The organism is Dactylosporangium sp. CA-152071, assembly GCF_050936335.1.
Taxonomy (GTDB): domain Bacteria; phylum Actinomycetota; class Actinomycetes; order Mycobacteriales; family Micromonosporaceae; genus Dactylosporangium; species Dactylosporangium maewongense.
In genome coordinates this window covers 3,689,676-3,804,616 of record NZ_JBNJMZ010000001.1, presented here as the reverse complement: position 1 = coordinate 3,804,616, position 114,941 = coordinate 3,689,676, and the positions used below count along the sequence as shown (strand labels likewise).

At 71.5% G+C, this 114,941-nt stretch carries 101 protein-coding genes and 2 pseudogenes (2 of these 103 cut by a window edge); 58 read left to right on the top strand and 45 right to left on the bottom strand.

Features of this window, described 5'->3' with window-relative positions:
• The 4 genes from ACQEVZ_RS16895 to ACQEVZ_RS16880 form a co-directional block, all read right to left on the bottom strand.
• On the bottom strand, positions 1-232 hold the beginning of the coding sequence (locus ACQEVZ_RS16895) for an ATP-binding protein (RefSeq protein ID WP_354888186.1). The gene continues 1,016 nt to the left of window position 1, outside the view; 232 of the gene's 1,248 nt are visible here — the first part of the coding sequence; it begins with the start codon at positions 230-232; its stop codon lies beyond the left edge, outside the window.
• 112 nt (positions 233-344) lie between these two features.
• Positions 345-938, bottom strand: a complete 594-nt coding sequence (locus tag ACQEVZ_RS16890; protein ID WP_433367387.1) for an MBL fold metallo-hydrolase — start codon at positions 936-938, stop codon at positions 345-347.
• Entirely contained in the window at positions 935-1,612 is a 678-nt protein-coding gene (locus ACQEVZ_RS16885; RefSeq protein WP_433367384.1) for a maleylpyruvate isomerase family mycothiol-dependent enzyme, read from the bottom strand. The genes ACQEVZ_RS16890 and ACQEVZ_RS16885 overlap by 4 nt, the downstream gene beginning before the upstream one ends.
• 114 nt (positions 1,613-1,726) lie before the next feature.
• The gene (locus ACQEVZ_RS16880; RefSeq protein ID WP_360558142.1) at positions 1,727-2,161 is read right to left on the bottom strand and encodes a hypothetical protein; all 435 of its coding nucleotides are present in this window, start codon (positions 2,159-2,161) and stop codon (positions 1,727-1,729) included.
• An 89-nt stretch (positions 2,162-2,250) separates the two neighbouring features.
• Between ACQEVZ_RS16880 and rsgA the strand changes: the two genes are divergently transcribed.
• The 14 genes and pseudogenes from rsgA (at position 2,251) to ACQEVZ_RS16810 (ending at position 20,095) form a co-directional block, all read left to right on the top strand.
• Positions 2,251-3,276: a ribosome small subunit-dependent GTPase A gene (gene rsgA / locus ACQEVZ_RS16875; RefSeq protein WP_433367380.1), complete on the top strand. Its 1,026-nt coding sequence runs from the start codon at positions 2,251-2,253 to the stop codon at positions 3,274-3,276.
• Positions 3,277-3,425: 149 nt separating this feature from the next.
• Positions 3,426-6,365 (top strand): annotated as a pseudogene (gene uvrA / locus ACQEVZ_RS16870) (excinuclease ABC subunit UvrA); the annotation flags it as partial.
• A 337-nt stretch (positions 6,366-6,702) separates the two neighbouring features.
• Positions 6,703-7,212, top strand: coding sequence for a Rieske (2Fe-2S) protein (locus ACQEVZ_RS16865; RefSeq protein ID WP_433367377.1), 510 nt, complete (start codon positions 6,703-6,705; stop codon positions 7,210-7,212).
• 140 nt (positions 7,213-7,352) lie between these two features.
• Positions 7,353-7,775, top strand: coding sequence for a Rieske (2Fe-2S) protein (locus ACQEVZ_RS16860; RefSeq protein WP_433367374.1), 423 nt, complete (start codon positions 7,353-7,355; stop codon positions 7,773-7,775).
• Between the two features lie 53 nt (positions 7,776-7,828).
• Positions 7,829-9,856: an excinuclease ABC subunit UvrC gene (uvrC, locus tag ACQEVZ_RS16855; RefSeq protein ID WP_433367371.1), complete on the top strand. Its 2,028-nt coding sequence runs from the start codon at positions 7,829-7,831 to the stop codon at positions 9,854-9,856.
• Between the two features lie 1,016 nt (positions 9,857-10,872).
• Entirely contained in the window at positions 10,873-11,769 is an 897-nt protein-coding gene (gene rapZ, locus ACQEVZ_RS16850) for an RNase adapter RapZ (protein ID WP_354888173.1), read from the top strand.
• A 19-nt stretch (positions 11,770-11,788) separates the two neighbouring features.
• On the top strand, positions 11,789-12,760 hold the full coding sequence (locus ACQEVZ_RS16845; protein ID WP_344503014.1) for a gluconeogenesis factor YvcK family protein: 972 nt from the start codon (positions 11,789-11,791) through the stop codon (positions 12,758-12,760).
• Complete coding sequence (gene whiA, locus ACQEVZ_RS16840) at positions 12,751-13,731, top strand: DNA-binding protein WhiA (protein WP_033359740.1); 981 nt, start codon at positions 12,751-12,753, stop codon at positions 13,729-13,731. The genes ACQEVZ_RS16845 and whiA overlap by 10 nt, the downstream gene beginning before the upstream one ends.
• Positions 13,732-14,415: 684 nt before the next feature.
• Positions 14,416-15,420 carry a type I glyceraldehyde-3-phosphate dehydrogenase gene (gap, locus tag ACQEVZ_RS16835; RefSeq protein ID WP_344503013.1) on the top strand — a complete coding sequence of 335 codons (1,005 nt, stop codon included), beginning with the start codon at positions 14,416-14,418 and terminating at the stop codon, positions 15,418-15,420.
• Complete coding sequence (locus ACQEVZ_RS16830; RefSeq protein WP_344503012.1) at positions 15,417-16,604, top strand: phosphoglycerate kinase; 1,188 nt, start codon at positions 15,417-15,419, stop codon at positions 16,602-16,604. The genes gap and ACQEVZ_RS16830 overlap by 4 nt, the downstream gene beginning before the upstream one ends.
• Positions 16,605-16,607: 3 nt before the next feature.
• A complete protein-coding gene (tpiA, locus tag ACQEVZ_RS16825) occupies positions 16,608-17,390 on the top strand; it encodes a triose-phosphate isomerase (RefSeq protein ID WP_360558129.1) in 783 nt (260 codons plus the stop codon).
• 234 nt (positions 17,391-17,624) lie between these two features.
• Positions 17,625-19,325, top strand: coding sequence for an ABC transporter substrate-binding protein (locus ACQEVZ_RS16820; protein ID WP_433367363.1), 1,701 nt, complete (start codon positions 17,625-17,627; stop codon positions 19,323-19,325).
• Positions 19,326-19,376: 51 nt separating this feature from the next.
• Positions 19,377-19,634 (top strand): preprotein translocase subunit SecG, encoded by a 258-nt coding sequence (gene secG / locus ACQEVZ_RS16815; RefSeq protein WP_344503009.1) that lies wholly within the window; start codon positions 19,377-19,379, stop codon positions 19,632-19,634.
• Between the two features lie 122 nt (positions 19,635-19,756).
• Positions 19,757-20,095: an RNA polymerase-binding protein RbpA gene (locus tag ACQEVZ_RS16810; RefSeq protein ID WP_344503007.1), complete on the top strand. Its 339-nt coding sequence runs from the start codon at positions 19,757-19,759 to the stop codon at positions 20,093-20,095.
• A gap of 288 nt (positions 20,096-20,383) precedes the next feature.
• On the opposite strand, the gene ACQEVZ_RS16805 is transcribed toward ACQEVZ_RS16810, so the two are convergent.
• The 6 genes from ACQEVZ_RS16805 to tkt are packed head-to-tail and all read right to left on the bottom strand — an operon-like array spanning position 20,384 to position 28,921.
• The gene (locus ACQEVZ_RS16805) at positions 20,384-21,280 is read right to left on the bottom strand and encodes a 6-phosphogluconolactonase (protein WP_433367358.1); all 897 of its coding nucleotides are present in this window, start codon (positions 21,278-21,280) and stop codon (positions 20,384-20,386) included.
• On the bottom strand, positions 21,277-22,302 hold the full coding sequence (locus ACQEVZ_RS16800) for a glucose-6-phosphate dehydrogenase assembly protein OpcA (RefSeq protein WP_433367355.1): 1,026 nt from the start codon (positions 22,300-22,302) through the stop codon (positions 21,277-21,279). The genes ACQEVZ_RS16805 and ACQEVZ_RS16800 overlap by 4 nt, the downstream gene beginning before the upstream one ends.
• Before the next feature lie 22 nt (positions 22,303-22,324).
• Positions 22,325-23,842, bottom strand: coding sequence for a glucose-6-phosphate dehydrogenase (gene zwf / locus ACQEVZ_RS16795; protein WP_344503004.1), 1,518 nt, complete (start codon positions 23,840-23,842; stop codon positions 22,325-22,327).
• A 5-nt stretch (positions 23,843-23,847) separates the two neighbouring features.
• Positions 23,848-25,581, bottom strand: coding sequence for a glucose-6-phosphate isomerase (locus tag ACQEVZ_RS16790; protein WP_433367351.1), 1,734 nt, complete (start codon positions 25,579-25,581; stop codon positions 23,848-23,850).
• A gap of 56 nt (positions 25,582-25,637) precedes the next feature.
• Positions 25,638-26,747 (bottom strand): transaldolase, encoded by a 1,110-nt coding sequence (gene tal, locus ACQEVZ_RS16785; RefSeq protein WP_433367348.1) that lies wholly within the window; start codon positions 26,745-26,747, stop codon positions 25,638-25,640.
• Positions 26,748-26,779: 32 nt separating this feature from the next.
• A complete protein-coding gene (gene tkt, locus ACQEVZ_RS16780) occupies positions 26,780-28,921 on the bottom strand; it encodes a transketolase (protein ID WP_433367345.1) in 2,142 nt (713 codons plus the stop codon).
• Positions 28,922-29,372: 451 nt separating this feature from the next.
• Between tkt and ACQEVZ_RS16775 the strand changes: the two genes are divergently transcribed.
• The 6 genes from ACQEVZ_RS16775 (at position 29,373) to ACQEVZ_RS16750 (ending at position 34,605) form a co-directional block, all read left to right on the top strand.
• Positions 29,373-30,362 (top strand): heme o synthase, encoded by a 990-nt coding sequence (locus ACQEVZ_RS16775; RefSeq protein ID WP_433367342.1) that lies wholly within the window; start codon positions 29,373-29,375, stop codon positions 30,360-30,362.
• 301 nt (positions 30,363-30,663) lie between these two features.
• A complete protein-coding gene (locus ACQEVZ_RS16770) occupies positions 30,664-30,987 on the top strand; it encodes a hypothetical protein (RefSeq protein WP_344502999.1) in 324 nt (107 codons plus the stop codon).
• 21 nt (positions 30,988-31,008) lie between these two features.
• Complete coding sequence (locus ACQEVZ_RS16765; RefSeq protein WP_433376812.1) at positions 31,009-31,926, top strand: ATP-grasp domain-containing protein; 918 nt, start codon at positions 31,009-31,011, stop codon at positions 31,924-31,926.
• Positions 31,923-32,759, top strand: coding sequence for an undecaprenyl-diphosphate phosphatase (locus ACQEVZ_RS16760; protein ID WP_433367338.1), 837 nt, complete (start codon positions 31,923-31,925; stop codon positions 32,757-32,759). Before ACQEVZ_RS16765 ends, ACQEVZ_RS16760 begins: the two co-directional genes overlap by 4 nt.
• A gap of 31 nt (positions 32,760-32,790) precedes the next feature.
• A complete protein-coding gene (locus ACQEVZ_RS16755; RefSeq protein WP_433367335.1) occupies positions 32,791-33,417 on the top strand; it encodes a fibronectin type III domain-containing protein in 627 nt (208 codons plus the stop codon).
• Positions 33,418-33,849: 432 nt separating this feature from the next.
• Positions 33,850-34,605 carry a TIGR03089 family protein gene (locus ACQEVZ_RS16750; RefSeq protein ID WP_433367332.1) on the top strand — a complete coding sequence of 252 codons (756 nt, stop codon included), beginning with the start codon at positions 33,850-33,852 and terminating at the stop codon, positions 34,603-34,605.
• Between the two features lie 590 nt (positions 34,606-35,195).
• Here ACQEVZ_RS16750 and ACQEVZ_RS16745 read toward each other — a convergent pair.
• Entirely contained in the window at positions 35,196-36,353 is a 1,158-nt protein-coding gene (locus ACQEVZ_RS16745) for a lyase family protein (RefSeq protein ID WP_433376810.1), read from the bottom strand.
• Positions 36,354-36,563: 210 nt separating this feature from the next.
• A complete protein-coding gene (locus ACQEVZ_RS16740) occupies positions 36,564-36,878 on the bottom strand; it encodes a hypothetical protein (protein ID WP_344502995.1) in 315 nt (104 codons plus the stop codon).
• 88 nt (positions 36,879-36,966) lie between these two features.
• Between ACQEVZ_RS16740 and ACQEVZ_RS16735 the strand changes: the two genes are divergently transcribed.
• The 3 genes from ACQEVZ_RS16735 (at position 36,967) to ACQEVZ_RS16725 (ending at position 38,597) form a co-directional block, all read left to right on the top strand.
• Positions 36,967-37,332: a VOC family protein gene (locus ACQEVZ_RS16735; protein ID WP_433367329.1), complete on the top strand. Its 366-nt coding sequence runs from the start codon at positions 36,967-36,969 to the stop codon at positions 37,330-37,332.
• A gap of 64 nt (positions 37,333-37,396) precedes the next feature.
• Positions 37,397-38,113, top strand: a complete 717-nt coding sequence (locus ACQEVZ_RS16730) for a DUF4184 family protein (protein ID WP_433367326.1) — start codon at positions 37,397-37,399, stop codon at positions 38,111-38,113.
• Positions 38,064-38,597 carry a GNAT family N-acetyltransferase gene (locus tag ACQEVZ_RS16725; RefSeq protein ID WP_433367323.1) on the top strand — a complete coding sequence of 178 codons (534 nt, stop codon included), beginning with the start codon at positions 38,064-38,066 and terminating at the stop codon, positions 38,595-38,597. The genes ACQEVZ_RS16730 and ACQEVZ_RS16725 overlap by 50 nt, the downstream gene beginning before the upstream one ends.
• A gap of 94 nt (positions 38,598-38,691) precedes the next feature.
• Here ACQEVZ_RS16725 and ACQEVZ_RS16720 read toward each other — a convergent pair whose 3' ends face one another.
• A complete protein-coding gene (locus ACQEVZ_RS16720; protein WP_433376807.1) occupies positions 38,692-39,639 on the bottom strand; it encodes a COX15/CtaA family protein in 948 nt (315 codons plus the stop codon).
• Between the two features lie 913 nt (positions 39,640-40,552).
• Between ACQEVZ_RS16720 and ACQEVZ_RS16715 the strand changes: the two genes are divergently transcribed.
• The 8 genes from ACQEVZ_RS16715 to ACQEVZ_RS16680 all read left to right on the top strand — a co-directional run bounded on the left by ACQEVZ_RS16715 (position 40,553) and on the right by ACQEVZ_RS16680 (position 47,062).
• Positions 40,553-41,305, top strand: coding sequence for a helix-turn-helix transcriptional regulator (locus ACQEVZ_RS16715; RefSeq protein WP_344502991.1), 753 nt, complete (start codon positions 40,553-40,555; stop codon positions 41,303-41,305).
• A complete protein-coding gene (gene sufB, locus ACQEVZ_RS16710; protein ID WP_433367319.1) occupies positions 41,302-42,708 on the top strand; it encodes a Fe-S cluster assembly protein SufB in 1,407 nt (468 codons plus the stop codon). The genes ACQEVZ_RS16715 and sufB overlap by 4 nt, the downstream gene beginning before the upstream one ends.
• Before the next feature lie 82 nt (positions 42,709-42,790).
• Positions 42,791-43,939: a Fe-S cluster assembly protein SufD gene (gene sufD, locus ACQEVZ_RS16705; RefSeq protein WP_433367316.1), complete on the top strand. Its 1,149-nt coding sequence runs from the start codon at positions 42,791-42,793 to the stop codon at positions 43,937-43,939.
• Positions 43,936-44,262 carry a non-heme iron oxygenase ferredoxin subunit gene (locus ACQEVZ_RS16700; RefSeq protein ID WP_363407153.1) on the top strand — a complete coding sequence of 109 codons (327 nt, stop codon included), beginning with the start codon at positions 43,936-43,938 and terminating at the stop codon, positions 44,260-44,262. The genes sufD and ACQEVZ_RS16700 overlap by 4 nt, the downstream gene beginning before the upstream one ends.
• Complete coding sequence (gene sufC, locus ACQEVZ_RS16695) at positions 44,259-45,038, top strand: Fe-S cluster assembly ATPase SufC (protein WP_354888140.1); 780 nt, start codon at positions 44,259-44,261, stop codon at positions 45,036-45,038. The genes ACQEVZ_RS16700 and sufC overlap by 4 nt, the downstream gene beginning before the upstream one ends.
• Positions 45,039-45,045: 7 nt before the next feature.
• Complete coding sequence (locus ACQEVZ_RS16690) at positions 45,046-46,293, top strand: cysteine desulfurase (RefSeq protein WP_354888137.1); 1,248 nt, start codon at positions 45,046-45,048, stop codon at positions 46,291-46,293.
• Entirely contained in the window at positions 46,290-46,739 is a 450-nt protein-coding gene (gene sufU, locus ACQEVZ_RS16685) for a Fe-S cluster assembly sulfur transfer protein SufU (protein WP_344502984.1), read from the top strand. The genes ACQEVZ_RS16690 and sufU overlap by 4 nt, the downstream gene beginning before the upstream one ends.
• Positions 46,736-47,062 (top strand): metal-sulfur cluster assembly factor, encoded by a 327-nt coding sequence (locus ACQEVZ_RS16680; protein WP_344502983.1) that lies wholly within the window; start codon positions 46,736-46,738, stop codon positions 47,060-47,062. The genes sufU and ACQEVZ_RS16680 overlap by 4 nt, the downstream gene beginning before the upstream one ends.
• A gap of 84 nt (positions 47,063-47,146) precedes the next feature.
• Here ACQEVZ_RS16680 and ACQEVZ_RS16675 read toward each other — a convergent pair whose 3' ends face one another.
• The 5 genes from ACQEVZ_RS16675 to ypfJ all read right to left on the bottom strand — a co-directional run bounded on the left by ACQEVZ_RS16675 (position 47,147) and on the right by ypfJ (position 50,669).
• Entirely contained in the window at positions 47,147-47,707 is a 561-nt protein-coding gene (locus tag ACQEVZ_RS16675) for a permease-like cell division protein FtsX (RefSeq protein WP_433367309.1), read from the bottom strand.
• Positions 47,704-48,201: an RNA polymerase sigma factor gene (locus ACQEVZ_RS16670; RefSeq protein WP_344502981.1), complete on the bottom strand. Its 498-nt coding sequence runs from the start codon at positions 48,199-48,201 to the stop codon at positions 47,704-47,706. The genes ACQEVZ_RS16675 and ACQEVZ_RS16670 overlap by 4 nt, the downstream gene beginning before the upstream one ends.
• Before the next feature lie 30 nt (positions 48,202-48,231).
• Positions 48,232-48,843 (bottom strand): LysE family transporter, encoded by a 612-nt coding sequence (locus ACQEVZ_RS16665; protein WP_433376804.1) that lies wholly within the window; start codon positions 48,841-48,843, stop codon positions 48,232-48,234.
• Between the two features lie 219 nt (positions 48,844-49,062).
• Complete coding sequence (locus ACQEVZ_RS16660; protein ID WP_433367306.1) at positions 49,063-49,722, bottom strand: DNA alkylation repair protein; 660 nt, start codon at positions 49,720-49,722, stop codon at positions 49,063-49,065.
• Positions 49,719-50,669 carry a KPN_02809 family neutral zinc metallopeptidase gene (gene ypfJ, locus ACQEVZ_RS16655; RefSeq protein ID WP_344502979.1) on the bottom strand — a complete coding sequence of 317 codons (951 nt, stop codon included), beginning with the start codon at positions 50,667-50,669 and terminating at the stop codon, positions 49,719-49,721. The genes ACQEVZ_RS16660 and ypfJ overlap by 4 nt, the downstream gene beginning before the upstream one ends.
• Positions 50,670-50,871: 202 nt before the next feature.
• On the opposite strand from ypfJ, the gene ACQEVZ_RS16650 reads away from it, so the two are divergent.
• Positions 50,872-52,470, top strand: a complete 1,599-nt coding sequence (locus ACQEVZ_RS16650) for an ABC-F family ATP-binding cassette domain-containing protein (RefSeq protein ID WP_354888122.1) — start codon at positions 50,872-50,874, stop codon at positions 52,468-52,470.
• Positions 52,471-52,474: 4 nt separating this feature from the next.
• Here ACQEVZ_RS16650 and ACQEVZ_RS16645 read toward each other — a convergent pair whose 3' ends face one another.
• Positions 52,475-53,797 (bottom strand): hypothetical protein, encoded by a 1,323-nt coding sequence (locus ACQEVZ_RS16645; RefSeq protein ID WP_433376801.1) that lies wholly within the window; start codon positions 53,795-53,797, stop codon positions 52,475-52,477.
• 141 nt (positions 53,798-53,938) lie between these two features.
• On the opposite strand from ACQEVZ_RS16645, the gene ACQEVZ_RS16640 reads away from it, so the two are divergent.
• The 3 genes and pseudogenes from ACQEVZ_RS16640 to ACQEVZ_RS16630 all read left to right on the top strand — a co-directional run.
• Positions 53,939-54,163 carry a helix-turn-helix domain-containing protein gene (locus tag ACQEVZ_RS16640; RefSeq protein ID WP_033359767.1) on the top strand — a complete coding sequence of 75 codons (225 nt, stop codon included), beginning with the start codon at positions 53,939-53,941 and terminating at the stop codon, positions 54,161-54,163.
• A complete protein-coding gene (locus tag ACQEVZ_RS16635; protein WP_344502977.1) occupies positions 54,160-54,900 on the top strand; it encodes an enoyl-CoA hydratase/isomerase family protein in 741 nt (246 codons plus the stop codon). Before ACQEVZ_RS16640 ends, ACQEVZ_RS16635 begins: the two co-directional genes overlap by 4 nt.
• A gap of 57 nt (positions 54,901-54,957) precedes the next feature.
• A pseudogene (locus ACQEVZ_RS16630) lies at positions 54,958-56,841 on the top strand (ABC transporter ATP-binding protein); the annotation flags it as partial.
• 1,793 nt (positions 56,842-58,634) lie between these two features.
• Here the strand turns inward: ACQEVZ_RS16630 and ACQEVZ_RS16625 are convergent.
• The 8 genes from ACQEVZ_RS16625 to ACQEVZ_RS16590 all read right to left on the bottom strand — a co-directional run bounded on the left by ACQEVZ_RS16625 (position 58,635) and on the right by ACQEVZ_RS16590 (position 68,177).
• On the bottom strand, positions 58,635-59,411 hold the full coding sequence (locus tag ACQEVZ_RS16625) for a caspase family protein (RefSeq protein WP_433367301.1): 777 nt from the start codon (positions 59,409-59,411) through the stop codon (positions 58,635-58,637).
• Positions 59,412-59,487: 76 nt separating this feature from the next.
• Entirely contained in the window at positions 59,488-62,643 is a 3,156-nt protein-coding gene (locus ACQEVZ_RS16620; protein WP_433367298.1) for a CHAT domain-containing protein, read from the bottom strand.
• Between the two features lie 470 nt (positions 62,644-63,113).
• Positions 63,114-63,581 carry a hypothetical protein gene (locus tag ACQEVZ_RS16615; protein ID WP_344502974.1) on the bottom strand — a complete coding sequence of 156 codons (468 nt, stop codon included), beginning with the start codon at positions 63,579-63,581 and terminating at the stop codon, positions 63,114-63,116.
• Between the two features lie 3 nt (positions 63,582-63,584).
• Complete coding sequence (locus ACQEVZ_RS16610; protein WP_433367295.1) at positions 63,585-65,249, bottom strand: S8 family serine peptidase; 1,665 nt, start codon at positions 65,247-65,249, stop codon at positions 63,585-63,587.
• 129 nt (positions 65,250-65,378) lie between these two features.
• Positions 65,379-65,789 carry a hypothetical protein gene (locus ACQEVZ_RS16605; protein WP_433367292.1) on the bottom strand — a complete coding sequence of 137 codons (411 nt, stop codon included), beginning with the start codon at positions 65,787-65,789 and terminating at the stop codon, positions 65,379-65,381.
• Positions 65,786-66,595, bottom strand: a complete 810-nt coding sequence (locus tag ACQEVZ_RS16600) for a DUF692 domain-containing protein (protein WP_344502971.1) — start codon at positions 66,593-66,595, stop codon at positions 65,786-65,788. Before ACQEVZ_RS16600 ends, ACQEVZ_RS16605 begins: the two co-directional genes overlap by 4 nt.
• On the bottom strand, positions 66,592-67,527 hold the full coding sequence (locus ACQEVZ_RS16595; RefSeq protein WP_433367289.1) for a TIGR04222 domain-containing membrane protein: 936 nt from the start codon (positions 67,525-67,527) through the stop codon (positions 66,592-66,594). Before ACQEVZ_RS16595 ends, ACQEVZ_RS16600 begins: the two co-directional genes overlap by 4 nt.
• Before the next feature lie 74 nt (positions 67,528-67,601).
• Entirely contained in the window at positions 67,602-68,177 is a 576-nt protein-coding gene (locus ACQEVZ_RS16590) for a TetR/AcrR family transcriptional regulator (protein ID WP_360566156.1), read from the bottom strand.
• Positions 68,178-68,317: 140 nt separating this feature from the next.
• Between ACQEVZ_RS16590 and ACQEVZ_RS16585 the strand changes: the two genes are divergently transcribed.
• Both ACQEVZ_RS16585 and ACQEVZ_RS16580 read left to right on the top strand, forming a co-directional pair.
• Complete coding sequence (locus ACQEVZ_RS16585; RefSeq protein WP_344502968.1) at positions 68,318-68,965, top strand: HAD family hydrolase; 648 nt, start codon at positions 68,318-68,320, stop codon at positions 68,963-68,965.
• 161 nt (positions 68,966-69,126) lie between these two features.
• On the top strand, positions 69,127-70,023 hold the full coding sequence (locus ACQEVZ_RS16580) for a serine protein kinase RIO (protein WP_433367284.1): 897 nt from the start codon (positions 69,127-69,129) through the stop codon (positions 70,021-70,023).
• A gap of 113 nt (positions 70,024-70,136) precedes the next feature.
• On the opposite strand, the gene ACQEVZ_RS16575 is transcribed toward ACQEVZ_RS16580, so the two are convergent.
• Together ACQEVZ_RS16575 and ACQEVZ_RS16570 are read right to left on the bottom strand one after the other, a co-directional pair.
• Positions 70,137-71,648 carry an MFS transporter gene (locus tag ACQEVZ_RS16575; protein ID WP_433367281.1) on the bottom strand — a complete coding sequence of 504 codons (1,512 nt, stop codon included), beginning with the start codon at positions 71,646-71,648 and terminating at the stop codon, positions 70,137-70,139.
• Positions 71,649-71,732: 84 nt separating this feature from the next.
• Positions 71,733-72,686, bottom strand: coding sequence for a quinone oxidoreductase family protein (locus tag ACQEVZ_RS16570; RefSeq protein WP_344502964.1), 954 nt, complete (start codon positions 72,684-72,686; stop codon positions 71,733-71,735).
• A 101-nt stretch (positions 72,687-72,787) separates the two neighbouring features.
• Here ACQEVZ_RS16570 and ACQEVZ_RS16565 point away from each other — a divergent pair, with 101 nt between their 5' ends.
• Together ACQEVZ_RS16565 and ACQEVZ_RS16560 are read left to right on the top strand one after the other, a co-directional pair.
• A complete protein-coding gene (locus tag ACQEVZ_RS16565) occupies positions 72,788-75,973 on the top strand; it encodes an Hsp70 family protein (RefSeq protein WP_433367277.1) in 3,186 nt (1,061 codons plus the stop codon).
• Positions 75,974-76,235: 262 nt separating this feature from the next.
• The gene (locus tag ACQEVZ_RS16560) at positions 76,236-76,601 is read left to right on the top strand and encodes a peptidoglycan-binding domain-containing protein (protein ID WP_433367274.1); all 366 of its coding nucleotides are present in this window, start codon (positions 76,236-76,238) and stop codon (positions 76,599-76,601) included.
• 94 nt (positions 76,602-76,695) lie between these two features.
• On the opposite strand, the gene acnA is transcribed toward ACQEVZ_RS16560, so the two are convergent.
• Positions 76,696-79,464 carry an aconitate hydratase AcnA gene (gene acnA, locus ACQEVZ_RS16555; RefSeq protein WP_433367271.1) on the bottom strand — a complete coding sequence of 923 codons (2,769 nt, stop codon included), beginning with the start codon at positions 79,462-79,464 and terminating at the stop codon, positions 76,696-76,698.
• 144 nt (positions 79,465-79,608) lie between these two features.
• Here acnA and ACQEVZ_RS16550 point away from each other — a divergent pair, with 144 nt between their 5' ends.
• Positions 79,609-79,968: a VOC family protein gene (locus ACQEVZ_RS16550; protein ID WP_344502960.1), complete on the top strand. Its 360-nt coding sequence runs from the start codon at positions 79,609-79,611 to the stop codon at positions 79,966-79,968.
• A gap of 43 nt (positions 79,969-80,011) precedes the next feature.
• Here ACQEVZ_RS16550 and ACQEVZ_RS16545 read toward each other — a convergent pair whose 3' ends face one another.
• The 6 genes from ACQEVZ_RS16545 to asnB form a co-directional block, all read right to left on the bottom strand.
• Complete coding sequence (locus ACQEVZ_RS16545; protein ID WP_344502959.1) at positions 80,012-80,386, bottom strand: hypothetical protein; 375 nt, start codon at positions 80,384-80,386, stop codon at positions 80,012-80,014.
• 116 nt (positions 80,387-80,502) lie between these two features.
• Positions 80,503-81,030 (bottom strand): YbhB/YbcL family Raf kinase inhibitor-like protein, encoded by a 528-nt coding sequence (locus ACQEVZ_RS16540; RefSeq protein ID WP_344502957.1) that lies wholly within the window; start codon positions 81,028-81,030, stop codon positions 80,503-80,505.
• A 62-nt stretch (positions 81,031-81,092) separates the two neighbouring features.
• Positions 81,093-81,821 (bottom strand): hypothetical protein, encoded by a 729-nt coding sequence (locus ACQEVZ_RS16535; protein ID WP_344502956.1) that lies wholly within the window; start codon positions 81,819-81,821, stop codon positions 81,093-81,095.
• A 361-nt stretch (positions 81,822-82,182) separates the two neighbouring features.
• Positions 82,183-83,109, bottom strand: coding sequence for a carbohydrate kinase family protein (locus ACQEVZ_RS16530; protein WP_433367265.1), 927 nt, complete (start codon positions 83,107-83,109; stop codon positions 82,183-82,185).
• Between the two features lie 12 nt (positions 83,110-83,121).
• A complete protein-coding gene (locus ACQEVZ_RS16525) occupies positions 83,122-84,324 on the bottom strand; it encodes an AAA family ATPase (protein WP_433367262.1) in 1,203 nt (400 codons plus the stop codon).
• Positions 84,325-84,378: 54 nt separating this feature from the next.
• Positions 84,379-86,337, bottom strand: a complete 1,959-nt coding sequence (asnB, locus tag ACQEVZ_RS16520; protein ID WP_344502953.1) for an asparagine synthase (glutamine-hydrolyzing) — start codon at positions 86,335-86,337, stop codon at positions 84,379-84,381.
• An 87-nt stretch (positions 86,338-86,424) separates the two neighbouring features.
• Here asnB and ACQEVZ_RS16515 point away from each other — a divergent pair, with 87 nt between their 5' ends.
• Positions 86,425-87,867: an aminopeptidase P family protein gene (locus ACQEVZ_RS16515; RefSeq protein ID WP_344502952.1), complete on the top strand. Its 1,443-nt coding sequence runs from the start codon at positions 86,425-86,427 to the stop codon at positions 87,865-87,867.
• Here ACQEVZ_RS16515 and ACQEVZ_RS16510 read toward each other — a convergent pair.
• The gene (locus ACQEVZ_RS16510; protein WP_344502951.1) at positions 87,864-88,346 is read right to left on the bottom strand and encodes a cupin domain-containing protein; all 483 of its coding nucleotides are present in this window, start codon (positions 88,344-88,346) and stop codon (positions 87,864-87,866) included. The genes ACQEVZ_RS16515 and ACQEVZ_RS16510 overlap by 4 nt on opposite strands.
• Positions 88,347-88,406: 60 nt before the next feature.
• On the opposite strand from ACQEVZ_RS16510, the gene trmB reads away from it, so the two are divergent.
• Both trmB and ACQEVZ_RS16500 read left to right on the top strand, forming a co-directional pair.
• On the top strand, positions 88,407-89,054 hold the full coding sequence (gene trmB / locus ACQEVZ_RS16505; protein WP_433367257.1) for a tRNA (guanosine(46)-N7)-methyltransferase TrmB: 648 nt from the start codon (positions 88,407-88,409) through the stop codon (positions 89,052-89,054).
• Entirely contained in the window at positions 89,051-91,567 is a 2,517-nt protein-coding gene (locus ACQEVZ_RS16500; protein WP_363407055.1) for a DEAD/DEAH box helicase, read from the top strand. The genes trmB and ACQEVZ_RS16500 overlap by 4 nt, the downstream gene beginning before the upstream one ends.
• Here ACQEVZ_RS16500 and ACQEVZ_RS16495 read toward each other — a convergent pair.
• Positions 91,564-92,607, bottom strand: coding sequence for an alpha/beta fold hydrolase (locus ACQEVZ_RS16495; RefSeq protein ID WP_433367253.1), 1,044 nt, complete (start codon positions 92,605-92,607; stop codon positions 91,564-91,566). The two genes, ACQEVZ_RS16500 and ACQEVZ_RS16495, sit on opposite strands and share 4 nt — an antisense overlap.
• A gap of 83 nt (positions 92,608-92,690) precedes the next feature.
• On the opposite strand from ACQEVZ_RS16495, the gene ACQEVZ_RS16490 reads away from it, so the two are divergent.
• Both ACQEVZ_RS16490 and ACQEVZ_RS16485 read left to right on the top strand, forming a co-directional pair.
• Complete coding sequence (locus ACQEVZ_RS16490) at positions 92,691-93,269, top strand: TetR/AcrR family transcriptional regulator (protein ID WP_433367250.1); 579 nt, start codon at positions 92,691-92,693, stop codon at positions 93,267-93,269.
• 28 nt (positions 93,270-93,297) lie between these two features.
• Positions 93,298-95,487: a catalase gene (locus tag ACQEVZ_RS16485; RefSeq protein ID WP_433367247.1), complete on the top strand. Its 2,190-nt coding sequence runs from the start codon at positions 93,298-93,300 to the stop codon at positions 95,485-95,487.
• Positions 95,488-95,574: 87 nt separating this feature from the next.
• Here the strand turns inward: ACQEVZ_RS16485 and ACQEVZ_RS16480 are convergent, their stop codons facing one another.
• Positions 95,575-95,976, bottom strand: a complete 402-nt coding sequence (locus ACQEVZ_RS16480) for a thioesterase family protein (protein WP_344502945.1) — start codon at positions 95,974-95,976, stop codon at positions 95,575-95,577.
• Between the two features lie 37 nt (positions 95,977-96,013).
• Here ACQEVZ_RS16480 and ACQEVZ_RS16475 point away from each other — a divergent pair, with 37 nt between their 5' ends.
• On the top strand, positions 96,014-96,745 hold the full coding sequence (locus tag ACQEVZ_RS16475) for an SIR2 family NAD-dependent protein deacylase (protein ID WP_433367244.1): 732 nt from the start codon (positions 96,014-96,016) through the stop codon (positions 96,743-96,745).
• Positions 96,746-97,168: 423 nt separating this feature from the next.
• Here the strand turns inward: ACQEVZ_RS16475 and ACQEVZ_RS16470 are convergent, their stop codons facing one another.
• Genes ACQEVZ_RS16470 through ACQEVZ_RS16460 form a run of 3 tightly spaced genes read right to left on the bottom strand, consistent with a single transcriptional unit; the run spans position 97,169 to position 99,656 of the window.
• Positions 97,169-98,980 carry a PH domain-containing protein gene (locus tag ACQEVZ_RS16470; RefSeq protein WP_433367241.1) on the bottom strand — a complete coding sequence of 604 codons (1,812 nt, stop codon included), beginning with the start codon at positions 98,978-98,980 and terminating at the stop codon, positions 97,169-97,171.
• Positions 98,977-99,453: a PH domain-containing protein gene (locus tag ACQEVZ_RS16465; protein ID WP_433367238.1), complete on the bottom strand. Its 477-nt coding sequence runs from the start codon at positions 99,451-99,453 to the stop codon at positions 98,977-98,979. Before ACQEVZ_RS16465 ends, ACQEVZ_RS16470 begins: the two co-directional genes overlap by 4 nt.
• Positions 99,450-99,656, bottom strand: a complete 207-nt coding sequence (locus ACQEVZ_RS16460; protein WP_354888058.1) for an acetone carboxylase — start codon at positions 99,654-99,656, stop codon at positions 99,450-99,452. Before ACQEVZ_RS16460 ends, ACQEVZ_RS16465 begins: the two co-directional genes overlap by 4 nt.
• 287 nt (positions 99,657-99,943) lie before the next feature.
• On the opposite strand from ACQEVZ_RS16460, the gene ACQEVZ_RS16455 reads away from it, so the two are divergent.
• The 8 genes from ACQEVZ_RS16455 to ACQEVZ_RS16420 all read left to right on the top strand — a co-directional run bounded on the left by ACQEVZ_RS16455 (position 99,944) and on the right by ACQEVZ_RS16420 (position 107,931).
• The gene (locus tag ACQEVZ_RS16455) at positions 99,944-101,047 is read left to right on the top strand and encodes an AAA family ATPase (protein WP_433367235.1); all 1,104 of its coding nucleotides are present in this window, start codon (positions 99,944-99,946) and stop codon (positions 101,045-101,047) included.
• 14 nt (positions 101,048-101,061) lie between these two features.
• On the top strand, positions 101,062-101,967 hold the full coding sequence (locus ACQEVZ_RS16450) for a DUF58 domain-containing protein (protein WP_344502939.1): 906 nt from the start codon (positions 101,062-101,064) through the stop codon (positions 101,965-101,967).
• Positions 101,964-102,914 (top strand): VWA domain-containing protein, encoded by a 951-nt coding sequence (locus ACQEVZ_RS16445; protein WP_344502938.1) that lies wholly within the window; start codon positions 101,964-101,966, stop codon positions 102,912-102,914. Before ACQEVZ_RS16450 ends, ACQEVZ_RS16445 begins: the two co-directional genes overlap by 4 nt.
• A 753-nt stretch (positions 102,915-103,667) precedes the next feature.
• Positions 103,668-104,372, top strand: a complete 705-nt coding sequence (fabG, locus tag ACQEVZ_RS16440; protein WP_344502936.1) for a 3-oxoacyl-[acyl-carrier-protein] reductase — start codon at positions 103,668-103,670, stop codon at positions 104,370-104,372.
• Between the two features lie 24 nt (positions 104,373-104,396).
• A complete protein-coding gene (gene fabI / locus ACQEVZ_RS16435; protein ID WP_344502935.1) occupies positions 104,397-105,167 on the top strand; it encodes an enoyl-ACP reductase FabI in 771 nt (256 codons plus the stop codon).
• Between the two features lie 20 nt (positions 105,168-105,187).
• Positions 105,188-106,195, top strand: a complete 1,008-nt coding sequence (locus ACQEVZ_RS16430; RefSeq protein WP_433367230.1) for a ferrochelatase — start codon at positions 105,188-105,190, stop codon at positions 106,193-106,195.
• A gap of 31 nt (positions 106,196-106,226) precedes the next feature.
• Positions 106,227-107,006 (top strand): HAD-IIA family hydrolase, encoded by a 780-nt coding sequence (locus ACQEVZ_RS16425; protein ID WP_344502933.1) that lies wholly within the window; start codon positions 106,227-106,229, stop codon positions 107,004-107,006.
• A gap of 607 nt (positions 107,007-107,613) precedes the next feature.
• Positions 107,614-107,931, top strand: a complete 318-nt coding sequence (locus ACQEVZ_RS16420) for a hypothetical protein (RefSeq protein WP_433367225.1) — start codon at positions 107,614-107,616, stop codon at positions 107,929-107,931.
• 369 nt (positions 107,932-108,300) lie between these two features.
• Here the strand turns inward: ACQEVZ_RS16420 and ACQEVZ_RS16415 are convergent, their stop codons facing one another.
• A complete protein-coding gene (locus tag ACQEVZ_RS16415; RefSeq protein ID WP_344502932.1) occupies positions 108,301-109,086 on the bottom strand; it encodes a hypothetical protein in 786 nt (261 codons plus the stop codon).
• Positions 109,087-109,161: 75 nt separating this feature from the next.
• Between ACQEVZ_RS16415 and ACQEVZ_RS16410 the strand changes: the two genes are divergently transcribed.
• Entirely contained in the window at positions 109,162-109,980 is an 819-nt protein-coding gene (locus ACQEVZ_RS16410) for a DUF3097 domain-containing protein (protein WP_433367222.1), read from the top strand.
• 30 nt (positions 109,981-110,010) lie between these two features.
• Here ACQEVZ_RS16410 and ACQEVZ_RS16405 read toward each other — a convergent pair whose 3' ends face one another.
• Positions 110,011-111,336, bottom strand: coding sequence for a serine hydrolase domain-containing protein (locus tag ACQEVZ_RS16405; RefSeq protein WP_433367219.1), 1,326 nt, complete (start codon positions 111,334-111,336; stop codon positions 110,011-110,013).
• A gap of 168 nt (positions 111,337-111,504) precedes the next feature.
• Here ACQEVZ_RS16405 and ACQEVZ_RS16400 point away from each other — a divergent pair, with 168 nt between their 5' ends.
• Positions 111,505-111,933 carry an NfeD family protein gene (locus ACQEVZ_RS16400; RefSeq protein WP_344503243.1) on the top strand — a complete coding sequence of 143 codons (429 nt, stop codon included), beginning with the start codon at positions 111,505-111,507 and terminating at the stop codon, positions 111,931-111,933.
• 77 nt (positions 111,934-112,010) lie between these two features.
• A complete protein-coding gene (locus ACQEVZ_RS16395; protein WP_344503242.1) occupies positions 112,011-113,036 on the top strand; it encodes an SPFH domain-containing protein in 1,026 nt (341 codons plus the stop codon).
• Here ACQEVZ_RS16395 and ACQEVZ_RS16390 read toward each other — a convergent pair.
• Positions 113,033-113,911: a TrmH family RNA methyltransferase gene (locus ACQEVZ_RS16390; protein WP_433376796.1), complete on the bottom strand. Its 879-nt coding sequence runs from the start codon at positions 113,909-113,911 to the stop codon at positions 113,033-113,035. The genes ACQEVZ_RS16395 and ACQEVZ_RS16390 overlap by 4 nt on opposite strands.
• Positions 113,912-113,964: 53 nt before the next feature.
• Between ACQEVZ_RS16390 and ACQEVZ_RS16385 the strand changes: the two genes are divergently transcribed.
• Positions 113,965-114,941, top strand: the start of a protein-coding gene (locus ACQEVZ_RS16385; RefSeq protein ID WP_433367216.1) for a hypothetical protein. The gene runs 3,910 nt beyond the window's last position; only the first 977 of its 4,887 coding nucleotides appear in the window; its start codon is at positions 113,965-113,967; its stop codon lies off the right edge, out of view.

Below are 114,941 nucleotides of genomic sequence, written 5' to 3'. Positions count from 1 at the left end.
CGATCACCATGAGCCCGTCGTGGTCCACGAAACCGGTCGGGTCGTCCTGCGCCGCGCGCAGCGTCGCCGGGTCGTCCAGCAGGCGAATGACCGTGCCTGGCAGGCCGGCGGTGGCCAAGCGTGTCAGCGTGCTCTTCCCCGCCTGCCGGGCGCCGTTCACCAGCACCACCCGCGTGTCGGCAAGCGCTTCCGACACGAGCTCCTGCGCATGGCGTTGAACGAGATCAACCACGAGCCACAGTATGCCGCAGACGCAAGCTCGGTGGGCACTTGGCCGGTAGATCCGTGGTCATCTGGCCGCTGAGTTTGTGGTCATTTGGCCGGAAGGCCGCTGACGACTTCCGTCACCAGCCGCGGGCGCGCCATTCGGCCAGCGACGGCCGCTCCGCGCCCAGCGTGGAGTCCTTGCCATGCCCTGGGTGGAACTCGGTGTCGTCGGGGAAGCGGTCGAAGAGCTTCGTGGTCACGTCGTTGAGCAGGGACTCGAAGTTGGCCTTGTCGCCGCGGGTGTTGCCGACGCCGCCGGGGAAGAGGGAGTCGCCGGTCCAGAGGTGGCCGTCGTGGTACAGGGCGATCGAGCCGGGGGTGTGGCCGACGAGGTGGATGACGGTCAGGTTGCAGTCGCCGAGGGGGATGGTGTCGCCGTCGTTGAGGGTGCCGGTGGCGGTCGGGATCTCGGGGGCGTCGGCTGGGTGGGCCAGGGAGGCGGCGCCGGTGGCCTCGATGACGTCTTCGAGGGCGAACCAGTGGTCCTGGTGGCGGTGGGTGGTCACCACGGTGGAGATGCCGGACGGGGCGGTGGCGATCAGCTGGAGCAGGCGTTCGGCGTCGTTGGCGGCGTCGATGAGCATGCTGTCGCCGGTGGCGGTGCAGGTGAGCAGGTAGGCGTTGTTGTCCATCGGGCCGACGGAGAGCTTCGTGAAGGTCAATCCGCTCATTTCCAGGCCTCCAGGGAAGGAAGGTCGCCGGTGAGGCCGGTGCCGTCGCCGCGGCCGGTGAGCCAGGCGGCGAGGAGGTGGGCCGGGCCGGTGATGACGGGGGCGTCCTCGACGGTCAGCAGCTTGGCGCCGTCGTCGGAGACGAGGGTCGCCACGCGCGGGGTGGCGGGGTCGTGCAGGATGCGCAGGGCGAACGAGGCGGGCCAGTCGGCCGGGCCGTAGCCGGCGTCGAGGTCGACGTGGTGCAGCTCGACCTCGCAGATGCGGGCCCAGACGACGCGGGCGGCGGGGGTGGGGCCGGTGCTGCCCCACTCGACGAGCGCGGTCCAGCCCTCGGCGGGCATCGTCTCCATCGACTCGCGCAGCAGGTCGCAGGCGGTGGTGAGGTCGGCGAGCTGCTCTTCGTGCGGGCGGGGGGCGCCGGCGGCGATGCCTGCCTCGCGGGCCTCGCGGCTGGCATAGGCGGGGGTCTTCTCGCCGGTGCGGGCCCAGTGCAGCAGGTTGCGGTAGGCGTCGGCGTTGCGGGCGAGGTGGGTCACGACGTGGCCGCGGGTCCAGCCGTCGCAGCGGGAAGGGGCGACCAGACCATTGCCGTCGAGGGTGCGGACCGTGTCGAGGAGGCGGGCGGTGGCGCGGTCGAGCTCCGCGCTCAGCACGAGTGGATCAGCCGTCACCGCCCAACCCTACCGCCCCCCACCGACAAGACTTGCCGACAAAAGGCCACCGACAAGATCCGCCGGACGGTGACGGGGCTTCGTTCGTACACCACCTGCAAAACGCGGAAAAGATCAGCGTTGGCGGACGCCGACGGCGGGTGGCAGGTCGCCGGCGGCCCAGTGCAGCTCGTCCTCCCAGTCGGCGACGCTGAGGTCGACGTGCTCGAAACTGAGCCGGGCGCCGATGGGTTTGCCCAGGTAGCCGGCGTACAGGTCGTGCACGGCCACGAGGCGCTGACCGACCGCGGCGGCGGCCGGGTCGCGAGGGGCGGCGGCCCTGACCTCGAGCCGGCCGTAGACGCCCATGTCGGCGTCGGTGCCGCGCTCCTCCACGATGACGTCGAGGATCTCGTCCTCGGCGCCGACGTGGAAGCCGTACGAGACGCCGGCGAACGTCAGCCAGAAGCGCATGAGCGAGTCGTCCTGGCCGGGTGAGACGTGCCACTGGACATCGGCCCGGTCCAGGCGCAGTCCGACGGCGCTGGCCAGCACATGCGAGGGGAGCACGCACCCGACGATAGCCCCGATATTCGGTTTCGCGGTGTGGACGCGCTACCTACCGTGGATTTCCGAACACGGGTTCGCAAAGGATGTTCATGATTATTGACCTGTCAGCTCTGGGCTGGGACGACGCGTACGCCGCGCTGTACTCCGGCCGGTTCGACCTGCCCGGTTTCCGGCCGGCGCGGGTCAGCCGCGTCGACCGCGGCGTGTGTACGGCGATCGCGTCCGACGGCCCGCTCCGCGCGAGCCTGTCGGGGGGCCTGCTGGCGCGTGCCGCCGCCGATCCCGGGTCGCTGCCGTGCGCGGGGGACTGGCTCGTCGTCCGGACGTGGCCGGACGGCCGGCTGACGGCCGAGGCGGTGCTGCCCAGGCGCACCGCGATCATCAGGGCCGTCGCCGGTGAGGAGTCGTTCGGGCAGGTCCTGGCCGCCAACGTGGACGCGGTGGCGGTCGTGGAGCCGGTCGACCCGTCGCCGGACCTCGGGCGTATCGAGCGGCTGCTCGCCCTGGCGTGGGAGTCGGGGGCGCGGCCGGTGCTGGTCCTGACGAAATGCGACCTGGCCGCGGATCCGGAGGCGCTCGCCGGGCAGATGCCGGACGGGGTCGAGGTCCATGCGGTCAGCTCCCGCACGGGGATGGGGCTCGACGCGTTGCGGCCGCTCGTGGCGTACGGGCGGACGCTCGGCCTCCTGGGGCAGTCCGGTGCCGGAAAATCGAGTCTCGTCAACGCTCTCGCCGGGGCGCCGGTGATGCAGACGCAGGCGTTGCGTGGCGATGGACGCGGCCGGCACACCACCACATATCGGGCACTAATTCCCATGCCTGGCGGCGGTGCGGTCCTCGACACGCCCGGGGTGCGGCTCGTCGGCATGTTCGACACCGCGGCGGGCCTGGACCGGGCGTTCGCCGACGTGACGCAGCTCGCGACGCTGTGCCGGTTCGACGACTGCCGGCACGGTGAGGAGCCCGGCTGCGCGGTCCGGGCCGCGGTCGAGGACGGCGAGCTCAGCCCCCGCCGCTTCGCGAGTTGGCAGAAACTGCAGAAAGAGCAGAAGCTGGCATCGGTACGGCGGCTCAAGCGCGAGAGCCGCGACCGGCGACGGCTGGCACGCCCGTAGCGGGGGTTCCCTCGTTCGGGCGCGGAAAATTGTCATACCCCCTGGCTAGAGTTGTCGGCTGGCACCGTGACGGTGTCCGAACCGGACAAAATCACCGCTGCCGGACTCTTTGCCGCTGCTGGCGGACATATTCACTGCCAAGGGGAAGCATGTCGGACCGTCTGATCATCCGTGGCGCTCGGGAGCACAACCTCCGTGACGTCAGTCTCGACCTGCCGCGCGACGCGATGATCGTGTTCACCGGGCTCTCGGGCTCCGGCAAGTCGAGCCTCGCGTTCGACACGATCTTCGCCGAGGGGCAGCGGCGGTATGTGGAGTCGCTGTCGTCCTACGCACGCCAGTTCCTCGGCCAGATGGACAAGCCCGACGTCGACTTCATCGAGGGGTTGTCGCCGGCGGTCTCCATCGACCAGAAGTCGACCTCGCGCAACCCGCGCTCGACGGTCGGCACGATCACCGAGGTGTATGACTACCTGCGACTGCTGTATGCGCGCATCGGCGAGCCGCACTGCCCCGTCTGCGGCGAGCTGATCACGCGGCAGACGCCGCAGCAGATCGTCGACCGGGTCCTCGCGATGGAGGAGGGCACCCGCTTCCAGGTGCTCGCCCCGGTCGTGCGCGGCCGCAAGGGTGAATACCTCGACCTCTTCCAGGAGCTGCAGTCGAAGGGGTATGCGCGGGCCCGCATCGACGGCGTCGTGCACCCGCTGACCGAGCCGCCGAAGCTCAAGAAGCAGGAGAAGCACACCATCGAGGTCGTCGTCGACCGGCTCTCGGTGAAGGCGTCGTCCAAGCAGCGGCTCACCGACTCGGTCGAGACCGCGCTGAAGCTCGCCGCCGGCATCGTCATCCTCGAGTTCGTCGACGTGCCCGAGGACGACGAGCACCGCGAGCGGCTCTTCTCCGAGCACCTCGCCTGCCCCAACGAGCACCCGCTGTCGATCGAGGACCTCGAGCCCCGCTCGTTCTCGTTCAACGCGCCCTACGGCGCCTGCCCCGACTGCACCGGCATCGGCACCAAGAAGGAGGTCGACCCGGAGCTGATCGTGCCCGACCCGGAGCAGACCCTCCGCGGCGGCGCGATCGCGCCCTGGGCCACCGGCCACACCCTCGAATACTTCCTCCGCCTGCTGGAGGCCCTGGGTGCGGAGGCCGGCTTCACGCTGGACACGCCCTGGCGCGCGCTGTCGTCGCGGGCGCAGAAGGCGATCATGTACGGGTCGGAGGACCAGGTCCACGTCCGGTACCGCAACAAGTACGGCCGCGAGCGTTCCTACTACACCGGCTTCGAGGGCGTGGTGCAGTGGATCGAGCGCCGGCACTCCGACACCGAGAGCGACTGGTCCCGCGACAAGTACGAGGGATACATGCGCGACGTGCCCTGCGGCACCTGCGGCGGGTCCCGGCTCAAGCCCGAGATCCTCGCGGTCACCATCGCCGGGCACAGCATCGCCGACATCTGCAACCTGTCCGTCGGTGACTGCGCGGAGCTGCTCGGCGCGATGACCCTCACCGACCGGCAGAAGCTCATCGCCGAGCGGGTCCTGAAGGAGATCAACGCCCGGCTGCGGTTCCTCGTCGACGTCGGCCTCGACTACTTGTCCCTGGACCGGGCCTCCGGCACCCTGTCCGGCGGCGAGGCGCAGCGCATCCGGCTCGCGACCCAGATCGGCTCCGGTCTGGTCGGCGTCCTGTACGTGCTGGACGAGCCCAGCATCGGCCTGCACCAGCGGGACAACCACCGGCTCATCGAGACCCTGACGCGGCTCAAGCGGCTCGGCAACACGCTGATCGTGGTCGAGCACGACGAGGACACGATCCGCACCGCCGACTGGATCGTCGACATCGGCCCCGGCGCCGGCGAGCACGGCGGCCGGGTCGTGCACAGCGGGCCGTATGAGGAGCTGATCACCGCCGAGGAGTCGGTGACCGGTGCGTATCTGGCGGGCCGGCGCAGCATCCCGACGCCGGAGATCCGCCGGCCCCGCACGCCCGGCCGCGAGCTGGTCGTCGTCGGCGCCCGCGAGCACAACCTGCAGAACCTGACCGTCCCGTTTCCGCTCGGGCAGTTCGTGGCGGTGACCGGCGTGTCCGGGTCCGGCAAGTCGACCCTGGTCAACGACATCCTCCACGCGGTCCTCGCCAACGTCGTCAACGGCGCCCGGCTGGTGCCCGGCCGGCACACCCGGATCTCGGGGCTCGAGCAGGTCGACAAGGTCGTCGGCGTCGACCAGTCACCGATCGGCCGCACCCCCAGGTCCAACCCGGCCACCTACACGGGCGTGTTCGACAACGTCCGGAAGCTCTTCGCCGAGACCACCGAGGCCAAGGTGCGTGGTTACGGTCCGGGACGCTTCTCGTTCAACGTGAAGGGCGGGCGCTGCGAGGCGTGCGCCGGCGACGGCACGATCAAGATCGAGATGAACTTCCTGCCCGACGTGTACGTGCCGTGCGAGGTCTGCAAGGGTGCGCGGTACAACCGCGAGACCCTCGAGGTGCACTACAAGGGCCGCACGATCGCGGAGATCCTCGACATGCCGATCGAGGAGGCCGCGGGCTTCTTCGAGGCCATCCCCGCCATCCACCGGCACCTGAAGACGCTCAACGACGTGGGCCTGGGCTACGTGCGCCTCGGCCAGCCCGCGCCGACGCTCTCCGGCGGCGAGGCGCAGCGGGTCAAGCTCGCGTCGGAGCTGCAGAAGCGGTCCACCGGCCGCACCGTGTACGTGCTGGACGAGCCGACGACCGGCCTGCACTTCGAGGACATCCGCAAGCTGCTCATCGTGCTGCAGAGCCTCGTCGACAAGGGCAACACCGTGATCGTCATCGAGCACAACCTCGACGTCATCAAGTCGGCGGACTGGCTCATCGACATGGGCCCCGAGGGCGGTCACAAGGGCGGCACGGTGGTCGCGGTGGGCACGCCGGAGGAGGTCGCGGAGATCGCCGACAGCCACACGGGCAAGTTCCTGCGGCCGGTGCTGGGCCTGAAGGGCGACGTCAGCGGCGACACCACGGCCCGCGACCGGGCGGTCAAGGCCAACGGCGCGGTGTCCGCGCCGGCCCGGGCCGGCCGGAAGGCCGCGGCGCCGCGGACCCGGGCGGCGGTCTCGACCGTGGAGCCCGACGACCTCCCGGTGGCGGAGCCGGCCCGGACCGCGGCCGCGCGGCCGGCCAAGGCGACCGCCACACGTGCGAAGGCGACCAAGGCGGCACCCGCGAAGCGCGCGCCGGCGAAGAAGGCGGCCGCGAAGGGCTGATCGACCGGCGTCTGGCTGCTGTTTCGTTCTGCCGGTGTCGTACCAGCGGAAACGTCGGAACGGGGGAGAGGGCCGCCTGCTGGCGGATGCGGTGACCGAGGGACGGTGCGGATCGGGCGCTGCTACGGTGGCCGCTGGCAAGGCCCTCACCCCAGGAGGACAGGACGTGCCGGTTCAGGACGTGTTCAACCCCTGCTCGGCCCGCCGGGCACTGCTGCTGGGCGCGGGCGCGCTCGGCGTGACGGTGCTCGCGGGCTGCGGCGGCGACGAGGAGACCCCGGCGGCCACGGGCAGCCAGCCGCCCGCCTCCGCCGCGCCGACGACCGCGGCCAACCCGTTCGACAACACCGCGCCCGCGACGGGTGCCAGCGACGCGGCGCCGCCGGCGGGTGCGCTGGTCGCCGTGAAGGACGTGCCCGTCGGTGGCGGTGTGATCGCCAAGGACACGATTCTCGTGGTGCAGGCGAAGCAGGGGACGTTCAAGGCGTACCAGGCGAGCTGCCCCCACCAGGGTGTCACCGTGGAGCCTCCGTCGCCCGGAGCGACGACGATCATGTGCCCGGGGCACAACTCGCAGTTCAAGATCGCGGACGGCAGCCTCGCGCGGGGGCCGGCGACGCGTGGGTTGAACGCTGTGCCGGTAAAGGTGCAGGCAGGGTACGTGGTCGAGGCCTAGGCGTCCGTCTCGCTGTGTGATCGCTGCGAATGTCACGGGCGGGTAACGGATTCTCAGAGTTTGTTGAGCATTGAACCGTACGCTCCATGATCTACGTATTTCCTGGCGTAGCCAGCAGGCCAACGACCTTGGAGGAGCCTATGAGTGACACGACTCGCCGCGCGGTGCTCGCCGGAGCGGCCGGAATCACGGCCGTGACGGCACTCGCCGCCTGTGGAGACGACAGTGACGACAGCGGCAAGACCGGCGACAGCAGCACCGGCGGTGCCGCCTCAGGCGTCCTGGCGGCCAAGGCCGACATCCCTGTCGGCGGCGGCAAGATCTTCAAGGACGGCGGCGGCGTTGTCGTCACCCAGCCGGAGGCCGGGCAGTTCAAGGCGTTCAGCTCGATCTGCACCCACCAGTCGTGCGTCGTCTCCGACGTCTCGGCCGGCGCGATCAACTGCCGGTGCCACGGCAGCGTCTTCTCCGCGGCCGACGGCTCCGTGAAGAACGGCCCGGCCACCAAGGGACTGGCCGAGAAGACCCTGAAGATCGACGGGGACAACATCTCCCTGGCGTGAGCGCGCTTCCGGGGGGTCGGCGTTTTGTCGTACCCCCCGGATAGTCTCGAAGAGTGCCAGATCCGTCCACGTATCGACCCGCACCCGGGACCATTCCCGACACGCCAGGGGTCTACCGGTTCCGCGACCCGTCGGGGCGCGTCATCTACGTGGGCAAGGCCAAGAGCCTGCGGCAGCGGCTCAACTCCTACTTCGCCGACGTGTGGACCCTGCACGCGCGCACCCAGCAGATGGTCACCACGGCGGCGAAGGTCGACTGGGTCACGGTCGGCACCGAGGTCGAGGCGCTCCAGCTCGAATACAACTGGATCAAGGAGTATGACCCCAGGTTCAACGTCCGCTACCGGGACGACAAGAGCTACCCGTATCTGGCGGTCACGCTCGACGAGGCCTATCCGCGCCTGCAGGTGATGCGCGGCGCCAAGCGCAAGGGCGTGCGCTACTTCGGCCCCTATGCGCACGCCTGGGCGATCCGCGAGACCCTCGACCTGCTGATGCGCGTTTTCCCGGCGCGGACCTGCTCGTCCGGCGTGTTCAAGCGCGCCGGCCAGATCGGCCGCCCCTGCCTGCTGGGCTATATCGGCAAGTGCTCCGCGCCGTGCGTCGACCGGGTCAGCGAGGAGGAGCACCGCCGCATCGTCGACGACTTCTGCGACTTCATGGCAGGCAAGACCGACACGATGGTCAAGCGGCTCGAGCGGGAGATGTTCGCCGCCTCCGACGAGCTGGACTTCGAGCGCGCCGCCCGCATCCGCGACGACCTGGGCGCGCTGCGCCGGGCGGTGGAGAAGCAGGCGGTCGTGCTCGGCGACGGCACCGACGCCGACGTGGTCGCGTTCGCCGACGACCCCCTGGAAGCGGCCGTCCAGGTGTTCCACGTGCGCGGCGGCCGGGTCCGCGGCCAGCGCGGCTGGGTCGTGGAGAAGACCGAGGACCTCAGCGCCGGCGACCTCGTCCACCACTTCTGCAGCCAGATCTACGGCGCCGAGGCCGGCACCGACCCCGCCGACCTGCCCAAGGAGCTGCTCGTCCCCGAGCTGCCCGCCGACGTCGACGCGCTCGCCGACTGGCTGAGCAAGCTGCGCGGCAGCCGGGTCGCGATCCGCGTGCCGCAGCGCGGCGACAAGAAGGCCCTCGCCGAGACCGTCGCGCGCAACGCCGAGCAGGCCCTCCAGCAGCACAAGCTTCGCCGCGCCGGCGACCTGAGCACCCGCAGCAAGGCCCTGGAGGAGATCGCCGAGGCGCTCGGCATGCAGACCGCCCCGCTGCGCATCGAGTGCTACGACATCTCCCAGATCCAGGGCACCGACGTCGTCGCCAGCATGGTCGTCTTCGAGGACGGACTGTCCCGCAAGAGCGAATACCGGCGCTTCGCCATCAACGGCGCCACCGACGACGTCTCCGCCATCTCCGAGGTCCTGCGGCGGCGCTTCGCCCGCTACCTGGACGCCAAGGTCGAGCTCGACTCGCTGGCCGAGGAGGACGTCGACCCGTCCCGCCCCGGCATCGACCCGACGACCGGCCGCCCTCGCAAGTTCGCCTACCCGCCCCAGCTCGTCGTCGTGGACGGCGGCCAGCCCCAGGTCAACGCCGCCGCCCAGGTCCTGCTCGACCTCGGCATCGACGACATCACCATCTGCGGCCTGGCCAAGCGGCTGGAGGAGGTCTGGCTCCCCGACGACGAGTTCCCCGTCATCCTGCCCCGCGCCTCCGAGGGCCTCTATCTCCTGCAGCGCGCCCGCGACGAGGCCCACCGCTTCGCCATCACCTACCACCGCCAGAAGCGCTCCAAGCGCATGACCGAATCGACGCTCGACAACGTCCCCGGCCTCGGCGAAATCCGCCGCAAAGCGCTGCTGCGCCATTTCGGCTCATTGAAGCGTCTCAAGGCGGCCAGCATCGAGGAGATCGCCGAGGTGCCGGGCATCGGCCGCCGGACGGCGGAGGCGATTCTGGTCGCTCTGAACGGCCCACCTTCGCCCACGCCGGCTGCGCCCTCTTTACCGGCCGCATCGTTGGCGCCGGCCCCTGCCTCCTTACCGCCGGTGATCGACCCGACCTCTTCGCCCTCCGATTCCTAACCAACCGCGGACCTCGCCCACGGTCCCGGCCTCTTCCCGACGGATCGATCGCGGTCATAGCCGTCGTCCTTCGATCCTGGCGGTGGCTGGTTTCGGTTGAGGGATCCGCCCGCGGGTCGGCTGCCGTCCTCGCATGGTTCAGCGCCGTCGAGGGTGTCATTCAGTGCTTCCACGCTGTCGTTGGCTTTCACAACCCATCCACATCACACCGGGCGCCGACGCCGCGCCCGCCGTCGTGGTTCACAACCAGTGTTGTCCCTATCGCGGGCGGTCTTGGTAGCCGGGCGGGGTGGTCGTGGTGGTGGGCGTCGTGATCGATGTCGCGTGGTGGGTAACTATTCAGGTGCCCCCCGAATCGCGCTGACCTGTGACTCCGCGAGTGCGGCCGATCAGCGGACCGACCGCGAGCCGATAGTTATGCCCGGATAAGTCACGTTTCGTCATCCACTGTGGACGGATGCATTGCTCCCGGCGCAACGCTCCGACCTGGGGGACCTCATCCGTTCGGAGTACCTGAATAGTTACCGTGGTGGTCGTCCGGGCGGCCAGGGGCGTCCTTCGATCATGGTGGCGGCTGGGTTTGGTTGAGGGATCCGCGTGCGGGTCTGCCGCCGTTCTCGCATGGTCCAGCGCCGTCGAGGGCGTCATTCGGTGATTCCGCGCCGTCGTTGGCTTTCGCGCGGCGTGATCGAAGTCGCGTGGTGGTTGTCTGGACGGCCAGGGGCGTCCTTCGATCATCGTGGTGGCCGGTTGTCGGCTGAGGGATCTGCTTGCGGGTTCGCCGGTCGCTGTGGGAGTGGCCGGGCAGGCCGGCGGGGTGGAGGCGGCCTGCCCGCATGAGCGTGGGTGTGCGTTCAGTGGTGTGGTCGCGCTGATCGGCCCGGCTCCGTTCCCGTGCAGGTTCGGCGCTGTGGAGGGCGTCATTCGGGCTTTCCCGGCTGGGCTGGGGGACCCTGAAAAGGTACAAACCGACCGAGCCGCCGGACGGGCGGGCGGCACGGCATAAACTCGTCGGCGTGGTGAGCGAAGAAGCGTCGGGGGTGCCTGACCGCACGGCGACCGACCTGGTCATCGTGACGGGGGTGTCCGGCGGAGGGCGGAGCACGGTCGCCCGGGCGCTGGAGAACGTCGGGTATTACGTCGTGGACAACCTGCCGCAGGCGCTGCTGCTCGACATGGCGGAGCTGGCGTTCGCGGCGCGGGGGGCGGCGCGGCGCACGGCGATGGTGCTCGACGTGCGCAGCCACGCGTTCTCCACCGATCTGCCGGGCGCGGTGAAGTCGTTGCGGGAGCGGGGGTTCAACCCGCGGATGGTGTTCGTCGACGCCGACGACGAGGTGCTGATCCGGCGGTTCGAGAGCGTGCGCCGCTCGCATCCGTTGCAGGGCGGCGGGCGGCTGTCGGACGGCATCGCCGCTGAGCGGAAGCTGCTCCAGGAGGCCCGCGAGCAGGCGGACGTGCTGATCGACACCAGCCACCTCAACGTCAACCAGCTCCGCGGGCGCATCGAGGAGATGTTCGGCGAGGAGGACACGACCCAGATCAGGGTCACGGTGCTGTCGTTCGGCTTCAAGTACGGCCTGCCGCCCGACGCCGACTTCGTTCTCGACGCGAGGTTCCTGCCGAACCCGTACTGGGTGCCGGAGCTGCGCGAGCACACGGGACGCGAGACCGACGTGAGCCGGTACGTGCTCGGGCAGCGCGGCGCGGTCACGTTCGTGGAGACGTACGCCCGGCTGATCAACGCGACCGCTCCAGGCTTCGAGCGGGAAGGCAAGCGCTACCTCACGATCGCCGTCGGGTGCACGGGTGGCAAGCACCGCAGCGTCGCGATCGCCGAGGAGCTCGCCCGGCGGCTGCGCGAGATGCGCCTCGCCGCCGCACCGCAGCACCGCGACCTGGGGCGCGAATGATCGCAGCGGAGGTGATGGCGTGAGCGGTGTTCGGGTCGTCGCGTTCGGTGGTGGGCATGGGCTGTCCGCGTCCCTGCGGGCGCTGCGGCGGATCCACCTGGACACGCCGCTGGACATCACCGCCGTGGTCACGGTCGCCGACGACGGGGGGTCCAGCGGGCGGCTGCGCGCGACCCGCGACATCCTGCCGCCCGGGGACCTGCGCCAGGCGCTTGCCGCGCTCGCCGACGAGGAGGCGATGGCGGAGGTGTTCCAGCACAGGTTCACCGGCAACGACGACCTCGCCGGGCACCCGGTCGGCAACCTCGTCCTGTGCGCCCTGATGGAGCTCGCCGGCGACCCCGTCGTCGCGCTGGACCAGGCGGCGCAGATGCTGCGCTGCGACGGGCGGGTGCTGCCCATGTCGCGGCAGCCGCTGCACATCGAGGCGGACCTGTCCGAGTGTGGTGAAGTGGTGACGGTGCGCGGTCAGCATGCCGTCGCGGTCACTCCGAAGCGGATCGACCGGGTCCGGCTCGTGCCGGTCGCACCGGAGGCCTGCTCGGAGGCCGTACATGCGACGAAGAACGCGGACTGGTTGCTGTTCGGACCAGGATCGTGGTTCACCAGCGTGATCCCGCATCTGCTGGTGCCTGAACTGGCCGCAGCGATCTCCATGAGTCCCGCGAAGCGCCTGGTCACGCTCAATCTGGCGCCCGACAGCGAGACGGCCGGCCTGACCTTGCCGGAACACCTTGCCGCCCTGCGTCGTTACCTACCTGGGTTACATGTCGATGTAGTTCTTGCCGACGGGAAAGCCGTAGGCGACCCCGAACCGGTCCATCGTGCGGCAGAATCGCTGGGTGCACGTCTGGTGCTCGCGCCGATGGCTGTCGCTGACGGAGCACCGCTGCACGACCCGCACGCGCTGGCCGCAGCCTTGAAACCACTGCTGAGCAGCACCACCGACAGTTCGATTGAGCCCCGCGAGGTGACGACAGAATGGCGATGACCGCTGCGGTCAAGGACGAGCTGAGCAGGGTGGATGTCGCGAAACCCTGCTGCCGGCGCGCCGAGATGGCCGCGCTGCTCCGCTTCGCGGGCGGGTTGCACATCGTCTCCGGCCGGGTGGTCGTCGAGGCCGAGCTCGACACCAACGCCGCCGCCCGCCGGCTCCGGCGGGAGGTTTCGGAGGTGTACGGGTACCAGAGCGAGATCCACGTCCTCGCGTCCGGCGGCCTGCGGAAGGCCAGCCACTTCATCGTGCGCGTGGTCAAGGACGGCGAGGCGCTCGCGCGGCAGACGGGACTGCTCGACGTCCGTGGACGGCCGGTTCGGGGGCTGCCGCCGCACGTCGTGTCGGCCAACATGTGCTGCGCCGTCGCGGCGTGGCGGGGCGCGTTCCTGGCGCACGGCTCGCTGACCGAGCCGGGCCGCAGCTGCGCCCTGGAGATCACCTGCCCCGGCCCGGAGGCCGCGCTCGCGCTCGTCGGCGCCGCCCGGCGCATCGGGATCACCGCCAAGGCCCGCGAGGTCCGCGGCGTCGACCGTGTCGTGGTCAAGGACGGCGACGCGATCGCCGCGCTGCTCACCCGCATCGGCGCGCACCAGAGCGTCCTCACCTGGGAGGAGCGCCGGGTCCGCCGCGAGGTCAGGGCCACCGCCAACCGCCTCGCCAACTTCGACGACGCCAACCTGCGCCGCTCCGCCCGCGCCGCCGTGGCCGCCGCCGCCCGGGTCGCGCGCGCGATGGAGATCCTCGCCGACAACGCCCCCGAGCACCTCTTCAGCGCCGGCACCCTGCGCCTCGAGCACCGGCAGGCGTCCCTGGAGGAGCTCGGCGCGCTCGCTGACCCACCACTCACGAAGGACGCGATCGCCGGGCGCATAAGGCGTCTGCTCGCCCTCGCCGACAAGCGCGCCCGCGACCTCGGAATCCCCGACACCGAGTCCGCCGTCACGCCGGAGATGCTGGTCAGTTAGCTCATCCATGCGGACTCCGGTCCGTCGTGGGCACGGCCGCGTGTAACGCGGCGCCGGCCGGGGCGCCCCCGCGCCTCGTCGCGCCTCGTCCGGCCGAGGCCGCGACAAGCCCGCGCGGCCGCCTCGGGGTGGGACGTGTCGCGGGCTGAGCTGTGCACATTGTCCGGAGTCCCGTGTGCCCCAGCGCCACACGAACCCTTCCGGATCATGCGTGCGGTCTGTTTCATGATCCGGAAGACTTTGTGCAGCCTGGGCCGCGTGAGCTCTTCCGGATCGCGAGGGGCGGGTGGTTCCCGTGATCCGGAAGAGGTCGTGCATCGGGGCTACTCAAGGTCTTCGGATCGCCCGCCGCGGGATGCCTTGATCGCGCCCATTTCTGTCGTACCCCGGCGAGACAATGTCCCCAACGTCGACGCACGGGGCACGGGACGATCCCGCACCCCGCCGAGGGAGGGTGAAAACCGTGATCGGGCTGTGTGCTCAGACACCCCCGCGGGAGTTCGGTGCTGTGCAGGCGATAGGGTTTTCCTGTTCGGCGACGAAGCCGTCCGTATGCCGCTCTACGCGGCCGCTCCCCGCTCATGGGCCTCACCGATTAGGACCACGACCGGGCGAGCCATGATCACTCACGGGCGACCGGCATCGGCAACGGCCGGCCGCGACGAGGCGAGGAGATGTGTCGAAGTGACCATCCGGGTTGGCATCAACGGCTTCGGCCGCATCGGCCGCAACTTCTTCCGTGCGGCGCTGGCCAAGGGCGCTGACATCGAAATTGTGGGCGTCAATGACCTCACTGACAACGCGACGCTGGCGCACCTGCTCAAGTACGACAGCATCCTGGGCCGCCTGCCCTACGAGGTGAAGGCGACCTCCGACGAGATCACCGTCAACGGCAAGACGTTCAAGGCGCTCGCCGAGCGCGACCCGTCGAAGCTGCCGTGGGCCGACCTGGGCGCCGACGTCGTGATCGAGTCGACCGGCATCTTCACCGACGCCGAGAAGGCCAAGGTCCACGTCGCCGCGGGCGCGAAGAAGGTCATCATCTCGGCGCCGGCCAAGGGCGAGGACGTCACGGTCGTCCTGGGCGTCAACGAGGACAAGTACGACGCCGCGAACCACACCATCATCTCCAACGCGTCGTGCACCACGAACTGCCTCGCGCCGATGGCCAAGGTCATCAACGACACGTTCGGCATCGAGCGTGGCCTCATGACCACGATCCACGCGTACACGCAGGACCAGAACCTGCAGGACGCCCCGCACAAGGACCTGCGTCGCGCCCGCGCCGCCGCCCTGAACATCGTGCCGACCTCGACCGGTGCCGCCAAGGCGGTCTCGCTGGTCCTGCCCGAGCTCAAGGGCAAGCTGGACGGCTACGCGCTGCGTGTGCCGATCCCGACCGGCTCGGCCACCGACCTGACCGTCACCGTGGGTCGCGAGACCACGGTCGACGAGGTCAACGCCGCCATGAAGGCCGCCGCCGACGGTCCGCTCAAGGGCATCCTGACCTACACCGAGGACCCGATCGTCTCCAGCGACATCGTCACCGACCCGGCCTCGTGCATCTTCGACGCCGGCCTCACCAAGGTGATCGGCAACCAGGTCAAGGTCGTCGGCTGGTACGACAACGAGTGGGGCTACAGCAACCGCCTCGTCGACCTCGTCACGCTGGTGGGCACCGGCCTGTGAAGACGCTCGACGACCTCCTGAGCGAGGGCGTCAAGGGTCGGCGCGTGCTCCTGCGCGCCGACCTGAACGTTCCGCTCGACGGAGACAAGATCACCGACGACGGGCGCATCCGGGCGGTCCTGCCGACGCTCAACGCGCTGCGTGAGGCCGGCGCGCGGGTCACCGTGGTGTCGCACCTGGGCCGTCCGAAGGGCGAGCCCGACCCGAAGTACACGCTGCAGCCGGTCGCGAACCGGCTCGGCGAGCTGCTGGGCAAGCCGGTCGCGTTCGCCACCGACACGGTGGGGGAGTCGGCGCGGGCCGCGGTCGCCGGGCTCGGCGACGGTGACGTGGCGCTGCTGGAGAACCTGCGGTTCAACAAGGGTGAGACCAGCAAGGACGAGGCGGAGCGGGGCGGTTTCGCCGCGCAGCTCGCCGAGTTCGCCGACGTGTACGTCGACGACGCCTTCGGTGCGGTCCACCGCAAGCACGCGAGCGTGTTCGACGTGGCCGCGCTGCTTCCGCGGTACACGGGCGGCCTCGTGCAGCGCGAGCTGGACGTGCTGTCGAAGCTCACCGGCGACCCCGAGCGGCCGTATGTGGTCATCCTCGGCGGCTCGAAGGTCTCCGACAAGCTCGCCGTGATCGAGGCGCTGCTGCCGAAGGTCGACAAGCTGCTCATCGGCGGCGGCATGTGCTTCACCTTCCTCAAGGCCCAGGGCCACGAGGTCGGCAAGAGCCTGCTGCAGGACGAGATGGTCGCCACCTGCGCCGACCTGCTCGCCCGTGGTGGCGGCAAGATCGTGCTGCCGGTCGACGTGGTGACGGCGGACAAGTTCGCTGCCGACGCGAAGACCCAGGTCGTCGCCGCGGACGCGATCCCGGCCGAGGAACTCGGCCTGGACATCGGACCGGAGTCGGTGACGCTGTTCGCGCAGGCCGTCGAGTCCGCGAAGACCGTGTTCTGGAACGGGCCGATGGGCGTCTTCGAGCTGGCGCCGTTCGCGGCCGGCACGCGGGGCGTCGCCGAGGCGATCACCAAGATCGACGGCTTCAGCGTCGTCGGCGGCGGTGACTCGGCCGCGGCCGTGCGCGCGCTCGGCATCCCGGAAGACGGGTTCAGCCACATCTCGACCGGTGGTGGCGCGTCCCTGGAGTTCCTCGAGGGCAAGGCGCTGCCCGGCATCACGGCACTGGAGGCCTGAGCGATGGCAGAAGCAACCGGCCGCAGGCCGCTCATGGCCGGCAACTGGAAGATGAACCTCAACCACCTCGAGGCCATCGCCCTGGTGCAGAAGCTGGCGTTCAGCCTCAACGAGCAGCAGCTCAACGACGTCGAGGTGGTCGTGCTGCCGCCGTTCGTCGACATCCGCAGCGTGCAGACGCTGGTCGACGGCGACAAGCTGCTCATCGGCTACGGCGCTCAGGACCTGTCGCAGCACTCGTCGGGTGCGTACACGGGCGAGATCTCCGGCGCGATGCTGGCGAAGCTCGGCTGCCAGTACGTGGTCGTCGGGCACTCGGAGCGCCGCCAGTACCACGGCGAGGACGACGCGCTCGTCAACGCCAAGGTGAAGGCCGCGCTCGCGAACGGCATCGCCCCGATCCTGTGCGTCGGTGAGGGCCTGGCGGTCCGTGAGGCCGGCGAGCACGTCGGTTACACGCTCGCCCAGCTCGACGCCGGCCTCGAGAAGATCAAGACCGACGAGGTCGAGAAGATCGTCGTGGCGTACGAGCCGGTGTGGGCGATCGGGACCGGCAAGGTCGCGACGCCGCAGGACGCGCAGGAGGTCATCGGCGCGATCCGGACCCGCCTCGCGGAGAAGTACACCGGCGGCACCGCCGACCGGGTGCGCATCCTCTACGGCGGCTCGGTCAAGCACGACAACGTGGCGTCGATCATCGAGCAGCCCGACATCGACGGCGCGCTCGTCGGTGGCGCCAGCATCGATGCGGAGGGTTTTGTCCGCATCTGCCGCCTCGGCAAGTAACCAGCTCAGAACGCAGCGTCGCGCGGTCCGGACCCGGGCCGCGCGACGCTGTTTTGTATCCCACCCCCGGTTCCGCCCGGCATGAACGCCGCCTAAAGTGGCCTGGTCCGCAGCCCCGACACCGGGTTGCCGGACACGCTCGCGCACAGCGCGGGCAGCCCCGCGCCGGACGCGGGAGCAACAGCCAGGGCCGCCCGCCACGAACGGGCCGACCATGACGAGTGGGGACCGAGCATGCTCGCTAAGCGTTTCGTCGCGTCGTTGGCCGGCCTGTCGCTGCTCGCGACCGCGGCCTGCAGCGACGCCGGCGCCGAGAACCGCCCGCAGCCGCCGAAGACCGGCGGGACCCTCCGCGTCGTCGTCAGCGCCATGCCGGCCCACCTGGACCCGCAGCGCATCGCGACCGCGACCGAGGCCAACATCAGCCGCCTCACCACCCGGACGCTCACCACGTTCCGCTCCGAGCCCGGCGAGGCCGCCAGCGAGATCGTCGGTGACCTCGCCACCGACGCCGGCCGCCCCAGCGAGGGCAACCGTGTATGGGACTTCCAGCTCAGGGATGAGCTCCGCTGGGAGGACGGCACCCCGATCACCTGCGCCGACGTGAAGTACGGCGTGGAGCGCAGCTTCTCGAGCCTGTTCTCGGTCGCCCAGCCGTACCCGAAGACGTACCTCGCGGGCACCGAGAGCTACGCGGGCCCGTTCGTCGGCGGCAACAACAACGGCAAGGGCCTGCAGTCCGTGCAGTGCGTCGACAACCGCAACATCAAGTTCACGCTGTCCCAGCCGGTCGGCGACTTCGGCTACACCGCGGCGATGTCGGTGTTCGCGCCGGTCCAGGCCAAGCAGGACACCAAGGGCGAGTACGACAAGAAGCCGTTCTCCAACGGCCCGTACAAGCTGCAGGAGAACACCGACCAGCAGCTCGTGTACATCCGCAACCAGTACTGGGACCGCAAGACCGACAGCGTCCGCAAGGCGTACCCGGACAAGATCATCATCCAGGCGAACGGTGACCTGCCGACCGTCACGTCGAACCTGATCCAGAGCGAGGGCGACTGGGCCGAGACGATCGACCTGGACAAGAACGTCGCGCCGAACTTCGTGCAGCAGGTCGTCAACGACTCCGGCCTGTCCGCACGGGCCGTGCAGGGCAGCTACGGCGGCATCCGGTACCTGTCGGTCAACACCAAGCGCATCCCCGAGCTGGACTGCCGGCGGGCGCTGGTCTTCGCCTTCAACAAGCGGAAGTTTCGCGCGGCGATGGGCGGCTCCGTCTTCGGCGACTACGCCAACACGATGATCGCCCCGCAGCTGAAGGCCCACAAGGACTTCGACCTGTACGACAGCACCGCCAACGTCGAGGGCAAGCCGGACGTGGCGTTGAAGCTGATGGACGACCAGCGGAACAAGGGCAAGCCGTGCGCCGCGACGCTCACCCTTGCGATCCCGGAGCAGAAGGACATCCGCCGCCTGGCCACGACGATGGTCGAGACGTACCAGCAGATCGGCATCCAGCTCAAGGTCAACGGCATCGACCCGGAGACGTACTTCGACGTCATCGGCAACCCGGCCAACACCAACGACCTGCTCTGGGCCGGCTGGATCCCCGACTGGGCCAACGGCTCCGCGGTCATCCCGCCCCTGTTCGACGGCCGCCTCATCCCCACCAAGGCCAACGCGACCAACAACCAGAACTACGCCCTGCTCAACGACGCCGAGATCAACAACGACATCACGGCGGCGCTGGAGGAGTCGGTGCCGGAGCGCCAGTTCCTCCTCTGGGGCGAGCTCGACGAGAAGATCGCGAGCAGGGCCGCCGCGATCCCGATCATCTACATGAAGGCGCTGCGCATGTCCGGCACGAAGGTCCGGGGCGGATTCATCCACCCGCAGTTCGGCCAGCCCGACCTGTGTGCCCTGGGCCTCGCGTAATCCAGTAAGCTTCGGCGGTAGCTTTCCGCCCACCGAGAGGACGACCGCGCCATGACGGCGTTCGCCTACACCCTGATCGTGCTGCTCATCATCACGAGCGTGCTGCTCACCATGCTCGTGCTGCTGCACCGCGGCAAGGGCGGTGGCCTGTCGAGCATGTTCGGCGGCGGCGTCTCGTCCAGCCTCGCCGGCTCGTCGGTCGCCGAGAAGAACCTCGACCGCTACACGCTGCTGGTCGGCATCATCTGGTTCGCCTGCATCGTTGGTCTTGGCCTCTGGCTGAAAATTGTTCAAAACGGTGGTGCCTGAGCACGCTCCGCGTTCTAGACTCATGCGCGCGGTCCGTTTGACGGGCCGCGCGCAGGTGTTTTTCGCCCACACTCCTGCCTCCGCACGACGTCGCACCCCCCGACGAACAGGAGCGAGCAGCCGTGGCAGCTGGTAACGCCATCCGCGGGACCCGAGTAGGTTCCGGCCCCATGCGTTGGGCCGAGCGCGGTGAGCAGGCGGCCCGTCGCAGCGTCACCTACTGGTGTGCCAACGGTCACATGACCGAGCCCGCCTTCGCCGCCGAGATCACGCCCCCGGCCACCTGGGACTGCCCCCGGTGCGGGCTTCCCGCCGGCCAGGACGAGCAGGCGCCGCCGGAGCGACCGCGCGCCGAGCCGTACAAGACCCACCTGGCCTACGTGAAGGAGCGCCGCTCCGACGAGGACGGCGAGGCCATCCTGGCCGAGGCCCTGGCCCGCCTCCGCCAGCGCCGCGCCTGACAAACCCCGGCCCGAGCCACGTTGCCGTCGTGCCGATGGCGTACGCCATGATCCGGAGCCTATGGCGACGAGAACTCTTCCGGATCATGAGCAGGGCGCCCCAGTCGCGGTGCTGTCCGCTGTGATCCGGAAGAGTTTGTGCTGTTGGGGCGACGCAAAGTCTTCCGGATCACGAGAGTCGGCGGGCTGAGCCACGTTGCTGTCGTGCCGGTGGTGTACGCCGTGATCCGGAAGACTTGTTGCGCCTATGGCAGCAAGAACTCTTCCGGATCATGAGGAAGGCGGGCGTCAGGCGGGGAGGGAAGCGGCGGCGGCGCGGTCCAGGAGCCAGAGGGTCCGGTGTTCGCCGCGGACGCGGGCGGCGGGGAGGGCGGCCGGTGTGGCCGTGTGGGCCTCGCGGACCGCGTCGGCCTTGCCGTCGCCCGCGGCGATCAGCCAGACCTCGGCGGCGGTGTTGATGGCCGGGAGGGTCAGCGTCACGCGTACCGGTGGCGGCTTCGGGCTGTCGTGCACCGAGGCGGTCGTGCCGGTCTCGTCGATGACCGGGTGGCCGGGGAACACCGACGCCACGTGGCCGTCCTCGCCGACGCCGAGCAGCACCACGTCGAACCGCGGCAGCCCGGCGGCGCCACCCGACTCAGCGGCCCCCGCAGGCTCGATCGACCCGACGGCGGCGGCGTCAACGGCGGCCATACCGGCCGCCGCGAGTCCGGGTGCGCCCGCGGCAGCCGCGGCCGCGCCCGCCGCTCCGAGGCCCGCCGCACCGCCGCCGACAACGCCACCGGAAGCGCCGGCGGAGGCGGCGAGTTCGCGGGCGTAGGACGCCGCCGCGGCGGGGGCGTCGTCGCCGAGCGGGCCGTCGGAGGCGGGCATCGGGTGGACGCGGGCCGGGTCGACCGGCAGCCCGTCCAGCAGCGCCGCCCTGGCCTGGGTCTCGTTGCGGTCGGGGTCGCCGGACGGCAGGAACCGCTCGTCGCCCCACCAGAAGTCGACCCGCGACCAGTCGACGGCGTCGCGGGCCGGGTTGGCGAGGACCGCGGCGTAGATCTGCGCGGCGATCCGGCCGCCGGTGAGGACGAGGGACGCGAAGCCCCGCTCCGCCTGCGCGTCCGTGAGCCGGACGATCAGGCGGGCGGCGGTCGCCTCGGCCAGCAGTTTCGGGTCATCGTGAATGACGACGGTCATGAAGCGACGGACTCCAGGGACGAGGGGGACGAGGGCGTAGCGGCCTCCGGGCGCTCGGCGAGCGCCGGGTCCTTCCAGATGTGCACCCGCGGCGCCCCGCGCTCGTCGAGGTGCTGCTTGCCGGTGGCGGCGGCGAGCGCGGCCGCGTACGGCTGGTCGGGGTCGAGGCGGCGCAGCTCCTCGGCCAGTTCCTCGCCGAGCGGGCGCCGGCTCAGCGGCAGGATCCGGTCGGGCTGGCCGGTGCGCTGGAGGGTGGCGATGCCCGCGTTCAGGTCGCGGATGAGGTTCATGCTGCTGCCGTCGGCGAGTTCCAGGTTCACCGCCTCCATGATCTTGCCGGAGCCGGGCTTGCGGGTCGGGTGGACGCCGAGGCGGGCCTCGAGCCAGCCGCCGAGCAGCGGCGCCGTGGGGTCGAGGTCGGGGGCGATGATCTCGACGGACCTGACGCCGACCCGGGTCGCGTCGAAGGCGCCGGCGAGCAGCGTGCGCCACGGGGTGATCCGCGACCAGGCCAGGTCGGTGTCGCCGGGCACGTAGTCCTCGGCGCGGATGCGCAGCGCGTCCACCGGGTCGGGTGCCTGGGCGCTGTCGGTGATGCGGCGGTCCGCGACGACGCCCAGCGGGTCGTACGCGATCCGCTCCGGCGGCATGCACTGCCACCAGGTCACCACCGGCACGTCAGGGGCGAGCAGCGGCATGACGACCGACTCGGCGTGCAGCGCGAGGCGGCCCTGCATGCGCATGACGACGGCCTCGCACGGTCCGAGCCGCCCGCCGACGACGATCTCCGCGTCGAGGCGGGACCGCTGCTGGGTGACGTCGGCGCGCACGATGATGAGCAGCCGGCACGGGTGCGCGGACGCGGCGATGGTCGCGGCGGCCTCCGCCTCCCGGACCTGCCGCTCGTCGACGACGGCGACGAGGGTGAGGGCGAGGCCGCTGGTGAGCCCGCCGGCGCTGCGCCGCTCGTTCGCCAGGGCCTTCACGACCTCGATGCCGGTGGTGTCCCAAAGTCCGATCATGACCAGTCCCCTTCGAAGAAACCTAGGCCCGGCGCCAGGCGCGGCCCTCGCGGGCCAGCATCTCGTCGGCTGCTCGCGGCCCCCACTCGCCGGCGCGGTACGGCTCGGGCGTCGAGCCCTTCCACGCCTCCTCCAGGGGGTCGATGACGTTCCAGCTCGCCTCGACCTCGGCCGAGTCGGGGAACAGGGTCTTGTCGCCGACGAGGACGTCGAGGATGAGCCGCTCATAGGCTTCAGGCGAAGCGTCGGTGAACGCCTCGCCGTACTGGAAGTCCATCGCGATGTCGCGGACCTCCATGGTCGTGCCGGGCACCTTCGAGCCGAACTTCAGCATCACGCCCTCGTCGGGCTGCACCCGGATGACCAACTGGTTGTGGCCGAGCATCTCCACGTCGGCCTGGTGGAACGGCAGGTGGGGCGCCTTCTTGAACGAGATCGCGAGCTCCGTGACGCGGCGCGGCATGCGCTTGCCGGCGCGGATGTAGAACGGGACTCCGGCCCAGCGGCGGTTCTGGACGCCGAGGCGGATCGCCACGTACGTCTCCGTCTTCGACTCCGCGGGGACGTCCTTCTCCTCCAGGTAGCCGGGGACGCGTTCGCCGGCTACCCAGCCGGTGAGGTACTGCCCGCGGACCGTGTTGGTGAACACGTCGGTCGGCACGGTGATCGCGTTGAGCACCTTGAGCTTCTCGGTGCGGATCGCGGTCGCGTCGAACGCCGTCGGCTCCTCCATCGCGACCAGCGCGAGCAGCTGCATCAGGTGGTTCTGTACGACGTCGCGGGCGGTGCCGACGGTGTCGTAGAACCCGGCGCGGGTGCCGATGCCGACGTCCTCGGCCATCGTGATCTGCACCGAGTCGACGTAGTTGGAGTTCCACACCGGCTCGAACAGGTTGTTGGCGAAGCGCAGCGCCAGGATGTTCTGGACGGTTTCCTTGCCCAGGTAGTGGTCGATACGGAACACGTCCTGCGCGGTGAACGCGTCGTCGACGAGGTCGTTGAGCTGCCGCGCCGACACCAGGTCGTAGCCGAACGGCTTCTCCACCACGACGCGGCGCCAGCCGCCGGACTTCGCGTTGTCGGACATGCCGGTGCGCTCGAGCTGCTTGAGCACGACCGGGAACGCCGACGGCGGGATCGACAGGTAGAACGCCGCGTTGCCGGGGATGCCGGACTCGTCGTGCAGGTCGTCGAGGGTCTGCGCCAGGTGGTCGAACGCCGCGTCGTCCTCGAACGAGCCGGGCACGAACTTGATGTTGCCGGCGAGGCGCGACCACACCTCCTCCCGCCACGTGGTGCGGGCGCCGTTCTGCGCGGCCTTGCGGGCGAGGTCCTCGAAGTCGCCGTCGCCCCAGTCGCGCCGGGCGAAGCCGAGCACCGCGAAGCTCGGCGGCAGCAGACCCCGGTTGGCCAGGTCGTACACGGCCGGGATGAGCTTCTTGCGGGCAAGGTCACCGGTGACGCCGAAGATGACCAGCGCGCACGGCTCGGGGATCCGAGGCAGTCGCCGGTCCTGCGGGTCCCGCAAGGGATTGGTCATCACACTCACCCTCCGAGGGCGGCCAACAGTTGGTCGATACCGGATTTCCGGTCGGTCAGGTGCAGTCGCAGCAGCGGCCGGCCCCGCTCCAGCAGGACCTGCCGGTCGTCGGCGGCCTCCGCGGCCTGCAGCTCGCCGAACGTGTAGGGGCGTCCCGGGACAGCCAGGTCCCTCGGGACGGCGCCGGTGATCTGGATGACGTTGGCCGCTGATGTACGGCTGGATCCACCGACGCCCGTCGCGGCCTGGACGGACTCGTCGTCCCGGGCGAAGCGGACGGCGCCGCCCCAAGCGAGGTGGACGGCCCGGTCGACCCGGCCGGCGAGTCCGGTCCGCACCCCCAGCGCGGCGGCGTCGGCGGTCCGGTCGAGGTGCGCCAGCACGGTGAGGGCCGCCCCGGGCGGGACCGACCGTGCGAACTCGTCGATCGCCCCGATCAACGTCGTCGCGGTCACGGCTCCGTGAACCTCCACGGCGCCTTCGACGAACGCCGGCACCTGCGGCGGCACCCCGGTGTCGAGCACCCGCAGCACCCCTTCGTGTGACGACGGATCATCACCACCGTGCCCGCCACCGCCGGACGCCAAACCGCCGGCGGGTGTGGAACCGGCCGCGCCGAAGCCGGCGGGGGAGGAGCGGGCCGGCTCGGCGTCCGCCTGCGCGGTGCCGATCAGCCCGGCGATCGTGAGGGCCTGCTCCCAGACGAGCAGCTGCACGCCGAGCGGCCCGTTGACGGCCAGGTCGGGGTTGATCCCTCCGCCGGGCATGACGCCGGGCACGAGCGGCCCGCCCGTGGTCACGCTGAGGACGTCGGGTCCTTCGTGCCCCCAGCTGCTCGGCGTCTCGAGGACGACCGGCACGGCCCGGGCGCCGGCACCGTCGAGCAGCGCGGCGACCCATTCGCCGAGCCCCACGAGCCCGCTGCCGTCGGCGGCCAGGGCGATCTTGTCCCGCCCCGCGGCGACGGCGGCCGCGAGCGCGGCCCCCAGCGCGACCGCGGGATGCGCGAACCCGGCGTCCCCGGCGGACGCCGACGCTTCCGGCGCACCGGACGGCACCGTGAACCCGGACGGGGGAGAGAACCCCGCCGACGGCAGGGAGAAGCCGGCGGCCGAGGTGCGGCGGGGCGGCTCGGCCAGGGCGAACGCCTGCTCGACGAGCTCGTTGATGTCGGCGCCGGCCAGACCAGCCGGCACCAGGGAGTACGCGGACAGCGGGCCAGGCTGCGCGAGGAACAGCTGCGCGCCCATCTCCAGCGCCGTCGTCGCGAGCGGCGACCCGGGCCGGGTGACGAACACGAACCGCCGCCCGAGGTCCTGGATCCCCTGGTCCTCGAACGCCTGCAGGAACGCCCGGCGGTGGCTGTCGACGGCCAGGGAGACGGAGATCGGCGACGCCGCGGTGAGCACGACCACGGTGCGGCGCAGCGAGCCGGCGACGGCGGCGGCGATGCCGCCGGGGTCGGTGCCGGTCAGGACGGTCAGCGGCACGCCGAGCGTCCGGGCGATCGCGTCGGCGGCGCGGGCCGGCGCCCCGTCACCGGCGAGGACGACGCGGTCCAGGTCCAGGGCCCGCAGCTCCGTGCGGAGCATGGTGACCCTGGGGACCACGTCGTAGTCGGGGGACCAGTCGAGCGGGGAGCGTGGTAGGGCGCGGGTGTCGATCGCACCGGCGACGGCTGCGGCGCCGAACACCGTGAGTCCGGCCGCAGCGGTGACATCGTCGAGAAGATCAGGCACCCGCACCCCCCAAGAGACGGCCGGCCCAGATGGCCAGCCTACTGAAATCGCGTGCCCTACTTGCCCGCTTCGAGGGCCGTCCGGACGGTCTCGATCATCTCGTTGCCGGAGACCGAGAACTTCTCGACGCCCTCGCGCTCCAGGACCTGCACGACGTCGTCGTAGTCGATGCCGATCGCGGCGAGGTCGTCCATGACCTGCTGGGCCTCCGCGTAGGAGCCGGTGATCGCGTCGAGGCGGACCTCGCCGTGGTCGGCGAACGCGTGGATGACGGCCTCCGGCATGGTGTTGACCGTGCCGGGCGCGACGAGCTCCTCGACGTAGATGACGTCGCGGTACTCGGGGTTCTTCGTCGAGGTGGACGCCCACAGCGGCCGCTGCGGGTGTGCGCCCGCGTCGGCGAGGGCCTGCCAGCGCTCGGAGGAGAACAGCTCCTCGTACTTCTTGTAGGCGAGCTTCGCGTTGGCGATGGCGGCCTTGCCCTTGAGCGCCTTCGCCTCGTCGGAGCCGATCTTGTCGAGCCGCTTGTCGTACTCCGTGTCGACGCGCGACACGAAGAACGACGCGACCGAGCCGATCTTCGCGAGGTCGTGACCGTTGGCCTTCGCCTGCTCGAGGCCGGCGAAGAACGCGTTCATGACCGCCTCGTAGCGCTCCAGGGAGAAGATCAGCGTCACGTTGACGCTGATGCCCTCGGCGAGCACGGCGGTGATCGCCGGCAGGCCTTCCTCGGTCGCGGGGATCTTGATGAACAGGTTGTCGCGGTCGACGAGCCACCACAGCGCCTTCGCCTCGGCGACGGTGCGGGCGGTGTCGGCGGCGAGGCCCGGGTCGACCTCGATCGACACCCGGCCGTCGATGCCCTTGCTGGCGTCGGCGGCGGGCTTCATGACGTCGCAGGCCCAGCGCACGTCAAACGTCATGAGCGCGCGCATCGCCTCGTTGACCTGCGCGTCGCGCAGGGCGAGGTCCTTGACCTGGTCGGCGTAGTCCTCGGCGGAGGTCAGCGCCTTCGCGAAGATGGTGGGGTTGGTGGTGACTCCCACGACGTGCTGCTCGCGGCGAAGCTTGTCGAGGCCGCCGCCGCTCAGTCTGGCGCGGGAGAGGTCGTCGAGCCAGACCGCCACACCTGCGGCGGAGAGCTCGGCCAGCCGATCGGAACTCATCGCAGTGCTCCTCTAACTCAGATGCCGATGTCTCAGTTGCCCGTGGTGGTGCCGGTGATCTCGCCGACCTTGGCGAGCGAGGCGTGCGCGGCCGCGACGACCTTGTCGGTGGTGAAGCCGAACTGCTCGAAGAGCACCGTGTGCGGGGCGCTCGCGCCGTAGTGCTCGATGCTCACGGCCACGCCGTGGTCGCCGATGATGTGCTGCCACGACATGGCGATGCCGGCCTCGACGCTGACCCGCGCCTTGACCCCGCTCGGCAGGACCTGCTGGCGGTACGCCAGGTCCTGCTCCATGAACCACTCCTGGCAGGGCATCGACACGACGCGGGTCGGGGTGCCCTCCGCCTCGAGCCGGCGCTGCGCGGCGACGGCGAGCTGGACCTCGGAGCCGGTGGCCACGATGATCACCTGCGGCTGGCCGTCGGAGGCGTCCTTGAGGATGTAGCCGCCCTTGGCGGTGCCCTCGGCCGGCGCGTACTCGTCGCGGTCCAGGGTCGGCAGGTTCTGCCGGCTGAGGGCCAGCGCGACCGGGTGGTCGGTGACCTCCAGCGCCCGGCGCCACGCCCACGCGGTCTCGTTGGCGTCGGCGGGGCGGACCACGGCCAGGCCGGGGATCGCGCGCAGCGCCGTCAGGTGCTCGACCGGCTGGTGCGTCGGGCCGTCCTCGCCGAGGCCGATCGAGTCGTGCGTCCACACGTACACGACCGGGAGCTTCATGATGGCCGCGAGGCGCACCGCGGGCCGCATGTAGTCGGAGAAGACGAGGAACGTGCCGCCGTAGGGCCGGGTCGGGCCGTGCAGCTTGATGCCGTTGAGGATCGAGCCCATGCCGTGCTCGCGGATGCCGAAGTGCAGCGTGCGGCCGTACTCGTTGCCGGGGAACGCCTTCGTGGCGAACTCGGCGGGCACGAAGGACGGCTCGCCCTCCATCGTGGTGTTGTTGCTCTCGGCGAGGTCGGCGGAGCCGCCCCACAGCTCGGGCAGCACCGGGGCGAGCGCGCCGAGCACGTCGCCGGACGCCTTGCGGGTCGCCATGCCCTTCTCGCTGGCCGGGAACTCCGGCAGCGACTTCTCCCAGCCCTCGGGCAGCTGGCCGGCGAAGAGGCGGTCGAGCAGCTCGGCGCGCTCACCGGCGGACTCCCGCCACGCCTCGAAGCCCTTGTCCCACTCGGAGTGCAGCTCGCGGCCGCGCTCGATGGCGCCGCGGGCGTGCGCGAGGACGTCGTCGGCCACCTCGAACGTCAGCGCCGGGTCGAAGCCCAGGACCTGCTTGGTCGCCGCGACCTCGTCGGCGCCGAGCGCCGAGCCGTGGATCTTGCCGGTGTTCTGCTTCTTCGGGGCGGGCCAGCCGATGATGGTGCGCAGCGCGATGAACGACGGGCGGCCCGTCTCGGCCTTCGCGGCCTGGATCGCGTCCCACAGCGCCTGCACGTCCTCGGCGTAGACACCGTCGCCGGCGTCGTGACCGGCGCGCCAGTCGACGGTCTGCACGTGGAAGCCATACGCCTCGTACCGCGCGGCGACGTCCTCGCTCTTGGCGACCTTGGTGTCGTCCTCGATCGAGATCTCGTTGTCGTCGTAGATGACGACGAGGTTGCCGAGCTTCTGGTGGCCGGCGAGCGCGCTGGCCTCGTGCGTGACGCCCTCTTCGATGTCACCGTCGGAGCACAGCACGTAGACGTGGTGGTCGAACAGGCTGTCGCCGGTCGCCGGCTCCGGGTCGAAGAGGCCGCGCTCGCGGCGGGCCGCCATCGCCATGCCGACGGCGTTGCCGAGGCCCTGGCCGAGCGGGCCGGTGGTGGTCTCCACACCGGCGGTGTGCCCGTGCTCGGGGTGGCCCGGGGTGAGCGAGCCCCACTGCCGCAGCGACCGGAGGTCGTCGAGACTCAGCCCGTAGCCGGCGAGGTACAGCTGGATGTACAGCGTCAGGCTCGAATGCCCGCAGGAGAGCACGAAGCGGTCGCGGCCGAGCCAGTTGGGGTCGGTCGGGTCGTGCCGCATGACCTTCTGGAACAGCATGTAAGCCGCGGGTGCCAGGCTCATCGCGGTGCCGGGGTGGCCGTTGCCGGCCTTCTCGACGGCGTCCATGGCGAGGACGCGCACCGTGTCGACCGCCCGACGGTCGACGTCGGACCAGGAAAGCTCGGGACCCTTGACCTCTTCAGCGCTCACGGCTGTGCTGCTCCTGTCGAACGAGGGTTTTGTCAGCGGTGTTGCGGGGGCTCTTTTCAGAACGACCCTACCCACGAATGGGTAGGCCCACGCGCAGTCGACCATGTTTCGGACATCGGCGACACTGCCTGCGGCAACGGTAGTCGATGCCCGTCGCGACGTTCACCGGCACGCGACTGCGCGGATGCGCGGAACCGGCGCCAAACCTGGATCGATTCAGCCCTGCGCGAAACTTTTGCTGCGACGGTACAGGCGGCCGCCGCGACGGAGGCGACCGCCGATGTGGTGGGGTCCCGCTCTGGCCTGCGTTGATCCTGTTCTAGGATGCGAGTGCCCGCCGGTCTCGGCGGGACCCTCGGTCTCGCCCTGCCGCCACGCGCCGTCATCCGGCCGCGGCCCCAAGGCAGGCGGTCCCAGGTGCGGCCGATGCCGGGAAGGTGGCAATCCAGACGTGACGCAGCTCGTCGACCGTGCGGTCTCCCAGAGCGCGTCCGAGCCGGTCCGCCCCACGACGGCAGCGGCACTGGCCCGGGCACAGCAGCAGCAGCAGGCGGCCGGCCGCCGCGCCGGCTTCGGCGCCGTGGTCAAGGCATACGTGTCACTGACGAAGCCGCGCATCGTCGAGCTGCTGCTCATCACGACGGTCCCGGCAATGCTCCTCGCGGAGCGCGGCCTGCCGTCGCTGTGGCTGATCGCCGTGGTGCTGGTCGGCGGTTCCCTGGCGGCCGGCGCGGCCAACGCGCTGAACTGCTACATCGACCGCGACATCGACCCGCTGATGAAGCGCACGTCACGCCGTCCGCTCGCCACGCACAGCATCACCCCGCGGGCCGTGCTGATCTTCGGGCTGATCCTGGCCGCGCTGTCCACGGTGCTGATGGCGACGTTCACCAACCTGCTCGCCACGCTGCTCACCGTCGGCGCGATCGCCTACTACGACCTCGTCTACACGATGTGGCTGAAGCGCACCACGCCGCAGAACACGGTGTGGGGCGGCGCGTGCGGCGCGGCGCCGGTGCTGATCGGCTGGGCCGCGGTCACCGGCGGCCTGGCCTGGCCGGCCTGGGTCATGTTCGCCGTGGTCTTCCTGTGGCAGCCGCCGCACTTCTACGCGCTCGCCATCAAGTTCAAGGACGACTACGCCCGCGCCGGCATCCCGATGCTGCCCGTCGTGGCGAGCATGCGGCGCGTCGGCCTGGAGACGGTCGTCTACAGCTGGCTGACCGTGGCCGCCTCGGTGGCGCTGTGGCCGTTCGGGATGACACCCGTCTACGGCGTCGTCGCGGTCGTCGTCGGCGCGCTGCTGCTGCTGGAGGCGCACCGCCTCGACGGCCGGGCCCGCCGCGGCGAGCCGCTGAAGCCGATGCGGCTGTTCCACTGGTCGGTCACGTATCTCACGCTGTTGTGCGTGGCGATCGGAGTAGACGTCTTCATCCAGTGATCTGGTTGCCGCCGGTGCCGTATCGATACCATCCGGGGGACCCCGGAGGCGCCGCCAAATGTCGAACTTGAGCCGGTCTTGACCTGGAAACGCCCGAATTTTTGGCACAACGCGCCCCAGGGGTCGTGACGTGATGCATGTCTCTCGTTTGCCCCCGGATCCGGGCGCCTGAATATCCGCTTTTAGCTGGTTCTGTCGGGGCAAAACGAACGCCTGGTGAACTAAACCTGTCAGTAACTACGATCACATCAGACCGTCAGTTCACTCCCGAGCGGCGGGTTACCCCTTTAGTGTGGCCGTCATGGCAGATGGTTCCGATACGACGATGACCCTGAGCCGCCCGGTGCCGGGCAGCCTGATCTCCGGCATCAAGTCCTTCGCGGACGACCACGGCGGCGCCAAGGCAGTCATCGAGTACGTCGGCCGGCGCGGTGCCCGCATCGTGCTCGTCGGGGAGGACGGCGTCTGGGGCGACCAGATGGCGGAAGGCACCGACATCGCGCGCTCCGCCTGCGCGCAGGCCGGAGTCAAGATCGAGAATGCCTGGGAGCGCGAGCTGCTCGAGCAGATGCGGCCCAGCAACGACCTCTGGCGCTCCATGGGGCGGCGTGTCCTTTCCCGCTAGGGTCGGTATCTTCGCTCCGTGATCATCGAACAGTCATATTCCGCGACCCGGGCCGGTGCCCGGGTCGCTCTCGTTACCTGCGCCAAACTGCCCGACCTCGACGAGGACGACCAGAGCCTCGTCCCGGCCCTCGCCGCCGCCGGCGTCACCGCCGTCCCCACCGTCTGGGACGACCCGGCCGTCGACTGGCCGTCCTACGACCTCGCCGTCGTGCGCAACACCTGGGACTACCCGGCCCGGCGGGCGGAGTTCACCGCGTGGGCCGCGTCCGTGCCCCGCCTCGCCAACCCGGCCGACGTCATCGCGTGGAACACCGACAAGCGGTACCTCCGCGAACTCCACGACAAAGGCATCCCCATCGTCCCGACGCGGTGGCTCGACCCCGGCGACCCGATCGAGCTCGACGACATCGCCGGAACGTCCGCCGCCGAGATCGTGGTGAAGCCGGCCGTCAGCGTCGGCAGCGTCGACACCGGCCGCTACCGGCTGCCCGAGCAGGCCGACCTCGCCGCCGCGCACGTGCGGCGCCTGCACGACGCCGGACGGCTCGTCATGATCCAGCCGTACCTCGCCGACGTCGACACCGCCGGCGAGACCGCCCTGCTGTTCATCGCCGGCGCCTACAGCCACGCGATCCGCAAGGGCCCCATCCTCACCGGCCCCGACGTGGGCGTCGAGACGCTGTACCAGGAGGAGTCCATCACCCCGAGGACACCGTCACCGGCGGAACGCGACCTCGCCGAACGGGTCCTCGCGGCGCTGCCCTTCGACCGGACCGGCCTGCTCTACGCCCGCGTCGACCTGCTGCCGACCCCGTCCGGCGACCCGGTCGTCATCGAGGTCGAGCTCACCGAGCCGTCGCTGTTCCTGACCACCGCCGAAGGCGCCCCCGACCGGCTCGCCCGGGCCATCGCCGAGCGTCTGACCGGCCGCTCGTGAACATCTTCGAAGCGATCCTCCTCGGCTTCGTCGAAGGCCTGACCGAGTTCCTGCCGATCTCCAGCACCGGCCACCTCACGATCCTGGAGAAGCTCCTCGGCTACTCGATCGACGACCCCGACATCACCGCGTTCACCGCGATCATCCAGACCGGCGCCGTCCTCGCGACCGCCATCTACCTGCGGCGCGACATCGCCCGGATCGTCCCCGCGTTCTTCCGCGGCCTGTTCGACAAGACCCGGCGCGACAACCTCGACTACCGCTTCGGCTGGTCGGTGATCCTCGGCTCCATCCCGGTCGGGATCGTCGGCCTGCTCTTCAAGGACCAGGTCGAGACGACCCTGCGCAGCCTCTGGTTCGTCGGCGGCGCGCTCATCGCCTTCTCCGGCGTCATGTGGTTCGCCGACCGCGCCGCCACCCAGCAACGCCACGAGACCGACGTCACGTGGAAGGACACGCTCATCATCGGCACCGCGCAGGCCCTCGCCCTCATCCCCGGCGTCTCCCGCTCCGGCGCGACGATGTCCGCGGGCCTGCTGCGCGACTTCGACCGGGTCACCGTCACCCGGCTGTCGTTCTTCCTGTCCATCCCCGCGCTGCTCGCCGCCGGCGCCCTGCAGATCGCCGACGAGCACGACAACATCGCCAACGGCGTCGGCTGGCCCGCCACGATCACCGCGACCCTCGTCAGCGGCGCCGTCGGCTACCTGGCCGTCGCATGGCTGCTGAAGTTCGTGGCGCGGCACACGTACACCATCTTCATCGTGTACCGCGTCGTGCTCGGCGTCCTCCTGCTCGTCCTCGTCGGCACCGGCACGATCGAGGCGACCTAAGCTTCCCGCCCGGGCCGCCGATGAACACCTTGTGAAACGGCGGCTCGGCGCGGCTCTTGTCCTGGCCTCGGCACTGCTCTCCGGGGTGGCCGGCTGCTCCGTGCTGCCCGGCCTCGGCGGTACCGGCGCCGGCAACACCAACAAGAAGCAGGGCGGCAAGGTGCTGGACCTGCCGCAGAAGACCGTCTACTCGAAGGGCGACGCGGTCGACCCGTCGGCCGGCCTGACCACCGGCGCCCCCGTCCGCGGTCCCCTCGCGTCGATCTCGCCACTGCCCAGGGTCAGCCGCAGCTACCCGACCCCGAGCATGAGCCCGACCGACTGCACCGGCGTCGTGCGCCCCGGCGTCATCAACGGCGTCGAGGTGGTCCCCGGCACCGCCTCCGCCACCGTCAGCTGGTGGAACATCGGCGACCCGTCCATCGTCTCCTACCAGCTGACCGCCATGTCCCAGGAGCTGCTCATCGGCCCGCAGCCCGGCTGGACCTGGCAGACCGTCCCGCCCGGCAAAGGCTGCACACGGGTCACGACCACGGTCACGGGCCTGATCTCGCAGACCCCGTACGTCTTCGTCGTCCACGCCGTCCTGAAGAAGTACGAGTCCCTCCCACCGACCGCCCCCGAAGTGGCCCGATCCGAGGCCGTCACCATGCTGTGATCCCCCCCCACCGCTGTGCTTCCGCCCCACCGCTGCCGCGGCGGGTCCCGGCGGGGATTCTCACCCGCACCCCAATGCGCCGCTCCGCGGCGCACTGCCCGCGCCGAGGCGCGAGGCAGGGCAAGCGGCGCATGCGCGCCGCATCCGGTGGCCACCGCTCCCGTGGCCCCGAAGGGCTTCGGTAGCCCTGCGGCCAGTCGCGGGGATGCTCATCGGAGTGCGGTGCAGGTGCGGGCGCGCACCGGACCCGGACGGCTCCCGCTGCCCCCGCGGCGGCGTTGGCCGACGTCCGCCAAGCGGCTTCTGCGCCATCGACATCGCGGTCTCGGCCGCCTGTGGTAGGAGTGGACCGCGCAAACCCGTCCAGCGCGCCGACGCTGTGGCCGCCGCTCCGAGGCCGGCACTGTGCTCGGACGGGGCTATGGTGTCTCTGTGCTTCCCGAGCTGCTCCCGCCGGCGGGCGTTGCCGGCGCCGACGTGCCGCTGCTCGTCCACTACGAGGCCGACGGCCGGCGCACCGCTCTCACCGCGGCGCAGCTCGGCGGCTGGGCCGCCCGCACCGCAGGCCTGCTGCACGACTGCGGGCTGGGCCCCGGCAGCCGCGCCGCCGCCCTGCTCCCGCCGCACTGGCGCACCGCGGCCGCCCTGCTGGGCGCCTGGTCCCTCGGCGTCACGGTCTCCTTCCACCTGGCCGCGACCGCCGGCCTGCCCGACGTGGGCCCCGACGCGGGCGTGCCGTTCGACGTGGTGTTCGCCGCCCGCGACCGGCTCGGCTCCTGGCTGGAGTCCGTCCCCGACGCCCCGCACCGCTTCGTCTTCGGCACCCCAGCGGCCGGCCCGGCCAGTGGGGACCCACGCGACGTGCTCGGCTACCGCGACTTCGACGCCGCCGTCGCCGCGTACCCGGCGTCCACCCCGGCCCCGGCCCTGATCCGCCCGGGCGCCGCGGCGAGCGGCGACGGCACCACGTACGGCCAGTGGGGCAGCATCGCCCGCGAGCTCGCCGACCGGCAGGACCTCCGCCCCGGCGACCGCGTCGTCGTCGACACCAGCGAGCACGAGCACCCGGTGAAGTGGCTCCTCGCCCCGCTGTCGATCGGCGCCTCGATCATCCTCTGCCCCGGCCCGTCCCACCTCTCCACCATCACCGCCGCCGAGTCCGCCACCCGCGTCTTCGGCACGCTGTAGTTCCCTGCACCGCTTCGCGGCGGCGCCCTTCTCACCCGCACCCCGCTGCACCCCACCCCACCGCGCCGCGGCGCACGGCCGCGCATACCGCGCCGACGGGGATCGCGCCTGCGCGCCGCATCCCGGTAGCCGCGCTGCATCCCGTAGCCGCATCCCGTAGCCGCGTGCTGCATCCCGGCAGCCACGCGTCGAATCCCGGGTAGCTGCGCGCCGCGTCCCGTAGCCGCGCGTCGGACGCCTTCCGACCCTCCGCGACAGAGCCGGCTGGGATGATCGCGGCTGCGCGCCGCGTCCGTAGCTGCGCCGCGTCCGTAGCTGCGCCGCGTCCGTAGCCGCGCCGCGTCCGTAGCTGCGCTGCGTCCGTAGCTGCGCTGCATCCCGTAGTTGCGCGTCGCATTCCGTAGCCGTGCGCCGGGCGCCTTCCGGCTCCCGCGACAGACGTTGGTCAATGCCCCTGAATGTGGCTTTTGCGTCATCGACGGTGCGCGATCAACCTACAAGATGATCTCTGAATTGGGGTGGATCGCGCACCGTCTATCCGAGGGGCGCGGCGCGGTGTGGCGGGTCGTGTGGGCGGCGGGCGGAAGCCGCTAAGGGGACTTCGTGTGTGCCTGGAGGGCGCGGTCCACCAGTACACCGGCGGCGTCGGCGGCATCGTCGGCCGTCCCGGACGCGGTGGTGGCGCGGGCCAGGTTGGCGCGCATGACGTCGGGGTGCACGAGGAGCCGCTCCAGGGCCGCACGCAGCCACGACGCGGCCGAGCCGGTGCAGACGAGCAGCTCGCGCAGGGGGCGCCACTCGGCGTGCCAGGCGCCGGCGGCGCGTTCGTGCTCGTGGGCCATCGCGGCGAGGAGGTCGGCGACGAGGCCGGGCGCGGACGCGGCGCTGCCGAGGGCGCAGACGGCGGCGACCGGCTTGCGATCATGCGGCGCCGCCGACGGGCCGGCGGCGACGGAGGCCTCGTCGACCTCGTCCTGCGCCATCAGCGTCAGGTCGCGGGCGATCTTCGCGACGGTCCCGGCGGCACCGCCGAGAGCACCGGCCAGCTCGGCGACGCGGGTGCGTTCGGTGTGCCAGGGCACGACGGGCTCGGCGAGGCCGAGGAGCGTGGCGAGGGACTCGACGACGTCCGGCCCGTCGTCGCCGAACGGGGCGAGGGTCCCGGCCGCGCCGCCGAACTGCACCGCGAGGCGCTCCCGCCGCACCTGTTCGAGCCGGCGACGGGCGGCGTCGAGGCCGGTGAGCCAGCCGGCGGCCTTCAGGCCGAACGTGGTCGGCACGGCCTGGCGCAGCAGCGTACGGCCGACCATGCGGGTGTCGCGGTGCTCGCGGGCGAGGCGGGCGGCCTGGTCGGCGCAGGCGGCGAGGTCGGCGAGCAGCGGCCGCAGCGCCTGCGCGGCGACGAGCATGCCGGCGGTGTCGAGGATGTCCTGGCTGGTGGCGCCGAGGTGCACGGACGGCCCGGCGGGACCGGCGAGCGCCCGCAACCGCTCGACCAGCGGCACGACGGGGTTGCCGCTGGCGGCGGCGCGGGCACCGAGGTCGGCGGCGTCGAAGTGCTCGGGCCGGGCGCAGCTGGCGATCGCGTCGGCGTCGGCCTGGGGGATGAGCCCGCTGAACGCCTGCACCTGGGCGAGCGTCGCCTCCACCTGCAGCATCGCGGTCAGCCACGCGTCGTCGCCGACGGCGGTCGCGACCTCGCCGCGGGCCAGGACGCCGTCGAACAGGGCGGAGGAGGACGGTTTCATGCTCACCTTGGTGGACTCTATCGAGCAGGCCGGGGGCGCAGACCTACATCGTGGGCTTTCGCAACGCGGCCGGTGCGCCCGTGTGGGGCCCGGGTCGTGGCGGCGGGCAGATCTCGCCGGCGCACCACCCGGGCCGCGGCACGCGTCACCGGCCTCCGTGCCGGCCACACCAGCATCCGGCCCCCGGATCGCGGACCGGGGGCGGACGCTCTAAAGGAAGTCGGTGAACCCTGGACGGAAGCGGTCGTCGGGCTTGCCGAACGTCGTGAACACCAGCCCGCCGCGCGGCTCCACCCCGGGCAGATGCTCTGTCATGCGCTGCTGCTCAACGACGCATGCCAATGCCTCTTGCAAGTCCGACTCGAGTTGGTGGACCGCCTCTTCGAGGTCCTCTTCCTTGCGCGACCAGTCGATATCGGCCTCGCGAAGCTGCTGACCGGCCAGTTTGGCGATCACGTCGGGGTCGTTGACCGCGACTTCCAGGCGGCAGTAGATCTGCATGATGAGCGGTTCTGGTTGCCCCATTGCAGAATCGTTACACAGGGAGATCCCTTTACAAAGAAAGTGCAGATGAATTTACAGCCCGGCAATAGATGGGGCTAAGGTCTTGCGGATGGTGTCATTTCTCCGCAACGTTGCTTTCGACTGCGCCGACCCGTACGCGCTCGCGACCTTCTGGGCTGACGTCATCGGCCACCCCGTCCACCCCGGCTGCTCGCCGGGCGACGCCGAGGTCGTCATCGAGCCGGAGGGCGGACCGAGGTGGTACTTCCAGGCGGTACCAGAGCCGAAAACGCTGAAGAACCGCGTGCACGTGTGCCTCCGGCCCGGCGACCGGGACCGCGACGCCGAGATCGACCGGCTGCTCGCGCTCGGCGCGACCCTCGCCGACGACCGCCGCGAACCCGACGGCACAGGCTGGGCGGTCCTGCAGGACCCGGCGGGCAACGAGTTCTGCATGACCCGTCCACAGTCGTGAAGATCGTGTGGAACTGCGGTGCAGGCCCACCGGATCCGGGCGCCGGTGCGGCAGGGTCGGCGGTGTGCCATCGACCCTGCCGACCCACCCGCTGGCGGTCCTGCCCCTGAAGCTGTGGCGGCCGCGCTGGTTCGACGGCGTAGCGCTCGCCGTCGGCGCCACCGCACCCGACATCGCGTACGCGCTCGGCGACGCCGTCACCATCCGCAGCCACACGGTCGCCGCCGCCTTCTGGTGGGGGCTGCCCGTCACCGTGTTCACCGCGTGGCTGATCCGCCTCGGCGCCCCCGTCGTCGCGGCGCACCTTCCCGGGTCGCTGCCGGAGTTCGGCGTGCTGGGGCGGGTCAGGCACCGGTGGTGGGTCACCGCGACCTCGGCGCTGCTCGGCGACGCCAGCCACCTGCTGTGGGACCTGGTCACCCACCCGCAGCCCGAGGTCATCGCGTCGTGGCGCCTGGTGCGCGACGTCAGCGACTACGCCGCGCTGCTCCTGCTGCCGTTGTTCATCTGGTACGTCCAACGCCGCCATCTGGTCAGGGAATGGCACGGGGCCGCACCGGTCGTGGCGCGGCGGCCGTGGCTGTTCTGGTCGTGCGCCGTCGAAACGTTCGCGGCCTGCGCGTTCGTCGTCGGCAACCTGCACTACGGCGGCCCGCACGTCTTCGTCGTCCGGCTGATCGTATCGGCGGTGATCGCTCTGCTCGCGGCCTGTCTGGCACTACACTTCGTGCGTGCTCCTGGAGACAGACCGGTTGCTGCTGCGGCGCTTCCACAGCGGTGACGCCGCCGCCCTCGCCGTCTACCGTTCGGACCCGGACGTGGCCCGGTACCAGTCCTGGGACGCGCCCTATCCGCTCGGCGACGCCCTCGCCTTCGTCGCGGAGACCGCCCGCCTGGACCCCGAGCGGGAAGGCTGGTTCCAGTACGCCGTCGAGGGCCGCGACAACGGCCTGCTCCTCGGCGACGTGGGCGTCAACCGCGGCGACGGCGGCCGGCAGGCGGAGATCGGCTTCACGTTCGCGCCCGCGTTCCAGGGCCAGGGCTACGCCACCGAGGCGGTCGGGCGGGTCGTCCGGCACCTCCTGGTCGAGGAGGGCCTGCACCGCGTGCATGCGGTGCTGGACGCCCGCAACGAGCGGTCGGCCCGGTTGCTGGAGCGGCTCGGTTTCCGCCGGGAGGGGCTGCTCGTGCGGGCCAGCTACTGGAAGGGCGAGTGGACCGACGACCTGCTGTACGCCGTCCTCGCCGCCGAGTGGCAGGCGTAGCCCTTCACACGGTGCTGCCCTTTTGCGCGGTGCCGCCCTTCACATGGTGCTGCCGCTTACGCGGTGCTGGCCGCAGGGTGGGCGGCGTAGGCGTTTACGCGGTGCTCGCGTCGGGCTGTGCGTCGAGGACCAGCTGATCCTCGGTGGCCGCGCCGCCGGCCGGCGCGCGACCGGGTGACACCGCCAGCAGCAACCCCAGCGTCGCCGTCCAGACCAGGCAGGCGCCCAGCATGTGGAGCAAAACGACCGGCCAGGGCAATCCCGTAAAATATTGGACAAAACCAACAATTCCCTGCCCCAGCTCGACGGCGAGCAGCAGGGCGGCGGCCCGGGTGACCCGCAGCGGCGCCCCCAGCGCGCGCAGGCCGAACCACAGCGCGATCGTGAGCCCGACCAGGACAAAAACCGCATCCCCGTGCAATTGCGACACCGTCGCGGGGTCGAACCCGGTCCGCGCCGCCTTCGTGTCGCCGGAGTGCGGCCCGCTGCCCGTCACGACCGTCCCGAGCACCAGCACCACCGCCGAAACCGCCGTGATCACGATCCCGGCGCTCCTGATCGCCCGCGGCGCGGTCCACCGCGGCGGCACATCACGCGTGCGGTGCCAGAACACGTACGCCAGCGCGATCAACAGCATCGACGCCAGGAAGTGCGCCATCACGGTCCACGGGTTGAGCGCCATCCGCACGGTGATCCCGCCCAGCACCCCCTGGAACGCGATCCCCGCCATCATCCACACCCCCGCGGCGAGCAGCCCCGGCACCCGCTGCCGCTGCCGCCATGCCGCCGCGAGCGCGACGACGGCGATGAGCCCGAGCACGAACGTCAGCGTCCGGTTGCCGAACTCGATGATCCCGTGATGCCCCATCGCCTGGGTCGTCACGTACGACTCCTCGGTGCACCGCGGCCACGTCGGGCAGCCGAGCCCCGACCCGGTCAGCCGGACCAGCCCGCCCGTGCACACGATCCCGATATTCGCCACCAGCGACGCGAGCGCCGCCCGTCGCAGCACCACCGGCCGATCGAGCAGCGACAACACCATCCCCAACACCCGGCCGATACTACGCGCGGCTACATATCACCCCCGCCGCGGTCCGCCCACACCTCTGCCCGCCACTTCCGCCCCGCCAGCGGCGCCCCACCACCGACGCCCCGGTCGCCGTCCGTCCCGACGCCACCGAGGACGCCCCGTCACCGTCTCGCCACCACCGAGGACGCCCCGTCACCGTCTCGCCACCGCCGACACCGACGCCCCGTCGCCGTCTCGCCACCGCCGACACCGACGCCCCGTCGCCGTCCGTCCCGACGCCACCGAGCCTGCCGCCACCGTCTGCGACCCTCCGCAGCCGGCCCAGCTGTCGGCGTGCTTGTCTGGCCGTCCACGCTCGTCCCGCCGCCCAAGTGCTGGTCCCGTCCATGCTCCCGTCTCGCCGGACACGTGCTGGTTCCGCCCGCGTGCTCGTCCGGTCGCCTGAGTGCTGGTCTGGGCCGTTGGCGTGCTCGTCCCCGTTCACGTGCTGGTCCCGTCGTCCCGCGTGCCGCCACTCCCAGTCCCGGTCCGCCGCTGCCGCCCGTCCCCGCTGGTCGGGCTGCTCAACGGGTCCGGGTCGGAGGGTTTTCCCGGCCCAGCGGTGCCGTGTCCGAGCGTGATCTTGCTACCGCGCGCGGGTGTGCGGATGGTGGCGACGTCGAGGGAGTTGGTGGTGGCGGCACCGGGTCGGGGTCGCGCTTCACGAAAGGCGTCACGGGCCGGTGTCGGTGGCCGCTCCGCTTTCAAAGCAACCGTACTCCCGCCCTCCTAATCGGACAGCGATAAGTATGGTCGCGCCGCTACGAACCGTTATACGGCCTGCTCGATGGCCGGAAGTTCAGCTAAGGGGAGCCTTGCCTTCCGTGCGTTGGATCACCCGTAGGGCGGTTTGCCTGCGTCAGGCGAATTACGTAACGTTGGTGTTGTGAAAAACGCGGAGGTGGCGCAGCAGAGGTCTGCCGTCGCTGACGCGTGCCCGCCGCTCGACGTGCGCACCCGTGACCGGGTCACGGAGTTGCTGCTGCAGCAGGGGTCGGCGACGGCGACCGAGCTGGGGCTCGCCCTCGGGCTGAGCGCGGCCGGGATCCGTCGGCACCTCGACGCGATGCTGGCCGAAGGCCTGGTGGAGAGCCGGGAGCGGCCGGACCGCGGGCGTCGCGGGCGCGGGCGGCCGGCGCGGGTGTTCACGCTGACCGCGGCGGCGCGTGAGGCGCTGCCGCACACCTATGACGACCTCGCCGCGTCCGCGCTGCGATGGATTGCCGAGCACCACGGCGAGGCCGCGGTCGCCGCGTTCGCCATGGCGCAGGTCGCAGGGCTCGAGGAGCGCTGCAAGGCCGCCATGGCCGAGGCCGGCGACGACCCGCTCGCCCGCGCCGAGGCGCTCGCCAAGGCGCTGACCGCGGAGGGCTACGCCGCCGGCGCGACCACCATCGCCACGGGTGGCCAGCTGTGCCAGCATCACTGCCCGGTGGCGCACGTCGCCGCCGAGTTCTCGCAGCTGTGCGAGGCCGAGACCCAGGTCATCTCCCGCCTGGTGGGGACCCATGTCCAGCGGCTCGCGACCATCGCCAACGGTGATGGTGTCTGCACCACGCACATCCCGGCGCCGGTCCCCGGTGCCAGATCCGATAATGCCCGTCAAATTCGGCAAAATAGGCAAAGGAACGTGAGATGACCACCGCCGATCAGCTTGCCGGTCTCGGCCGGTACGAGTACGGCTGGGCCGACTCGGACAGCGCCGGTGCCGCGGCACGCCGCGGCCTCAACGAGGACGTCGTGCGCGACATCTCGGCGAAGAAGAGCGAGCCGCAGTGGATGCTCGACCTGCGCCTGAAGGGCCTGCGCCTGTTCGACCGCAAGCCGATGCCGGCCTGGGGCGCGGACCTGTCGCACATCGACTTCGACAACATCAAGTATTTCGTCCGCTCGACCGAGAAGCAGGCGGCGAGCTGGGAAGACCTTCCCGACGACATCAAGGCGACCTACGATAAGCTCGGCATCCCCGAGGCGGAGAAGCAGCGCCTCGTCGCCGGTGTCGCAGCGCAGTACGAGTCGGAGGTCGTCTACCACAAGATCCGCGAGGATCTCGAGGAGCAGGGCGTCATCTTCCTCGACACGGACACCGCGCTGCGTGAGCACGAGGACGTGTTCAAGGAGTACTTCGGCACCGTGATCCCGGTCGGCGACAACAAGTTCGCCTCGCTCAACACGTCGGTGTGGTCCGGCGGCAGCTTCATCTACGTGCCCAAGGGCGTGAAGGTGGAGATCCCGCTGCAGGCGTACTTCCGGATCAACACCGAGAACATGGGCCAGTTCGAGCGGACGCTGATCATCGTCGACGAGGACGCGTACGTCCACTACGTCGAGGGCTGCACCGCGCCGATCTACTCGTCGGACTCGCTGCACTCCGCGGTGGTGGAGATCGTCGTGAAGAAGGGCGCCCGCTGCCGGTACACCACGATCCAGAACTGGTCGACCAACGTCTACAACCTGGTCACCAAGCGGGCCGTGTGCCACGAGGGCGCGACCATGGAGTGGATCGACGGCAACCTCGGCTCGAAGGTCACGATGAAGTACCCGGCGGTGTACATGCTGGGCGAGCACGCCAAGGGTGAGGTCCTGTCGGTCGCGATGGCCGGCGAGGGGCAGCACCAGGACGCGGGCGCCAAGATGGTGCACGCCGCGCCGCACACGTCGAGCACCATCGTGTCGAAGTCGATCGCCCGTGGCGGCGGCCGGACGAGCTACCGCGGTCTCGTGCAGGTCCTGGAGGGCTCGCACCACTCCCGGTCGACGGTGAAGTGTGACGCGCTGCTCGTCGACACGGTCTCCCGTTCGGACACGTACCCGTACGTCGACATCCGCGAGGACGACGTGTCGATGGGGCACGAGGCGACGGTCTCGAAGATCAGCGACGACCAGCTGTTCTACCTGATGTCGCGCGGCCTCACCGAGGACGAGGCGATGGCGATGATCGTGCGCGGCTTCATCGAGCCGATCGCCAAGGAACTGCCCATGGAGTATGCGTTGGAGCTCAACCGGCTCATCGAGCTGCAGATGGAGGGCGCGGTCGGATGAGCGGCCAGCGAAGCGGCTCGGGCCGCTCATCGTGTGTCAGTTTTGGCTCAGGCCGACGCCGGAGCGCAGCGGAGGCGGCGGAATGAGCGCACCCGTACTGGTACCGCCGAAGACCCGCGCGCAGCAGGTCCGCTCGTTCGACGTCGCCGACTTCCCCGCCCTCACGGGGCGGGAGGAGGAGTGGCGGTTCACCCCGCTCAAGCGCCTGCGTGGCCTGGCGGCCGCCGAAGGCGGCGAGCCCACACAGGCACCGGCGCCGAAGGCCGAGATCGGTGACCTGCCCGAGGGCGTGACCGTCGCGACCGTCGACCGCTCCGACCCGCGGGTCGGAGCGGCGCTGACCCCGTTCGACCGGATCAGCGCGCTCGCGGCCGGCGGTGCCACCGAGGCGCTGCTGGTGTCGGTGGCGGCGAACGCCGTGCCGGAGACCGCCGCCGTGGTGCGGCTCGTCGGCTCGAGCACCGAGGTCGCGTTCGGCCACACCGTCGTCGAGGTCGGCCGGCTCGCCGAGGCGACCGTCGTGCTGGAGCAGGTCGGCTCGGTCACGCTCGCCGACAACGTCGAGGTGCTCGTCGGCGACGCGGCCCGGCTCACGCTGGTCACGGTCACCGACTGGGACGCCGACGCCGTCCAGGCGCAGCACATCCGGTTCCGGCTCGGCCGGGACGCGAAGGTCACGCACGTCCAGGTCACGCTCGGCGGCGACCTGGTCCGGCAGTACACCAGCGTCGACTACACCGGTCGCGGCGGCGAGATCGACGCGTTCGGGCTCTACTTCGCCGACGCCGGGCAGCACATGGAGCACCGGCTGCTCGTCGACCACTCGGTTCCCGACTGCCGTAGCTACGTCGCGTACCGCGGCGCGCTGCAGGGTCAGGAGGCGCACACGGTGTGGGTCGGCGACGTGCTGATCCGGGCCGAGGCGACCGGCACCGACACGTACGAGATCAACCGCAACCTGGTGCTGACCGACGGGGCGCGCGCCGACTCGGTGCCCAACCTGGAGATCGAGACCGGCGAGGTCGCCGGCGCGGGCCACGCCAGCGCCACCGGCCGGTTCGACGACGAGCAGCTGTTCTACCTGATGTCCCGGGGCATCCCGGACGAGCAGGCGCGCAAGCTCGTGGTCCGCGGCTTCTTCGCGGAGCTGCTGCACAAGATCCCGGTCGAGTCGCTGCGCGACCGGCTGGGCGAGGCCATCGACGCACGACTCGAGGCGGCCGGCACGTGATCCGAGTGTGTGCGGCGGCCGAGGTGGGCAAGGGGACGGTGCGGCAGGTCGAGGTCGATGGGACCGAGATCGCGCTCGTCCACGCCGACGACGACAACTTCTACGCCGTCTACGACGAGTGCTCGCACGCCGCGGTCGCGCTGTCGGAGGGCGAGGTCGAGGGCTGCACCCTGGAGTGCTGGCTGCACGGCTCGCGCTTCGACCTGCGCACCGGCGAGCCGACCGGCCTTCCGGCGACCGAGCCGGTCCCGGTCTACCCCGTCGAGATCCGCGACGGCGACGTCTACATCGACTTGAATCCCAGTAACGGAGTGACGAAGTGAGCACGCTGGAGATCAGCAACCTGCAGGTGTCGGTGAAGCTGCCTGACGGCGAGCTGAAGCCGATCCTCGCCGGGGTCGATCTGACCGTCGGGGCGGGGGAGACCCACGCCATCATGGGCCCCAACGGCTCGGGCAAGTCGACCCTGGCGTACTCGATCGCGGGTCACCCGCGCTACCAGGTCACCGGCGGTTCGGTGACCCTCGACGGCCAGGACGTGCTGGCGATGACCGTCGACGAGCGGGCCCGCGCCGGCCTGTTCCTGGCGATGCAGTACCCGGTCGAGGTCCCCGGCGTGTCGGTCGCCAACTTCCTGCGGACCGCGAAGACCGCGATCGACGGTGAGGCTCCGAAGCTGCGCACCTGGGCCGGCGAGCTGCGCGGCGCCATGGAGAAGCTGCAGATGGACCCGGCGTTCGCCCAGCGCAACGTCAACGAGGGCTTCTCCGGCGGTGAGAAGAAGCGCCACGAGATCATGCAGCTGGAGCTGCTCAAGCCGAAGATCGCGGTGCTCGACGAGACCGACTCCGGCCTCGACATCGACGCGCTGCGGATCGTCAGCGAGGGCGTCAACCGGGTCCGCGAGAGCGGCGACACCGGGCTGCTGCTCATCACGCACTACACGCGGATCCTGCGCTACATCAAGCCCGACTTCGTGCACGTGTTCGTCGGCGGGCGGATCGTCGAAGAGGGCGGGCCGGAGCTCGCCGAGCAGCTCGAGGCCGAAGGCTACGAGCGCTACCTGGCCGGTGCGGGACCGGCGACGCACCACGCTTAGGGGAATCATGAACGCGCTGGATGTCGACGCCGTACGGAAGGACTTCCCGATCCTCGATCGGGAGGTCAACGGCAAGCCTCTCGTCTACCTCGACTCCGGGAACACGTCGCAGAAGCCTCGCCAGGTGATCGACGCGGTCCGGGAGCACTATGAGCTGCACAACGCCAACGTCGCCCGGTCCGTGCACACGCTCGGCACCGAGGCCACCGAGGCGTTCGAGGGCGCCCGCGAGAAGGTCGCCGCGTTCGTCGGCGCCGGCACCGCCGCCGAGATCGTCTTCACGAAGAACTCGACCGAGGCGATCAACCTCGTCGCGCACGCCTTCACGGCGGTCGCCGACGACCCGCGGCTGCGGATCGGGCCCGGCGACGAGATCGTCATCACCGAGATGGAGCACCACTCCAACATCGTGCCGTGGCAGCTGCTCGCGCAGCGCACCGGCGCGACGCTGCGCTGGTTCGGGCTCACCGACGACGGCAGGCTCGACCTGTCGGCGATCGACGAGATCGTCAACGAGCGCACGAAGCTCGTCTCGGTGGTGCACTACTCCAACATCCTCGGCACGATCAACCCCGTCGACGTCCTCGTCGCCCGGGCCCGGCAGGTCGGCGCGCTGGTGCTGCTCGACGGCTCTCAATCGGTGCCGCACATCCCCGTCGACGTGACCGCGCTCGGCGCCGACTTCGTCGCGTTCACCGGTCACAAGATGCTCGGCCCGACCGGCATCGGCGGGCTGTGGGGCCGGTTCGAGCTGCTCGACGCCATGCCGCCGTTCCTGGGCGGCGGTTCGATGATCGAGACGGTCGCGATGACCGGCTCGACGTTCATGCCGCCACCCGCCCGCTTCGAGGCCGGCACGCCGCCGATCGCGGAGGCCGTGGGTCTGGGCGCGGCCGTCGACTATCTCAGCGCCGTCGGCATGGACGCGATCCAGGCGTACGAGAAGCAGCTCACCGCGTATGCCCTCGACGCCCTGACCGCGACGCCGGACGTGCGGATCATCGGCCCGACCACTACGGAAGGCCGCGGCGCGACGATCTCCTTCACCGTCGACGGCGTCCACCCGCACGACGTCGGGCAGATCCTGGACGACGAGGGCGTGCAGGTCCGGGTCGGGCATCACTGCGCCCGCCCGACCTGCGTGCGCTTCGGGGTGCCGGCGACCACGAGGGCGTCGTTCTACCTGTACACCACGACCAACGAGATCGATGCGCTGGTCCGCGGCCTGGAGCGGGTGCGGAAGGTCTTCGCATGAAGCTGGACCAGCTCTACCAGGAGATCATCCTGGATCACTACAAGCGGCCGCACGGCCGTGGCCTGCGCGAGCCGTTCGACGCCGAGGCCCACCACGTCAACCCGACCTGCGGCGACGAGGTGACCCTGCGCGTGTCGATCAAGGGTGACACCGTCGCGGACGTGTCGTACGAGGGCGTCGGCTGCTCGATCAGCCAGGCGTCCGCGAGCATCCTGCACGAGCTGCTCAAGGGCGGCACCGTGCAGGAGTCGCTGCGGCGGCACGAGGCGTTCACGGAGCTGATGGGCGGCCGCGGTCAGGTCGAGCCCGATGAGGCGGTGCTGGAGGACGCGGTGGCGTTCGCCGGCGTGGCGAAGTACCCGGCCCGGGTGAAGTGTGCCCTGCTGGCGTGGATGGCGTACAAGGACGCGCTCAGCCGAGCCGTCCCGAGTGAGGAGAAGGCATGACCGCGGTGCTCGCCGACATCGAAGAGGCGATGAAGGACGTCGTCGACCCGGAGCTCGGGATCAACGTCGTTGACCTCGGCCTGGTGTACGGCATCCACGTCGACGAGGACAACGTCGCGACCCTCGACATGACGCTGACGTCCGCGGCGTGCCCGCTGACCGACGTCATCGAGGACCAGACCCGCCAGGCGCTGTGCAGCGGCCCGGGCGGCGGCCTGGTCAGCGACATCCGGATCAACTGGGTGTGGCTGCCGCCGTGGGGCCCGGACAAGATCAGCGACGAGGGTCGCGACCAGCTGCGCGCTTTGGGCTTCAACGTCTGACGAGGCGTTCAGCGAGAAGCCGTTCAGCGAGAAGCCGTTCAGCGAGAAGCCGTTCAGCGAGAAGCCGTTTCAGCGAAGGGGCGTTCAGCGGGGCTTGGTCGGCGTGGCCGTCCTGCAGGAGCAGACGTAGTCCATGTAGCCCTGGAGGCCGTGGATCCGCTGCTCCACCGCGTCGGCCTCGCGCACCTTGGCGACCCGGAAGCGGAACGCCTGGGGGAGCATGTCGACCCGGGTCGCCGCGACGAGGTCCGGCGCGTCGCTGAAATGGATCTTGAACTGCTCCCATGCCTGCTCCTTGGTCTCGAAGCTCAGGCAGTAGACCTCGGGGGAGCTGCGCAGCGCCAGGTCCAGCTGCTGCGTCTGCTCCTCGGTGACGTCGCTCTTGAGGAAGACCGCCACGTTGTGGCCGGGCCGGTCGCAGCCCGGCCCGGCGGCCATCTGCGCCGGTCCGTCGCCGGGCAGCAGGCGCCACGTGACCGCCCCGGCTCCGGCGACGGCCAGGGCCAGGATCGCGGCACCGGTGGCCATGTGCCGGCGCCTCCTGCGGGCGGCGCCCGCGTGCACGGCGGCGACGCCGTCGGGGCGGATCGTGTCGTGGGCGAGCTCGTACTCGGCGTGGAGCGCGTCGTGCAGCTGCTGGTTCATCGGCGTGCCTCTCGGAAGTCGTCCAACATGGCCGCGAGGGACTGCCGGGCCCGGTACAGCCAGGTGCGCACCGTGCCCTCACGGACCCGGCACAGCTCGGCGATCTCCGCGACCGGCAGCCCCACCAGGTAGTGCAGGACCACGGCGCGGCGCTGGCCGTCGGGCAGCGCCGCGAGCGCGTCGCGGATCGCCACACCGTGCCCGCCGTGCTCGTCCGGGCCGGGCACCAGCTCGAGCCTGGCGCCGCGTTGATGTCGCAGCGCGACCCGCAGGCGGCGCAGGCGCGACGTGGCGAGGTTCCACGCGACGCGGCGGATCCACGTCGCGGGCTCCTCGTAGCGGCTGATGCGGTCCCAGCGCTGCCAGGCGCGCACGAACGCCTCCTGGGTCAGGTCCCGCGCCTCGTCGAGGTCGCCGAGGTACACGCTCAGCTGGGCGGCGATCTGCCGGAACTGCAGCGCGTAGCACTCGGCGAACCCTTCGGCATCCCTCATGCCGACATCACGCGCGGGCGCGGCAAAAGGTCACACGACCAGGACGACGGCGAGGACGGCGATCACGGCGCTGGACGTCAGCGCGGTCCACAGCCTGCCGCGCGGGCCGGTGAGGACCTTACCGAGCAGGGTGCCGCCGCCGGCGATGAGCAGCTGCCAGCTCGCCGACGCCACGAACGCCGACAGGACCCAGACGGTCTCGCCGGCCGCGGACAGGCCGTCGTCGGCGCGGCGGCCGAGGACGAGCGCGCCGAAGTAGACGATCGTCGCCGGGTTGAGCATGGTCAGGCCGAGCAGCGCGAAGTACGCGCCGGCCGGTCGGGTCATCCTGCCGTCCGTGTCCCTGCCGTTATCCCCGGCGCGCGCGGCCTCGTGGCGGTGCCGCAGGGCGTCGGCGGCGGTCTTGACGGCGAGCGCCACCAGTACCACAGCGGCGACCCAACGCAGGGGAGCGGAGATCGGCGCGATGAGCCCCGCGAGGGCCGCGCCGCCGAGGACGGCGATCACCGCGTAGATCCCGTCGGCGGTGGCCACCCCCATCGCGGCGCCGGCGCCGGTCCGCCAGCCGGTGCGGGCGGCGAGCCCGGCGATCAGGGCGCCGATCGCGCCGACCGGCACCGCGACCCCGTAGCCGGCGAGCATCCCGGAGAGGGCGACCTCCCCGAGGCCCGCGGTCACGCCGTCACCTCCGCTGCGCTCCGGCGCCGGCCGACCTGCGATGCCGGTGAGCGGCCCGAGCCGCTCCGCCGGCCGCTCACGGTTGCTTGCGGCTCGCCTCCGTCAGGGCGCCGGCCTGTCGCTTCGCCCGTTCGCCGGAGGTGGCGGGGGCTGCGATCAGGAGGCGTCGGCTCATGGCGTGCATCATGGCGCCGGTGCCGGGGTGCCGCCACCGATATTCTTCAGCGCTTCCCGCCTGGACAGGCCGGACAGGTCCGGGTTCGCCGCGACGAAGGCGCGCACCGCGTCCGGGTCGGTCTTCGCATACTCGCGCAGTGCCCAGCCGATGGCCTTGCGGATGAAGAAGTCCTGCTCGTGTTTCCATCGGCCGCTGTACGAGAAGAGCCGTCGCGGGTCGGTCGCCTCGCGGTACTTCAACTGGTGCAGGATCGCGGTCCGCACCACCCACAGGTCGTCGTCCTCGATCCAAGCGTCTATCGGGGTCTGGTCGTGGCGGACGACCGGCCCGACGACGTTGGCGGCGAGCAGGTCGACCGTGTCCCACCAGGGCCTGGTCGTGATGAGGGCGCGCAGGGCGGGCAGGTCGGCCGCGGTGAGGTGCTTCGCGTGCCTGGTCAGCAGGTCGCAGGCGAAGTACTGGAACTCCCGCTCCGGCTGCGTCCAGCATTCCTGCGCCAGCCGCAGGGGCTCGTCCGTCCGTAGGAACGGCTTGTCCAGCTTCCGTCGTACCGGCGACGGGATGCCGAGGAAGTCGAACTGGTCGCGCATGTAGGCGCGCATCCCGGCGGCGGTGCCGGGGGCGGCGTGCCCCCGGTACACCTGCCGCAGCTCGACCAGCGTCACAGGTTGCTGGTGGAGAAGGTGTCGCACTGGCGCGGGTCGCCGGTGTTGAAGCCCTGCGTGAACCACTTCTTGCGCTGTGCGGACGTGCCGTGGGTGAAGCCGTCCGGGTTGACGCCGCCGCCGGACTTCTTCTGGATCGTGTCGTCGCCGATCGCCTCGGCCGCCTCGATCGCCTCGTTGATGTCCGCCTGCGTGATGGAGGTGAACAGCACGGCGTCGCCCTCCTTGTCCTTGGTCTCCGTGGCGTGGAAGGCCCAGGTGCCGGCGTAGCAGTCGGCCTGCAGCTCCAGGCGCACCGAGCCCGAGGTGGGGCCGGTGTCGCCCTGCTGGACCTTGGCGTTGGTGCCGAGCAGGTTCTGGATGTGGTGGCCGTACTCGTGGGCGATGACGTACGGGGCGGCGAACTCGCCCTTGGCGCCGAAGCGGCTCGACAGCTCCTTGTAGAAGGTCAGGTCGATGTAGACCTGGCTGTCGGCCGGGCAGTAGAAGGGCCCGACGCCGGAGTCGGCCTGGCCGCAGCCGGTGTTCACGGCGCCGTTGAAGTAGTTCGTCTTCGCCTGCTGGTACTGCTTGCCGAACGCCTGCGGCATCTCCGCCTTCCAGTACGCCTGGACGGAGTTGACGTACAGCAGGTTGCGGCAGTCGGCGTCGTTGAACCGGTCCTTGTTGGACTTGTCGCAGCGCTTCTCGATGTCGGAGTTGTCGGCCTGCTGGTTGCCGCCGCCCCCGCCGCCGAGCATGCCGCTGCCGAAGAGGCCACCGCCGCCGCAGATCACCAGCGCCAGGACGACCAGGGTGATGATGAGGCCCATCTTCCCGCCGCCGCCACCCGGGAGGGGGATCGGGATGCCACCGAGGCCGCCACCGCCACCACCGCCGCCACTGGTCGACCCGCGCAGGTCGTTGACCTGGCTGCTGTCGAGATCAGCATCGTCGTTGAACTCCATGGCACACCTCTTCAGACGGGGGGATCGATCGGCGTCTGCTGCGTCGGTACCCGATGATCTTGTGACGTAATCGTGTGGCGGCTCGGGGTGGTGCGCACGGTACGATATGCCCCGTGACTCGCACCCAGAGGGAGTGACCCCCGGTTCCACACCAGGAGTCTGTCCACTTTCCCCTTGAACATTGCGAGAGCGAGTCCTTCCTGTGATCACGACCACGGGTCTTGAGCTGCGCGCGGGCGCGCGCATCCTCCTCAGCGACATCAACCTGCGCATCCAGCCCGGCGACCGCATCGGTCTCGTCGGCCGCAACGGTGCCGGCAAGACCACCACCCTCAAGGTCCTCGCCGGTGAGGGCACCCCGCACGCCGGCTCCGTCGAGCGCCGCGGCCCCGTCGGCTACCTGCCGCAGGACCCCCGCACCGGCGACCTCGACGTGACCGCCCGCGACCGGGTGCTGTCCGCCCGCGGCCTGGACACCATCTACGCCGAGATGAAGGCCCTGGAGGCCACGCTCGGCGACGACGAGCGGCTCATCCGGCGGTATGGGCAGCTGGAGGACCAGTTCGCCGGGCTCGGCGGCTACGCGGCCGAGGCCGAGGCCGCCCGCATCTGCGCCAACCTCGGCCTGCCCGACCGGGTGCTCGCCCAGACCATCGGCACGCTCTCCGGCGGTCAGCGCCGCCGGATCGAGCTGGCCCGCATCCTGTTCCGCGACGCGGCGGCGACCGGCGGCGGCATCCTGCTGCTCGACGAGCCGACCAACCACCTCGACTCCGACTCCATCGCCTGGCTGCGCAACTTCCTGTCCAGCCACAAGGGCGGCCTCGTGGTGATCTCCCACGACGTGGAGATGCTCGACGCGATCGTCAACAAGGTGTGGTACCTCGACGCCAACCGCGCGACGATCGACTTCTACAACCTCAACTGGAAGCTGTACCAGCAGCAGCGCGAGACCGACGAGAAGCGCCGCAAGCGCGAGCGGGCCAACGCCGAGAAGAAGGCCGGCGCCCTCATGGCGCAGGCCGACAAGATGCGGGCCAAGGCCACCAAGACCGTCGCCGCGCAGAACATGGCCCGCCGCGCCGAGCGGATGCTGGGTGACCTGGAAGAGGTCCGGGTCTCCGACAAGGTCGCGAAGGTCCGCTTCCCCAACCCGAAGCCGTGCGGCAAGACCCCGCTGACGGCGTCCGGGCTGTCGAAGACGTACGGGTCCCTGGAGATCTTCGTCGACGTCGACGTCGCCGTCGACCGCGGCTCCCGGGTCGCGATCCTCGGCCTCAACGGCGCCGGCAAGACCACCCTGCTGCGGATGCTCGCCGGGGAGCTGGAGCCCGACACCGGCGAGGTCCACGCCGGGCACGGCCTGCAGCGCGGGTACTACGCCCAGGAGCACGAGCAGCTCGACGTCGACCGCACGATCCTGGAGCTGATGCGCTCCGCCGCCCCGGACCAGAACGACACCGAGCTGCGCAAGATCCTCGGCGCGTTCCTGTTCACCGGCGACGACGTCGACAAGCCCGCCGGGGTCCTGTCCGGCGGCGAGAAGACCCGGCTCGCGCTCGCCACGCTGGTCTGCTCCGGCGCCAACGTGCTGCTGCTCGACGAGCCGACCAACAACCTCGACCCGATCAGCCGCGAGCAGGTCCTCGACGCGATCGCCCGCTACCCGGGGGCCATCGTCCTCGTCACGCACGACCCCGGCGCGGTCACGGCCCTGAAGCCGGACCGCGCGATCCTCCTGCCCGACGGCGTGGAGGACGCGTGGAGCGACGACCTGCTGGAGCTCGTGGAACTCGCCTGAGGTCTCACCAGGGCGTGATCAGCACGGCTTCGACGACGACCGCGAGGGCTGCCCCGACCGCTGTGAGCAGCAGCGGGGTCGGGGGCAGCTCGCCGGCCGGCTTCTCCGGCGCCACCACGGCGACCGTGAGCCACGGGAAGAACGGCAGCCAGGCGTGCTCCACGCCGCCCCTGGCGAGGCCCGCCGCGATCGAGAACACCACGGCCGCCCCCGCGCCCACCAGGAACGGCCAGGCGGCCGTGTTGCGCAGCTTCCGCGCGCTGGCGACGATCGCCGGGCCCGTGGCGAGCAGCAGGACGACGACGCTGATCGCGCTCCACCACAGCACCGACCGGTACGGCGCGACCCGGCTGGCGTAGTCGGTCTCCGCGGCCACCAGGCCGTCCGCCCAGCCGAAGCCGAGCAGTTGCGCCCCCAGGACGGGCACGAGGGCGCCGATGCCCGTCACGATGTTGAGGAACGCCCGCCGCCGGGCGAAGTAGACGCAGACGATCGACAGGCCGAGCCAGGGGGCCGAGTACGAGAACAGCGCGGCGACGCCCACGAGCAGCCCGGCCGCCAGCGCCCAGACCGCCTTTTTTCGGACTTTTGTGCGACTTGCCCGGAGGCCGCACACGATCGCGGCCGCGCCCAGGGTCGCCACCAGGCCGTCGAGGCTGACGGCGACCCAGATGGCGTACGGGGCGAGGACGAGCACCGGCAGGTACCGCCGCGCGGCCGCCTCGCCGACGGAGTCACGCACCGCCGACAACACCAGCGGAATCGTCAGCGCCGACAATGCGGTGATCAGGAATCCGAGGACGACGTGGTTGTCGACGCCGATTCGGTCGGCCAGCCACAAAAACAGAACGGGACCCGGCGGATGGCCCCGGGAGGCGACCGAGTGGGCCGGCGCGTCGGAGGTGAAATGTCTGAGGTATGCGAGGGGATCGCCGCCGACCCGCCTAACGTCACCCAGATATTCCTCCGGCGAACCGAGGGCTTTCGTAAGGCCCGACCAGCCATCGACAAGCGCCAAAGCGATTGCCCACGTCAGGCCGGCGCAGTACCCGAAAAGCTGAATTTTTCGCCAGGATCGTCGCTCGAGGGCGCCCTGTGATGCAGACCACAGTACCGCCGCGGCCACCAGCGGCGCCAGTACGCTGCCCGGCCCGACCCTGATCTTGTACCTGCCGAGGAAGGGCGCGCTTGCGGTGCCCAGACGGGCGTCGAGCTGCACCGCGAGCGCGGCGACAGCGAGCCCGAGCAGGCCGAAGGCAACCCAACGGAGCGCATCGCGACGCTCACGATGCGCTGTCCATGGTTGGTCGGTGGAGGGTTCGCTCATCACGGCGCATCACGGTATCGGGTAGGCGACAATGCTGTGCGTGTCGGTTGGCGTGCCGTCGATATCTAGCGCATGATCGTTCGAGGCGGTCTAATAGGTGGGACCGCACCAACCGCTCAGTCTGGGACGTGAGGGATCAGCATGGCAGCCACCGCCACCACCAGCACCGAGAAGGGTCGCCGGATCGTCGGCGCCGAAAGGCAGACGCTGGCGAAGGACCTCGTGAAGCGGTACACCAACGGTGAGAGTATCCGCGCGCTCGCCGCTTCCACCGGTCGATCCTATGGATTCGTGCACCGGGTGCTGACCGAATCTGGCGTTCAGCTTCGTCAGCGTGGCGGTGCCCGGCGCCGCAAGAAGGCGTGAACGCCGCTCCCACGTCGGGAGAGGCGCGTTTCGACGTCGAAGGGCCGGTCGCAACGGTGACGTTGGACCGGCCCGAGGTTCTCAACGCGCAGACCCCCGCGTTGTGGGCCGACCTCCGGGCGTTCGGCCGGTCACTGCCGGGCGACGTTCGGGTGGTCGTCGTGCGCGGCTCCGGTCGGGCCTTCTCAGCCGGGCTCGACACCTCGGTCGCCGCGTCCATCCTCGGCGGCGTCTCCGACGCGCAGATCGCGCAGTACCAGGAGGCGTTCGCCTGGCTCCGGCAGCCGTCGCTGATCTCGATCGCGGCGGTCCACGGCCACGCCATCGGCGCCGGATTCCAGCTCGCCCTCGCCTGCGACTTCCGGGTCGTGGCCGAGGACGTGAAGTTCTGCATGGCCGAGGTGTCCCTCGGGCTCGTCCCGGACCTCGGTGGCACCAAGCGGCTCGTCGAGCTGGTCGGTTATGCGCGGGCTCTGGAGCTGTGCGTCACCGGCCGGCGCGTGCACGCCGGCGAGGCGTCGCAGATCGGCCTGGCCAACGCGGTGGTTCCCCCGGCTGATCTGGGGGACGCCGTCGGTGATCTCACCGCGGCCGTCCTGGCTGGTTCCCGCGACGCGGTCGTGGAGATCAAGGCGCTGATCGCGGCCGCGGGCGGGCACACGTTCGCCCAGCAGGAGGCCGTCGAGCGGGCCGCGCAGGTGCGCCGGATCCAGGATCTGGCGGGCCTCGGCGAATAATTTGTCGTACCCCCCGGGCATGCTTGGGCTTCAAGTTCTCCGACCGGGGGGTTTCGAATGACGTCGCCGAGCAGCATGGCCGGGTGGGAGACCCTGCGCTCCCTGCGCAAGGCCGACGAGCTGGCCGGCAAGCGCCTGGCCCGCGGCACGGCGAAGCGCATCCTCGCCTTCGCCCGGCCCTATCGCGGCGACATCAGCGTCTTCCTCGTCACCGTCGTGTTCGGCGCGGGCATCGGCGTCGCCACGCCCTACCTCGCCGGCGACGTCATCAACAAGATCAATGCCGGTGGCCCCCACGCCGGCACCGCGGTCGTGCGGGTCGCGCTGCTCATCGGCGCCCTCGCCGTCGCCGACGCCCTGCTCTCCCTCGTCCAGCGGTGGTATTCCGCCCGCATCGGCGAAGGCATCATCCTGTCGCTGCGCACCCAGGTCTATGGGCACGTGCAGCTCATGCCGCTGCAGTTCTTCACCCGCACGCAGACCGGCGCGCTGGTCAGCCGGCTCAACAACGACGTGCAGGGCGCGCAGCGCGCGTTCACCTCGACCCTGTCCGGCGTCGTCAGCAACGTCATCCAGCTCGTCCTCACCGCCGCGGTCATGGTCACCCTGTCGTGGCAGGTGACGCTGCTGTCGCTGGTCATACTGCCGGTCTTCATCCTCCCGGCCCGCCGGGTCGGCAAGCGGCTCGCCGCGATCACCCGCGAGGCCTACCAGCTCGACGCCACGATGAACGCGACGATGACCGAGCGCTTCGGCGTCGCCGGCGCCCTGCTGGTCAAGCTCTTCGGCCGGCCGGAGACCGAGGCGGAGCGCTTCGCCGACCGGGCCGGCCGGGTCCGCGACATCGGTATCCAGACCGCGATGTACAGCCGCGTGTTCTTCGTCAGCATGCTGCTCGTCGCCTCCCTCGCCCAGGCGCTCACCTACGGTCTCGGCGGCTGGTTCGCCGTGCACGGCCAGATCACCGCCGGCACCGTCGTCACCCTGGCGCTGCTGCTCACCCGGCTCTACGGCCCGCTGACCGCGCTGTCCAACGTCCGGGTCGACGTGATGAGCGCGCTCGTGTCGTTCGAGCGGGTCTTCGAGGTCCTCGACCTCGCCCCCGGCATCGCCGAGCGCCCCGACGCCCGCCCGCTGCCGCCCGGCGCGGCGAAGGTCGAGCTCCGCGACGTCCGCTTCCGCTACCCGAGCGCCGCCGAGGTCTCCCTCGCGTCCCTGGAAGACGTCGCGTCGCTGGACCGCACCGTCACCGACGAGGTGCTCAAGGGCGTGTCCTTCACCGTCGAGCCGGGCCAGATGGTCGCGCTCGTCGGCCCCTCGGGCGCCGGCAAGTCCACCACCGCCATGCTCGTCCCGCGCGTCTACGATGTCACCGCCGGCGCCGTCCTCGTCGGCGACGTCGACGTCCGCGACGCGACCCTGCAGTCGCTGCGCGACACCATCGGCGTCGTCACCCAGGACTCGCACCTCTTCCACGAGACCATCGCCGAGAACCTGCGCTATGCGAAGCCCGGCGCCACCGACGACGAGCTCTGGACCGCCCTGCGCCGCGCCCAGGTCGGCGACCTCGTCGAGTCCCTCCCCGACGGCCTCGCCACCGTCGTCGGCGAGCGCGGCTACCGCTTCTCCGGCGGCGAGAAGCAACGCATCGCCATCGCCCGCCTCCTGCTCCGCGCCCCCTCCATCGTCATCCTCGACGAAGCCACCGCCCACCTCGACTCCGAGTCCGAGGCCGCCGTCCAGCGCGCCCTCGCCGAGGCCCTCACCGGCCGCACCGCCCTCGTCATCGCCCACCGCCTCTCCACCATCCGCGCCGCCGACCAGATCCTCGTCGTCGACAACGGCCGCATCGTCGAGCACGGCACCCACGACACCCTCGTCACAGCGGGCGGCCTGTATGCGGAGCTCTACAAGACCCAGTTCGCCCTGGTCGACTCCCCACCCGTACCGCTGCTCGTGCCGTCTTCCGACTCCCGCTCCAGCACCCCCTCGCCAGCCACTCCCTCTACAGACCCTGCACCCGCAGCCACCGCGTTAGCTGGCGCCGCCTCCGCAGACCCTGCTCCCGCAAGCACTGCCTCCGCGACCGTTGCTCCCGCGAGCGCTGCTCCTGCTGCCTCGGCTTCCGGGGGCGTTGCTCCTACGGGCGTCGCTTCGGAGGGCGCTGTTCCCGGGGTCGCTGCCTCTGCGGACGTTGCTTCCGGTGGTGCTGTTCCCGAGGGCCTTGCTTCCGCGGGCAGTCCCCACGCTGGAGTTCACTCCTCAGCCCACTCCGAAGACATCCACTCCTCCGATGAACCCGACCCTCCCCACCAAACCGCCCCTTCCAGCCCCGTTCCCACCCCAACTCCGTAGCCGAACCCGACCCGGCGCTCCGCACTCGCCGCACCCACCCCCAACAACGCCCATGGCCTGCCGTGCCTGAGTCCCTGCCCGGCGGCGTGCGCCGCGACTGCGTGTTCGGCGGGATCTGCGTTGCTGTGTGAGCCGACACGTCGAGGGTCTGGTTCCCGCCGGTTCTGGTGCCCGGTGCGGGTGGTGGTGGCGGCGGGCTGCGTGAGCTGGGCCGCCTGTCTGGCAGTGTCTGGTCGGCTGCGTCAGTCCGGCTGCGTCTGCGCGGCTAGGTCCGTCCAGCTGTGCCTGCCAGGAGTACCTGCCTGACCGTGTCTGCGTGCCCCTGGCGACCAGGTGTCCGTCCGAACGATCTGCCCCGCCTTCGTCTCCTGGCCGAGTAGATCCGTCCCGTGACGCTGATCCGTGTGTCTGGCCCCGTGTTCAGTTGTGACTGCTTGTCCCGCACGTCCGGGCGTGTCCGCGTGGCCGTGTTCGTCCGGGTGGCTGCCGGTTGCGTGTGGCCGGCCTTCGCCGCCGCGACCCTCGACGTCGGCGTGTGAGTTCGACGCCGCCCTTCAGCCTGGCTCCGTGGGAGGCTGCGTCGGTCCGGGCCGTTGTCCGTCCAGCTGCCTGTCGCGTGTGTGACCGGCTCCGACGCCGCCATCGTCACTCTCGACGACGTGGGCGCGTGAGCCCGGTACGAACCCGATCTGTGTGTCTGGCTCTGCGTCCACCTGGGACTGTCGGACCGCGTGTCGCGTGGGCGTGTCCGTCCGGGTGCCTGCGTGAGTTCGACCTTGGGAGTGGGTCTGGCTTCCGTGTTCGGCTGAGACCGCCAAGCCCCGCATCCGGCGCAATCATGGCCGTGTTGGTCCGGCTGTGTGTCCGGCTTGGGGGCTGGGCGCCGAGCGGGCCGACCCGGGCTGCGGTTGGCGGGTCGAGCGTGAGCGTCGTTGATTGCCGGACGGGTGCGCCGCGTCGGTGGTGAGGCAGGGCGCTTCCGCGGGGTCCGCAGGACCTCGGTTGCCGGGAGCGGCGCGGTCAAGGCTGCGGTGTGGGTCGATGCTGAGCGCTTCGTCTGGATGGCCGGCTTGAGGTGTGCTGTTTCGCCGCCGTCGCTGGGGGATGGGGGTGGGCGTCCTGGTGTGGGGCGCATCGTTGCTGCTGGGAAAGTAGCGGCGGTGGAGAAGGGGGGGCTGAGGTCATCGACCTCAGTGGATCATGTGAGTGCGTGGGGAGAGTGTTGCGGCGTGTCCGGGCGATTCGCGTGTTGTCCGGCAAAGCGCGCCGCCGCGCGGTGGGTGGTTGATGGTCGTCAATGCGAGAGGGGGTGGAAATGGTGGGAGGGAATGGCGAGGAATGTGGTGTAGGTCACGGCCCGGCTGGGGTGGGGGGGGTAGTCAGGCGAGGACGGGCCAGGTGTGTTGGGTGGGGGTGGCCTGCAGGGCGGGGGTCTGCGGATAGTTCTGGCTCGGCAGCTGGGCCCTGATCGCCCTGAGCCAGTCGCGGTACGTCGCGTCCGGTGGCAGGGCGGCGAGGGTGGTCAGGGCAACGTACGTGAACGCGCCGTTCGGGCGGCCCGAGAAGGTGGCGTCGTAGGAGTACTCGGTGTCGCGGCACGCCGACAGCAGCAGCGCGGCCGAGCGGGGGCGGGTGACACGCGGAGCGACAGCCTCGTGGGTAGGGGTGCCGAGGGGCAGGAACGTCGACGGGGCCAGGAAGCGGGTCGGGCAGCGGCCGTCGCCGAGCGGGCGGCTGAGCCGCGTCAGCGTGCCCGAGTGGCAGGAGTCGGAGATCAGCACGACGCGGACGCCGGGGGCGGCGGTGGCGAACAGCGTGGAGAGCTCGTCGTCGAGCAGTGGGCCGTTGGCGGCGACGTCGTGCGGGCAGATCGCCTCGTCGCGCTGGTCGGGTTCGTCGCCGTCGAGGTCGGGGACCCAGGTGCCGTGGCCGGAGTACGTGATGACGACCGCGTCGCCGTCGGAGGTGCGGGAGAGCAGGTCGGCGATGCCGGTGCGGATCGCGAGGCCCGAGGCGGCGCTGTCGAGCAGGGTGCGGACGTCGAAGCCGCGCGCGGTCAGCGCCGCCGTCCAGTCGGCGGCGTCGTTGCGGCAGCCGTAGAGGTCGTTGGAGACGCCCGGGTAGTCGTTGATGCCGACGCAGAGCGCGAGTTTCATGGTGTACCCCCGTAAACCAGTGGAACCTTCTGCAGTGAAGGCGCCACAGCGCGTCACCGAGGTTGCACGAACTCCGTCAGCCCGCGCCGAAGCAGACGAACGGCGTCGCCTCCGGCAGGTCGGCCAGGGCACGGGCCGGTGACACGCCGAGCGCGACGGCGCGGTGGTAGTGGGCCATGACGGCGGGGCCCAGCTCGTCGGGGATGCGCGCGACGCTGGCGACGACGTTGGCGGTGCCGGCGTGCAGGAGGGCGGCGGTGAAGCCGACCAGCTCGTCGCCGGCCCGCACGACCGCCCGGCCGACGTCGCAGGCGGAGAGGACGACCTGGCCGGGGGCGGTGCCGAGGCGCTGCAGCTCATACGCGAGCAGCGGGCCGTCGCCGAGCTCCAGGCGCGAGAAGAGCACGTTCTGCGTGTCGTGATGGCCGTGCGCGGCGACGTGCACGACGGGCGCGGCGTCCATGCCGGCCAGGACGCTGGTCGCGGTCGCGTCGGCGCCCCGCAGGACCCGGCCCCGCGGGTACAGCCGCGCGATCGCGTCGATCTCGGCGTCGGCGTGGACGAGGTCGGGGCCCGCGACGAGCAGGGGCGCTCCGGTGGTGACGGCGTTGGCGGCGGTACGCGCGGCGAGCCACACCGACGCGGACGGTGCCACCGCCACGGGCCGCCCCCGCAGGCTGGGCAGGAGCCCCCAGGGCAGCACCGCGAGCTGCCGGGTCGGCACGACCACCACGTCGTGGGGGCCGAGCGCCGCCAGTACAGGAGCGATCAACGCCTGATCGAGGGTGGCGGCCTGCCGGTCGGCGCTGGCTCGCACCACCGCGGCGAGCTTCGCCGGGAGGCGCCGGTCGGCCGCGGTGTCGAGGTCGCTGAGGAGACGGCGGACGGACTCGGCCACGGGAGCGTACGGGCCGAGCTCCACCGACGTGATCGCCCCGCCGGCGAGGACGAGCGCGTGCAGGCGGTCGCGGCGGACGAGGTAGCTGACCATGCAGCGGCCGGCGCGGGCGAGCTCGGCGGCCACCTCGGTGTGGGTGGCGGCGCCGTGGCTCTCCTCGGTGTCGCCGGCCCACCAGCCGTGCCGGCGGATGCTCTGCTCGAGGTCGGCGCAGCGGGCGCGCAGCAGCGGCTCGGGCCGGCCTTCGAGCTCGCCGAGGCGCACGGCCCGGCGCAGCTGCCGCAGCTCCGCGAGGGCCTCGGCGATCTGCGGGTCCTGCGGCGGCAGGACGGACCGGATGCGGAACGACTGTGCCCGGGACCGCTCGGACCAGTTGAAGACGAGGCTCGGCGGGCCGAGCGACCAGGAGATGTCCAGCCCGTACGCGCCGAGGTCCGCCCCCAGCGCCGCGACGCTGCTCTGCAGCTCCAGGCTGCCGAACCGGCGCCGGTGCTCCTGCAGCGTCACGAGCCCCTTGCGCAGCTCGTCGAGCGCCGCCCGCGGCCGCCCGTCGGCGCGGTGCAGCTCGGCCCGGGTGAGCCGGTGCAGCAGCCGCACGTCGAGCGGCACGTCGGCGACGAGAGCCCGGCGCGCCGGGGCCCGCTGCTCCGCCGACGGGGTGTCACCGGCCGCCACCCTGGCCCGCAGCGCCAGCAGCTCCGCACTGCCGGCGTCGTGCCGCAGCCCGAGTCCCCGCAGCGTCGCCGCCAGCCGTGTCGCCCGCCTGGCCACGGCCAGCAACTTCCGACGATTTGGGTTTTTCGGCTGATGTACCGCTGAAACCACCCCGACACGACTGCCGTTGCTTTCCGGCTGGACGTCGCTGCTGATCGTGGCGGGCCGGACGGAAGCAGCCGCTGCCACCGACCGCCGGCCGGGCCCGGTGGCAGGTGGCTGGTCCGGGTCGGCGGCGGCCGCGGGTTCCCCGGGGGCAGGCTGTGGCCGGGCGGGACGGATGGCCTGTGGCTGGTCCAGGTTGGCGGCAGGCGCGGGTTCGCCAGGGGCAAGCAGCGCCCGGGTGGGACCGGTGGCAGTGGGCTGGTCCGGGTTGCCAGGCGCGGGTTCGCCAGACGCAAGCTGCGGCATGGCGGGGCGGGTGGCAGGTGGCTGGTCCGGGTTGGTGGGCGGTGCGAGTTCGCCGGAAGCAGGCCGCGGCCGGGCGGGTCCGGTGGCCGGTGGTGGCTGGACGGGACCGAAGGCCGTTGGCGGCTGGGTGCGGGCGGCGGCAGGTCGTGGCTGGACGAGTCCCGCGGCCTGGACAGGGGCGGTGGACGGTGGCGCCTGGACGGGACCAGTGGCCGGTAGTGGCTGGACGGGGTTGGCGGCCTGGGTGCGGGCGGCGCTGGCGAGGTCGACGCGGACCTGGAGCGACGCGGCGAGGGCGGCCCAGGCGCGGTTGCGGCGGCGGGTGAAACGGGCGCGGGCCCTGGCGCTCCACAGGGCCGCGGCGGCCAGGTCGCCGCTGCCGAGGGCGGCCTGGGCGCGGGCGAGCTCGGCCTCGCCGAGGTCCTGGCTGAGACGGTGGCGTTTGAGCAGTTCGATCGACCGGTCGAGGTCCTCCGCGGCGGCGGTGTCGAGGCCTGCGCCGAGCAGGGCCCGCGCCCGGTCGAGCATCGAGATGGCGAGGAACCCGTCCGCGCGCAGCCGCCGCAGCGAGTCCGCCGCCGTGTCGAACGTCTGCAACGCCGCGGGCACGTCCCCGCCCGCGAGCGCGCAGTAGCCGAGGTTGTGCTCGACCTTCGCCGCGAGCAGGTCGAGCCCGTGCGCACCGGCGAGCTCGCGGCACAGGCGCAGGTCGGCCCGGGCCAGCCGGACCCGCCCCGCGGTGAGGTGCACGACGCCCCGGTTGAGCAGCGTCCGCGCGAGGACCGCCGGCTCCCCGTGCTCCTGGAGCACCGGCACGGCCGCGTCCAGCAGCTTCAACGCCGCGTCGATCTCCCCGACCCGCAGCAGGAGCAGCCCCCGCTGCTGCAGCACGGTGCCGACGTCGGCCAGGTCGGCGAGCGTCTCGGCCCGGTCGAGCAGCTCCAGTCCCAGCTCGGTGCGCCCCTGCTCGGCCTCCGCGTGCGCGAGCGTCAGCAGCAGCCGCGCCGCCAGCGCCGGCCTGGACGGCTCCGCCCCCGGCCACCCCAGCAGCCGCAGCGCCTCGGTCGCCCGCTTCGCCGCCGCGGCAGGCTTCCCGGCCGCCCCGGCCCGCACCGCCGACCGGTGCAGCCGCACCACCCGCGCCACTTCCCGCCGCTCGCCCGCGTCCGCCCCACCGTCCGTCACCGCCCGCCCCGCAGGCGCCGCCACACCCGCCACCGCACTGGCGACCGGGGAAGCGCCGCTCGAGGAACCAGCAGCCACAGACGGCCCGGCTCCCGCGAAGGTGCCGGGTCCCGCAACACCCGCCGGGCTGTCCGCGGGGGAAGGGACGATGATGGTGGGTCGCGTGGCACCCGCCGGACTGCCGGCGGCGGGCGCGGTGGCGGCGGCTCGCACGGCGCCTGCCGGACTGTCCGCGGGGAAAGGTGCGGTGGTTGTGGGTCGTGCGGCGCCCTTCGACCTGCCGGCGGGGGAGGGTGCGGTGGTGGATCGAGCGGCCTTCACCGGACTGTCGGCGGTGGCGGGTCGCGCGGCGCCCGCCGGACTGCCAGCGATGGGGGCGGCTCGCGCGGCGCGCGTCGGACTGCCGGCGGGGGCAGGGGCGGTGCGGATAGGCATGGGTGTGGCCCGCGTGGCGGTGGAGGCACGCGGGTCGGCCGGGGACGGTGAGGTTGCGGCTACACCACGAACGATGGCGTCACCACCGTCCGGGCGCCATCGGCTTCTTGGTCGTTCGTCGGGTGGACGCGGATCTGGACCTCGCCGCGGGTGACCCGCTGGGCGGCGAAGCGGCCGCCCTCGTCGGTGTCCATGGTCTGCGGGCCGTCGACCGTGCGCAGCTCGATGCGGCAGGGGGAGGGTGGGGCGAGCCAGCCGTCGAGGCGGACGGTGCCGGCGGCGCCGGCGGTCCATTCGACCATGATGGTGAGGCTCGCCGACTCGAAGGTGGCGCGGGTGGTCTCCTCGTCGCCGCGGACCCCGGCCATCGCGCCGTCCAGCGCCGGGACGAGGCGACAGACCTCGATGTCGAGCCCGGCGACGCTGAGGGAGAAGAGCAGGTCGGCGGGGACGGGGTCGACCAGGCCGGCGACGCGCCGCAGGTCGGCGAGCAGCCCGTCGTCCGAGAAGTGCTGGAAGTCGGCCATGGTCTACCCCGGGAACCCGTCGAGGGCTCGCAGCGCCCGTTGCGTGGTGGACTTCGCGTCCACCTGGTCGAGGCGCAGCTGCGGGTCGGCGGCGGCGTTCTCCAGCAGGAGCGCGGCGACCTCGGCGGCGCCGAGACCCGCGGCGAACGAGCTGCCGCTCCACGAGGCGAAGCCGCGCGTGTAGTCGTCGTCGTCGAGGGTCTCGCGGCGGGTGGGGCGGCCCCCGGCGTTGCCGGCGGGGGTGGTGAAGGCGGCGCCCCGGCTGCCCTGGACCTTCGGGAACGTGCTGATCAGCGCCGACCCGGGCGCCCAGTAGCGGACCCAGGGGCCGTCGTTGCTGAACATCGCCTTGGCGTCGTTGGGCTGGAAGGCGCCGACGCTCATCACCGGCAGCTCCCCGTCGCACGGCAGGGCCGCGGGGTAGAACTCGCGGGACGTGGCGTGGTTCCCGGCGGCGGCGACCACGACGACCCCGGCCGCGAGCAGGCGGTCGACGTGTTCCTGGAGGCGGATGGTGTACGAACCGTCGGCCGCGCTCTCGAGGTAGTAGCCGAGCGACAGGCAGACGACGTCGACCATCCGTCCGCCGGTGCCCGCCTGGGCCGCTTCGACCTCGTCGGCGAGGCGGTCGAGGGCGATGAGCAGGTCGCTCTCGTAGACGACGCCGTCGCTGTGCATGACCCGGATCTGCAGGACGGTGGCGTCGGGGGCGACCTGCCGGACGAGCCCGCCGATGAACGTGCCGTGCCCCGTGTGGGTGCCGAGCTCGCCGGCGACGGAGCCGGTGCTGATCTGCCGCTCCCAGGCGTCGCGGAGGCGTTGCAGGGAGTGACCGGCGGCGATGAGCTGGTCCTGCGCGGCGAGGATCATGGCCTGCAGCTCGGTGTCGACGGTGGTGAACCCGTCCGCGGGCAGCGCCGAGCCGGCGGGGGTGGGGACGTCGAGCCACTCGTGCGGGGAGATGCCCGTGTCGAGGACCGCGACGACGGGCCGCCGGTCGCCGAGCTCCGCGGCGGTGCGCCGGCGGGGCGGCGGGAGGACCAGGTCGACCGGCCGGCGGCCGGCACCGCCGGCGAACCGCCAGGCGCTGCCCTCCGTCATCGGGGACCCCTCCGTCATGGGGGAGCCTTCGGTCATCGGCGAGCCCTCCGTCATCGGAGAGCCTTCCGTCATGGGGGAGCCCTCGGTCATCGGCACCCCGCCGATGGAGGCGCCGAAGAGCAGGTGGTCGAGCGACAGGTGCGCCCCGTGGCCGCCGGCGCGCAACGCCTTCAGCGCGGCCCACGCGTCGACGGACTCGGGGTCGGCGCCGTGCGCCGCGACGAGCTGGACGGCCCGCACGCGCCGCCGTACGGCCCGCTCCCTGGCGGGTCCGTCGGGGCCGTGCGCCGCGGCACCGCGCCCGCTGGGCACGGCGTGGCTCTCGGCGAGGCGCATGCCGGACCCGGCGAGGGTCTGGTTGCAGCGCTCGAGGGTGTCCGGCGGCTCGCTCGCCGGCGCGGTCGACAGCAGGACGCCCGCCCGGTACACCGTCGGCGCGGACACGCCGTCGCCGGGCTCCAGCACGCGGGCGCCGTGGCGGCGCAGGACGGCGGCCGACGGCAGCCAGGGCGTCGACGGTGGCGCGCCGTTGTCGTCACCGAGGTCGGCCAGCGCGTCCCCCGTCATCCGCCGGCAGCGTAACTGCATGTGGCTCTCCGTCCCCGCAGGGCGCCTCGAATCCGAAGTCGGCGCCGTCTCACCTGACTAGAGGACACACGCGTGGCACCTGATACAAGAAATTTCAGAGCGCGCCGGTCACGTGGACCGGGATCCATGGCGTGACAGCAGCAGCCGCAGCCGGGCGGCGAGCCGCCTGCGGGGGACCGGGGCGGCGGCGCCGTCGTAGCGGAAGGCGGCCTCCCGCCCGGCGAGCTCCTCCCGGGCGAGCGGCGTCAGCGTGGCGGGGCCGGCGCAGCGGGCGAAGTCCCAGCCGTCGCGCAGCGAACCCTGCGGCGGGCGCCCGGACGCCCAGTCGGCGAACGTGCGATGCCAGCGGTCGCCGTACGACGCCGCCAGGAAGGGCCATGTGCGGGCCACCTCGCCGGCGCGCTTCCTGCGGAGGGCGACGGCCGCTGCCCGTACACCTGCCGCATCGAAACCAGGGGGGACGGCACCGCCGGCGACGAGCGCGTCGACGAGGGCCCGCTGCCGGTCGGCCAGGGTCATGCCGTGATCCGGGGGAGGCCCGCGGCGGCGCAGAGGGCGTCGAGCTCGCGGGTCAGCTCGGCGGCGGGCGGGTAGTGGCCGTCGCGTTCGAGCATCAGCGCCGGCGGGCTGGTCCGCGCGCACAGCTCCTTGACCAGGTCGAGGACCTCCGGCGGGGTCGGGTCGGTGTGGGTGTCGTGGTAGAAGCCGTCGTGCTCGGCCCCGCCGGCGACGTGCACGTACGCGATCCGCTCCAGCGGCAGCCCGTCGAGCAGGTCACCGGGGGTGCCGCGGTTGCGGGCGTTGGCGTGGACGTTGGCGACGTCGAGCAGGAGCGCGCAGCCGGTCCGGTCGAGGATCTCGGTGAGGAACTGCGCCTCGGTCAGCTCCGGGTCGGGCCAGTCGAACAGCGCGGCGATCGGCTCCAGGGCGAGGGTGACGCCGCCGAGCGCCGCCTGGGTGCGCCGCACGTTGGCGACGACCGCGTCGACCGCCTCCCGGGTGCGGGGCACCGGCAGCAGATGCCCCGCCTCGACGCCGCCGGCCCGCACGAACGCGATGTGCTCGCTGACCAGCGGCGACCGCAGCAGCTCGGCGCAGCGCGCCAGGTGCGCCGCGCGGGTGTCGTCGACGGGTTCGGCGCCGCCGAGCGACAGCCGCACCCCGTGCGGCACGACCCGCACGCCCCGGTCGACCAGGTCCATGAGCATCGCCGGCGGGTGCGTCAGGTGTACGGACTCCGCGACGACCTCCGTGAACCGCAGCCCCGGGAGGCCGGCGACGTAACCGGCGATCTCGGGCCGCCAGCCGATGCCGACCGTGGTCATCCCCCGCACCCTCCGCCGCAGCTCGACCCGCCGCCGCAGCTCGAGCTCGACCCGCCGCAGGAGCTGGACGAGCCGGAGTCGGAGCTGCCGCTCCAGCCGCTGTCGAAGGAGCCGCCGCCACCGCTGGCGGCGACGTGCCGCTGCAGCTCGGCGGACTCGGCGAACGCGGGGTCGGCGAGGAAGAACGCGCCGGCGCCGAAGAGCCCGATGCTGAGCGCCGCGGCCTCCGGGCCGTAGGTGGACCACGACGGCGACTGGCGCGGCGACAGGTGCTGGACCCGCATCCGCATCCGAAGCAGCAGGGCCCTGCCGTTGGTGGTGACCCGCGGGACGGACCGGAACAGCAGCGCGATGAGGAAGACCGGGACCACCAGCATCACCAGGAAGCCGATGGGCTGGTCGTTGAAGATGCCGGCGCCGATCCGGGCGACGCCGACCGCGACGACGGCGAGGACGATCAGCCACGCCCGCCGCACGTTGCGGCGGCGTTCGGGGTCGAGCAGCCAGCCGGCCAGGGTCAGCTGCTCCTCGGTGCGCTTGAGCACGGCGACGACGCCGGAGTCGGTCTGCACGTTGCGGGCGGCGAGGCCGCGGCGCGCGCACTCGTACACGGCCTGGTCGAGCTCACCGGCGCCGGTCGGCAGCGGACCGGACTTGCGGATGTTGCCGCGGCTGCGGGAGTCGATGGCGCCGGCGGCGCGCAGGGCGGCGAGGGAGCTGTAGACGGCCAGCTTCCGGTCGCCGTTGAGGAGCGCGGCCTGGGTCGGGGTCAGGTCCCGGGCGCGGCGCAGCGAAGGACCGCGCATGGCGGCGCGGCGCCAGATGAACGCGGTGATGATCGCGAGTGCGGCGAGCCCGGCGTACAGCCACAGGAAGTCCGGGCCCGCGATGCCCCAGGTGTCACCCGGGCCAGCGACGATCGATGTCCTCATGGGGTCAGTGTGGGTGCGGACGTCGAGTAGCGCCTGTCACCGGAAGGACACTTGAGGAAACCTTGTGACCGATGTCATCCCGACCTTCGGACGGCGGCCTCGACCAGGTTGAGGACGGCCTCGAGATCCTGCACGGGGCGGCCGGTCGCGAGGTGGAGGACCAGGCCGTCGTAGGCCAGCTCGAGGAACTGCGCGAGGATCGCGATCGGGACGTCGGCGCGCAGCACGCCGGCCTCCCGCTGGCGCTGCAACCGCTCACGGGTCGCCTCGGCGACCGCCTCCGAGCGGGCCGCCCACCGCTTCGCGAACTCCGGGTCGGTGCGCAGCCGCCGCGACACCTCCAGCTGGCTGCCGAGCCACCCGGCGACGTCCTCGGTGGCCGCCCGGGCGAGGAGGTCCCGCATGACCTGGACGAGGCCGTGCTCGGCGACCGTGGCTACCATGGTCGCGGCGTCGTCCTCGGCGACGGCGAGGAAGAGCGAGTCCTTGTCCCGGAAGTGGTGGAAGATCGCGCCGCGGGACAGGCCGATCTCCTCTTCCAGCCGCCGGACCGTCGCCCCTTCGTAGCCGTGCCGGGCGAAACAGGTCCGCGCGCCGGTGAGGATCTCCTTCCGGCGTGCGTCGAGCTGGTCCTGGCTCACCCTGGGCACGGGACGATTATGCAAGCCGTACATACGGTTTGGCACACTGCCCAGGGAAAACGGTGCGTTTCACCCCGTTCTGTGGGGATCCTCGGCCATCGAAAATGTGAGCACTGTTTTATGTCATTCCGGTCACGTACCCTGCCCGCGTGCCCCTGTTGTTGCTCTCCCTGGACGACACCCTGCTGGACAGGGCCGGGGCGTTCCGCGCATGGGCCGGCGACTTCCTGCGTGGCATCGGCGCGCCCGAATACGACCTGGACTGGCTGCTGTCCGTGGACGCCGACGGGATGGGTTCGACGTGGGACGTCGCCGAGGGGATCCGGGAGCGGTACGGGCTCCGTGAGGCCGCGATCGACATCGTCGAGGAGATCCGCGGCGAGCTGATGGCCCGGGTCCGGCTCAACCCGCTGACCGCCTGCGCCCTCGCGATCGCCGAGGACGCCGGCTGGGTGCCGGTCGTCGTCACCAACGGCGAGACCCGGCAGCAGGAGGAGAAGCTGCGCAAGACCGGGCTCGACCGGTACCTGGCGGACTGGGTCATCTCCGAGGACGTCGGCGTCCGCAAGCCCAACCCGCGGATCTTCGCGATCGCGGCGGAGCGGGCGCGGATGCGGCTCGGCGGCGCCTGGATCATCGGCGACAGCCCCGAGGCCGACATCGGCGGTGCCGCGGACGTCGGGATGCGCAGCGTCTGGCTGCACCGGGGCCGCCGCTGGGTGGAGCCCCGCTACGCGCCGACCCGCACGGCCGACGGGGTGATCGCCGCGATCGCCGAGGTCATGGCGTCGCGGTAATTCGGTTGCGTTTTCCGCGGGTGTACGGGAAGGTGCACCTGACCTCAGGGTCTTCGTGTCTTCGTGTCTCGAGTTGAGAGGGGGCTGGTTCGCATGGCTGCCGTCACGGCGCGTTTTTGCATGCCGACTTCCGCTTTCCTCTTGACTCTGGAGACCTCGCGTTGCGCGACAACGACTCTTTTGGCACGTCCGCTCGCCGCCGCCGCAAGTTCGACGACGACGATCCGACCTTCGTAAAACGCTCCTCCCCGTCCAGCGAGACCGCCTGGGACCTCGTGGAGGAGGAGACCGGCTGGTCCTCGTGGAGCGCGCCCGGCGTGCAGCACGGCCCGGCCCCGTTCCCCGACTGGGTGATCACCGAGCACGCCGCCAAGGACACCGACCGGGGCGTCCTCAAGACCGGTAAGGAAGCCGACGTCCACCTGGTGGAGCGCGGCGTCCCCGGCACCGACCGGCGGGTCCTGCTCGCCGCGAAGCGGTACCGGGCCGCCGAGCACCGCCTCTTCCACCGCGACTCCGGTTACCTGGAGGGCCGCCGGGTCCGCGAGTCCCGGGTCACCCGGGCCATGGCGGGTCGGACGGCGTTCGGCCGGGAGGCGATCGCCGGCCAGTGGGCGAACGCCGAGTTCGGCGCGCTCGCGCAGCTGTGGGAGCTGGGGGTCTGCGTCCCGTACCCGGTGCAGCTGCTCGGCACGGAGCTCATGCTGCAGTTCATCGGGGACGACGACGGCACGGCCGCGCCGCGGCTGGCGCAGACCCGCCCGGACCTGGACCTGCTGGCGGACCTGTGGTGGCAGCTGGTCGACGCGCTGCGGGTCCTCGCCCGCGCCGGCGTCGCCCACGGCGACCTGTCGCCGTACAACACCCTCGTCCACGACGGGCGGCTGGTCATCATCGACCTGCCGCAGATCGTCGACGTGGTGATCAACCCGAAGGGGGCGGACTTCCTGGCCCGCGACGTCGCCAACATGGCGAAGTGGTTCACGGGCAAGGGCTTCCCCGTCGACCCGGAGCCGCTGATCGTGGAGCTGCTGCACGACGCCGGCATGCGGGTCTGAGCGTCTGGTTTCAAAGCGCGGCCCGCCCGGTCTTGTGGCCGGGCGGGCCGCGGGTGAAAGCGGCGGGGAGGGTATGTCCGCCGCTTCCGTCTGCGCGAGGTGTCGAACCCCGCTCAGCCCATGTGGACGGCACCTTCTTCGGGCACGTCGTCCCTGGTCGCCTTGATGAAGACGACGACGATCACGGCCGCGGCGACCAGCAGGGCCGAGCCCCACCAGAACGCCGTCACATAGCCGTGCACCATCGCCTCCAGCTGCGTGCCCTGCGGGTCGACGGCCGTCGCGTGGTCCGTGAAGTACGACGTGGCGGCCGTGATGGCGACCGTGTTGAGCAGTGCCGTGCCGAGTGACCCGCCGACCTGCTGGCTGGCGTTGACCACCGCGCTCGCGGCGCCGGCGTCGTGCTCGTCGACGCCGACCAGGGCGATGTTGCCCAGCGGCACGAACGTGCAGCCCAGCCCGAAGCCGAGGATCAGCATGGACGGCATGACGTGGGTGGCGTACGCGGTGTCGACGCCGATCCGGGTCAGCAGGATCATGCCGGCCGCCGCCACGACCGCGCCCGTCGCCATGATCGGCTTCGGGCCGAGCTTCGGCAGCAGCCCGCTGGACAGGCCCGCGGCGATCAGCACGCCGACGCTGATCGGCAGCGTCCGTACCCCCGCCTGCAGCGGCGTGTAGTGCAGCACCAGCTGGAAGTACAGGCTGACGAAGAACACCGCGCCGATGAACCCGGCGCCGATGAGCGTGGAGGCCAGGTAGGCGCCGCCGCGGGTGCGCTGCAGCACGACCCGCATCGGCAGCAGCGGGTTGCGGATGCGGGTCTCGACGACCACGAACAGCGCCAGGAGCAGCACCGCGACGCCGATCAGGCCCAGCGTGACCGGCGAGCTCCAGCCGTACTTGAGCCGCTGCTGGGCGTCGGTCTCGCCGGCTTTCGTGAAGCCGTACACCAGCAGGCTCAGGCCGAGCGTCGCCAGGATCGCGCCCGGAATGTCGTACTTGGTGTTGCCGCTCGCCTTGCTCTCCGGCACGATCCGCACCGCCAGGGCGATCGCGATCAGCGCGACCGGGATGTTGACGAGCAGGCACCAGCGCCAGTGCGCGTACTCGGTGAGGACGCCGCCGAGGACCAGGCCCAGGGCGGCGCCACCGCCGGCGATCGCGCCGTAGACGCCGAACGCCTTCGCCCGCTCCTTCGCGTCGACGAACAGCACGCTCAGCAGCGCCAGCGACGCGGGGGCGAGCAGCGCGCCGAACACGCCCTGCAGGGCGCGGGCGAGGAACAGCGACGTCTCGTCCCACGCGCCGCCGCCGAGCCCGGACGCGACGGCGAAGCCGAGGATGCCGACGACGAATGTCCGCTTGCGCCCCCAGTAGTCCGCGATCCTGCCGCCGAGCAGCAGCAGCCCGCCGAAGGTCAGCGTGTACGCCGTCACCACCCACTGCTGGTTGGCGTCGCTGATGCCGAGGTCGGCCTTGGCGTGCGGGAGCGCGACGTTGACGACGGTGGCGTCCAGCACCACCATCAGCTGCGCCACCGCGATGATCACCAGCGCGAACCAGCGGCTCGGGTGCGTGTGCAGCTCGTGCCTGCCGTGCTGGGTCGTTGCCACGTGGCTCATCGCGCTCCCCTCCTCTGGACCATTGAATGGTCTAGTCGGGGGACTTTTCCCGGCTTCGCGCAGGTCCGTCGCCTGAGATCACGATCACGGAATAATGAGCAGCTTCCCGGTCGAGTGCCGGCCCTCCAGTGCGGCATACGCGTCCTGTACGGCGTCCAGCGGGTACTTCCCGGTGACGGCCACCTCGACGACGCCGTCCGCGATCCAGCCGAACAGCGTTTCGGCGCGTTCGAGCAGTTCGTGCCGCTTCGCGATGAAGTGCCCCAGGGTGGGCCGGGTCAGCATGTAGGACCCCGCCATGAGGCGCAGCGGGTCGACCGGCGGCACCTTCCCGCTCGCCGCGCCGAACAGCACGAGGGTGCCGCGCGGGCGGAGCGCTTCGAGACTGGTGTCGAACGTGTCCTTGCCCACGCCGTCGTACACGGCCGCCGCGCCGTCGCTGACCTCGCGGACGGCTTGCAGGGCCTCGTCGTACGGGACGGCCCGCACCGCACCGTCGGCGAGGGCGATCTCCCGCTTCGCGGGCGTGCCGGCGGTCGCCACCACCCGGCCGCCGAGGTGCGTGATGATCCTCGTCAGCAGGCGCCCGACCCCACCCGCGGCGGCGTGCACCAGGACGGTGTCCCCGGCGCGCACCGGGTAGGAGTCGTGGGTCAGGTAGTGCGCGGTGAGACCCTGCAGCATCGCCGCGGCCGCCTGCTCGGTGCTGATCCCGTCCGGCACGGGCACCAGCCGGTCCGCCGGGACGACGGCCTGCTCCGCGTGGCTGCCGGGGACGCCAGTCCACGCCACCCGGTCGCCGGGGGCGAGGCCCTCCACCCCGTCGCCGAAGCTGAGCACCGTGCCGCCGCCCTCGCTGCCCAGCACGAACGGCAGCGGCACCTGGTAGGTGCCGCTGCGTTGGTACACGTCGATGAAATTCACCCCGCTGGCTTCCACGAGCACCAGGACCTCGCCCGGCCCCGGCTGCGGGTCCGGGGCGTCCTTCGCCCGCAGGACCTCCCGGTCGCCGTACTGCTCGAACACGACTGCGCGCATCGACCCTCCCGTTTCTGTGTCGGCTTCCTGTCTACCCCAAACCGCCGATCGGAAATGTCGTACCGCTGCCGTACGATCCCGGGGTCTTTGGAGGTGAGGGCGTGGGGCCGACCCATCGTCTCGCGATCGATCTGGGCACCTGCCACACCGTGGCGGTCGTCCGCCGTGGTGACGACGCCCCGCGCGCGCTGCTCTTCGACGGCTCGCCGGTCATGGCGTCCGGCATCTACGCCGACGAGAGCGGCAAGCTCTCCGTCGGCCGCGACGCGGAGCGGCTCTCCCAGCTGGCCCCGTCCCGCTTCGAGCCCTACCCGAAGCGCAGCGTCGACGAGGGCGCGGTCCTGCTCGGCGACACCGAGGTCACCGTCGTCGAGATGCTCTCCGCGCTGCTCAAGCGGGTCGCCGACGAGTCCCTGCAGGCCGGGGTCAACCCGGTCGGCTCCACCGTCCTCACCTGCCCCGCCGACTGGGGCGGCCAGCGGCGCAACGTGTTGCTGGAGGCGGCCCGCGCCGCCAACCTCGGCCCGGTCGTCCTCGTCGACGAGCCGATCGCCGCCGCCACCTACTGCCTGCGCGTCCTCGGCCAGCAGGTCGCGCCGCTGCAGTCGCTCGCCGTGTTCGACTTCGGCGGCGGCACGCTCGACGTCTCCGTGGTGCGCCGCGAGCCCGCCGCCGCGGGCGGCCCGGGCGGTCTGCGCGTCCTCGGCGTCGGCGGCCTCGACGACCTCGGCGGCGTCGACATCGACGCGGCCCTCGTCGGTCACCTCGGCCAGCTCATCAGCCTGCGCAACCCCGACATCTGGCAGCGCCTCGCCAATCCTGACAGCATCGCCGCGCACCGCGACCGCCGCGCCCTGTGGACCGAGGTCCGCGCCGCGAAGGAGATGCTGTCCCGCGCCGCCTCCGCCCCGATCCACGTCCCCGGCACCGAAGAGGCCCTGCACATCACCCGCGAGGAGCTGGAGCGCGTCGCCGGCCCTCTCATCGACCGCGCCGTCGACGAGACCCGCCGCGTCCTGGAGCGCGCCGGCGTCGACGTCCGCCAGCTCGCCGGCATCTTCCTCGTCGGCGGCTCCTCCCGCATCCCGCTCGTCGCGAGCCGCCTGCACGCCCGCTTCGGCGTCGCCCCCGTCGTGCCCGAGCAGCCCGAGCTGCCCGTCGCCTATGGCGGCATGCTCGCCATCGCCACCTCACCCCAGCAGCTCTTCGACGGCGGCCAGTCCCCGGCCCCCCGCCCGGTCTCGGGCACCCCGGTCTCCCCGAGCGGCGGCACCTCCTACCCGGTCTCGGTGCCGTTCGCCGCGACCGGCGGCTCCTCGTCCCCGACCTCGCCCGGCGCCGCCTTCGGCTCCCCGGCAAACCTGTCGCAGACCTTGAACGCCGCCTCTCCGTCGTCCCCGGCCGCCTTCGTCCCCAACCAGGGCGGCCGGCCCGGCGGCCCCGGCTTCGGCAGCGGCGGCCCGGCGGCGTTCGGCGCGACCGCTCCGCCCGGCGTCCGGCCCGCCCCCGGCGCCCCCGCGGGCGCTCCCGGCCTGGCCCGCCCCGACGTCCCCGCCGGCATCGGCGCCCCCGGCGGTTTCAGCACTCCCGGCGGCCCACCCAGCCAGGGCGGTCCCAGTTTCGGCACCCCAGGCGGCCCGCCGGGCCAGGGCGGTCCCGGTTTCAGCGCTCCGGGCGGCCCTGGTGGCCCCGGCTTCGGCACGCCGGGCGGCCCGCCCGGCCAGGGCGGCGGCTTCGGGGCAACGACGTTCCCGCCGGGCGGCCAGCCCGCATTCACGCCACCCCCACCGGTCATCGTCCGCCCCCGCCGCAGCGCCGCCCCCTGGATCGCCCTCGTCATCGTCCTGTCCCTCATCGGCGGCTGCCTCTGGGGCGGCTCCAAGGTCTTCACCTGGATCGGCGACCAGTTCGAGTCCGTGAAGGACGGCCTGCCGGACAACACCACCGCCAACGACAACGGCACCGTCAAGGACCCGAAGATCCAGGGGCTCAGGTCGGGGACGCCGATCACCCTGCCGAGCGAGGGCGCCGTCGCCGCGGTGGCCGGCAACGGCATGGTGTTCACGGCGGCGGTCAGCGTCGGCTCGACCGACGTCGTCGGCTATGAGGCCACCGGCGGCCAGAAGTTCCGGGTCCAGCTCCCGATGGAGCCGAAGGAGGTGCACCTCACCGTCGTGGGCAACCTGCTGATCGTCGACGGCGAGGAGGACCTGAAGCAGGCCGAGAAGGAGAACAGCCGGAGCGTGGTCGACATCGCGACCGGCACCGTGAAGTGGACCGCCCCGTTCATCGACCGCATCGATGCCCTCTACATCGGCACCGACGCGATCACCGAGTTTCGCGGCTTCAACAACACCGCGATCGAGCGCATCAACCTGCTCGACGGCAAGGCCCGCTGGTCGCACCCTGGTGCCAAGGCCGTCTACCCGCTCGGCCATCGGGCAGTGCGCGCGTCGGCCCGATGGGCCACCGCCGAATCGCCCGCCGACGTGATCGTTCCCACCTATTCGCTGACCTTCGCCAAGCGGGTGCCCTACAAGCAGTCCCTCACGGCCGACACCGCCGTGGCCGTGCAGCTGCAGGCGGATGGCAAGGCGAGCACGATCGACCTCAACTCGGGCAAGGTGAAGGCGACCGGCGCTATCTCCAAGGGCGACGAGGCCTGGACCGTCTACAACGACCTGGCGATCGTCAAGCCCGACGACGATTCGATCATCGCCTATGGCCTGTCCGACATGAAGCAGAAGTGGCAGTACCGGGGCACCGCCGGCACCAAGATCGGCGACGTCCGCCCCTGCGGCGAGAAGCTCGTCTGCGTGCAGGCCGAGCTGTCGTCGTCGAAGGACGCCATCGTCGCCATCGACACCGCCGCCGGCACGGCCAAGTGGACCAAGACCCCGCCCGCCGACGGCAAGAGCCTCATCACCAGCGACGGCGAGTGGGCCGTGGTCGGCGGCAAGCTGATCGGCGGCTTCGGCTCGTCCGGCGAGATCGGCGAGGGCGCGGTCATCGACCCGGCCAACGGCAACAACCAGTTCTACCTCGGCCAGAGCCTCGACGCCCATGACGTCGCCGCCTGCGCCGCCGGCCGGGTCGCCATCGTCAGCTTCCGCAACGCGGCCTCCGCCGTCCAGGTCGCGATCGTCAACGTCGCCGACAACAAGCTCGTCGGCACCGCCGACCTCGCCAAGGACGACATCCTCCAGGAGGTCTCGATGTCGGACAACACGGTCGTCGCCTTCAACCCCGACACCCGCGTCGTCCAGCGCTACACCATCCCCAGCTGACCCCGAGGCGTTCGCAGTCCGTGCCCGCTCGCGGGGAAGCCGGGAGCGGGCGCGGCGGACACCGGCGGAACCAGTGGCTTCGCGGGCACTCGGGCACCGGGCCTGTCCTCGGCCGAAGCGTGGTGACAGCCGGAATCGGCCGGTTTGTCTGCGCGGGCGGTAGTGGCCGATCCAGGCAGCGACAATGCTGGATGTGAATATCAACGTTCGTCAACGAGTTGCGTCGCTGGCAGCGGCGCTGGTCATCGGGGCCGCCGGGAGCGTGGTGCTGCTCGCGGAGCCAGCGGCTGCGGCGGTGCCGGTGTGCACGAGCTACGTCCGGACCTCGATCTACCGGCCCTCCTCCTCGACGGGTGACTACCGGTGCTGGATGCAGCGTGGTCACCGGACCGACGGAGTCATCATCCTGCAGGAGGCGATCCGCGTCTGCTACGGCGCGTGGCTCAGGTCGATCGGATTCCCTCAGGAGGTCAAATCCGACGGGGACTTCGGGCCGATCACGGAGGATGCGCTGCGCCGAATCCAGAAGCTCGAAGGCGCCGCCGTCGACGGCGTGTTCGGGATCGATACGTCGTATCGGATGCTGTGGTTCAACGGGCGGGACGCGAACTGCCGCCACGTGTACTGACGATCGAGGCGACGCCCCGGTGCGATCGCAGCGAGGGCAAGAGGACGGGCCGGTCACCGTGGTGGTGGCCGGCCCGTCGCGTTGGAGCCTCTGGTTACGCCTCGATCATCTTGCGGAGGACGTACTGGAGGATGCCGCCGTGGCGGTAGTAGTCCGCCTCGCCGGGGGTGTCGATGCGGACGACGGCGTCGAACTCGGTGCCGGTGTCGGTGGTGACCTTGACGGTGCGGGGGGTGGTGCCGTCGTTGAGCTGTTCGACGCCGGTGACCGTGAAGGTCTCGGTGCCGGTGAGGCCCAGGGACTCGGCGTTCTGGCCCTGCGGGTACTGCAGCGGCAGGACGCCCATGCCGATGAGGTTGGAGCGGTGGATGCGCTCGTAGCTCTCGGCGATGACGGTGCGGACGCCCAGCAGGGCGGTGCCCTTCGCGGCCCAGTCGCGGGACGAGCCGGAGCCGTACTCCTTGCCGGCGAGGATCACCAGCGGCGTGCCCGACGAAGCGTACGCGACGGAGGCGTCGTAGATGGTCGTCTGCTCACCGGTGAGGTGGTTGACGGTGACGCCGCCCTCGGTGCCGGGGGCGAGCTGGTTGCGCAGGCGGATGTTCGCGAACGTGCCGCGGATCATCACCTCGTGGTTGCCGCGCCGGGAGCCGTACGAGTTGAAGTCCTTGCGGTCCACATCGTGCGCGGCGAGGTACTTGCCGGCGGGGGAGTCGGCCTTGATCGAGCCGGCGGGGGAGATGTGGTCGGTGGTGACCGAGTCGCCGAGCTTCGCCAGGACCCGGGCGCCGCTGATGTCGGAGACCGGGGCCGGCGAGGTGGCCATGCCCTCGAAGTACGGGGGCTTCCGCACGTACGTCGACTCGGCGTCCCACTCGAACGTGGAGCCGGTCGGCGTGGGCAGCGACTGCCACTGCTCGTCGCCGGCGAACACGTCGGCGTAGCGGGAGTTGTACAGGTCGCTGCCGATCGCCGCGGCGATGGTGTCCTCGACCTCCTTCGGCGTGGGCCAGATGTCGCGGAGGTACACCGGCTGGCCGTCGGAGCCGGTGCCGAGCGGCTCGCTGGTGAGGTCCAGGTCCATGGTGCCGGCGAGGGCGTACGCGACGACGAGCGGCGGCGACGCGAGGTAGTTCATCTTCACGTCGGGGTTGATGCGGCCCTCGAAGTTGCGGTTGCCGGACAGCACCGACACGACGCTGAGGTCGTGCTCGTTGACGGCGGCGCTCACCGCCTCGGGCAGCGGGCCGGAGTTGCCGATGCAGGTCGTGCAGCCGTACCCGACGAGGTTGAAGCCGAGCTTGTCGAGGTACGCGGTGAGCCCCGCCCGCTCGTAGTAGTCGGTGACGACCTTCGAGCCGGGCGCCAGGGTGGTCTTCACCCACGGCTTGACGGTGAGGCCCCGCTCGACGGCGTTGCGGGCCAGGAGGCCGGCGCCGATCATGACCTGCGGGTTGGACGTGTTGGTGCAGGAGGTGATCGCGGCGATGACGACGGCGCCGTGGTCGAGCTCGAAGTCGCCGACCTTCACCGGCTTCGACTGGCGCCCGTTGGCGCCGCGGGCGGCCGAGACGAGGTCGTGCGGCTTGTCGCCGTTGGTCTGCAGGTGGTTGGCGGGCGGGTCGCTGGCCGGGAAGGACTCGGCGCTCGCCTCGTCGGCCGGGCCCTCGATGCCACCGTCGGCGACGTAGTCACCCAGTACACCTCGGAACAACGGCTTGGCGCTCTTCAGCGGCACCCGGTCCTGGGGCCGCTTCGGGCCCGCGAGGGAGGGCTCGATGGTGGACAGGTCCAGCTCGAGACGCTCGGAGTAGTCCGGCTCGGCGGCCGGGTCGTGCCAGAGGCCCTGCTCCTTGGCGTACGCCTCGACGAGCGCGACCTGGGCCTCGTCGCGGCCGGTGAGGCGCAGGTACTTGATCGTCTCGTCGTCGATCGGGAAGATCGCGACGGTCGAGCCGTACTCCGGGCTCATGTTGCCGATCGTGGCGCGGTTGGCGAGCGGGACGGCGCTGACGCCGGGGCCGTAGAACTCGACGAACTTGCCGACGACGCCGTGCTTGCGCAGCTTTTCGGTGATGACGAGCACCAGGTCGGTGGCGGTGCAGCCCTCGGGGAGCTCGCCGCTGAGCTTGAAGCCCACGACCCGCGGGATCAGCATCGACACGGGCTGGCCGAGCATCGCGGCCTCCGCCTCGATACCGCCGACGCCCCAGCCGACGACGCCCAGGCCGTTGACCATCGTGGTGTGCGAGTCGGTGCCGACGACCGTGTCCGGGTAGGCCTGGCCCTTGCGGGGCATGACGACCGGCGCCAGGTACTCGATGTTGACCTGGTGCACGATGCCGGTGCCCGGGGGCACGACCTTGAACTCGTTGAACGCGGTCTGGCCCCAGCGCAGGAACTGGTAGCGCTCCTTGTTGCGCCCGTACTCCAGCTCGACGTTGCGCTCGAAGGCGTCCGGCCGGCCGAACAGGTCGGCGATGACCGAGTGGTCGATGACCAGCTCGGCGGGGGCGAGCGGGTTCACGCGGGTCGGGTCGCCGCCGAGCTCGACGACGGCCTCGCGCATGGTGGCCAGGTCGACGACGCACGGGACGCCGGTGAAGTCCTGCATCAGTACCCGGGCGGGGGTGAACTGGATCTCCACGCTGGGCTCGGCGGTGGCGTCCCAGCCGCCGAGCGCACGGATGTGCTCGGCGGTGATGTTGGCGCCGTCCTCGGTGCGCAGCAGGTTCTCAAGGAGGATCTTCAGGCTGTAGGGCAGGCGCTCGGCGCCCTCGACCTTGTCGACCTTGAAGATCTCGTAGCTGGCGTCACCGACGCTCAGCTGGCTCTTGGCTCCGAACGTGTCGAGGCTCGCCACGGCGTTGCTCCCTTAAGTCATCAGGCGGGTGTCTCACGGCAAGTCTTCCGCAAGTGGGACGCCCAGTCGTCGTCAACCGTCGTCCAGCAAGAAAACCGTACGTCCGTCTTGTTAAACCCGCAAGCGTGTACCAAGCTGTGAAACATGATTCACCACGCCCAACTCGCCTGCCCGGCGGGCTCCGAGGCGGTGTCGATCGCCTTCTACGGTGACCTGCTCGGCCTCGCCGTGGTGCCGAAACCGCCGGCGCTCGCCGGAAGGGGTGGCTGCTGGTTCCGCGGGCACGGCATCGAGCTGCACCTGGGGGTGGAGACACCGTTCACGCCGGCGCGCAAGGCCCACCCCGGGCTGCTCTGGCCCGACCTGCCGGCGCTCGCCGCGCGGCTGTCCGCGGCCGGCCACCAGGTGACGTGGAGCGACGAGCTGCCTGGGTACCGGCGGTTCCACACCTTCGACCCGCACGGCAACCGGTTGGAGTTCTTGCAGCCGGTTGTCGCCTTGTAGATCGTTCAGATCTCCTGTTCAGATATCTTGCTCAGAACTCGTTTCAGAGGTCGACGGTCCATGCGCCGGCGTGCTGCCGGAAGCCGGCCTGGCGCAGCAGGTCGTGCCCGTTCGGGGGGAACTCGGCGGCGAGCCGCTCCGCCTCACCCGCGCGCAGCGCGTCGACGAGCCCCTGCAGGACCTGCACCGCGAGGTCGCGCCGTCCCGGCGGCGCGGCGAGACGGATCAGCTTGACCGTGGCCCCGTCGGGGCGGACGGCGGCGAGCGCGGCGGCGGGCTGCTCGTCGTCGCAGATCGGATCGACCAGCTCCCACCACTGCACCCCGGACGTGGCCGGCGTGCCCCAGTGGGCGGTGATGCGCCGGGTCACGGCGAGGCGGTGTGCCGGCACGCGCCGGACAAGGAGCAGGGGATCCACCCGACCACTGTGTGGGATCGGTCTTGCAGGACCCTTGCCTTCGCTTTGCCACGTGGCGCGGGCGTCCTCGTGTACCGCCCGCGTGCTTGTGGGCACGCGGGCGGTGTCACCTTGCGTCAGAACCCGAACTCGGACACCAGCACGGCCCGGGCGATCGTGTGCGCGACCACGTTGAACCCGACGACGTTCGCCGCCGCGTCGGCGCCGATCTCCAGGGCGTCCACGTCCAGGGCGTGCACCGCGAAGAAGTACCGGTGCGGCGCGTCCTTCGGCGGCGGCGCCGCACCGCCGAAGTCCCGGGTGCCGTAGTCGTTGCGGGCGTGGATCGCCTCGTCCGGCAGGCCGTCCTTGTCACCCGTGCCGGCACCCGTCGGCAGCTCGGTCGCGTCCGCCGGCAGGTTGTACACGATCCAGTGCCAGAACCCGCCGCCTGTCGGCGCGTCCGGGTCGTAGCAGGTCAGCGCGAAGCTCTTCGTCCCGGCCGGGAACCCCGACCAGCTCAGGTGGGGCGAGGTGTTGCCACGCTCGTAGACCTGCGCGTCGGGCAGCGTGCCGCCGTCGGTGAGGTCCTCGCTGGTCAACGCGAACGCCGGCACCGCCGGCAGGAAGTCGTACGGCGACGGGGGGCGGGGTCGGTCGGTCATGCGCACTCTCCTAGTGCTGGGATGGCTCCTAACCAGATCCTCTTACCCAACGACCAGCGGGCTCAAGTGACGCCGGTCAGCCTCGCGTACTCCGCCTCGGTCCCGATCGCCGCCCGCCGGTCCGGATGCTCCACGTAGTGCTCGACCACCGATCCGAGGAACACCGGCTCGACCGCCAGCAGCTCCAGCGGCACCAGCAACCAGCCCGGCTCATGCCGCCCCGGCCGCCGGATGCTGAGCGCCAGCTTCGGGCTGCGCACGGTGAGCGGCAGTGGTCGCTGCGGCACCTGTACGAGGTCGTCCCAGCGGACCCGCCGGCTGCCACCCGCGCGGATCGTGAGCCCGTCGGGGCTGAAGACGATCCGCGGCCCTCGCAGCAACGGCACCGCGGCCAGCCCGATGAGCAGCACGGCGACCGCGTTCAACGTGACCCGCAGCTCGACCGGTGCGCTCGGGTCGCTCTCCAGGAACAACGTGCCGAGCAGCGCCCACGCCATCGCCGCCCGCCCGGACCAGACCGGAGACCCCGGCACGACGAACGCGTCCCCACGCACCCGCAACGCCGCGGGCGGCGGCTGCATCACCGGCCGCAGCACGATCCCGAACCCCACGAACGCCCCGCTGAGCAGCACGACCGGCGCCAGCAGCAACGTCACCGCCAGCCACGTCGGCGTGCGCGCCTCGGTCACCCCGAACTCGTACCCGACCCGCAGCCCCACCAGCGCCAACGCGACTACCCCAGCCGCGATCCTGCTCCCACGCACATAGCGGCCGAGCTGCTCCGACGTCACACCGGCCAGTGTACGAACAACCGCATCGGCCGACATGAGTAACATTGGGCGACGCGGTCATCGCGCTGCGAAACCACGATTTGGCCGCCTGCGTGCGATGCGGGCGGCCTTGGCGTGGGCTGTCGAAGGGGGCGACGGTCGTGTCCAGCGCCCGCTGCCGTGGGCGGCGAAGCCCGTGGTGCCGGCCATCCCCGCGCCGTCATCACGGACAGGACCTTCCATCGCCGTCCTGCGGTCCGCAAGCCCGGGGAGCGCCGTGCTGCGGGCCACAAGACCGCGGAACGGCAATTGCCGCGCGGAACGACAAGGCCATGGGGCGACGGCCTGCGGCACGAGTTCGCGGGAACGCTGAACGGGTGGGTTACAGGGGCAGGGTGGGGAAGCGGGCCTGCAGGGCGGCCACGGTGGGCATCGAGACCGCGCCGCCGCGGGATTCGCAGACCAGGGCGGCGACGTGGACCGCGACGCGGGTGAGGTCCGCCCAGCCGTCGAGGGTGGTGGGGAGGCCCTTGGTGAGGATGCCCCAGGACAGGGCGGCCATGGTGGCGTCGCCCGCGCCGGTGGCGTCGACGGCGGTGACGGTGGGGGCGGGGACGCGGACGGTGGCGGCGGCGTGGGCGACGAGGGCGCCCTCCGCGCCGTTGGTCACCACGACCGCGCCGGCGCCCAGGTCGAGCAGGCGGCCGGCGGCGTGCTCGGGGGACTCGCCCCACAGGGCGGCGGCGTCGGCGGAGCTGAGCTTGACCAGGTCGGCGGTCGCGGCGAACTCGGCCACCACGTCGGGGTCGACGCCGACGACCGGGCGGACGTTGGGGTCGAAGACGCGGATCGGGCCGGGGGTGGCCCAGGCCGATCGGGCGGCGGCCAGGACGGGCGGGCTGAGCAGGCACATCGAGCCGCAGTACAGCAGCCCGGCGGAGCCGACGAGGGCGGTCGACAGGTCGGCGGGGGACAGGAGGGCGTAGGAGGGCGGGTCGCCGTAGAAGCGGAAGGTCGGTTCGATGCCGCGGAAGGTGGTCACGGCGAAGGTGGTGGCGACGCCGGGGACGGTGGCCACGCCGCGGGTGCCGACGCCGGTGGCGGTGAGGAAGTCGACGATGCGGGTGGCCCAGGGGTCGTCGCCGACGGAGCCCGCGAACTCGCTGGCGGCGCCCAGGCGGGCGATGCCGACGGCGACGTTGAGCGGGGCCCCGCCGATGGCGGGGTGGTAGACGATCTGGCCGTCGTCGGTGGTGGACTCCAGCAGGTCGACCAGGGCTTCACCGATGACCACCGCATGTCCCGTCATCGCGCCAGTACATCATTTCGGCTGACGTGCCAGCCAGAGTTCGCGGGCGAGGTCACCGGGGCCGAGCTGGGTGGCGGAGGGGGCGCGGCTGAGGACGGTGGCGCCGTCGGAGTCCTTGGCGACGTACCAGATCTGCTCCGGATCCAGGACGGGCAGGCCGTCGCTGCCGGGGCCGAACGGGGTGCGTGCGGTGAAGACCAGCTGCGCCCTGGCCGGGTTGAGGTCGCGGTCGCGGAGCAGTCGGAGCGCCTCGGCGGCGAGGTCGGGGTGCACGGCGGCGTCCAGGTCGTCGACGAGCAGGACACCGCCGCGTTCCAGCATCGGCAACAGGGCGGCGAGCAGGTCGAGCCAGGCGATGGTGCCGTCGGACTCGGCCCAGCCGCCGAGGGGGACCGAGCCGGAGCGGCCGGCGTGGACGAGGCGGAGCAGGTCGCGCTCGACGCCGACGACGCCGAGGTCCGCGTGGCTGACCAGGAGCGTCAGCTGCTCGCTCCACCGGTCGGAGAGGTGGGCCAGGCCGCCGGCGAGCCGGGTGCCGGGGGCGAGGCGGACGGTCCGGATGCCGAACAGCCACGCGGCGATCGGGGCGAGCCACGGATGCTCCACGTCGGCGCCGAGTGACAGCAGCGTGACGGCGGACGGGCAGGCGGCGGCGAGGTGGTCGAGGCGGGCCTCGGGCAGGCAGCGGATGCCGGTGCGGTCCCGCTCGAACCAGACCCGCCGCCGGTCGCGGTCCGTGGCGTGCAGCCATTCGCCGGCGATCTCGTCGCGCTTGTAGGCGCAGCCGTAGACGTACCGGACGCCGTCGAGCAGGAACTCGATCTCGAACCGGGTCGGCAGCAGCCGGGCGGCCGGGTCGAGCTGGAAGGGCTCGAAGCGTTGCGTGGCGTCGTGGACGTCGCTGCCGGACACGGCGAGGGACCGCATCGTGGACAGGGCGCGCAGGATGGTCGACTTGCCGGCGGCGGTCGGGCCGAACACCCCGCACAGCGGCGACACGCGGAGCGCCCCGGCGGTGTTGTCCGAGGACGAGGATCCGGCGGTACGTGAGGAGCCGGCGGAACCTTGAGCGACGGACGAGTGCGAAGGGCCAGGAGCACCAGAACAGCCGGAGCGCAGCGGCACGCCGAAGCCGCCGTCGGGGCCCGAGAGCAGTGTCAGCTCTTGGATGTCACGGACCGAGCGGGAGTTCTGGAGCCTGAACTTGAGCAGCATCAAGTACCGACGCTAAGCGCCTGCCAGCACGGCGAACAGTGTGCCGCGTAAAGATCACCAGGGATCTAACCCCAGGCCGTCGGCGACGGAGTGCGACACCGCCGTGGGGATCACGGGCTTGACGGTCTCCGTGACGAACACGGCGTGCCACATGCAGAAGACCAGCACCGTCCAGATCTTGCGGGAGTGGTCGGCCTCCTTCTTGCGGTGCGCCTTCAGCAGGCCGCGCACCACGTCGAGGTCGATGAGGTCGCCGGCGCCCGACGAGTCGAGCAGGCCGTGCGCCCAGTCGTGCATCTCGGTGCGCAGCCACGGCCGGATCGGCACCGGGAAGCCGAGCTTCGCGCGGTTGACGATCGGGTCCGGCACGACCCCGGCCAGGGCCCGGCGCAGCGCCGCCTTCGTCACCGGCGACTGGGTGCGCGAGCGCGGTGGCACCTTCAGGTCGCTCGGCAGCGTCGAGGCGACCTCGAACACGGCCCGGTCCAGGAAGGGCGTGCGCAGCTGCAACCCGTGCGCCATCGTCATGCGGTCGGCCTTGACCAGGATGTCGCCGCGCAGCCACGTGTACAGGTCGATGTACTGCATCGTGGTGACGTCGTCGAGGGCGCTGGCCTCCTTGAAGACCGGCGCGGTGACGTCGGTGTGCCTGATGTCCGCCGTGTAGTGCCGCAGCAGCGCCGCCTTCTCCTCCTCGGTGAAGACCCGCGCGTTGCCGTAGTAGCGCTCCTCGATCGGCGTGGTGCCGCGCTCCAGGAAGCTCTTGCCCTTCACGCCCTGCGGGATCACCCGCGACACCGCCCGCAGCCCGCGCTGCATGGTGTCGGGCAGGTGGCTGACGCCGGCGAGGGACAACGGCTCCCGGTAGATCGGGTAGCCGCCGAAGAGCTCGTCGGCGCCGTCGCCGCCGAGGACCACGGTGACGTCCCGGGCGGCGCGCTCCGCGAGCAGGAACAGCGGGACGAGCGCCGGGTCGGCGACCGGGTCGTCGAGGTGCCAGACGATCCGCGGCAGCGCCCGCATCAGGTCCGCCGGGCCGACCTCCAGCGGCACGTTGGGCACCCCGAGCGCGCGGGCGGACTGCGCCGCCACCTCCAGCTCGGAGAACTGCGCTATGTCGTACCCAACCGTATATGTTCGGATCGCCGGGTCGACCTCGGCGGCGAGCGCCACCAGGGCCGTCGAGTCGATGCCGCTGGACAGGAAGGCGCCCACCGGCACGTCGGCCCGCAGGTGCGCCTGGACGCTGTCGCGCAGCGCCGAGGTGATCCGCCGGACCAGGCCGTCCTCGTCGCCGGTCGGGGTGGGGCGCAGGTCCAGCTGGCCGTAGCGGCGGTTCGCGAGGGGGCCGCCGGGCGTGTAGACGAACGACTCGCCCGCACCCAGCCGCCGGATGTCGGGATGCAGGGTGGACGGCTCCGGCACGTACTGCATCGTCAGGTAGTGCTGCAGGTTGGCCGGGTCGACCAGGCGCCGGCGCTCCTCGGCGACGAAGGGCAGCAGGGCCTTGCGTTCGGACGCGAGGTAGACGCCGTCGTCGGTCGTCAGCTGGTACAGCGGGCGGATGCCATACGGGTCGCGCGCGCCGAAGGCGCGCCTCGCCGAACCGTCCCAGATGACGAACGCGAACATGCCGCGCAGCCGGCTGACCGCGCTCGGCCCCCAGTGGTGGTACGCGGCGAGGATGACCTCGGCCTCCGACTCGGTGGCGAAGTCGGCGCCCCGGTCCTCGACCAGCTCCGCGCGCAGCTCGTCGGCGTTGTGGACCGCGCCGTCGAAGACGATGAGGTACCGCCCGCGGGTCACGCCCATCGGCGGGAACGACATCGGCTGCCGCCCGCCGGTGAGGTCCCGCACGGCGAGCCGGTCGGCCCCGAACACCACGTCGTCGGTCACGACCACGTTGGTGTCGTCAGGTCCGCGGTGGCGCAGCAGCTCCAGCGCGTCGACGACCGCGTCCCGGTGCGCCGCCGCCCGCCCACGGGCACTGACGAAGGTGAGCAGCCCAGCCATCCCGTCCCTCCGCTCGTTCAGGAGAAAGTCTCGCACGCGGTACCGTCGCAGGAGGAGCACGAATTCGCAGCGATAGGACAGGCGGAGATGGACGAGAACGCGGGTGGCCAGTCGCACGATCCGGATTTCCCGGACCGGTTCATCGAGTTCATGCGCACCGGCTGGCGCGACTCGACCCTCGACGTGTCGCCCCGGCCGGAGGCGCCGGACCACGCCAAGCGCCGCGCCGAGCTGTCCGCGGCCTTCCCCGGTGAGACGATCGTCATCCCGACCGGCGTCGACAAGGTGCGCTCCAACGACACGTACCACCCGTTCCGCCCCGGCACCGACCACGCGTGGCTGACCGGCGAGCACGACCCCGACGCGGTCCTCGTGCTGCACCCCACCGGCGGCGGGCACGACGCGATCCTCTACGTGCGCCCCCGCTCGCCCCGCGACACCGACGAGTTCTTCCGCGACCGCAACCACGGCGAGCTGTGGATCGGCCGCCGGCACACCCTCGCGGAGAAGGCGACCGAGCTGCAGCTGCAGACCGCGCACCTGGACAGGCTCGCCGCCGCGCTCGACGACGCCGCGCCCGGGCGCACCCGGGTGCTGCGGGGGTTCGACCCCACGGTCGACGGGGCCGTCCGGTCGGCGAATCCGGCCCGTGACGCCGAGCTGGCCACGGTGCTGGCGGAGCTCCGCCTCGTGAAGGACGCATGGGAGATCGAGCAGCTGCAGGACGCGATCGACGCGACGACCCGCGGCTTCGAGGACGTCGCCCGCATCCTGCCCGCCGACCGCCCGGTCAGCGAGCGGCTCATCGACGGCGTCTTCAACCTGCGCGCCCGCCACGACGGCAACGCCGTCGGCTACGGCTCCATCGTCGGCAACGGCGCCCACGCCGCGATCCTGCACTGGACCCGCAACGACGGCCGGACCCGCCCGGGCGACCTGCTGCTCATGGACATGGGCGTGGAGAACCGCAACCTGTACACCGCCGACGTCACGCGCACCGTCCCGGTGAACGGCACGTTCACCCCGTTGCAGCGCCAGATCTACGACCTGGTCTTCCGCTCCCAGCAGGCCGGCATCGACGTGATCCGGGCCGGCACCAGGTTCGACGACGTGCACCAGGCCTGCATGCGGGTCCTCGCCGAGGGCCTCGCCGACCTGGGCATCCTGCCGGTCAGCGTCGACGAGGCGATGGACCCGGCGTGCATCTTCTACCGGCGCTGGACGCTGCACGGGTTCGGGCACATGCTCGGCCTGGACGTCCACGACTGCGGCGAGGCCCGCAAGGAGCGCTACCGCGAGGGTGTCCTCGACGCGGGGTACGTCCTGACCGTCGAGCCGGGCCTGTACTTCCAGCCCGACGACGAGCTCGTCCCCGCCGAGCTGCACGGCATCGGCGTCCGCATCGAGGACGACGTCCTGGTCACCCCGACCGGCGCCGTCGTCATGTCGGAGGCCCTGCCCCGCTCCCCGGACGCCGTCGAGTCGTGGCTCGCCGCCCAGCGCGAGGCAGGACCCCGCCTGCCGGGTTAGTCCAGCCAGAACGTGTCGTGGGCGAGCATGAACTCGTCGCGCTCCAGCGCGCTCAGCGACGACAGGTGCGGGAGGCCCTCGAAGTAGGCCTCCCGCGGCGCGCCGGGGGAGAAGTGCAGCAGCATCGAGGCGGGTTCGCCGGACTCGTTGCGGAACGCGTGGATGCCGCCCTCCGGCACGTGCACCCAGTCGCCGGGCTGCGTGGTGATCCACTCCTTGCCGTCGTAGATGCGGACCGAGCCCGACAGGATGTAGAAGGACTCGGAGATCGAGCGGTGGTAGTGCGGGTCCGGGCCGCTCGGCTGCGGGCCCATCTCCCACCGGTACAGGCCGAACTGCCCGTGCGTCGTCTGGCCGGTGGCCAGGTAGTGCACCGTGTTGCCGTTCGCGTAGGTGAACTCGGGCGGCGTCGCCGCTGGGCGGTAGGTGGCCGACAGCTCGCCGGCCGGCCCGAGGTAGTACGGCGGTGGATAGGACATACGATCACAATACGGCGCACCCGGCGCGACCTCGACGAAGCCAGGTAGGCTGTTGACCCCGTGAAGACCATCGAGCGCGTCCGCAAGCCCATCCGGACATATCACCCGCGCCGGGGGCGGCTCAGTGGTCGGCACTTCGACGCCCTCGACCGCCTCACCACCGCGTACGGGTTCACCCCCGGGGACCGGGTCGACGTCCTGGAGATCGGGTCCGGGATGGGCGAGGCGACCCTCGAGATGGCCGCCGCGGACCCCGGCCGGCGCTACCTGGCGGTCGAGATCCACACGCCGGGCGTGGCGAACCTCCTCGCCAACATCGAGCAGCGCGGCCTGGCGAACCTGAGCGTGGTCAGCGTCGACGCCCTCGACCTGTGCCGGGAGCGCATCGCCGACGGGTCCCTGGACGCGGTGCACGTGTTCTTCCCCGACCCGTGGCCGAAGGCCCGGCACCACAAGCGCCGCCTGATCCAGCCCGCCAACGTCGGGCTCCTGGCCGCGAAGCTGCGCACCGGCGGGCTGCTGCACTGCGCCACCGACGACGCCGGCTACGCGGAGTGGATGCTGGAGACCTTGACGAACGCCGCGAACCTGACCAACCGCCACGACGGCTACGCGCCGCGGCCGTCCCACCGCCCGGTCACGAAGTTCGAGCAGCGCGCCCTGGACGCCGGCCGCGCACCCGCCGACCTGATCTTCGTGAAGTCATGAGCGCCGGACTGGCCGCCAGGGTCCCTAGGGGAGGCGACCCGGACACGGTCTTCGACGCGTTCGCGGAGTGGGCCATGGAGCAGGGCCTGGAGCTGTACCCGCACCAGGAAGAGTCCCTGATGGAGATCGTCTCCGGGGCGAACCTGATCCTGTCCACGCCCACCGGCTCCGGCAAGAGCCTCGTCGCCGCCGGGGCGCACTTCGCCGCCCTCGCCACCGACCGGACCACCTTCTACACCGCGCCGATCAAGGCGCTGGTGTCGGAGAAGTTCTTCGCTCTCGTCGCGATGTTCGGCGCGGAGAACGTCGGCATGCTCACCGGCGACGCGTCCGTCAACGCCGACGCGCCCATCATCTGCTGCACGGCGGAGATCCTCGCCAACATCGCGCTGCGCGACGGCGCGACCGCCGACGTCGGTGTCGTCGTCATGGACGAGTTCCACTTCTACGCCGAGCCCGACCGCGGCTGGGCGTGGCAGGTGCCGCTGATCGAGCTGCCGCAGGCGCAGTTCGTGCTGATGTCGGCGACGCTCGGCGACGTCACCAGGTTCGTCGACGACCTGACGGCGCGCACCGGCCGGCCGACCGCCGTGGTGAAGAACGCCGAACGGCCCGTGCCGCTCATGTTCAGCTACTCGATGGACCCGCTGCACGAGACGATCGAGGAGCTGCTCAGCACGAAGCAGGCGCCGGTCTACATCGTGCACTTCACCCAGGCCGCCGCCCTGGAGCGGGCGCAGGCGCTGATGAGCATCAACGTGTCGACCCGCGCGGAGAAGGACATGATCGCCGAGGCGATCGGCCGGTTCCGGTTCACGGCGGGCTTCGGCAAGACCCTGTCGCGGCTCGTCCGGCACGGGATCGGCGTCCATCACGCCGGGATGCTCCCCAAGTACCGCCGCCTCGTCGAGACCCTCGCCCAGGCCGGGCTGCTGAAGGTCATCTGCGGCACCGACACCCTGGGCGTCGGCATCAACGTGCCGATCCGCACGGTGCTGTTCACCGCGCTGTCCAAGTACGACGGGCAGAAGACGCGGCTGCTGTACGCGCGGGAGTTCCACCAGATCGCCGGCCGGGCCGGCCGCGCCGGGTTCGACACGATCGGCACCGTCGTCGTGCAGGCGCCCGACCACGTCATCGACAACGAGCGGGCCCTGGCGAAGGCCGGCGACGACCCGAAGAAGCGGCGCAAGGTCGTGCGCAAGAAGCCGCCGGAGGGCTCGATCGGCTGGGGCAAGCCCACGTTCGACCGGCTCGTCGACGCCGAACCCGAGCCGCTGCGCTCCAGCTTCCACGTGTCGCACGCGATGCTGCTCAACGTGATCAGCCGCCCCGGCGACGCGTTCGCCGCGATGCGGCACCTGCTGACGCAGAACCACGAGGACGTCCACTCGCAGCGCCGCCTGATCCGCCGGGCGATCGCGATCTACCGGGCGCTGCTCGCCGGCGGCGTGGTCGAGCAGCTCGCCGAGCCCGACGAGGAGGGTCGGCGGGTCCGGCTCACCGTCGACCTGCAGATGGACTTCGCACTCAACCAGCCGCTGTCGCCGTTCGCCCTCGCCGCGATCGAGCTGCTCGACCGGGACGCGCCCGCGTACGCGCTGGACGTGCTGTCGGTGATCGAGTCGACGCTCGACGACCCGCGGCAGATCCTGTCCGCGCAGCAGTTCAAGGCCCGCGGCGAGGCCGTCGCCGCGATGAAGGCCGAGGGCATCGAGTACGAGCAGCGCCTGGAGCTGCTCGACACCGTCACCCACCCGAAGCCCCTCGACGAGCTGCTCGACAACGCGTACAACCTGTACAAGCAGGGCCACCCGTGGGTCGCCGACTACCAGGTCAGCCCGAAGTCGGTGGTCCGCGACATGTACGAGCGGGCCATGACGTTCGTCGAGTACGTCAACTTCTACAGCCTGTCCCGCTCCGAGGGTCTCGTGCTGCGGTACCTGGCGGACGCGTTCAAGGCGCTGCGCCAGACGGTCCCCGAGGACGCCCGGACCGAGGAGCTCACCGACATCATCGAGTGGCTCGGCGAGCTCGTCCGGCAGGTCGACTCCAGCCTCATCGACGAGTGGGAGCGGCTGCGCAACCCGGGGGCCGAGGACGAGAAGCTGGTGCTCGACGACCGCCCGCCGGCCGTCACCCGCAACCTGCGCGCGTTTCGCGTCCTGGTCCGCAACGCGCTCTTCCGGCGGGTCGAGCTGGCCGCGCTGCGCCGCTTCGACGAGCTGGGGGAGCTCGACGGCGAGCACGGGTTCACCGCCGACGACTGGCAGGACGCGATCGAGGACTACTTCGACGAGTACGACTCGCTCGGCGTCGGCCCGGACGCCAGAGGTCCGGCCCTGCTCGTCATCGAGCAGAAGCCGGACCGGTGGTTCGTGCGCCAGATCTTCGACGACCCGGCCGGCGACCGCGACTGGGGCATCACCGCCGAGGTGGATCTCGCCGAGTCCGACGCCACGGGGTTCGCGGCGATCAGGGTCACTGCTGTGGGACCCATGTCGGACGCTTAGGCGTTGGCGTCGACGGCACGAAGTGCCGCCAGGAACTCCTTCGGGTGCGTGAACGCGGCGAAGTGGGACGCGCCGTCGATGAGGACCAGGGACTTCGCCGGGGCGTCGACCTCGGCGAAGTAGTCCACGGCGGGACCGGTCAGGGTGACCACGTCCTGCGCGCCCTGGAACAGGTGGAACGGGATCTCCAGGCGGGTGCCGTCGGCCCGGGCGTCCCAGCGCATGAACTGCTCGAACATGCCGTCCCGGACCGCCGCGAAGCCCTTCAGCCAGGCGACGACGTCCAGCAGTGAGTAGTCGGGCTTGGTCAGCAGCAGCGAGAAGAGCTTCTTCAGGCCGCCGTTGGGGTTGGACGGGTCGGTGCCCATCGACCACTGCATGCGCCGGCCCCAGGCCTTGACGTCCCAGGTGCGCGGGTCGGCGTCCAGCTGCTCGAGTGCCGCCACCCCGCGCTGGTTGCCGGCCTCGCGGAGGCGCTGGAGGGTGTCGGCGCGGCCCTGGCGCTCGTTGTCGAGCATGTTCACGTAGAAGTCGGTGCCGACGTACGCGCTGAACAGGTCGGGCCGCTGCCGGGCCATCGGCAGGCCGACGATGGTGCCCATCGAGCCGGCCATCAGGATCACCTTGTCCTTGCCCAGGTGGGCGCGGACGTGCTCGGCGACCTCGATGCCGTCGGCGACCAGCTGCTCGAAGGTGCCGCTCTCCGGGCCGCTGCGGCGCAGCGTCCGGCCGCAGCCGCGGCGGTCCCAGTGCACGACCGTGAAGTGCTTCTCCCACTCGCGGAGCGCGGCGGTGAACACCGAGTAGGGCGAGCCGGGGCCGCCGTGCACGACGAGCAGCACCGGGTTGGCCCGGTCCTCGCCGCGGATCTGCAGCCACTGCTCGACGCCGCCGATGGTGACGTAGCGACCCTCGACGATGCCGGCGGGGCTGGTGATGCGCGCCTCGGCGGCGCGGCGGTGCTTGAGGACCGCCCGGACGGTGAGGGGGGCGGTGGCGAGGGCGGCAGAGGCGGTGAGGGCGATCAGCATCAGCGTCATGCCGAGAACTGTACACACGTCTCACACAAACGTACAAGAGAGATGTGCAAGACGCTTGTGTCAGACGGCGCTATGCTTCGGGTATGGGCAACAAGGAGAAGCTCCTCGAGGGCGCGCTGGCGTGCCTGCTCGACAAGGGCTACGCACGCACCACCGCACGCGACGTCGCGTCGGCGGCCGGGGTCAGCCTCGCCGCGATCGGATACCACTTCGGCACCACCGACGCGCTGCTCAACGCCGCGCTCGACCAGGCCCTCGAAGCCTGGGGCGCGACCCTGGAGGAAGCCCTGCGCGGCGCCGCCGGCGGGCCCGACGACGACCCCGCCGCCAGGTTCGAGGCCGTCTGGGCGCGGATCATCGCCTCCGTCGAGGCGCAGCCGGCGCTGTGGAAGCTCCAGTTCGAGGTGGTCGCGCAGCTCGCCGTCCTGCCGGAGCTGCACGAGCGCTGGCAGCACTCGCTCGCCGCCGCGCAGGAAGGGCTCGCCGCGCTCTTCGGCGGGAGCCCCGGCACCGGCGCGTTCTATCAGGCGCTGCTCACCGGCGTGGTCGTGCAGCACCTCGTCGCGCCGGGCCGCGGGGTGGACGGCGCGCAGCTGGCGGCGGCGGTGCTGGAGGTGGCGGCGCACCTCCGCGGCGGTGAAGATGTCGCCGAACGCGTGTAAACGGCGCGAACCGCGGTAGCCCGTAGGTATGACCGCTGCGCTGACCACAGACCAGGGCATCCCGGTCGCCGACACCGACAACTCGCTGCGCGCCGGTGCCCGCGGGCCGAGCCTGCTGGAGGACTTCCACCTGCGGGAGAAGCTGATGCGCTTCGACCACGAACGGATCCCGGAGCGGGTCGTCTACGCCCGCGGTGCCGGAGCGCACGGCGTGTTCAAGCTGCACACGCCGCTGGACGACTACACGACGGCGGACTTCCTCACCGACCCGGACGCCGAGACCCCCGTCTTCGTCCGGTTCTCCACGCTGCAGGGCTCCCGCGGCTCCACCGACACGCCCCGCGACGCGCGCGGCTTCGCCACGAAGTTCTACACCCGGCAGGGCAACTTCGACCTCGTCGGCAGCAACATGCCGGTCTTCTTCATCCAGGACGGCATCAAGTTCCCCGACCTGGTGCACGCGCTCAAGCCGGAGCCGCACCACGAGATGCCGCAGGCGTCGTCGGCGCACGACACGTTCTGGGACTTCGTGTCGCTGCAGCCCGAGACGATGCACCACGTGATCTGGCGCATGTCCGATCGGGCGCTGCCTCGCTCGTACCGCATGATGCAGGGCTTCGGCGTGCACACCTTCCGCCTCGTGAACAGCCAGGGGCGCGGCACGTTCGTCAAGTTCCACTGGAGGCCGTCGCTCGGCACCCACTCGCTGGTCTTCGACGAGGCGCAGCGCATCTCCGGCCAGGACCCCGACTTCAACCGCCGCGACCTCTGGGACGCGATCGCGTCCGGGAACTTCCCCTCCTGGGAGCTCGGCGTGCAGCTGTTCTCCGAGTTCGCCCTCGACGACGTCGACCTGCTCGACGCCACCAAGCTCGTCCCCGAGGAGATCGTGCCCGTCACGCCGGTCGGGCGGCTCACGCTCAACCGCAACCCCGACAACTTCTTCGCCGAGACCGAGCAGGTCGCGTTCAACGTCGGCAACATCGTGCCCGGCATCGACTTCACCGACGACCCGCTGCTGCAGGCGCGGCTGTTCTCCTACCTGGACTCGCAGCTCAACCGGCTCGGCGGCCCCAACTTCGCGCAGCTGCCCGTCAACCGGCCGCACGTGCCCGTGCACAACCACCAGCAGGACGGCTCCCACCAGCAGCGGGTGCCGACCAGCCGGGTCACCTACTCGCCCAGCTCCCTCGCCGCCGAGGCGCCCGCCGGTTTCGTCTCGTACCCGGAGACCGTCGACGGGCCGAAGGAACGCAAGCGGAGCGTGACCTTCGCCGACCACTACAGCCAGGCGACCCTGTTCTGGAACAGCATGGCGCCGTGGGAGCGCGCGCACATCGTCGAGGCGTACCGCTTCGAGCTCGGCCGGGTCACCTCGATGGCGATCCGGGTCCGGATGGTCGAGCACCTCAACCGCATCGACCACGACCTGGCGGCGGCGGTCGCATCCGGGATCGGCGTCGAGGAGCCGGTCAGGTCCGTCGCCAACCACGGCCGCTCGTCCGCGTCCCTCAGCCAGGCCGCCGCCGCGCCGGCACCGGTGGCCACCCGCAAGGTCGCGGTCCTCATGGGCGACGGCGTCTCCGCCCGCTGGGTCGCCCGCCTGCGCGACGACCTCACCGCCGAGGGCGTCGTCGTCGACCTGCTCGGCCCGGTCGACGGCACCGTGATGACCGACGACGGCCTGCCCATGGAGGTCACCCGCGCCCTGAGCACCGTGGCCTCCGTGGTGTACGACGCGGTCGCCGTCCCCGACGGGGTGCTCGCGCTGCCCGTGGACGGCCCGGCGGTCCACTTCGTCGCCGAGGCGTACAAGCACGGCAAGCCGATCGCCGCCTCGGGCACCGGCGTGGACGTGCTGCTCCGCGCCCACATCCAGATCCCCGCGGCTGCCTCCCCGGGCGCCGCCTTCGCCGCCCGCTCCGCGGGTCCGTCCGCCGGCGCGTTCAACGTCCCTCGCTCCGCGGGCCCATCCGCCGCCGCCGAGCCCGCGGGCACCGTCTTCGCCGCCCGTTCGACGGGCCCTTCCGCCGGCGCCACCCGCGGCCCACGCTCCGCCGCTCCCGCGGGCGCCTCTTCCGCCGCCCCGTCCTCCACGAGCGTCGCGGACATCGCCGACGTGTCGCTCATCGTCGCCGACGAACCGGCGTCCCGCCTGCTGACGGCGCTGGCCATGCACCGCAACCACGACCGGGACGTGACCTCGATCCCCGCTTAGCGCCGCCGCGCCTCGTCCAAAGGCCCTGTCCACTGGCCCAGGTCTACTGGCCCAGGGCCTTCTCCCTACTGGCCCAGGGCCTTCTCCCTACTGGCCCAGGGCCTTCTCCACGAACCTGTGGCGGTCGACGAGCATGCGCTCGACCCGGCCCTCCGCCACGACCTGGCTGCCGTCGCGGGCGACGACCTCGAACACCAGCTTCCGGCCGTCGGTCTTGGCGAGGCGGGCCTCCACGACGACCTTGCCGCCGATCGGGGTGGCCGCGCGGTGCTCCAGCTCGACCCGCGTGCCGACCGTCGTCCAGCCCGGCGGTAGTCGCCTGACCAGGGCACCGACGCTCGCTGCCTCCGCGAGCGCCAGCACCTTCGGCGTGCCGAGCACCGGCACGTCACCCGACCCCAGCGCCTGCGCCGTGTCGGCGTCGCTGACGATGAGCTCGACCCGGGCGACCGCGCCGACCCAGGGTGCCGCGTCCACTGAGAAACCCATGTGCTCAGCCTAGTGAGTCGCGGCTACAGTCGGGCCGATGCGCAACCTGGCGGCCTGGATCGATGCGGGCTCCGTCGTCGCCCTCACCGGCGCCGGCATCTCCACCGACTCCGGCATCCCCGACTTCCGCGGCCCCGACGGCGTCTGGACCCGCGACCCCGAGGCGATGAAGCTCTCCTCGATCGACCACTACGTGGCCGACCCGCAGGTGCGCCGCCGGGCGTGGCAGGAGCGGCTGCACAACCCCGCGTGGACCGCCGAGCCCAACGCCGCCCACCACGCCCTCGCCGACCTGGAACGCGCGGGGAAGGTCACCGCCGTCATCACGCAGAACATCGACGGCCTGCACCAGCGCGCCGGCGCCTCGAACGTCATCGAACTGCACGGCACGCTCTCCCAGACCGAGTGCCTCACCTGCGCCGAACGCCGCCCGATGCCCGACACCCTGGCCCGCGTCACCGCCGGCGACCCCGACCCCGCCTGCCTCAGCTGCGGCGGCCTGCTGAAGTCGGCGACCATCTCGTTCGGCCAGTCGATGCACCTGCCGACCCTCGAGGCCGCCGCCGAGGCCGCCATGGGCTGCGACGTGCTCCTGGCCATCGGCACGTCACTGACCGTCCACCCGGCCGCCGGCCTCGTCGACGTCGCCCACAAGTCCGGCTCCATGGTCGTCATCATCAACGCGGCCGAAACCCCGTACGACCCCATCGCCCACCTGCTCGTCCGCGACCCGATCGGCGAGGTCCTGCCCCGCCTGGTCGCCGGCTGACCTTCTTCGCGGTCCGACCGGCGAGGCGCTGCCTCACTCGCCCGCCGACCGCCCGGCCGACTCGTCCGTGATGCGTTCGGCGAGGTGCTGCCCGCCCGGTCGCCACTGCCCCGCGCGGCAGTTGGCTGCCGTACCCGCCGCGGACCACGGCTGCGCAGCCGGCGGGGGAGCGGCCGCCGGGTCCGGCCGTGCGGCGATCAGGGGTCCGGCGGTGCGGCGACCGGGTTCGGCGGCGCGGCGGTTGGCTTCGGCGGCGGTGCGGCGATCGGGTTCGGCGGCGGTGCGGCGATCGGGTTCGGCGGCGGTTCGGTGGTCGGGCTCGCACGTGCTCGTCCGTGACCGGTCGGCGAGGTGCTGCCGCGCCTGGTTGCCCACTGGCCGACGCGGTGGGCTGCTGCTGCACCCGCCGCGGGACCGTCGCCGTTACACCTGCGGATGGGGCGCGGCTACAGGTCCCGGCGGCGTGGCGATCGGGTTCGGCGGATCGGCTACCGGACCGGGCGGTGCGGCGGCAGGGCCCTGAGGCGGTGAGGCAATCGGGTCCTGCGACGGTGCGGTGACCGGGTTCGGCGGCGGTGCGGTGACCAGGTGCGGTGGAGCGGCCACCGGACTGGGTAATGCGGCGGCTGAGTCCGGCGGTGGCGCGGTGACCAGGTGCGGTGGAGCGCCCACTGGGCCGGGCGGTGCGGCGGCCGAGCCTTGAGGCGGCGTGGCAATCGAGTCCGGCGGTGCAGCGACCGGGTTCGGTGGCGGAGCAGCGACCGGGTTCGTTGGAGCAGCGACCGGGTTCGTTGGAGCGGCGATCGGGCCGGGCGGTGCGGCGTGCGGGTCCGGCGGCGGTGCGGCGACCTGGTCCGGTGGTGGGGTGGGCGGCTTGTGGAGGGAGACGGCGACGGCGGCGCGGCGGGCGGTGCGGGAGGTGGCCGCGAGGAGGTCGGCGAGGGCGTAGGCGTCGGCGGTGGCCCGGTGGCGGCCGACGGCGTGCAGGCCGCCCGCGGTGTCGACGTGGACCGTCGCGAGGTCCAGGGCGCGTTGCAGCGGGCCCTGGACCACCCTGACGCTCTGCACCCGGGCCAGCGGGACCACCACGAGCTCGCGGGTCAGGACGCCCTCCCGCACGACGACGACCGTGTCGGTGACGCCGATGCCGATCCGGGACCACGCCAGGGGTGCGAGCCACCGGGCCCGGCGGGGTGGGCCGGTGACGGCGACCGCGGCCGCGTCGACGGGCGGCCAGTGGCCGGCGCCGGCCTGCGGCGGCATGGGCGGGGGCTTGGCGGGGCGGGCGTGGACGGCGGCGGTGAGCACGGTGGTGACGACCGCGAGCGTGTCGGCGGTGGACGCGACCGGGACGAGGGTGCCGGTGCGCAGCTGTGCCTCGCCGTGGCCCGCGTAGCCGGCGACGTCGAGGCGGGCGCGGGCCCAGCCGGCGCGGCGCCACAGGAGCGGCCAGGTGACCTTCAGCCCCTGGACGCGGTGCGGCGGGACGGTCTGGCTGCGCTTGTTGAGCAGGCCCTGGCGCAGGCGGAGCGCCGCGGCGTCGGTGCCGATGGTGAAGTCCCACTCGTCGAGGACGCGGCGGACGGGGACCTGGAAGACGCCGAGGAACGCGGTGATCGTGCTCGCCGCGCCGATCAGGGTCCAGGTCGGGTCGAGGGTCGCCTGCCAGGCGACGAACGCCAGGCCGGCGGGGACGGCCAGGGCCTGCGGGGTGAGCAGCTGCGCGAGCAGGAGCCGGCGGTTGGCGACGGCGAAGACGCGCGACTCGCCGGCGCCGGTGTCGGTGGTGGCGACGTGGGTGTGGGGGACGCCGGTGGACAGTCCGATGAGGCGCGCGCGCAGGCCGGCGGCGCCGGCGACGGTCAGGTAGGCCAGGGGCGCCTCGGTCTTGCTGGCGCCGATCACCTCCAGGCGCAGCTCGGCCAGGCCGAAGACGCGGGCGAGCAGGGGCCGGACGACGTCGATCGCCTGCACCCGCTCCAGGGGGATCGTCCTGGTACGGCGTGAGATCAGCCCCTCGTGCACCCGCAGCTCCCGGCCCACGATCTCGTAGCCGGTGACGAGCCAGACGACGGCGGAGACGACGACCGCCGCGACGAGGATCGCGCCCATCGCGGCCAGCCAGTGCACCAGGCCCAGGTCGGACAGGCCGCGCCAGGAGACGGCGGCGGCGGCGAACGCCACCAGCTTCGCCCCCTTCAGCAGCGGCGTCAGCGGATGGAGGCGCTGTCTCACAGGCCCTCTTCGCGGATCTCGCCGAGCGCGGCGAGCCGGTCCCGCAGCCGGGTCGCCTCCGCGGCCTCGAGGCCCGGGACGGTCGCGTCGCTGGCCGCGGCGGCGGTGTGCAGGGTGACGGTGGCCAGGCCGGCGGCGCGCTCCAAGGGGCCGGCGGTGACGTCGACGAACTGCATCCTCGCGTACGGGACGATCGACAGCCGCCGCACGAGCAGCCCGTGCCTGACGAGCAGGTCCTCGGCCCGCTCCGCGTAACCCCAGGCGCGCACCGACCGGCGCACGAACACCGCCCGGAGCCCACCCAGTACCAACGCTGCGAACGACAACAGGAAGAACCAGGGGCTGACGAGCAGCGCCGCGACCGCGCCCGCCACCGCGAAGGCCAGGGTCCAGGCGCTCAGGACGGCGAGGCGCAGCCAGAAATAGCGAGGGGAGATTGATCGCCAGGTAACTTCCAGAGGCGGCGCGGTCACGTGTCGAGCGTATCCGCTGCCACGGGGATGACGTCGCGGAGGAAACCGCGTGCGGTCAGGAAGTCACTCAGCGTCGTGCGGTGGGTGTCACACGCGAGCCAGATCTTGCGGCGGTCGGGCGTGTGCAGCTTCGGGTTGTTCCAGCGCAGCTGCCACTTCGCCTCGGCGCGACAGCCTTTGGCGGAGCAGATGAGGGGATCCACACGGCCAGTCTGCCAGCGGTGGAGCAGAGGATGAGCGCCGGGCGGCCACGGGGGAAGCCGCCCGGCGACGGGGTGAATCGTACCCACTCGGGTACGGGTGGTGTCCAGTCACCCGAGGTGTCCGATCCGAAAATCCCGCCTAATCACTGGTCACTTTTACGATTAATACGTAAAAATCGGTCGCGGGTAGGACTCCCAGAAGCTTCCCAGTGACGTCGGATCGCGTTCGGTTGGTGCGGCGTGCGAGGCTTGGAGTCGTCTGTACGCCAGCAAGCAGTGGAGGACCGGTGACCCAGCCGAGCAACCCCGTCTCGCCGCCAGGTGGGCAGGTCTCGACGCCCGCGCAGGACGCGACCGTGCTGGAACGCGCCCTGTTCGAGGTCAAACGGGTCATCGTCGGCCAGGACCGGATGATCGAGCGGATGTTCGTCTCGCTCCTCGCCCGCGGTCACGTGCTGCTCGAAGGCGTCCCCGGCGTCGCGAAGACCCTGGCCGTGGAGACCCTCGCGCGGGTCGTGGGCGGCACGTTCTCCCGCATCCAGTTCACGCCCGACCTCGTGCCGGCCGACATCGTCGGCACGCGCATCTACCGGCAGTCCAGCGAGAAGTTCGACGTCGAGCTCGGCCCGGTGTTCGTCAACTTCCTGCTCGCCGACGAGATCAACCGCGCGCCCGCGAAGGTGCAGTCCGCGCTGCTGGAGGTCATGGCCGAGCAGCAGGTGTCGGTCGGCGGCGAGACGTACGAGGTGCCGCGGCCGTTCCTCGTCATGGCCACGCAGAACCCGATCGAGCAGGAAGGCGTCTACCCGCTGCCCGAGGCGCAGCGCGACCGCTTCCTGATGAAGATCCAGGTGGGGTACCCCACCGACAGCGAAGAGCGCGAGATCGTCTACCGGGTCAGCGTGAAGACCCCGGAGCCCGTCGCCGTGCTCACCCCGACCGAGCTCATGGCGCTGCAGGACAAGGCCGACGACGTGTTCGTGCACAACGCGCTCGTCGACTATGCCGTGCGGCTGGTCGTGGCGACCCGCTCCCCGGCGGAGCACGGGCTGGCCGATATCGCGCAGCTCATCCAGTACGGTGCGAGCCCCCGCGCCTCGCTCGGCATCGTCCGCGCGTCCCGGGCCCTCGCGCTGCTGCGCGGCCGCGACTACGCGCTGCCGCAGGACGTGCAGGACATCGCGCCCGACATCCTGCGCCACCGGCTCGTGCTGTCCTACGACGCGCTCGCCGACGACATCCCCGCCGACGACATCGTCAAGCGGGTCCTCGCCGCCGTGCCGCCGCCGACCGTCGCGCCGCGCCAGCAGGCCGGCCCGGGCGCCCCCGGAGGCCACGGCGGACCCGGCGGACCCGTCCCCACCACGATCACCACCTGGCCCGGCCGTTGAAAGGCCGGTGATCCATGCCGACCGACGACGCCCGCGCCGAGGTTGTGCTCAACCGCATGCAGCTGCTCGTCACTCGCAAGCTCGACGGCCTCCTCCAGGGTGACTACCTGGGCCTGCTGCCCGGCCCCGGCACCGAGGCCGGCGAGTCGCGGGAGTACCGGCCGGGCGACGACGTGCGGCGCATGGACTGGCCCGTCACGGCCCGCACGACCCTGCCGCACGTCCGGCAGACCGTCGCCGACCGGGAGCTGGAGACCTGGCTCGCCGTCGACCTGTCCGCGAGCCTCGACTTCGGCACCGCGCGCTACCTCAAGCGCGACCTCGCCATCGCCGCGGCCGCCGCGGTCTCCCACCTGACGGTCCGCGGCGGCAACCGCATCGGCGCCGTCGTCGGCACCGCCGGCGACATGCACCGGATGCCCGCCCGCCCCGGCCGCAAGGACGCGCAGGGCCTGCTCCGGGCGATCGCCATGACGCGGGCGCAGACGGGCCGCGCCGACCTCGGCGCGCTCATCGACATGCTCAACCGGCCGCCCCGGCGGCGCGGCATGGCGGTCGTCATCTCCGACTTCATGACGCCGGTCAGCCAGTGGTCCCGGCCGCTGCGCAAGGTCGGCGTCCGCCACGACCTCCTCGCCGTGGAGATCGTCGACCCGCGCGAGCTGGAGCTGCCCAACGTGGGCGTGATCGCGCTCGTCGACCCCGAGACCGGCCGCACCCACGAGGTGCAGACCGCCGACCCGAAACTGCGCCACCGCTACGCACACGCGGCGGCGGCCCAGCGCGCCGAGATAGCCTCGGCACTGCGCGGCGCCAACGCCGCGCATCTGAGACTGCGCACCGACTCCGACTGGCTGCTTGACATCGTCCGGTTCGTCGCGGCACAGCGGCACGCCCGGACGAGGGGGACGACCCGATGATTCGTTTGCTGTCACCGTGGTGGCTGCTGTCGCTGCTGCCCGTCTTCGCCGTCATCGGCGTGTACATCTGGCGTCAGCTGCACCGGCGTGCCTTCGCCGTGAAGTTCACCAACGTCGACCTGCTCAGCAGCCTGGTGCCCAAGGGCATCGGCGTGCGCCGGCACGTCAGCGCCGCCGCGTTCCTGCTGAGCCTGCTCGTGCTCAGCTTCGGCATGGCCCGGCCGTCGGTCGACACCAAGGAACCCCTCGAACGGGCCACCATCATGCTCGCCATCGACGTCTCGCTGTCGATGCAGGCGACCGACGTGCAGCCGACCCGCATCGAGGCGGCCAAGTCCGCCGCCACCGACTTCGTCAAGCAGCTCCCGGCGTCGTTCAACGTCGGCCTGGTCTCGTTCGCGAAGACCGCGAGCGTCCTGGTCTCCCCGACGAAGGAACGCGGCTCGGTGCTCCAGGCGATCGACGGCCTCACCCTGCAGGAGTCGACCGCCACCGGCGAGGCCGTCTTCACCAGCCTCGACGCCATCCGCACCGTCCCCGCCGACGGCGCCTCAGGCCCGCCACCGGCCCGTATCGTCCTGCTCTCCGACGGCTTCCGCACCGCCGGACGCTCCCTCGAGGACGCCTCCGCCGCCGCCTCCGCCGCCAACGTGCCCGTCTCCACCATCGCGTTCGGCACCGACGAGGGCGTGGTCCGCATCGGCAACACCCCGCAGCGAGTGCCGGTCGACCGGGCGTCGCTGCAGAAGGTCGCCGAGACCACCAAGGGCTACTTCTACGAGGCCGCCAGCAAGGACGAGCTCAAGCGGGTGTACACCGACATGGGCAGCTCGATCGGCTTCAAGACCAAGCCCCGCGAGATCACCCAGTGGTACCTCGGCGGCGGCTTCCTGCTCGCCCTGCTCGCCGGCGGCCTGAGCCTCCTGTGGGGCAGCCGCCTCCCGTAACCGCTTCGGTGCCCGCTGCTCGTGATGATCAAGTAGCAGATCCGGCTGCCATGACGACCGGATCCGCGATCCGATCACGGCGGATCCGGCCAGCGCGTCATCGTCGGTCATGTCGACTCGCTTCGCTCCCCGACATAACCGAAATTTCGGATATGTTCGCGCCAGCGGACATATCCGGGAAGGCTTGTGTGCCACCCGCGGCCCAGCCACCGGGATGCGCCGCGCATGCGGGTGAGGCTGCCGCGCGCCAGCGCTGGCAGTGCGCCGCGCAGCGGCGCATTGGGGGTCCGGGTGAGAATCCCCCGGCGGGACCCGCCGCGCCAGTGGTGGGGCGGCGAGCCCATGGCCGAAGGCCACAGGCGGGAAACAGCAGGGTTAATGTGCGCCGACGAGGTAGAAAAGGGCGGCAACCCAGACTGCGGCCAGGAAGAATCCAATGGGCGCGATGAAGCGGCTCATGACGTGCTCCCAACGGTGTGTCTCAACAGGACGGAGAACAGACACGCGGAGCCGTGACAGGGGAAGGACTACACCCGGTCACGACTGGAAGGATCGCTACTTCGCACAGCGATCACCTCCAGGGAGCAGCAGCCGCACCGGGCGGTCAGCGAAAAGCACGAGCAGACGCCGCCATGGTACCGCCACGCCTCATGGCTCACATCAGCCGACCGGCGAGTTGCCGGGTACCCGTCAGTAACACCTAATCTCCGTACAGCTGATCGCAGCGCATCACAGAAGCAGAAAGGCGGCAACGTGGCGAGGACCGTGCTGGTCACCGGCGGTAACCGTGGGATCGGGCTGGCAATCGCGCAGGCGTTCGCGGCGCAGGGTGACAAGGTCGCGGTGACCCACCGGGGCTCCGGCGCCCCCGACGGGCTGTTCGGCGTGCAGTGTGACATCACCGACAGCGCCGCCGTCGACGCCGCGTTCACGACGGTGGAGGCCGAGCTCGGCCCCGTCGAGGTGCTCGTCGCCAACGCCGGCATCACCGACGACACGCTGCTGCTGCGGATGAGCGAGGACCAGTTCACCCGCGTGCTCGACACGAACCTCACCGGCTCGTTCCGCTGCGCCAAGCGGGCCACCAGCAAGATGCTGCGGGCGAAGTGGGGCCGGATCATCTTCATCTCCTCCGTCGTCGGCCTGTACGGCGGACCCGGCCAGGTCAACTACGCCGCCAGCAAGGCCGGCCTGGTCGGCATGGCCCGGTCGATCACCCGCGAGCTCGGCAGCCGCAACATCACCGCCAACGTGGTGGCGCCCGGGTTCATCGAGACGGACATGACCGCCGTGCTGCCCGAGGCGACGCAGGCCGAGTACAAGAAGGCCATCCCGCTCGGCCGGATGGCGAAGCCCGAGGAGGTCGCCGGCGCGGTGACCTGGCTCGCGAGCGACGCCGCCGGCTACATCACCGGCGCCGTCATCCCCGTCGACGGCGGCCTGGGCATGGGTCACTGACTTTTCCGGACACAGAGGAGAACCATGAGCGGACTGCTCGAAGGCAAGCGGCTGCTGATCACCGGGATCATCACCGACCAGTCGATCGCCTTCTCCGTAGCAAAGCTCGCCCAGGAGCAGGGCGCGACCGTCGTGCTGACCGGGTTCGGCCGGCTGTCGCTCGTCGAGCGGATCGCGAAGCGGCTGCCGCGGGAGGCGCCGGTCATCGAGCTCGACGTGACCAACCCCGAGCACCTCGCCGGCCTCGCCGACAAGGTCCGGGAGCACGTCGACGGGCTCGACGGCGTGCTGCACTCGATCGGCTTCGCCCCGGCCAGCTGCCTCGGCGGCGGGTTCCTGGACGCGCCGTGGGAGGACGTCGCGACCGCGCTGCACGTGTCGACGTTCTCGTACAAGTCGCTCGCGGTGGCCTGCCTGCCGCTGATGGAGTCCGGCGGCTCGATCGTCGGCCTGGACTTCGACGCCACGAAGGCGTGGCCCGTGTACGACTGGATGGGCGTCGCCAAGGCCGGCCTCGAGTCCGCGAACCGTTACCTGGCCCGGGATCTCGGCCCGCGCGGGATCCGGGTCAACCTGGTCGCGGCAGGCCCGCTCCGTACCATGGCGGCAAAATCCATCCCCGGCTTCGCGGTGTTCGAGGACTCGTGGGCGAAGACCGCGCCGCTCGGGTGGGACCTCAACGACCAGGTCGCGGCGGCGAAGGCCTGCTGCGCGCTGCTGTCGGACTGGTTCCCCGCCACGACCGGTGAGATCGTGCACGTCGACGGCGGGTACCACGCGGTCGGCTCGTCCTGACCCTCTTGTAACAATGGGGCGTGGCTTATGACGCGTTCCTGCTCGTCTCGTTCGGCGGTCCGGAAGGGCAGGACGACGTCCTGCCCTTCCTGGAGAACGTGACCCGGGGGCGCGGCATCCCCGCGTCGCGCCTCTCGGCGGTCGCGGAGCATTACCGGCACTTCGGCGGCGTGTCGCCCATCAACGCGCAGAACCGCGCACTGATCGACGCGCTGCGATCCGAGCTCGACCTGCCGATCTACTGGGGCAACCGCAACTGGCACCCGTTCCTGCCCGACGCGGTCGCGCAGATGCGCGACGACGGCATCCGGCACGCGCTCGCGTTCGTCACCAGCCCGTTCGGCTCCAACTCCTCGTGCCGCCAGTACCTGGACGACATCGCGGCAGCCCGATCCACGGTGGGCGAGGACGCCCCGGCGATCGACAAGATCCGGCACTTCCACGACCACCCGCTCTACATCGAGTCGCACGCCGCGGCCGTAAGGGCGGCCCTCGCCGAGCTGCCGTCCCGGCTCGCCGCGCGACTCGTCTTCACCGCGCACTCCATCCCGACCGCGATGAACGCCGCCTCCGGGCCCGGCGGCGTCGGCCGGTACCAGGCGCAACTGCTGGAAACGGCGGCCCTGGTCGCCGCCGCGGCCGCCCCCGAGCTGCCCTGGGACCTGGTCTGGCAGAGCCGCTCCGGCCCGCCGCAGGTGCCGTGGCTGGAGCCCGACGTCAACGACCATCTCGAGTCGCTGGCGGCGGCAGGTGTACGGGAGGTCGTGGTCAGCCCGATCGGCTTCATCTCCGACCACCTGGAAGTGATCTGGGACCTCGACAACGAGGCGCGGGCCACCGCCGCGCGACTCGGTATCGCCTTCGCCCGCGCCGCCACCCCCGGCGTCGACGCCCGCTTCGTGACGATGATCCGACAGCTCGTCGATGAGCGCGTGCTTGCTCACAGTAACGTTCGTCACGCGCTCGGAACCGTCCCCACCTGGGATTTCTGCCCGGCCGACTGCTGCGTGTCACCGAAACGCGTATAGGCACGAAACGTTTCTGAGGGAGCATGTACGCGTGAGAGAACGCAAGCCCATCGAGTCCTGGCTCACCGACATGGACGGGGTCCTCGTGCACGAGGGCGAGCCCGTGCCCGGCGCACCGGAGTTCGTCAACCGGCTGCGCTCGTCCGGCAAGCCGTTCCTGATCCTGACCAACAACTCCATCTACACCGCCCGTGACCTCCAGGCCCGCCTGCGGCGCATCGGCTTCGACGTGCCCGAGTCGGCGATCTGGACCTCGGCCCTGGCCACCGCCCAGTTCCTCGACACGCAGCGCCCCGGCGGCACCGCCTACGTCATCGGCGAGGCCGGCCTGACCACCGCGATGCACGAGGTCGGCTACATCCTCACCGACACCGAGCCCGACTACGTCGTGCTGGGGGAGACCCGCACGTACAGCTTCGAGGCCATAACGCAGGCGATCCGCCTCATCAACGACGGCGCCCGCTTCATCTGCACCAACCCCGACGCCACCGGCCCCTCCAACGAGGGCGCCCTCCCCGCCTGCGGTGCGGTGGCCGCCCTCATCTCGAAGGCGACGGGCATCGAGCCGTACTTCATCGGCAAACCCAACCCGATGATGATGCGCTCGGCCCTCAACAGCATCGACGCCCACTCCGAGACCACCGCCATGATCGGCGACCGCATGGACACCGACGTCCTGTGCGGCCTCGAGGCGGGCCTGGAGACGATCCTGGTCCTGAGCGGCATCTCGACGGTCTCGGACGTGGAACGCTACCCGTACCGCCCGTCCCGCATCATCCCCTCCGTGGCCCACCTGATCGACGAGGTCTGACCCAGCCCTTCACTGCGGAAACTACGCACTGCGACGGTTCGGTCGCGAATCTGAAGATCGATTAGGTAAGCCTTGGTACGGTGCTAGTGAAACGGCCGGCGCACCACCGGAACCCCTCCGTGACCGCTGCCACGCCTCGGCGAGCAGTGCCCAGAAACCCGGCCCGCCATCCGACCCGACGCCCCCGCGCGACGTGCCGCGCGACGCATCGGCCTGGGCTGGCGTGCTGTCGTGATCATGGACCTGCGACCCATGATCACGGGGCTCGTCGTCGGCGTCCTCGCTGAACCTGAGGACTCTGTGCACTTTTCTGAGTGCTCGGGGTCCCCGGATCGCGACGGAGCGGGAGAGCAACCACTGGCGCGCCGCGCCGAGGCGGTGAGCCCACGGGCACGAACCGGCCGTCGCGGCGCCGGCGCGACCCGGGCGCACCGCGGGCGGGGCGTGTCCCGGACGTGTCGCTGGTTCTGGCGCGTTGGGCCCAGGGTGCGCTGCTGGTCGTGGGTGGGGCCTGTTGTTCTGGGCTTGTGGTCGCGGGTGGGGCGTGTTCTGGGCTTGCTTGGGTCGTGAGTGAGCCTGCCGTGGGCGCGTCGCTGGTCCCGAACGGGTGCTGGTCCTGGGCACGTCGCTGGTTCTGGGCCACGTGGTGGTTCTGAGCGGGGTGCTGGTCCTGGGCACGTCGCTGGTTCTGGGCCACGTGGTGGTTCTGAGCGGGGTGCTGGTCCTGGGCACGTCGCTGGTTCTGGGCCACGTGGTGGTTCTGAGCGGGGTGCTGGTCCTGGGCACGTCGCTGGTTCTGGGCCACGTGGTGGTTCTGAGCGGGGTGCTGGTTCCGGGCGCGTCACTGGTTCCAGGCGCGTCACTGGTCCCGGGCGGGGCGGTGGTCGTGGGCGGGGGTTTCTGGGTGCGTCGCTGGTGTGGCTAGGCGCGGGGTTTCGGTGATCGGGAAGACTTCGTGTAGCCCTGGCTACCCAAGGTCTACCGGATCATGACGCGGAGGGGTGTCGGCCGTGTGCTCGGTGAGCCGGGACGTGCTGGGCGTTCCTGAGGTGGCTCATCCGGGTGGTGCCGGGTGGCGGGCGCTCAAGGTTTACCGGATCATGACGGGCCGGACGGTGGCCGTCGGATGTGGCGCAGGGGGCGACCACCGGATGCGGCGCGCACGCGCAATCCCAGCCACGCGCGCAAGCGCGGGCTGTGCGCCGCGCAGCGGCGCATTGGGGTGCGGGTGAGAATCCCCGCCGGGCCCCGCCGCGGCAGCGGTGGGGGGATTGCAGCGGGGGGAATTACAGACTCAGATCAGGGGGGCGTTGCAGGCGGCTACCAGGGCGCGGCGGCAGGCGGTGGTGAGGGGGCGGAGGGCGGCGTCGCGTTGCTGGACCTCGTAGCCGTTGATGGCGCCGCCGGGTGCGGCGTGTTCGGCGAGGGCGAGCACGCGGTCCAGGATGGCCGCGCGGGCGTACAGGCGGCGGGCGCGTGGGTCGTAGCCGGGTGGCAGGTCGGTGGCACCGTCGGGTTTGCGGAGGGCCTCGATCGCGCCGGCGAGCTCGGGGCGCCACTGGGCGATGTCGAGCTTCGCGAGGGTGCGGGTGGCGGTCGCCAGCTCGGCGGACAGCTCGGCCTCGGCCTCGGCGGTCGAGGGGCCGTCCAGCGGGGCCGGGACGGCCGCGGGTAAGACGAAAACCTGCCAGCGGACGGTCTCGAACTCGTCCCCCGAGCCCGAGGTGTGCAGGCGGACCTCCGGCACGAAGCCGAGGCCGCCCGCGATGACGCCCTCGCCGGCGAGGAGTGCGGCGCTGCTGAAGGGGCCGGGGCCCGGCAGGCCGCGGGGGTCGCCGGGTGCGGGGAGCACCAGGCGGACCTCGTCCGGGTGGAGCTTGGACAGCGCGGTGATCGCATCTACGAGGGATACGTCGGTCCACGTGCCGGGGACGTCGGAGACCATGTGCTCCTCGTCGCCGGAGATCTCGGCGGCGGCGTCGTCGCACGGCACGAGGCCGGCGCGCCACGCCCGGACCCATGCCACGAAACGCGCCGAGCGGCGCGCCTGCAGGGTCGCCGCGCGTGCTGCGGGGGACATGGGAGCAAGGGTACGTGCTGACGTGCCGGTATGTCTCGCAGGCGCTGGGGGCGTCAGCCGATACGCTTGCCGTCCATGGACGTCCTGGCGAACAACGACTGGCGGCGCCGGCGCACGGTCCCGACGGTGGACGCCGAGCTGGACCTCGTCGTGGAGGATGTGGACTCGGGGTTCTGCGGTGCCGTGGTCGGCTACCAGTTCGGCGCGGTGGTGCTGGAGGACCGGCACGGCAAGCGGCGCAACTTCCCGCTGGAGCCGGCCGCGTTCCTGCTGGACGGCGAGCCGGTGACGCTCGTCAAGCCGAAGCTGGCGGTACAGCGGCAGAAGAGCACCATCACCAGCTCGGGGTCGATCGCGGTGGCCGGGCTCACGGCGCGCGTGGCGAGGCGGAGCCGGATCTGGGTCGAGGGCATCCACGACGCGGCGCTCGTCGAGCGGATCTGGGGGCACGACCTGCGTGTCGAGGGTGTCGTCGTCGAGCCTCTGGACGGCATCGACGAGCTGGCCGCGACCGTCGCCGAGTTCCACCCCGGGCCCGTCGCCAGGCTCGGCGTCCTAGTCGACCATCTCGTACCAAACTCCAAAGAAAGCCGAATTGTCGGAAATATCCGGTCGCCTTACATCCTCGTCACAGGCCATCCGTACATCGACGTGTGGCAGGCGGTCAAACCCCAGGCCGTCGGCATCCGCCAGTGGCCGGTGGTCCCGCCGGGGCAGAACTGGAAGGAAGGCGTCTGCGACCAGCTCGGCGTGAGCGAGCCGGCCGACATGTGGCGCCGCATCCTCGCGTCGGTGTCCAGCTACAAGGATGTCGAGACCCCGCTGATCAACGCCATGGAGCGCCTCATCGACTTCGTGACCGAACCCGACGAAGACCTGGACGACGACGCCTAGAGGCGAAGACGAGGACGAAAACGGGGACGCCTAGAGCACGGGCCACGGATCCCGGCTGAAGAGGAACGTCGCGACGTCGAGCGCGACCACCGCGCCGTCCCCGTCACGCACCACCCGCAGCAGCTCCCCGTCGCAGTCCCCGGACAGCCCGCGCCACACGTCCGGCGCGGGCCCGTCCGGCACGAAACGCCACGGCGTGCCCCCAGCCGTCAGCGGCGTGACGACCAGCTCGCCGCCTGCCCAGCCGACCTCGTGCTCGCGCCCCATCCACCACCACCGGCCGGTCAGCGGCAAGATCTCCGCCGGCGGCTCCTCGCGCGGCCGCCACGACGCCACCCGCACGGGCTCACGGTCCAGCACCGCGCCGAGAAGGTCCAGCCCGAAGCCGCTGAGGCCGCCCGAGTCGCGATAGCGCATGGTGTACGCGTTGGCGAACGCGACCACTCCGGTGCGTGACGGCCGGTGTACGGCCAGTACCGCCAGGTAGCCGGGCATCGAGCCGGTGTGACCGACGAACACCCGCTCCCCGCGCCGCCACAGCTGCAGGCCGAGGCCGTGCCCCGCGGTCCAGCCGTCGAGGTCGCTGAGCACGACCGGCGCGCACATCTCGTCGAGGGTCGCCGGCGCGAGCACCGCCGGGTCGGGCTCGGCCAGGAACGCCGCCCAGCGCCCGAGGTCCTCCACCGTCGACCACAGCTGGCCGGCGGGTGCCATCGCGGCCGCGTCGTGCCGCGGCTCCTCGCGCAGTTCGTCCAGCCACGGGTGCACGACGTAGCCGCGGGCGAACGGTTCGGCCTCGGCGTAGGTCGTACGGTCGAGATGGAGCGGGCCGAGGAACCGCTTCGCGAGCATCGACTGCCAGTCCTCGCCGCCGAGGCGGGCGACCATCGCGCCGAGCAGCCCGTAGGCGAGGTTCGAGTAGTGGTATCCGCGCAGCGGCGGGTAGGCGACCTTGTCGGCGGTGAGCGTGGACAGGAACGTGTCGACGTCCACCCCGGCGGCGCGCTCCCACCAGTCGCCGTCCGGCTCGCGCTGCACGCCGCCCGCGTGGCCGAGCAGCTGCCGCAGGGTGACGGTGCCGACGGGTGTGCCGGGAAGGTGGCGGTAGAGCAGGTCGTCGAGGGCCAGCTTCCCCTCGTCGCGCAGGGCCATGACCAGCGCCGCCGTCATCGTCTTCGTGATCGACCCGATCCGGAACTGCAGCCCGGCGACCGGCTGGTCGAGCCCGGCCGTCGCGACGTGCTGCAGGGCGCCGTCGCGGACGACGCCCGCGACGAGGACGGGCACCCGCCCACCGGCGTGGGCGCGGGCGACGAGGTCGTCGACGCACGAGACGGTCTCGGGCAGCAACGGCACGGAAGGCCTCCAAAGGACGAAGCGGGGACGAAGGGGGGACGAAGCGGGCGACTGATTCCCCAACTGTGCACTGGGCCGGGCCGCACCGCGTATCGACAAGGATTCGGCAAGACGAGTGATCAGACGCGAGCGCCGCGTGCATCGGCGTGACACGATCGAAGCGTGGACCTGTGGCTGATCGTCTGGATCGTCGTCGGCGCCGCGCTCCTCGCGGCGGAGATCTTCACGACCACGTTCATTCTGCTGATGTTCGCGATCGGCGCGTTCGCCGCGGCGGGCGCCGCCGCCCTCGGTGCCGGGGTGCCGGTGCAGGCGGCGGTGTTCGCGGCCGGGTCGGCCCTGTCGTTCCTGGCGGTGCGTCCGACGCTCAAGCGATACATGCGCCGCGACGTGCGCGACATGCAGATGGGCGTCGAGGCCCTGGAAGGCTCGACGGCGCTCGTCATCGAGGCGGTCGACCACGACAGCGGCCAGATCAAGATCGACGGTGAGTTGTGGCGGGCCCGGCCCTACGACGCGACGCAGACGTTCGCGATCGGGGAGCGGGTCCGGGTGATCGAGATCAAGGGTGCTACCGCGATGGTGTGGAAGGACTGAGTCACGTGGATCCGAGTGTGTTCCTGGCGGTCGTCGTCATCGCCGCCGCCCTCCTGGCGATCGTCACGGTCGTCAAGATGGTCAAGGTCGTGCCGCAGCAGGTCGAGTACGTGGTGGAGCGGCTCGGCAAGTACAGCCGCACGCTGACGCCCGGCCTCAACATCCTGGTGCCGTTCATCGACTCGGTGCGCAACAAGGTCGACAAGCGCGAGGTGGTCGTCAGCTTCCCGCCGCAGCCCGTCATCACCTCCGACAACCTGGTCGTGTCGATCGACACCGTCCTGTACTTCAAGGTCGTCGACTCGGTCCGCGCCACGTACGAGATCTTCAGCTACCTGCAGGGCATAGAGCAGCTCACCGTGACGACCCTGCGCAACGTGATCGGATCCCTCGACCTGGAGAAGGCGCTCACCAGCCGCGACGAGATCAACCGCCACCTGTCCGGCGTCCTCGACGAGACCACCGGCCGCTGGGGCATCAAGGTCACCCGCGTGGAGCTGAAGGCGATCGAGCCGCCGCCGAGCATCCGCGACTCGATGGAGAAGCAGATGCGCGCCGAGCGTGACCGCCGCGCCGCGATCCTGCACGCCGAGGGTCTCAAGCAGTCCCAGATCCTCACCGCCGAGGGCGAGAAGCAGGCCGCGGTCCTGCGTGCCGAGGGTGAGCGCCAGTCCCGCATCCTCACCGCCGAGGGCCAGGCGAAGGCGATCCGGACGGTGGTCGACTCGATCCACGTGGCCAACCCGGACTCGAAGGTCATGGCGTACCAGTACCTCCAGTCGCTGCCGCAGATCGCCGCCGGCCAGTCCAACAAGCTGTGGATCCTGCCGGTCGAGCTGACGAAGGCCCTGGAGGGCATCGGCGGCGCGCTGGGCGGCATGGCGCAGCTGTCCGACGCCGCCCGCACCGACCTGGTCAAGCGCAACGTCGCCGAGGAGGAGGAGTCCGAGGACGTCATCGAGGCCCGCCGCTCCGCCGAGGACGCGGCCGCCGCCGCCAACGCCGAGGCCGCCGCGGCCGCCGCCCAGGTGTCCGGCACGCAGGTGACCGCCGCCGAGCTCACCGCCGAGTTCCAGCAGCCGTCCCACGAGCTCGAGCGTTAGCGGCAGAGCTCCCAGAAGGCGACCGCCGCCGCGGCCGCCACGTTGAGCGAGTCGACCCCGTTCCGCATGGGGATCACGACGCGTACGTCGCTGGCGTCGAGGGCCTTGGCCGACAGTCCGGGGCCCTCCGCGCCGAGCAGCAGCGCCGTCCGCTCCCGCTGCGCCGCGCTCAGCGTCTGGATCGGCACCGCATCGGCGGCCGGCGTCATCGCGAGGAGCGTCAGCCCCGCCTCCCGGACTGCGTGGAGCCCGTCCGGCCACGGTTCGATCCTGGCGTACGGGATCGCGAACACCTCGCCCATGCTGACCCGCACGCTCCGCCGGTACAGCGGATCCGCGCACGACGGCGACAGCAGCACCGCGTCCATCCCGAGCGCCGCGGCGCCCCTGAAGATCGCCCCGACGTTCGTGTGGTTGTTGACGTCCTCCAGGACCGCGACCCGCCGCGCGGTCGTGAGGATGTCGGCCGCGGCAAGGTCCGGTTTGCGGTGGAAGCTCGCCAGCACCCCCCGGTGCACGTGAAACCCGGTGATCGCCTCGAGCGTCGCCTGGTCGCCGGCGTACACGGGGACGTCGCCGAGCGGGAGGTCGTCGAGCTGGCCGACGCGCTTGCTGTCGATCAGCACGGACCGCAGCCGGTAGCCGGCCCGCAGCGCCCGGCGCAGCACCAGCTCGCCCTCGGCGATGAACAGCCCGTTGGGCGGCTCCCACCGGGTGCGCAGCTCGACGTCGGTCAGCGCCCGGTAGTCACCGATCCGCTCGTCGTCCTGGTCCATGATCGTTGTCGCGCTCAGCACCCGGTCGATTCTGCCTTGCGCCGCGATCCCGCGAACAGAACGCCTCCCCGGCGGTGACCAAGGCGGGCGACACGACATCCGCACCGGGGCGTCGGCGCGGTGCCGGCATCGAGGATCGATAATCTGGATGCGTGGACGGGCGGGCCGATCCGGCGAGCGCCGGCCGTGGTGCCCTCGTCGACCTGCTGGCCAGGTTGAAGGTCCACGCCGGCGAGCCGACCCTGCGGCAGATCGCGGACCGGCTGACCTCGGCCCGCGACGGCGGCCGGCCCTCCATCGGGTATCTCAGCGAGATCTTCCGCGGGCGGAAGACGCCCAGCGGTGACCTGGCGGCGGCGCTGGCCCGGGCGCTCGGCGGCTCCGCCGACGACCAGGTCAGGGCCAGGATCTACGCCGACGCGGCCGCGCAGGTCGCCCGCCACGGAGCCGTGACCGGCGCTGCCGCCGTGACCGGCGCGGGCGAGCCGGACGGTGCCGGCGAGACCGTGTCCGGCGACCAGGAAGGTGCCGGCGAGCCGGACGAGGCGGGTGCGCCCGGTCCTGTACTGCCGTGGTGGCGGCCGGATTACGCGGCGCACGTCGACGACCTGGTGCCCGTCGGTGGGCTCAGGGACCGCGAGGCCGAGCTGGCGGAGCTCGCCGCGTTCTGTGCCGGCGACGAGCCGTACCTCTGGATCCAGGCGGAGCCCTGGGCCGGCAAGTCGGCGCTGCTGGCGACGTTCGTGCGCCATCCGCCGCCCGGCGTCGACGTCCTGGCGTTCTTCGTCACGGCCCGCCTCGCGACCCAGTCGGACAGCAACGCGTTCGCCGGGGCGCTGGTGGAACAGCTGACGGGCCTGCTGGAGCTGCGGCTGGACGCGTCGGCGCCCGCGGCGCAGGTGTCGCGGTGGCTTCCGCTGTTACGCACCGCGGCCCGGCACGCGGAGCTGGCCGGCCGCCGGCTGCTCCTCGTCGTCGACGGCCTCGACGAGGACAAGGGCGCGGAGACCGGGTCGGGGCTGGCGAGCGTGGCGTCGCTGCTGCCGCGGCACGCCGTCCCGAACCTGCGGATCGTGGTGTCGAGCCGCCCCGACCCGCCGCTGCCGGACGACGTGCCCGGCGACCATCC

Bases quoted from the DNA above. Each gene is read 5' to 3' on its own strand.
- ACQEVZ_RS16890 (WP_433367387.1), bottom strand. From the start codon at position 938: ATGAGCGGATTGACCTTCACGAAGCTCTCCGTCGGCCCGATGGACAAC.
- rsgA (WP_433367380.1), top strand. From the start codon at position 2,251: ATGATTATTGACCTGTCAGCTCTGGGCTGGGACGACGCGTACGCCGCG.
- ACQEVZ_RS16860 (WP_433367374.1), top strand. From the start codon at position 7,353: ATGAGTGACACGACTCGCCGCGCGGTGCTCGCCGGAGCGGCCGGAATC.
- whiA (WP_033359740.1), top strand. From the start codon at position 12,751: ATGGCGATGACCGCTGCGGTCAAGGACGAGCTGAGCAGGGTGGATGTC.
- tpiA (WP_360558129.1), top strand. From the start codon at position 16,608: ATGGCAGAAGCAACCGGCCGCAGGCCGCTCATGGCCGGCAACTGGAAG.
- ACQEVZ_RS16820 (WP_433367363.1), top strand. From the start codon at position 17,625: ATGCTCGCTAAGCGTTTCGTCGCGTCGTTGGCCGGCCTGTCGCTGCTC.
- secG (WP_344503009.1), top strand. From the start codon at position 19,377: ATGACGGCGTTCGCCTACACCCTGATCGTGCTGCTCATCATCACGAGC.
- ACQEVZ_RS16805 (WP_433367358.1), bottom strand. From the start codon at position 21,280: ATGACCGTCGTCATTCACGATGACCCGAAACTGCTGGCCGAGGCGACC.
- ACQEVZ_RS16800 (WP_433367355.1), bottom strand. From the start codon at position 22,302: ATGATCGGACTTTGGGACACCACCGGCATCGAGGTCGTGAAGGCCCTG.
- zwf (WP_344503004.1), bottom strand. From the start codon at position 23,842: ATGACCAATCCCTTGCGGGACCCGCAGGACCGGCGACTGCCTCGGATC.
- tal (WP_433367348.1), bottom strand. From the start codon at position 26,747: ATGAGTTCCGATCGGCTGGCCGAGCTCTCCGCCGCAGGTGTGGCGGTC.
- ACQEVZ_RS16770 (WP_344502999.1), top strand. From the start codon at position 30,664: ATGGCAGATGGTTCCGATACGACGATGACCCTGAGCCGCCCGGTGCCG.
- ACQEVZ_RS16745 (WP_433376810.1), bottom strand. From the start codon at position 36,353: ATGAAACCGTCCTCCTCCGCCCTGTTCGACGGCGTCCTGGCCCGCGGC.
- ACQEVZ_RS16740 (WP_344502995.1), bottom strand. From the start codon at position 36,878: ATGGGGCAACCAGAACCGCTCATCATGCAGATCTACTGCCGCCTGGAA.
- ACQEVZ_RS16735 (WP_433367329.1), top strand. From the start codon at position 36,967: ATGGTGTCATTTCTCCGCAACGTTGCTTTCGACTGCGCCGACCCGTAC.
- ACQEVZ_RS16720 (WP_433376807.1), bottom strand. From the start codon at position 39,639: ATGGTGTTGTCGCTGCTCGATCGGCCGGTGGTGCTGCGACGGGCGGCG.
- sufB (WP_433367319.1), top strand. From the start codon at position 41,302: ATGACCACCGCCGATCAGCTTGCCGGTCTCGGCCGGTACGAGTACGGC.
- sufD (WP_433367316.1), top strand. From the start codon at position 42,791: ATGAGCGCACCCGTACTGGTACCGCCGAAGACCCGCGCGCAGCAGGTC.
- ACQEVZ_RS16690 (WP_354888137.1), top strand. From the start codon at position 45,046: ATGAACGCGCTGGATGTCGACGCCGTACGGAAGGACTTCCCGATCCTC.
- sufU (WP_344502984.1), top strand. From the start codon at position 46,290: ATGAAGCTGGACCAGCTCTACCAGGAGATCATCCTGGATCACTACAAG.
- ACQEVZ_RS16680 (WP_344502983.1), top strand. From the start codon at position 46,736: ATGACCGCGGTGCTCGCCGACATCGAAGAGGCGATGAAGGACGTCGTC.
- ACQEVZ_RS16675 (WP_433367309.1), bottom strand. From the start codon at position 47,707: ATGAACCAGCAGCTGCACGACGCGCTCCACGCCGAGTACGAGCTCGCC.
- ACQEVZ_RS16670 (WP_344502981.1), bottom strand. From the start codon at position 48,201: ATGAGGGATGCCGAAGGGTTCGCCGAGTGCTACGCGCTGCAGTTCCGG.
- ACQEVZ_RS16665 (WP_433376804.1), bottom strand. From the start codon at position 48,843: ATGCTCGCCGGCTACGGGGTCGCGGTGCCGGTCGGCGCGATCGGCGCC.
- ypfJ (WP_344502979.1), bottom strand. From the start codon at position 50,669: ATGGAGTTCAACGACGATGCTGATCTCGACAGCAGCCAGGTCAACGAC.
- ACQEVZ_RS16645 (WP_433376801.1), bottom strand. From the start codon at position 53,797: ATGAGCGAACCCTCCACCGACCAACCATGGACAGCGCATCGTGAGCGT.
- ACQEVZ_RS16640 (WP_033359767.1), top strand. From the start codon at position 53,939: ATGGCAGCCACCGCCACCACCAGCACCGAGAAGGGTCGCCGGATCGTC.
- ACQEVZ_RS16625 (WP_433367301.1), bottom strand. From the start codon at position 59,411: ATGAAACTCGCGCTCTGCGTCGGCATCAACGACTACCCGGGCGTCTCC.
- ACQEVZ_RS16615 (WP_344502974.1), bottom strand. From the start codon at position 63,581: ATGGCCGACTTCCAGCACTTCTCGGACGACGGGCTGCTCGCCGACCTG.
- ACQEVZ_RS16610 (WP_433367295.1), bottom strand. From the start codon at position 65,249: ATGACGGGGGACGCGCTGGCCGACCTCGGTGACGACAACGGCGCGCCA.
- ACQEVZ_RS16605 (WP_433367292.1), bottom strand. From the start codon at position 65,789: ATGACCCTGGCCGACCGGCAGCGGGCCCTCGTCGACGCGCTCGTCGCC.
- ACQEVZ_RS16600 (WP_344502971.1), bottom strand. From the start codon at position 66,595: ATGACCACGGTCGGCATCGGCTGGCGGCCCGAGATCGCCGGTTACGTC.
- ACQEVZ_RS16595 (WP_433367289.1), bottom strand. From the start codon at position 67,527: ATGAGGACATCGATCGTCGCTGGCCCGGGTGACACCTGGGGCATCGCG.
- ACQEVZ_RS16575 (WP_433367281.1), bottom strand. From the start codon at position 71,648: ATGAGCCACGTGGCAACGACCCAGCACGGCAGGCACGAGCTGCACACG.
- ACQEVZ_RS16570 (WP_344502964.1), bottom strand. From the start codon at position 72,686: ATGCGCGCAGTCGTGTTCGAGCAGTACGGCGACCGGGAGGTCCTGCGG.
- ACQEVZ_RS16550 (WP_344502960.1), top strand. From the start codon at position 79,609: ATGATTCACCACGCCCAACTCGCCTGCCCGGCGGGCTCCGAGGCGGTG.
- ACQEVZ_RS16540 (WP_344502957.1), bottom strand. From the start codon at position 81,030: ATGACCGACCGACCCCGCCCCCCGTCGCCGTACGACTTCCTGCCGGCG.
- ACQEVZ_RS16530 (WP_433367265.1), bottom strand. From the start codon at position 83,109: ATGACGGGACATGCGGTGGTCATCGGTGAAGCCCTGGTCGACCTGCTG.
- ACQEVZ_RS16525 (WP_433367262.1), bottom strand. From the start codon at position 84,324: ATGCTGCTCAAGTTCAGGCTCCAGAACTCCCGCTCGGTCCGTGACATC.
- asnB (WP_344502953.1), bottom strand. From the start codon at position 86,337: ATGGCTGGGCTGCTCACCTTCGTCAGTGCCCGTGGGCGGGCGGCGGCG.
- ACQEVZ_RS16515 (WP_344502952.1), top strand. From the start codon at position 86,425: ATGGACGAGAACGCGGGTGGCCAGTCGCACGATCCGGATTTCCCGGAC.
- ACQEVZ_RS16510 (WP_344502951.1), bottom strand. From the start codon at position 88,346: ATGTCCTATCCACCGCCGTACTACCTCGGGCCGGCCGGCGAGCTGTCG.
- ACQEVZ_RS16500 (WP_363407055.1), top strand. From the start codon at position 89,051: ATGAGCGCCGGACTGGCCGCCAGGGTCCCTAGGGGAGGCGACCCGGAC.
- ACQEVZ_RS16495 (WP_433367253.1), bottom strand. From the start codon at position 92,607: ATGACGCTGATGCTGATCGCCCTCACCGCCTCTGCCGCCCTCGCCACC.
- ACQEVZ_RS16490 (WP_433367250.1), top strand. From the start codon at position 92,691: ATGGGCAACAAGGAGAAGCTCCTCGAGGGCGCGCTGGCGTGCCTGCTC.
- ACQEVZ_RS16485 (WP_433367247.1), top strand. From the start codon at position 93,298: ATGACCGCTGCGCTGACCACAGACCAGGGCATCCCGGTCGCCGACACC.
- ACQEVZ_RS16480 (WP_344502945.1), bottom strand. From the start codon at position 95,976: ATGGGTTTCTCAGTGGACGCGGCACCCTGGGTCGGCGCGGTCGCCCGG.
- ACQEVZ_RS16475 (WP_433367244.1), top strand. From the start codon at position 96,014: ATGCGCAACCTGGCGGCCTGGATCGATGCGGGCTCCGTCGTCGCCCTC.
- ACQEVZ_RS16450 (WP_344502939.1), top strand. From the start codon at position 101,062: ATGCCGACCGACGACGCCCGCGCCGAGGTTGTGCTCAACCGCATGCAG.
- ACQEVZ_RS16445 (WP_344502938.1), top strand. From the start codon at position 101,964: ATGATTCGTTTGCTGTCACCGTGGTGGCTGCTGTCGCTGCTGCCCGTC.
- fabI (WP_344502935.1), top strand. From the start codon at position 104,397: ATGAGCGGACTGCTCGAAGGCAAGCGGCTGCTGATCACCGGGATCATC.
- ACQEVZ_RS16415 (WP_344502932.1), bottom strand. From the start codon at position 109,086: ATGTCCCCCGCAGCACGCGCGGCGACCCTGCAGGCGCGCCGCTCGGCG.
- ACQEVZ_RS16410 (WP_433367222.1), top strand. From the start codon at position 109,162: ATGGACGTCCTGGCGAACAACGACTGGCGGCGCCGGCGCACGGTCCCG.
- ACQEVZ_RS16395 (WP_344503242.1), top strand. From the start codon at position 112,011: ATGGTCAAGGTCGTGCCGCAGCAGGTCGAGTACGTGGTGGAGCGGCTC.
- ACQEVZ_RS16390 (WP_433376796.1), bottom strand. From the start codon at position 113,911: ATGTCGTGTCGCCCGCCTTGGTCACCGCCGGGGAGGCGTTCTGTTCGC.